The sequence below is a fragment of the Ectopseudomonas chengduensis genome (assembly GCF_900102635.1).
Lineage (GTDB): Bacteria > Pseudomonadota > Gammaproteobacteria > Pseudomonadales > Pseudomonadaceae > Aquipseudomonas > Aquipseudomonas chengduensis.
The window spans coordinates 100,229-189,664 of record NZ_FMZQ01000014.1; the positions used below are offsets into that span (position 1 = coordinate 100,229).

General features: G+C 62.3%; 90 protein-coding genes (1 of these 90 running past the window's edge). 22 read left to right on the forward strand and 68 right to left on the reverse strand.

The window, feature by feature from the left end; genetic code table 11:
- The 7 genes from BLS08_RS20255 to BLS08_RS26740 all read right to left on the reverse strand — a co-directional run.
- Positions 1-295, reverse strand: the 5' portion of a protein-coding gene (locus BLS08_RS20255) for a DUF1285 domain-containing protein (protein WP_017677589.1). The gene continues 275 nt to the left of window position 1, outside the view; 295 of the gene's 570 nt are visible here — the first part of the coding sequence; the start codon lies at positions 293-295; the stop codon falls past the left edge of the window.
- A 106-nt stretch (positions 296-401) separates the two neighbouring features.
- Entirely contained in the window at positions 402-1,004 is a 603-nt protein-coding gene (locus BLS08_RS20260) for a DUF4823 domain-containing protein (protein ID WP_017677590.1), read from the reverse strand.
- A gap of 100 nt (positions 1,005-1,104) precedes the next feature.
- Positions 1,105-2,334 (reverse strand): organoarsenical effux MFS transporter ArsJ, encoded by a 1,230-nt coding sequence (arsJ, locus tag BLS08_RS20265; RefSeq protein ID WP_017677591.1) that lies wholly within the window; start codon positions 2,332-2,334, stop codon positions 1,105-1,107.
- A gap of 194 nt (positions 2,335-2,528) precedes the next feature.
- Positions 2,529-3,533, reverse strand: coding sequence for an ArsJ-associated glyceraldehyde-3-phosphate dehydrogenase (locus BLS08_RS20270; RefSeq protein ID WP_017677592.1), 1,005 nt, complete (start codon positions 3,531-3,533; stop codon positions 2,529-2,531).
- A 13-nt stretch (positions 3,534-3,546) separates the two neighbouring features.
- Positions 3,547-4,047, reverse strand: coding sequence for a cyclin-dependent kinase inhibitor 3 family protein (locus BLS08_RS20275; RefSeq protein ID WP_017677593.1), 501 nt, complete (start codon positions 4,045-4,047; stop codon positions 3,547-3,549).
- Positions 4,048-4,065: 18 nt separating this feature from the next.
- A complete protein-coding gene (gene arsH, locus BLS08_RS20280) occupies positions 4,066-4,779 on the reverse strand; it encodes an arsenical resistance protein ArsH (protein WP_017677594.1) in 714 nt (237 codons plus the stop codon).
- Positions 4,780-4,830: 51 nt separating this feature from the next.
- Positions 4,831-5,607 carry a metalloregulator ArsR/SmtB family transcription factor gene (locus tag BLS08_RS26740; protein ID WP_017677595.1) on the reverse strand — a complete coding sequence of 259 codons (777 nt, stop codon included), beginning with the start codon at positions 5,605-5,607 and terminating at the stop codon, positions 4,831-4,833.
- A 105-nt stretch (positions 5,608-5,712) separates the two neighbouring features.
- Here BLS08_RS26740 and arsB point away from each other — a divergent pair, with 105 nt between their 5' ends.
- Both arsB and BLS08_RS20295 read left to right on the forward strand, forming a co-directional pair.
- The gene (gene arsB, locus BLS08_RS20290; RefSeq protein ID WP_017677596.1) at positions 5,713-6,786 is read left to right on the forward strand and encodes an ACR3 family arsenite efflux transporter; all 1,074 of its coding nucleotides are present in this window, start codon (positions 5,713-5,715) and stop codon (positions 6,784-6,786) included.
- A gap of 111 nt (positions 6,787-6,897) precedes the next feature.
- Complete coding sequence (locus BLS08_RS20295) at positions 6,898-7,170, forward strand: hypothetical protein (RefSeq protein WP_017677597.1); 273 nt, start codon at positions 6,898-6,900, stop codon at positions 7,168-7,170.
- A 188-nt stretch (positions 7,171-7,358) separates the two neighbouring features.
- On the opposite strand, the gene BLS08_RS20300 is transcribed toward BLS08_RS20295, so the two are convergent.
- Together BLS08_RS20300 and BLS08_RS20305 are read right to left on the reverse strand one after the other, a co-directional pair.
- Positions 7,359-8,327, reverse strand: a complete 969-nt coding sequence (locus BLS08_RS20300) for a GTP 3',8-cyclase MoaA (RefSeq protein ID WP_017677598.1) — start codon at positions 8,325-8,327, stop codon at positions 7,359-7,361.
- 79 nt (positions 8,328-8,406) lie between these two features.
- On the reverse strand, positions 8,407-9,030 hold the full coding sequence (locus BLS08_RS20305; protein WP_003461933.1) for a TetR/AcrR family transcriptional regulator: 624 nt from the start codon (positions 9,028-9,030) through the stop codon (positions 8,407-8,409).
- A 75-nt stretch (positions 9,031-9,105) separates the two neighbouring features.
- Between BLS08_RS20305 and BLS08_RS20310 the strand changes: the two genes are divergently transcribed.
- Positions 9,106-10,239, forward strand: a complete 1,134-nt coding sequence (locus BLS08_RS20310) for an aminotransferase class V-fold PLP-dependent enzyme (RefSeq protein ID WP_017677599.1) — start codon at positions 9,106-9,108, stop codon at positions 10,237-10,239.
- Between the two features lie 308 nt (positions 10,240-10,547).
- Here BLS08_RS20310 and BLS08_RS20315 read toward each other — a convergent pair whose 3' ends face one another.
- From BLS08_RS20315 to BLS08_RS20375, 13 genes are all read right to left on the reverse strand, one after another.
- Entirely contained in the window at positions 10,548-11,330 is a 783-nt protein-coding gene (locus tag BLS08_RS20315) for a TatD family hydrolase (RefSeq protein WP_017677600.1), read from the reverse strand.
- Between the two features lie 113 nt (positions 11,331-11,443).
- Positions 11,444-11,800, reverse strand: a complete 357-nt coding sequence (locus BLS08_RS20320; protein ID WP_003245164.1) for a PilZ domain-containing protein — start codon at positions 11,798-11,800, stop codon at positions 11,444-11,446.
- Positions 11,801-11,926: 126 nt separating this feature from the next.
- Entirely contained in the window at positions 11,927-12,919 is a 993-nt protein-coding gene (locus tag BLS08_RS20325) for a DNA polymerase III subunit delta' (RefSeq protein ID WP_017677601.1), read from the reverse strand.
- Positions 12,912-13,544 (reverse strand): dTMP kinase, encoded by a 633-nt coding sequence (tmk, locus tag BLS08_RS20330; RefSeq protein ID WP_017677602.1) that lies wholly within the window; start codon positions 13,542-13,544, stop codon positions 12,912-12,914. The genes BLS08_RS20325 and tmk overlap by 8 nt, the downstream gene beginning before the upstream one ends.
- A gap of 9 nt (positions 13,545-13,553) precedes the next feature.
- Positions 13,554-14,609: an endolytic transglycosylase MltG gene (gene mltG, locus BLS08_RS20335; RefSeq protein ID WP_017677603.1), complete on the reverse strand. Its 1,056-nt coding sequence runs from the start codon at positions 14,607-14,609 to the stop codon at positions 13,554-13,556.
- A 3-nt stretch (positions 14,610-14,612) separates the two neighbouring features.
- The gene (gene pabC, locus BLS08_RS20340; protein ID WP_017677604.1) at positions 14,613-15,428 is read right to left on the reverse strand and encodes an aminodeoxychorismate lyase; all 816 of its coding nucleotides are present in this window, start codon (positions 15,426-15,428) and stop codon (positions 14,613-14,615) included.
- Positions 15,428-16,672 carry a beta-ketoacyl-ACP synthase II gene (gene fabF / locus BLS08_RS20345; protein ID WP_026088630.1) on the reverse strand — a complete coding sequence of 415 codons (1,245 nt, stop codon included), beginning with the start codon at positions 16,670-16,672 and terminating at the stop codon, positions 15,428-15,430. Before fabF ends, pabC begins: the two co-directional genes overlap by 1 nt.
- Positions 16,673-16,783: 111 nt before the next feature.
- Complete coding sequence (gene acpP, locus BLS08_RS20350; RefSeq protein WP_003245177.1) at positions 16,784-17,020, reverse strand: acyl carrier protein; 237 nt, start codon at positions 17,018-17,020, stop codon at positions 16,784-16,786.
- Positions 17,021-17,248: 228 nt separating this feature from the next.
- Positions 17,249-17,992 carry a 3-oxoacyl-ACP reductase FabG gene (gene fabG, locus BLS08_RS20355; RefSeq protein ID WP_017677606.1) on the reverse strand — a complete coding sequence of 248 codons (744 nt, stop codon included), beginning with the start codon at positions 17,990-17,992 and terminating at the stop codon, positions 17,249-17,251.
- Between the two features lie 15 nt (positions 17,993-18,007).
- On the reverse strand, positions 18,008-18,946 hold the full coding sequence (gene fabD / locus BLS08_RS20360; protein WP_017677607.1) for an ACP S-malonyltransferase: 939 nt from the start codon (positions 18,944-18,946) through the stop codon (positions 18,008-18,010).
- 126 nt (positions 18,947-19,072) lie between these two features.
- On the reverse strand, positions 19,073-20,083 hold the full coding sequence (plsX, locus tag BLS08_RS20365; protein WP_026088631.1) for a phosphate acyltransferase PlsX: 1,011 nt from the start codon (positions 20,081-20,083) through the stop codon (positions 19,073-19,075).
- A 3-nt stretch (positions 20,084-20,086) separates the two neighbouring features.
- Positions 20,087-20,269 carry a 50S ribosomal protein L32 gene (gene rpmF, locus BLS08_RS20370; RefSeq protein WP_003245185.1) on the reverse strand — a complete coding sequence of 61 codons (183 nt, stop codon included), beginning with the start codon at positions 20,267-20,269 and terminating at the stop codon, positions 20,087-20,089.
- 13 nt (positions 20,270-20,282) lie between these two features.
- Entirely contained in the window at positions 20,283-20,810 is a 528-nt protein-coding gene (locus BLS08_RS20375; RefSeq protein ID WP_017677609.1) for a YceD family protein, read from the reverse strand.
- Positions 20,811-20,920: 110 nt separating this feature from the next.
- Here BLS08_RS20375 and BLS08_RS20380 point away from each other — a divergent pair, with 110 nt between their 5' ends.
- On the forward strand, positions 20,921-21,502 hold the full coding sequence (locus BLS08_RS20380) for a Maf family protein (protein ID WP_017677610.1): 582 nt from the start codon (positions 20,921-20,923) through the stop codon (positions 21,500-21,502).
- Between the two features lie 45 nt (positions 21,503-21,547).
- Here the strand turns inward: BLS08_RS20380 and sppA are convergent, their stop codons facing one another.
- The 3 genes from sppA to rluC are packed head-to-tail and all read right to left on the reverse strand — an operon-like array spanning position 21,548 to position 24,156.
- Positions 21,548-22,525, reverse strand: coding sequence for a signal peptide peptidase SppA (sppA, locus tag BLS08_RS20385; protein ID WP_017677611.1), 978 nt, complete (start codon positions 22,523-22,525; stop codon positions 21,548-21,550).
- A complete protein-coding gene (locus BLS08_RS20390; RefSeq protein ID WP_017677612.1) occupies positions 22,515-23,210 on the reverse strand; it encodes an HAD-IA family hydrolase in 696 nt (231 codons plus the stop codon). The genes sppA and BLS08_RS20390 overlap by 11 nt, the downstream gene beginning before the upstream one ends.
- Complete coding sequence (gene rluC, locus BLS08_RS20395) at positions 23,203-24,156, reverse strand: 23S rRNA pseudouridine(955/2504/2580) synthase RluC (RefSeq protein ID WP_017677613.1); 954 nt, start codon at positions 24,154-24,156, stop codon at positions 23,203-23,205. Before rluC ends, BLS08_RS20390 begins: the two co-directional genes overlap by 8 nt.
- Positions 24,157-24,735: 579 nt before the next feature.
- Between rluC and rne the strand changes: the two genes are divergently transcribed.
- On the forward strand, positions 24,736-27,792 hold the full coding sequence (rne, locus tag BLS08_RS20400) for a ribonuclease E (RefSeq protein ID WP_026088632.1): 3,057 nt from the start codon (positions 24,736-24,738) through the stop codon (positions 27,790-27,792).
- 128 nt (positions 27,793-27,920) lie between these two features.
- Here rne and murB read toward each other — a convergent pair whose 3' ends face one another.
- The 8 genes from murB to BLS08_RS20440 form a co-directional block, all read right to left on the reverse strand.
- Positions 27,921-28,940 carry a UDP-N-acetylmuramate dehydrogenase gene (gene murB, locus BLS08_RS20405; protein WP_017677615.1) on the reverse strand — a complete coding sequence of 340 codons (1,020 nt, stop codon included), beginning with the start codon at positions 28,938-28,940 and terminating at the stop codon, positions 27,921-27,923.
- Complete coding sequence (locus tag BLS08_RS20410; RefSeq protein WP_017677616.1) at positions 28,937-29,401, reverse strand: low molecular weight protein-tyrosine-phosphatase; 465 nt, start codon at positions 29,399-29,401, stop codon at positions 28,937-28,939. The genes murB and BLS08_RS20410 overlap by 4 nt, the downstream gene beginning before the upstream one ends.
- Entirely contained in the window at positions 29,401-30,165 is a 765-nt protein-coding gene (kdsB, locus tag BLS08_RS20415) for a 3-deoxy-manno-octulosonate cytidylyltransferase (RefSeq protein ID WP_017677617.1), read from the reverse strand. Before kdsB ends, BLS08_RS20410 begins: the two co-directional genes overlap by 1 nt.
- Positions 30,166-30,351 (reverse strand): Trm112 family protein, encoded by a 186-nt coding sequence (locus BLS08_RS20420; protein WP_003245207.1) that lies wholly within the window; start codon positions 30,349-30,351, stop codon positions 30,166-30,168. It lies immediately after the preceding gene.
- Between the two features lie 22 nt (positions 30,352-30,373).
- Positions 30,374-31,375 carry a tetraacyldisaccharide 4'-kinase gene (gene lpxK, locus BLS08_RS20425; protein ID WP_059391802.1) on the reverse strand — a complete coding sequence of 334 codons (1,002 nt, stop codon included), beginning with the start codon at positions 31,373-31,375 and terminating at the stop codon, positions 30,374-30,376.
- A gap of 1 nt (position 31,376) precedes the next feature.
- Positions 31,377-31,805, reverse strand: a complete 429-nt coding sequence (locus BLS08_RS20430; protein ID WP_059391803.1) for an ExbD/TolR family protein — start codon at positions 31,803-31,805, stop codon at positions 31,377-31,379.
- Complete coding sequence (locus BLS08_RS20435; protein WP_017677620.1) at positions 31,802-32,434, reverse strand: MotA/TolQ/ExbB proton channel family protein; 633 nt, start codon at positions 32,432-32,434, stop codon at positions 31,802-31,804. The genes BLS08_RS20430 and BLS08_RS20435 overlap by 4 nt, the downstream gene beginning before the upstream one ends.
- 72 nt (positions 32,435-32,506) lie before the next feature.
- The gene (locus BLS08_RS20440) at positions 32,507-34,732 is read right to left on the reverse strand and encodes a DNA internalization-related competence protein ComEC/Rec2 (RefSeq protein ID WP_231976574.1); all 2,226 of its coding nucleotides are present in this window, start codon (positions 34,730-34,732) and stop codon (positions 32,507-32,509) included.
- A gap of 126 nt (positions 34,733-34,858) precedes the next feature.
- Between BLS08_RS20440 and BLS08_RS20445 the strand changes: the two genes are divergently transcribed.
- On the forward strand, positions 34,859-35,386 hold the full coding sequence (locus BLS08_RS20445) for a DUF2062 domain-containing protein (RefSeq protein ID WP_059391805.1): 528 nt from the start codon (positions 34,859-34,861) through the stop codon (positions 35,384-35,386).
- Between the two features lie 37 nt (positions 35,387-35,423).
- Here BLS08_RS20445 and BLS08_RS20450 read toward each other — a convergent pair whose 3' ends face one another.
- The 3 genes from BLS08_RS20450 to BLS08_RS20460 are packed head-to-tail and all read right to left on the reverse strand — an operon-like array spanning position 35,424 to position 38,621.
- Positions 35,424-36,668 carry a lipoprotein-releasing ABC transporter permease subunit gene (locus BLS08_RS20450; RefSeq protein WP_090337336.1) on the reverse strand — a complete coding sequence of 415 codons (1,245 nt, stop codon included), beginning with the start codon at positions 36,666-36,668 and terminating at the stop codon, positions 35,424-35,426.
- Complete coding sequence (gene lolD, locus BLS08_RS20455) at positions 36,668-37,369, reverse strand: lipoprotein-releasing ABC transporter ATP-binding protein LolD (RefSeq protein ID WP_017677624.1); 702 nt, start codon at positions 37,367-37,369, stop codon at positions 36,668-36,670. Before lolD ends, BLS08_RS20450 begins: the two co-directional genes overlap by 1 nt.
- Before the next feature lie 4 nt (positions 37,370-37,373).
- Positions 37,374-38,621 carry a lipoprotein-releasing ABC transporter permease subunit gene (locus tag BLS08_RS20460; RefSeq protein WP_017677625.1) on the reverse strand — a complete coding sequence of 416 codons (1,248 nt, stop codon included), beginning with the start codon at positions 38,619-38,621 and terminating at the stop codon, positions 37,374-37,376.
- Between the two features lie 293 nt (positions 38,622-38,914).
- Here BLS08_RS20460 and BLS08_RS20465 point away from each other — a divergent pair, with 293 nt between their 5' ends.
- From BLS08_RS20465 to BLS08_RS20475, 3 genes are read left to right on the forward strand one after another with little or no spacing between them, the layout of a single operon-like run.
- On the forward strand, positions 38,915-39,481 hold the full coding sequence (locus BLS08_RS20465) for a PilZ domain-containing protein (protein WP_021488566.1): 567 nt from the start codon (positions 38,915-38,917) through the stop codon (positions 39,479-39,481).
- 19 nt (positions 39,482-39,500) lie between these two features.
- A complete protein-coding gene (locus BLS08_RS20470) occupies positions 39,501-39,803 on the forward strand; it encodes a hypothetical protein (protein WP_059391807.1) in 303 nt (100 codons plus the stop codon).
- Positions 39,804-39,805: 2 nt separating this feature from the next.
- Complete coding sequence (locus BLS08_RS20475; RefSeq protein ID WP_021488564.1) at positions 39,806-40,525, forward strand: glycerophosphodiester phosphodiesterase; 720 nt, start codon at positions 39,806-39,808, stop codon at positions 40,523-40,525.
- Between the two features lie 287 nt (positions 40,526-40,812).
- Here BLS08_RS20475 and sthA read toward each other — a convergent pair whose 3' ends face one another.
- From sthA to BLS08_RS20525, 10 genes are all read right to left on the reverse strand, one after another.
- Positions 40,813-42,207 carry a Si-specific NAD(P)(+) transhydrogenase gene (gene sthA, locus BLS08_RS20480; RefSeq protein WP_017677629.1) on the reverse strand — a complete coding sequence of 465 codons (1,395 nt, stop codon included), beginning with the start codon at positions 42,205-42,207 and terminating at the stop codon, positions 40,813-40,815.
- Between the two features lie 96 nt (positions 42,208-42,303).
- Positions 42,304-42,534 (reverse strand): (Na+)-NQR maturation NqrM, encoded by a 231-nt coding sequence (gene nqrM, locus BLS08_RS20485; RefSeq protein WP_021488563.1) that lies wholly within the window; start codon positions 42,532-42,534, stop codon positions 42,304-42,306.
- Entirely contained in the window at positions 42,531-43,454 is a 924-nt protein-coding gene (locus tag BLS08_RS20490) for an FAD:protein FMN transferase (protein ID WP_090337337.1), read from the reverse strand. Before BLS08_RS20490 ends, nqrM begins: the two co-directional genes overlap by 4 nt.
- Before the next feature lie 105 nt (positions 43,455-43,559).
- Entirely contained in the window at positions 43,560-44,783 is a 1,224-nt protein-coding gene (gene nqrF, locus BLS08_RS20495; protein WP_064495905.1) for an NADH:ubiquinone reductase (Na(+)-transporting) subunit F, read from the reverse strand.
- Positions 44,784-44,798: 15 nt separating this feature from the next.
- Positions 44,799-45,407, reverse strand: coding sequence for an NADH:ubiquinone reductase (Na(+)-transporting) subunit E (gene nqrE, locus BLS08_RS20500; RefSeq protein WP_017677633.1), 609 nt, complete (start codon positions 45,405-45,407; stop codon positions 44,799-44,801).
- Positions 45,407-46,081: an NADH:ubiquinone reductase (Na(+)-transporting) subunit D gene (locus BLS08_RS20505; protein ID WP_169886855.1), complete on the reverse strand. Its 675-nt coding sequence runs from the start codon at positions 46,079-46,081 to the stop codon at positions 45,407-45,409. The genes nqrE and BLS08_RS20505 overlap by 1 nt, the downstream gene beginning before the upstream one ends.
- Positions 46,078-46,866 (reverse strand): Na(+)-translocating NADH-quinone reductase subunit C, encoded by a 789-nt coding sequence (locus BLS08_RS20510; protein WP_026088633.1) that lies wholly within the window; start codon positions 46,864-46,866, stop codon positions 46,078-46,080. The genes BLS08_RS20505 and BLS08_RS20510 overlap by 4 nt, the downstream gene beginning before the upstream one ends.
- Positions 46,859-48,070, reverse strand: a complete 1,212-nt coding sequence (locus BLS08_RS20515) for an NADH:ubiquinone reductase (Na(+)-transporting) subunit B (protein WP_059391810.1) — start codon at positions 48,068-48,070, stop codon at positions 46,859-46,861. The genes BLS08_RS20510 and BLS08_RS20515 overlap by 8 nt, the downstream gene beginning before the upstream one ends.
- 3 nt (positions 48,071-48,073) lie before the next feature.
- A complete protein-coding gene (locus tag BLS08_RS20520) occupies positions 48,074-49,411 on the reverse strand; it encodes a Na(+)-translocating NADH-quinone reductase subunit A (RefSeq protein WP_026088634.1) in 1,338 nt (445 codons plus the stop codon).
- Between the two features lie 309 nt (positions 49,412-49,720).
- Positions 49,721-51,187 (reverse strand): glyceraldehyde-3-phosphate dehydrogenase, encoded by a 1,467-nt coding sequence (locus BLS08_RS20525; protein ID WP_017677638.1) that lies wholly within the window; start codon positions 51,185-51,187, stop codon positions 49,721-49,723.
- A 131-nt stretch (positions 51,188-51,318) separates the two neighbouring features.
- Between BLS08_RS20525 and mfd the strand changes: the two genes are divergently transcribed.
- Both mfd and BLS08_RS20535 read left to right on the forward strand, forming a co-directional pair.
- Entirely contained in the window at positions 51,319-54,756 is a 3,438-nt protein-coding gene (gene mfd, locus BLS08_RS20530; protein ID WP_090337341.1) for a transcription-repair coupling factor, read from the forward strand.
- An 11-nt stretch (positions 54,757-54,767) separates the two neighbouring features.
- Positions 54,768-55,289, forward strand: a complete 522-nt coding sequence (locus tag BLS08_RS20535; RefSeq protein ID WP_090337343.1) for a CsiV family protein — start codon at positions 54,768-54,770, stop codon at positions 55,287-55,289.
- 157 nt (positions 55,290-55,446) lie between these two features.
- Here BLS08_RS20535 and BLS08_RS20540 read toward each other — a convergent pair whose 3' ends face one another.
- The 4 genes from BLS08_RS20540 to BLS08_RS20555 are packed head-to-tail and all read right to left on the reverse strand — an operon-like array spanning position 55,447 to position 58,494.
- Positions 55,447-56,184 carry an S-methyl-5'-thioinosine phosphorylase gene (locus tag BLS08_RS20540; protein ID WP_090337346.1) on the reverse strand — a complete coding sequence of 246 codons (738 nt, stop codon included), beginning with the start codon at positions 56,182-56,184 and terminating at the stop codon, positions 55,447-55,449.
- 10 nt (positions 56,185-56,194) lie between these two features.
- Positions 56,195-57,193, reverse strand: a complete 999-nt coding sequence (gene nagZ, locus BLS08_RS20545) for a beta-N-acetylhexosaminidase (protein WP_090337347.1) — start codon at positions 57,191-57,193, stop codon at positions 56,195-56,197.
- A 12-nt stretch (positions 57,194-57,205) separates the two neighbouring features.
- Complete coding sequence (locus BLS08_RS20550) at positions 57,206-57,733, reverse strand: L,D-transpeptidase (RefSeq protein WP_045734555.1); 528 nt, start codon at positions 57,731-57,733, stop codon at positions 57,206-57,208.
- A 53-nt stretch (positions 57,734-57,786) separates the two neighbouring features.
- Complete coding sequence (locus BLS08_RS20555; protein WP_003462062.1) at positions 57,787-58,494, reverse strand: TetR/AcrR family transcriptional regulator; 708 nt, start codon at positions 58,492-58,494, stop codon at positions 57,787-57,789.
- A gap of 228 nt (positions 58,495-58,722) precedes the next feature.
- On the opposite strand from BLS08_RS20555, the gene lexA reads away from it, so the two are divergent.
- A complete protein-coding gene (gene lexA / locus BLS08_RS20560) occupies positions 58,723-59,337 on the forward strand; it encodes a transcriptional repressor LexA (protein ID WP_021488554.1) in 615 nt (204 codons plus the stop codon).
- Positions 59,338-59,346: 9 nt separating this feature from the next.
- Positions 59,347-59,820: an SOS-induced cell division inhibitor SulA gene (sulA, locus tag BLS08_RS20565; protein WP_017677645.1), complete on the forward strand. Its 474-nt coding sequence runs from the start codon at positions 59,347-59,349 to the stop codon at positions 59,818-59,820.
- Between the two features lie 60 nt (positions 59,821-59,880).
- Here the strand turns inward: sulA and BLS08_RS20570 are convergent, their stop codons facing one another.
- The 3 genes from BLS08_RS20570 to topA form a co-directional block, all read right to left on the reverse strand.
- A complete protein-coding gene (locus tag BLS08_RS20570) occupies positions 59,881-60,117 on the reverse strand; it encodes a hypothetical protein (protein WP_017677646.1) in 237 nt (78 codons plus the stop codon).
- Between the two features lie 80 nt (positions 60,118-60,197).
- Entirely contained in the window at positions 60,198-60,716 is a 519-nt protein-coding gene (locus BLS08_RS20575; RefSeq protein WP_090337349.1) for a DUF6586 family protein, read from the reverse strand.
- Between the two features lie 128 nt (positions 60,717-60,844).
- Entirely contained in the window at positions 60,845-63,454 is a 2,610-nt protein-coding gene (topA, locus tag BLS08_RS20580) for a type I DNA topoisomerase (RefSeq protein ID WP_017677648.1), read from the reverse strand.
- On the opposite strand from topA, the gene BLS08_RS20585 reads away from it, so the two are divergent.
- Entirely contained in the window at positions 63,435-63,641 is a 207-nt protein-coding gene (locus tag BLS08_RS20585; RefSeq protein WP_139204266.1) for a hypothetical protein, read from the forward strand. The two genes, topA and BLS08_RS20585, sit on opposite strands and share 20 nt — an antisense overlap.
- A gap of 56 nt (positions 63,642-63,697) precedes the next feature.
- Here BLS08_RS20585 and BLS08_RS20590 read toward each other — a convergent pair whose 3' ends face one another.
- The 3 genes from BLS08_RS20590 to fadB form a co-directional block, all read right to left on the reverse strand.
- Positions 63,698-63,940 carry a DUF1653 domain-containing protein gene (locus BLS08_RS20590; RefSeq protein WP_017677650.1) on the reverse strand — a complete coding sequence of 81 codons (243 nt, stop codon included), beginning with the start codon at positions 63,938-63,940 and terminating at the stop codon, positions 63,698-63,700.
- Positions 63,941-64,013: 73 nt separating this feature from the next.
- Positions 64,014-65,189: an acetyl-CoA C-acyltransferase FadA gene (gene fadA, locus BLS08_RS20595; RefSeq protein ID WP_045734553.1), complete on the reverse strand. Its 1,176-nt coding sequence runs from the start codon at positions 65,187-65,189 to the stop codon at positions 64,014-64,016.
- Between the two features lie 30 nt (positions 65,190-65,219).
- Entirely contained in the window at positions 65,220-67,367 is a 2,148-nt protein-coding gene (gene fadB / locus BLS08_RS20600) for a fatty acid oxidation complex subunit alpha FadB (RefSeq protein WP_017677652.1), read from the reverse strand.
- A gap of 469 nt (positions 67,368-67,836) precedes the next feature.
- On the opposite strand from fadB, the gene BLS08_RS20605 reads away from it, so the two are divergent.
- Together BLS08_RS20605 and BLS08_RS20610 are read left to right on the forward strand one after the other, a co-directional pair.
- A complete protein-coding gene (locus BLS08_RS20605; protein WP_090337351.1) occupies positions 67,837-68,658 on the forward strand; it encodes a hypothetical protein in 822 nt (273 codons plus the stop codon).
- Between the two features lie 151 nt (positions 68,659-68,809).
- A complete protein-coding gene (locus BLS08_RS20610) occupies positions 68,810-69,259 on the forward strand; it encodes a universal stress protein (protein ID WP_017677654.1) in 450 nt (149 codons plus the stop codon).
- A 91-nt stretch (positions 69,260-69,350) separates the two neighbouring features.
- Here BLS08_RS20610 and BLS08_RS20615 read toward each other — a convergent pair whose 3' ends face one another.
- Together BLS08_RS20615 and BLS08_RS20620 are read right to left on the reverse strand one after the other, a co-directional pair.
- On the reverse strand, positions 69,351-70,037 hold the full coding sequence (locus tag BLS08_RS20615) for a DUF6901 family protein (protein ID WP_003462081.1): 687 nt from the start codon (positions 70,035-70,037) through the stop codon (positions 69,351-69,353).
- A gap of 14 nt (positions 70,038-70,051) precedes the next feature.
- The gene (locus BLS08_RS20620) at positions 70,052-71,977 is read right to left on the reverse strand and encodes an ATP-binding cassette domain-containing protein (protein WP_090337353.1); all 1,926 of its coding nucleotides are present in this window, start codon (positions 71,975-71,977) and stop codon (positions 70,052-70,054) included.
- Positions 71,978-72,213: 236 nt separating this feature from the next.
- On the opposite strand from BLS08_RS20620, the gene BLS08_RS20625 reads away from it, so the two are divergent.
- Entirely contained in the window at positions 72,214-74,142 is a 1,929-nt protein-coding gene (locus BLS08_RS20625) for a transglycosylase SLT domain-containing protein (protein ID WP_017677656.1), read from the forward strand.
- 56 nt (positions 74,143-74,198) lie between these two features.
- On the opposite strand, the gene BLS08_RS20630 is transcribed toward BLS08_RS20625, so the two are convergent.
- The 3 genes from BLS08_RS20630 to yegS all read right to left on the reverse strand — a co-directional run bounded on the left by BLS08_RS20630 (position 74,199) and on the right by yegS (position 77,076).
- Positions 74,199-75,005, reverse strand: a complete 807-nt coding sequence (locus tag BLS08_RS20630) for an MOSC domain-containing protein (RefSeq protein WP_017677657.1) — start codon at positions 75,003-75,005, stop codon at positions 74,199-74,201.
- Positions 75,006-75,132: 127 nt separating this feature from the next.
- Positions 75,133-76,065 (reverse strand): chemotaxis protein CheV, encoded by a 933-nt coding sequence (locus tag BLS08_RS20635; RefSeq protein ID WP_017677658.1) that lies wholly within the window; start codon positions 76,063-76,065, stop codon positions 75,133-75,135.
- 93 nt (positions 76,066-76,158) lie between these two features.
- Positions 76,159-77,076 (reverse strand): lipid kinase YegS, encoded by a 918-nt coding sequence (gene yegS / locus BLS08_RS20640; RefSeq protein WP_017677659.1) that lies wholly within the window; start codon positions 77,074-77,076, stop codon positions 76,159-76,161.
- Between the two features lie 177 nt (positions 77,077-77,253).
- On the opposite strand from yegS, the gene BLS08_RS20645 reads away from it, so the two are divergent.
- Entirely contained in the window at positions 77,254-77,952 is a 699-nt protein-coding gene (locus tag BLS08_RS20645) for a pirin family protein (RefSeq protein ID WP_017677660.1), read from the forward strand.
- A gap of 122 nt (positions 77,953-78,074) precedes the next feature.
- Here the strand turns inward: BLS08_RS20645 and BLS08_RS20650 are convergent, their stop codons facing one another.
- The 3 genes from BLS08_RS20650 to BLS08_RS20660 form a co-directional block, all read right to left on the reverse strand.
- Positions 78,075-79,634 (reverse strand): FGGY-family carbohydrate kinase, encoded by a 1,560-nt coding sequence (locus BLS08_RS20650; RefSeq protein ID WP_017677661.1) that lies wholly within the window; start codon positions 79,632-79,634, stop codon positions 78,075-78,077.
- 118 nt (positions 79,635-79,752) lie between these two features.
- Positions 79,753-81,333 carry a glycerol-3-phosphate dehydrogenase/oxidase gene (locus BLS08_RS20655; RefSeq protein WP_017677662.1) on the reverse strand — a complete coding sequence of 527 codons (1,581 nt, stop codon included), beginning with the start codon at positions 81,331-81,333 and terminating at the stop codon, positions 79,753-79,755.
- A 2-nt stretch (positions 81,334-81,335) separates the two neighbouring features.
- Complete coding sequence (locus tag BLS08_RS20660) at positions 81,336-82,931, reverse strand: FAD-binding oxidoreductase (protein WP_026088637.1); 1,596 nt, start codon at positions 82,929-82,931, stop codon at positions 81,336-81,338.
- Positions 82,932-83,056: 125 nt separating this feature from the next.
- Here BLS08_RS20660 and gliR point away from each other — a divergent pair, with 125 nt between their 5' ends.
- Positions 83,057-84,091, forward strand: coding sequence for an AraC family transcriptional regulator GliR (gene gliR / locus BLS08_RS20665; protein ID WP_017677664.1), 1,035 nt, complete (start codon positions 83,057-83,059; stop codon positions 84,089-84,091).
- Here gliR and BLS08_RS20670 read toward each other — a convergent pair.
- Genes BLS08_RS20670 through BLS08_RS20685 form a run of 4 tightly spaced genes read right to left on the reverse strand, consistent with a single transcriptional unit; the run spans position 84,088 to position 86,556 of the window.
- A complete protein-coding gene (locus tag BLS08_RS20670; RefSeq protein WP_017677665.1) occupies positions 84,088-84,687 on the reverse strand; it encodes an HvfX family Cu-binding RiPP maturation protein in 600 nt (199 codons plus the stop codon). The genes gliR and BLS08_RS20670 overlap by 4 nt on opposite strands.
- 5 nt (positions 84,688-84,692) lie before the next feature.
- Positions 84,693-85,403 (reverse strand): HvfC family RiPP maturation protein, encoded by a 711-nt coding sequence (locus BLS08_RS20675; RefSeq protein WP_017677666.1) that lies wholly within the window; start codon positions 85,401-85,403, stop codon positions 84,693-84,695.
- On the reverse strand, positions 85,400-86,242 hold the full coding sequence (locus BLS08_RS20680) for an HvfB family MNIO-type RiPP peptide maturase (protein ID WP_017677667.1): 843 nt from the start codon (positions 86,240-86,242) through the stop codon (positions 85,400-85,402). The genes BLS08_RS20675 and BLS08_RS20680 overlap by 4 nt, the downstream gene beginning before the upstream one ends.
- A gap of 20 nt (positions 86,243-86,262) precedes the next feature.
- A complete protein-coding gene (locus tag BLS08_RS20685) occupies positions 86,263-86,556 on the reverse strand; it encodes an HvfA family oxazolone/thioamide-modified RiPP metallophore (RefSeq protein ID WP_017677668.1) in 294 nt (97 codons plus the stop codon).
- A 521-nt stretch (positions 86,557-87,077) separates the two neighbouring features.
- Between BLS08_RS20685 and BLS08_RS20695 the strand changes: the two genes are divergently transcribed.
- From BLS08_RS20695 to BLS08_RS20705, 3 genes are all read left to right on the forward strand, one after another.
- On the forward strand, positions 87,078-87,746 hold the full coding sequence (locus tag BLS08_RS20695) for a hypothetical protein (protein WP_081593839.1): 669 nt from the start codon (positions 87,078-87,080) through the stop codon (positions 87,744-87,746).
- Between the two features lie 87 nt (positions 87,747-87,833).
- Positions 87,834-88,379: a hypothetical protein gene (locus BLS08_RS20700; RefSeq protein ID WP_139204268.1), complete on the forward strand. Its 546-nt coding sequence runs from the start codon at positions 87,834-87,836 to the stop codon at positions 88,377-88,379.
- Between the two features lie 91 nt (positions 88,380-88,470).
- Positions 88,471-89,049: a hypothetical protein gene (locus BLS08_RS20705; RefSeq protein ID WP_017677672.1), complete on the forward strand. Its 579-nt coding sequence runs from the start codon at positions 88,471-88,473 to the stop codon at positions 89,047-89,049.
- Positions 89,050-89,436: the final 387 nt, after the last annotated feature.

Here is an 89,436-nt window from a genome sequence, read left to right on the forward strand (position 1 = left end):
CCACCTGCAGGGTCACGGCAACGAAAGGCGCGTCGTCTACCTTGATGCCCACCTTCTCCACCGGCGTGATCAGGAAATAGTCGTCGCCGTCGCGGCGGATAATGGTGGAAAACAGCCGCACCATGGGTTTGCGGCCGATGGGCGTGCCCAGGTAATACCAGGTGCCATCGCGGGCGATACGCATGTCGATATCGCCACAGAAATCGGGGTTCCACAGGTGCACAGGTGGCAGGCCCTTGCCTTCGCCCTTGGGGATCTGCGCCAGCAGGTCGCCGGCCTTGCCTGGATCGCTCATGCTCTCTCCTCGTCCATATTTTGCCGGGGACTGAAGAGGATACACCGTGGCACCTGTCGCGGCTAAAGCCCCTCCCACAAGAGCGGCGCGCCGATTGCCCCTATTCTTAGCGGCCAACCCCCAGCAGGCTGCGCGCATAGTCGTGCAGCGGCGGGCCGATCAGGTCCTGCGGCTGGGCATCGTAGAACGTCAGGAATCCGCCACGGCTGCGAATCCGCGCGGTGTCGACCAGGAAGCGAGTATTGGTTTCGATCAGCATCAGCTGGATCGATGCCCGGTCAGTGCCGAGACGATCCACAGCCTCCTGATCCTCCCACTCCTCCAGGGTGCCGATGCGGTCATCGCTGTAGGCGAAACGCGCATACAACAGATAATGTGCGCCAGCCCCGCGCGCCTCGGCCATGGCTTCATCCAGGCCTGCCGGCTGACGTGCGCGGCGCACCAGCGGGAAGTACTCGACGAAGCCTTTGAACGCCTCCTCGGCCACCACATTGGGCCGCGGGTAGCCATGGCCCGGCGGCACGAAGTGGCCCTGGGCGATGTAGATGAAGGAGTCCTGCTGCAGGCGCCGCGAGGCCATGCGCTCGGTACGGCCGTGGTCGAGAAACCCGGCATCGCGCAGGTGGTACTCGGCGCCGCTGGCCAGATCGCTGACCTTCATGCACCCGGTCAGGCCTAGCAGCGCCACCAGTAGAAGCAGGTTACGCATGAATCGATCCTCCTCGCCGGTGACGGAAATCCGGCGGATGAGGCGTAGATGCAGGTTCTGCGCCAGCCTTATTCAAGTCCACCTTGCCATTTCACTGACCTCAGGCCTGCCGAGCGGTATCGCGGTGTCTGGGCAAGGCGATGGAAATCAGCGCGGCGGCCAGTACGAACGCGCTGGACACCCACAGGCAGGCCTCCAACCCATAAGCCTGGAAGACCCAGCCCGAGAGCAAGGTGCCGATCAGCCGCCCCAGTGCGTTGGACATGTAGTAGAAGCCTACGTCCAGCGATACGCCGTCCTCCTTGGCGTAGCTGACGATCAGGTAGCTGTGCAGCGAGGAATTCACCGCGAACAGCACGCCGAACAGCATCAGCCCACCGAGCAAGACCACCTGCGCCGACCAGCCGGCGCCCAGGCCCAAGGCGATCAGCGCCGGCAGCCCCGCCAGCGACGCCGCCCAGAGGAATGCGGCGCGGCCGTCCGGCACATGCCCGCTTTGCTTGCCGGTGATGCGCGGGGCAAGCGATTGCACGATGCCGTAGCCGATCACCCAGCTGGCGAGAAAGCCGCCCACCAGCCAGAAATCCCAGCCGAACACACTGCTCAAGTACACCGGCAGCGCCACCACGAACCAGACGTCACGCGCACCGAAGAGAAACAGCCGGGCAGCCGAAAGAATGTTGATCGCCCGGCTCTTGGACAGCATGTCGCGGAACTTCGGCTTGGCCTTGGCCTTGCCCAGATCCTTCTTCAGCAGCACCAGACTGGCCAGCCAGATCAGCGCCAATGCGGCGGCCATGGCCAGCACCGCGCCGGTGAAGCCGAGCACGGCGAGCAGCGCTCCCCCCAGGAAGAAACCAACACCCTTGAGCGCATTCTTCGAGCCGGTGAGGATGGTCACCCACTTGTACAGCGTGCCCTGTTGACTGTCCGGCACCAGGAGCTTGATCGAGCTCTTGGCGCTCATCTTGTTCAGATCCTTGGCGATGCCGGACAGCGCCTGGGCGCCCATGACCCAGGGCACAGTCAACCAGGCAGCCGGCACGGTGAGCATCAATAGCGCCAGCACCTGCAGACCAAGGCCGATGTTCATGGTGCGGTTCAGACCCAGCCGCGCGCCCAGGTAGCCGCCCACCAGGTTGGTGACCACGCCGAAGATCTCGTAGAACAGAAACAGCGCGGCGATCTGCAGCGGCGTGTAGCCGAGGCTGTGAAAATGCAGCACCACCAGCATGCGCAGGGCGCCGTCGGTGAGGGTAAAGGCCCAGTAGTTGCCGGTTACCAAGAGGTACTGACGGATCTCCGGAGAGAGTCGTGCGAGGGCGTGCATGGCGTAATTTCCTGATCGGGCGTTATAGCGGCCGGAGGGCTGGCCTCAAGCGTAGGGTGCGCCGCGCGCACCATGGTGCACCCTGAAGGGATGCGGGCAAGCCGATGATTCGTCCCAGGCAGCAGGAAGGACGCCCCATAAACCTGTCCTTCCCATGCGCTGCGCTGGCTGGTGCGCACGGCGCACCCTACGAATCAGCCGGCCTGGCCGACCAGGCGCGCCAGCTCCACCGCGCGGTTGGCATAGCCCCACTCGTTGTCGTACCAGGCGTAGATCTTCACCTGGGTGCCGGCCACCACCATGGTCGACAGCGCATCGACGATGGACGAGCGCGGATCGGTGCGGTAGTCGATGGACACCAGCGGGCGCTCCTCGTAACCCAGGATGTTCTTCAGTGGGCCATCAGCGGCCGCCTTGAGCAGCGCGTTGACCTCCTCGGCGGTGGTGGCACGCTCGACCTCGAACACGCAGTCGGTCAGCGAGGCGTTGGCGAGCGGCACGCGCACGGCATGGCCGTTCAACTTGCCGCGCAGCTCGGGGAAGATCTCGGCAATCGCTGTGGCAGAACCGGTGGTGGTCGGAATCAGGCTCATACCCGAGGCGCGGGCGCGACGCAGATCCTTGTGCGGTTGGTCGAGGATGCTCTGGGTGTTGGTCAGGTCGTGGATGGTGGTGATCGAGCCGTGACGAATGCCCAGCGCCTCGTGGATCACCTTGACCACCGGTGCCAGGCAGTTGGTGGTGCAGGACGCGGCGGTGACGATGCGATGCTGCGCCGGGTCGAACAGGTGCTGGTTGACGCCCATCACCACGTTCAGCGCGCCCTGCTCCTTGACCGGCGCGCAGACCACAACGCGCTCCACGCCCTGGTCCAGATAACCCTGCAGCACGGCGACCGTCTTCATCTTGCCGCTGGCCTCGAGCACCAGGTCGCAGCTGCTCCAGTCGGTGTCGGCGATGGCCTTGTTGGCGCTCACCTTGATGCGCTTGCCATCGATCACCACGCAATCGCCCTCGCTGCCCGCCTCATGCTGCCAGCGGCCATGCACCGAGTCGAAGTTGAGCAGGTGCGCGTGGGTGGCGGCGTCACCTGCCGGGTCGTTGATCTGCACGAACTCCATTTCGGGCCAGTCCCAGGCTGCGCGCAGGGCCAGACGGCCGATGCGGCCAAAACCGTTGATGCCTACTTTGATGGTCATGTCGATGCCTCTGTCAGTGGGTCGCGCCGAACTGGTTGATCCAGTTGACGTGAGCGGGATGCTGAATGGCCTTGGGCCGCAATGCTTGCACCAGGGCGATGGCCTGACTGCGCGCGATGCCAGCTTCGATGAGGATGCGTGCGGCGATCAGGCCGGTGCGCCCGGAGCCGCCCTTGCAGTGGATGGCCAGCGAGCGACCGTCACGCAGGTGTTCGAGAATTGCCTGGCGCGATGCCCGCCAGCCCTCGCCGAACGCCTCCAGTGGCACCTGTTCGTCGGCCACCGGCAGGTGATACCAGGCCAGGTCCAGGGCCTGGCACTGCTGGGCGATTTGCTCGGCGCCGTTGGCGGCCAGTTCATTGTGGGGCATCAGCGTGATCACGCCCGCTGCCCCAGCCTGCTTGAGCGCCAACAGCGCCTGTTCCAGCGAGGTTTCCCGGGTGCCGGGGCAAGGCGTGAAGATCAGCGTGCCGGCCAGGCCGGGCACGTGCAGTACATCGTATGGATGAGTCATGGTGGGCAGTTCCTTCGCTCAGATGGCGCGCTGATTGATGCGTTTGGACAGTTCTTCGGCCGGCTCCTTGCGCTCGGAGTAGCGATCGACCAGGTAGTCGGAGCGATCGCGCAGCAGCAGGGTGAACTTGACCAGTTCCTCCATCACGTCCACCAGGCGGTCGTAGAACGAGGACGGCTTCATCCGGCCCTCCGTGTCGAACTCCATGAAGGCCTTGGGCACCGAAGACTGGTTGGGGATGGTGAACATGCGCATCCAGCGCCCCAGTACGCGCAACTGATTGACCACGTTGAACGACTGCGAGCCGCCGCAGACCTGCATCACCGCCAGGGTCTTGCCCTGGGTCGGGCGGACCGCGCCCATGGCTAGCGGCACCCAGTCGATCTGCGCCTTGAACACGGCGGTCATCGCGCCGTGGCGCTCGGGGGAGCACCACACCTGGCCTTCCGACCACTGCATCAGTTCGCGCAGCTCCTGCACCTTGGGATGACTGTCCGGCGCATCGTCCGGCAGCGGCAGACCGCGCGGGTCGAAGATGCGCGCCTCGGCGCCAAAGTGCTGCAACAGGCGCGCGGCCTCCTCGGTCATCAGGTGGCTGAAGGACTTCTCTCGGGTGGAGCCGTACAGCAGCAGGATGCGCGGCGCGTGGGTCGAGGCCGACTCGATGGTGAGCTTGTCCGCAGTCGGCAGATCGAGCAGTTGCAGGTCGGCGTTGGGTAGGTCGTCTTGCACGGTGTCGCTCCAGGAATGGGGTCAGAACAGGGTCTTCACGAGGTTCGCCGCTCAGTCACAGGCGGGCTTGCGCCCAGGGCGGTCACGCATCTGCCACAGGCGCTGCACATCCGGGCGCAGCCACTCGGCATTGCTGTCCAGGGTGCGCTTGAGCACGTCCCTGACCCACTCGGGCAGCTGCGGATGCAGGCGGTAGTACACCCATTGGCCATTGCGCCGATCTTCCAGCAGACCGCTGCTGCGCAATAACGCCAGGTGCCGGGAAATCTTCGGCTGGGCCTCGTCCAGCGCGGCGGTCAGCTCGCAGACGCACAGTTCCTGCTCGAGGGTAACGAGCATAGCGATACGCGCTCGCGTTTCATCGGCCAGGCACTTGAACAGTTCGGTGGGCGTCATGTCGTCATTGGCAGCACTGGCTGACTTGCTCTTGATCAGCACGAACATCTTTATCCGCTCATGGATCTCGTGCAGGGTCTTGCGATAGGCGTCCTTCTGCGAGCTGGTCGCCGGGTCCTCGAAGTTCCAGGCGATGTATTCGCCAGTGCCGGGAAGCGCCAGGCACTCCAGCGCAGACTTGTCACATAGCGTGATCACATAGTCGAACGGCTCGCCCGCCACCTGCTCGACGGATTTGCTGAACAGCCCGGCGGTAGAAACGCCGAGGTGCTCCAGCGCATCGCGGGTGCGCGGGTCTACCTCAGTGGGCGCGGTGCCCGCACTGAAGGCTTCGAAATGTTCGGAGTCGGTATGGCGCAGCAGCGCTTCGGCCATCTGCGAGCGCGACGAGTTGGCCACGCAGAGGAACAGGACACGCTTTTTCTGACTCATGTTGATTTCCGTCAAGGATGCACATGAGCGAATATATTATTTTGCAGATATACAGTAAAGCGAATATGTTTGGCCATTCGCTCATGACGAGGATAGGCAACCAAGATGACAAATGCGTGTGATACCGACCTGAAGCAATCCGCAGGCGCGCCCCTGGGGTTCTTCGAGCGTTACCTGACCCTGTGGGTATTCCTCTGTATTGCGGCCGGTACGGCACTCGGCCTGGTCGCGCCGCAGGCCGCCCAGACGGTGGGCGCCATGGAGATTGCCCAGGTGAACATCCCGGTCGGCGTGCTGATCTGGGTGATGATCACCCCCATGCTGATGAAGATCGATTTCGGCTCGCTGCATGAAGTGCGCGGGCAAAAAGCCGGCATCGGCGTCACCCTGTTCGTCAACTGGGTGGTCAAGCCCTTCTCCATGGCCCTGATCGGCTGGCTGTTCATCAAGATCCTGTTCGCCGACTGGCTGCCGGCCGACCAGCTCGACAGCTACATGGCCGGGCTGATCCTGCTTGGTGCCGCGCCTTGCACGGCGATGGTGTTCGTCTGGAGCAATCTCTGTAATGGCAACGCCAATTTCACCATCAGCCAGGTGGCGCTCAACGATCTGGTGATGGTGTTCGCCTTCGCCCCCATCGTCGCCCTGCTGCTCGGTGTATCGTCGATCCCGGTGCCCTGGGACACCCTACTGCTCTCGGTGGTGATGTACATCGTCATCCCCCTGGCCATCGCCCAGGCCGTGCGCGCCCACCTGCTCAAGCGCGGCAAGCCCACCTTCGAAGCGGCCCTGGCGAAAATCTCTCCCTTCTCCATCATCGCTCTGTTGGCCACCCTGGTGCTGCTGTTCTCCTTTCAGGGCCAGGCCATCGTCGAACAACCACTGGTGATCGGCATTCTGGCCATGCCTATCCTGCTGCAGACGCTGCTGATCGCCGCGCTCGGCTACTGGCTCAACCGCTCGCTCAAGGTGAGCCATGACGTGGCCGGCCCCTCGACCATGATCGGCGCATCCAACTTCTTCGAGCTGGCCGTGGCCGTGGCTATCGTACTCTACGGCTTCGACTCCGGTGCGGCGCTGGCCACCGTGGTCGGCGTGCTGATCGAGGTGCCGGTGATGCTCTGGCTGGTACGCATGGTCAACAATAGTCGCAACTGGTACGAGCGAGCCCTGCACTGAGGGCTCGGCAGCTTTTACATCTGGTTACACGCATATACGGATAATGTAATAAGTAAGTCACATAGCCTGCGCTAGGGTGTGCCCACCCCAAACACCTTAGGATGCACAACGATGAAAAAGATCGCCCTGACCGCCCTGATACTCTCCAGCCTCTTCGCCGGCACCGCGCTGGCCAGCCAGTACGACAGGCCCGGCTTCGTCACCGAAATCGAGGACGGCCGTCTGTGGGTATTTCGCGAGAACTCTCAGGAACTGAAGGACTTCAAAGCCACCGGCGAGCCGGCCAAGCAATTCACCGGCATCGGCAGCGGCCCGGAGGGCATGACGGTCAAATCAGCTGATGAGCAGACCCTCAAGGATTACCTGCAGGCAGTGAAGAAGTAATCACGAGACAAGCGTCGGGCGCCTGGAAAGACGATACGCCTGACGCTCGCAGCCGCCTTCGGGCGGCTTTCTTTTGGGCTGGACCGAAAGCCTGATGAAAAGCACCCGCTTTCTTTTTCAGAGAGCAGTCGGCAGTCGCCGAGAAAGGATTGCGTAGCTAAGCCGTTCCAGAACAGCCAACCCAAGCATCAGCCGCCGATGATCTTCATCACGGTGACACCGCCGGAGAAGGCCAGGTCCTGCTTGTCGCCGAGGGCCTTGACCAGCAGCCGCTGCAGCGCCGGCAAGGCCTGGTGACGGGGTTTGTCCAGCAGGTCGCCAACGAAGTGGCGGTTGCTCGACGACAGGCAGCCGTGCAACCAGCCGGTAGACGACAGGCGCAGACGCGAGCAGGTACGGCAGAACGGCACGCTTTCGTTGGCGATCACGCCGAAATGACCGGCACCGGGAATGGCGTAGCGCATCGCCGTGGCGTCCACTGGTGCGCTGGCCTGAACGTACTGGTGGCGGCTGCCGATCAGCTCGAGCAGCTCGGGCAGACCGACGAATTGCTGGTTGAAGGCATTGGGGTCACGCGCCAGGTGGCCCATGCGCATCAGTTCGATGAAGCGCAGCTCGAAACCGCGTTCCAGGCAGTACTCCAGCAGCGGCAGTACCTGGTCGAGGTTCTGCCCGCGCAACGGCACCATGTTGACCTTGATCTTCATCCCGGCTTCGCGCGCCGCTTCCATGCCGGCCAGCACGGTGGCCAGGTCGCCGCCGCGGGCGATGCTGCGAAAGGCGTCGGCGTCGAGGGTATCGAGGGAAACGTTGAGACGGCGGATACCGCATTCGACCAGCAGCGGTAGCTTGCGCTCGAGCAACTGGCCGTTGGTGGTCAGGCTGATATCGTCGAGACCGAGTTGGCTGACCTGGCGCAGGAAAGGCTCCAGGCGCGTGCTGACCAGCGGTTCACCACCAGTGATGCGCAGGCGCTCGATGCCGGCTGCTTCGATCAGATAAGCCACGCCACGCGCCATGGCGTCGGCGGAGAGTTCGTCCTGAGCGGCGACCAGACGCTTGCCGTTCGGCACACAATAGGTGCAGGCGTAGTTGCAGGCGGCGGTCAGGCTGACGCGGAGGTTGCGAAAGCGTCTGCCCTGGCGATCGACGATCATTGAGAGCTCCAGTTCGTTAAGAACCGGAGTATATCGCTATGTCAGCCACGGCACATTACCGTGGCCGACATGCCAGGCATCAGGCGTCGCGCTTGCGCTTGTTACCCATGCGTACGCCGATGTCCATGAGGAACTGGAAGAAGCCTTCCTGATCCTCGAGCACGTTGCTCCAGAACGGCGAGTGATACAGCGCCACGGCGCCGTGCACCAGGGCCCAGGCTGCGCAATAGTGGAAGTACGGCGGCACGTCTTCCAGCTTGCCTTCGGCGATGCGGCCCTTGATCAGCTGGGTCAGACGCTCGAAGTTGGAAGCACGGATCTTGTGCAACTGCTCGACCATTTCCGGCACCTGATTGCCCTTGACCACCTTTTCTTCCAGGCGGTCGAACAGGCGATAGCGCTGCGGATCGCGCATGCGGAATTCGAAGTACGCACGCGACAGCGCTTCCTTGTCACGATCCACGTCAGCCGAATGCAGCAGCTCGTTGAGATCACGCTCGTAGTCGAGCATCAGGCGCAGGTAGATCTCCGCCTTGGACTTGAAGTGCTTGTAGATAGTGCCTTTGCCGATACCGACCGCATCAGCGATCATCTCGACAGTAACGCTGTCTTCTCCTTGTTCGAGGAAGAGTTTCAGCGCGGTATCGAGAATTTCTTGCTCGCGGCGACGGAATTCGCGGACCTTACGGGGTTCTTTCTGCATAAAGGGACTACGGGGTCAAAAATCGAAGCCGCTTATTATGCCCAAATGCGGCCAAATTGCACGGATCATCCGACCATGTACGTGTTTCATGATGAGTTCCCCCTGGAAAATGGACTGCGCTATCTGAACCATGCGGCGGTCGCCCCCTGGCCGAAACGCAGCGCTGAAGCGGTGCGGCGGTTCTCGGAAGCGAACGTGACCAGCGGCGCACGTGATTATCCCGACTGGTTGAAACTGGAGCGTAGCCTACGCGAACGCCTTGTGCGTCTGATGAACGCACCAAGCACCGGTGATATTGCGCTGGTCAAAAATACCTCCGAGGCACTGTCCTTCGTGGCATTCGGCCTGGACTGGCGAGCCGGCGATCAGGTGATCATCAGCGACGAGGAATTCCCTTCCAACCGCATCGTCTGGCTGGCGTTGGCCGCCCAGGGTGTGGAGGTGGTCGAGGTCAGCCTCAAGGGCGAAGATCCGGAAGCAGCGCTGCTCGCCGCCTTCACCCCGCGAACACGCCTGTTGTCGATCAGCGCCGTGCAGTTCGCCAGCGGCCTGCGCCTGGATCTGCCGCGCCTTGGTCGCGGCTGCCGCCAGCATGGCGTGCTGTTCTGCATCGATGCCATCCAGCAGCTGGGCGCCCTGCCCTTCGATGTCCAGGCCTACAACTGCGACTTCGCCATGGCCGACGGCCACAAATGGATGCTCGGCCCGGAGGGCCTGGGGGTGTTCTATTGCCGCAGTGCGGTACGCGACCAGCTGAAACTGAACGAGTACGGCTGGCACATGCTGGAGCACGCCGGCGATTACACCCGCCAGGACTGGCAACCGGCCCGCAGTGCGCGGCGCTTCGAATGCGGCAGCCCGAACATGCTCGGCGCCTTCGCCCTAGAGGCGAGTTTGTCGTTGCTCGAAGAAGTGGGTATGGAGCGGGTCGGCGCCTTGCTGGAGAAACGGGTGCAGCGCCTGAACGACGGTATTCGCGCATTACCCGGTGCGGTGATTCATAGCCCGCTCGACCCCGCGCGCCGTGCCGGCATCCTCAACTTCAGCCTGGCAGGCTGGAACAACCCCGCGCTTTATCAACGTCTGCGCGAGGAACAGGTGATCTGCGTGCAGCGTGGGCCGGGAGTAAGGCTTTCGCCACACTTCTACACCCAAGAGCAAGTGATCGAGGAAACGCTGGGGCTGCTAACCCAGCTGGCAAAAGGGTGAGGACTCAACAGCGTCCGCGGTATTCCAAATCCGTTTAAAAAACTCAGGCTTTGGCCTGGACGCTCGCTGATCATGGCTAATACTGGAACTTACTGGTGCGCGGCATCTCCCCCCAAGTGCCCCGCCAGCCAAGGTACCGTGGACCGCGTACCTTGATTTACTCCTAATGGTCTTAACCCGGATTCATCCCCCAGAGTCCGGGTTTTTTTTGCCTGGTCTGATGACAGAAGCGCGAACCGTAGCCCGGATGCAATCCGGGAAATATTTACCGCCCCCCCCCCGGATTGCATCCGGGCTACGCCATAGTTTCAGGCCACACCAGCTAGCGGGAACAGACGCTTGAAGTTGCTCGAGGTCTGCTCGGCCAGGCTCTCGTAGCTGACGCCACGTAGTACGGCCAGGTACTCGGCCACTTCACGCACGTATTGCGGCAGGTTGGGCTTGCCACGATGCGGCACGGGCGCCAGGTAAGGCGAGTCGGTTTCCACCAGCAGACGGTCAGCCGGCACCTGGCGCGCCACATCGCGCAGCGCCTCGGCATTACGGAAGGTGACGATGCCGGACAGGGAAATATAGAACCCGATGTCCAGCGCGGCCTTGGCCATCTCCCAGTCTTCGGTGAAGCAATGCAGCACGCCAGCCTGTGGCAGCGCCGCTTCGCGTAACAACGCCAGGGTGTCGGCGCGAGCCTCGCGGGTATGCACGATTACCGGCTTACCCGTGATGCGCGCCGCCTCCAGATGCAGACGGAAGGAGGCCTGCTGCAGCGCAGCGGATTCAGATTCGTAGTGGTAATCCAGACCGGTCTCACCGATGGCTACCACCTTCGGGTGCGCCAGCTCGCCCAGTAGCCAGTCCAGCGCCGGTTCGGCGCCCGGCTCGAGATCCAGCGGATGCACGCCCACCGAGCAATCGACATCGGCATAGCGCTCGGCCAGGCCCTTGACCGTGGCGGCGTTGTCGGCGCTGACGCCAATACACAGGAAATGCCCGACGCCGGCGGCGCGCGCCGCATCCAGGGCAGCATCCAGCGAGCCACCGTGGGCAGCGAGGTCGAGACGATCAAGGTGGCAATGGGAGTCGATCAGCACAGCGGGAGAACTCGGGCAAAGGGAAAGCCCGAATTGTAATCGAAAGTGGCAGGCGCCTGGACGCTTGGGGGAGATGCTTCGGCCGCGAGGACAGTAAACTCGCGGCCAGCGGGTTACATGGTGTGAGTCGGGCGGTCGGACTTCAACGCGCCAGCGAGGTAGGTTTCGATCTTGTTGCGAGCGGTGTTATCGCCGTCGTTGAACTGTACGCCGACACCGGCGGCGCGGTTGCCCTGAGCGCCTTTAGGGGTGATCCACACCACCTTGCCAGCCACCGGAATCTTCTCCGGCTCATCCATCAGGTTGAGCAGCATGAACACTTCGTCACCGAGCTTGTAGCTCTTGTTGGTGGGAATGAAGAGACCGCCATTCTTGATGAAAGGCATGTAGGCCGCGTACAACACGGACTTGTCCTTGATGGTCAGGGACAGAATTCCGTTACGGGGACCCAGATTGGGTGGCAGGCTCATCAGCGCATTCCTAGCGTTTATTGCTTAATGGCTGATTCTAGGGCTTGTTCATGCTCATGCGCAAACAACCGGGTGGCAGGCAGCCAGCAGAATGTGACGCCCTGCCGAATCCGGCTCTCGCGCCAATCAGCCGCGATCCTGTCCTGGCAAGGCGGCCCACTGCACCAGCAGGGCTTCCAGTAGCAGCACACGATTGAGGTTGGCTTTACCCATCACCTTCTGCCTTTGCGCGAGCAGCCATTCCTGAATCGCCAATACCTTGGCCTGCGCGCTCTTGTCCGCCAGGTACTGCACCACCTTGCGCATATCGGCCTGGCCCAAGCCTTGCTCATCCTTGGTCAGTTGGTAGCGCAACACCAGTTGCGCCCAGTCGCAGAACCAGTCGAAGAGCAGATTCAGCGGCAATGAGTTCCAGCTTTCCGCCAGTTGGCTCGGGGAGATCTGCTGCTTGAGCAGTTTTTTCACTCCCTCCACGGCCTGGGCACGCTGTTCGCGCACACCTTGAGCATGCAGGCGTACGGCAGCCAGCGGCGAACCCGCCGCAAGGGTCAGCAGATCAACGCGCTCATCGTCACCCAGTTCGGGCAGTGCCTGGGCCAGCCAGGCCAGGCTCATCGCCTCGCTCGGCAATGGGCAGGCCTGCTGCACGCAGCGGCTCTTGATGGTCGGCAGCAGGCGGCTGGGCTGGTGGCTGATGAGCAGCAGCACGGTATTGCCGGAGGGTTCTTCCAGGCTCTTCAGCAGCGCGTTGGCAGCGTTGAGGTTCATCGCCTCGGCCGGCTCCAGCAGCACGACCTTGCGCCCACCGAGCTGCGCGGTCTGCACCACGAAGTCGACCAGCTCACGCACCTGGTCGACCTTGATCGGCTTGTCCGCCTCTTCGGGCTCCAGCACGTAGTTGTCCGGGTGAGTACCGGCAACCAAGAGATGACAGGATTTACAGTTGCCACAGGCATCCAGCCCATTCGGGCTCTGGCATAGCAGGCGCGCCATCAGGCGCTCGGCCAGCGCACGCTTGCCAATGCCGGCCGGACCATGCAGCAGGTAGGCATGGGCGTGCTGGCTACGCCCGGCGAGTTGCTGCCAGAGCGCTTGTTGCCAGGGATAGACATCAGCCACGGCAGGCCTCCAGCAGGCTCGGCAGCAAAGCATCGATATCGGCCTGCACCTGAGCCAGGGTCTGCCCGGCATCGAGCACGCGATAACGTTGTGGCGCCTGCTTGGCGCGCTGCAGGTAGGCCTGGCGTACCGCTTCGAAGAAGCCACGGCCTTCCTGCTCGAAACGATCCAGACGACCGCGAGCCGCGGCGCGAGCCAGACCGATCTCCACCGGCAGATCGAAAATCAGCGTCAGATCAGGGCGCAGCTCGCCCTGAACGAACTGCTCCAGTTGCGCGATACGTTCGTTGGAAAGACCCCGACCACCACCCTGGTAGGCGTAGGTGGCATCAGTGAAACGATCGCACAGCACCACGCTGCCCTTGGCCAAAGCCGGGCGAATGACCTGCTGCAGATGCTGGGCACGGGCGGCGAACACCAGCAGCAGCTCGGTATCGGCCGCCATCGGCTCATCGCTCGGATCGAGCAATAATTCACGAATCCGTTCGGCCAGCGGCGTGCCACCGGGTTCACGAGTCAGCACCACATTGATGCCCTGCTCGCGCAGGCGCTCGGCCAGATATTCGCGATTGGTGCTTTTGCCGGCGCCTTCCGGGCCTTCCAGGGTAATAAACAGACCGGTCACGGGTTGCCCTTATTCGGTTTCGGCCGCCGCGCGTGGCGCGGGGCTGGAGCGGTAGTCGGCGCGACGCTTGAGCTGATATTCGCGCACCGCGCGGTTGTGCTCGGCCAGGGTGTTGGAGAACACATGGCTACCGTCGCCTCGCGCGACGAAATACAGGGTGGTGCCATCAAGCGGGTTGAGCGCCGCGTGAATCGCCTCGCGGCCAACCATGGCGATCGGCGTCGGCGGCATGCCGTCGATGGTGTAAGTGTTGTAGGGCGTTGGCGTACGCAGGTCGGCGCGGGTGATGCGGCCGTTGTAGCGCTCGCCCATACCGTAGATGACGGTGGGGTCGGTCTGCAGACGCATGCCCATGCGCAGCCGGCGCACGAACACGCCGGCAATCTCGCCGCGCTCTTCGGGTACACCGGTTTCCTTCTCGATCATCGAAGCCATGATCAACGCGTCGTAAGGCTCGCGATAGGGCAAACCCTCGGCGCGCTTCTGCCACTCCTCGGCCAATACGCTCTCAAGACGGACGTTGGCCTGCTTGAGCAGGTCCTCGTCGCTCATGCCGCGCACGTAGCGATAGGTATCGGGGAAGAAACGCCCTTCCGGATTCTGCCCAGCCAGGCCAAGACGCTCCATCAGCTGGGCATCGCTGAGATCGGCCAGGCGCTGCTCCAGACGCTCCTGGCGAGCCAGAGCGGCGCGCACCTGGCGGAAATTCCAGCCCTCGACCAGGGTCAGGCTGTACTGCACCACCTCACCGCGCTGCCACAGGCCGAGCATGTCGCGGGCGTTGTATTCGGGCAGCAAGCGGTACTCGCCGCTGTGCATGGCAGGCGCGCGCAGATTGAAGCGCCAGTACAGACGCAACCAGAAGGCGTTGTCGATCACGCCCTCCGCCTCCAGGCGATTGAGCAGGCCGCTTGGCGTGGCGCCGGAAGGCACCTCCAGGAGCATTTCTTCAGTCAGATGCAGAGGCTGCTCCAGCGCTCTCTGCTGCTGCCAGGCGGCACCCACGACTAGCAGCGCAGCCAGTAGCACGCCGCACTCAAGCAGCACCAAGATCTTACGTAGCACCAGTTATTTACTCAGTAGGTCGCAGACGATGGCCTGCAGTTTACGGGTGAGCGGCCCGACCGACCAGTGTCGCTCTTGCAGCGCCCGTACAGGCCAGATGCCGTAAAGGCTGTTGCAGAGAAAGACTTCATCGGCATCCAGCAGTTCGTCGAAGGAAACATCGCGTAACTCGACAGACAGCCCGAGCAACTGCGCCTGCTGCAGTATCTCCGCACGCATCACCCCGGCCACACCACAACGTGACAACTGCGCACTGACCAACCCGCCGTCGATGACCAGGAACAGATTGCTGTACACGCCCTCGATGACCCGGCCACTGCTGTCGCGCATCAGGCCTTCGGCGCACTCGGCATCCTGCCATTCGGCACGAGCCAGCACCTGCTCCAGGCGGTTGAGGTGCTTGAGCCCGGCCAGCAGCGGTTGCTCGGCCAGACGCGTCTCACAGGGAAACAGACGCACGCCCTGCTCGGCATGCGCAGCGGGATACTGCGGCAGCGGCGCCGCCTGCAGGATGCGCAGCGGCTGACAGGGTTGCGGCGGGGCGTAGCCACGCTGGCCCTCACCACGGCTGACGATCAGCTTGGCCACGCCCTCGCCCAGCTGCCCGGCGAACGCCTGCAGCTCGTGCTCAATGAGAACCAGATCGAGGGGAATGGACAGGCGCCGACAACCATCGGCCAGGCGCGCCATATGCCGCGCCAGCAGCGGGATGCGCCCGCCACGCACGGCGATGGTCTCGAACAGACCATCGCCGTAAGCCAGGCCACGGTCACGAACCGACAACTGCTCGCCGGGCGCGCCGTTGACCCAGCTCAGCATCAGCCGTGGTACCGACGGAACAGCAGCGAGCCGTTGGTGCCGCCGAAGCCGAAGGAGTTCGACAGGGCGATTTCGATCGGCATGGCCTTGGCCTGATGCGGCACGAAGTCCAGGTCGCAGCCTTCGTCCGGCTCGTCCAGGTTGATGGTCGGCGGCGCTACCTGATCACGGATCGCCAGGATGCTGAAGATCGCCTCCACCGCACCCGCGGCACCAAGCAGGTGGCCAGTCATCGACTTGGTCGAGCTGACCGCCAGCTTATAGGCATGATCACCGAACACGCTCTTCACTGCCGCGGCTTCGGCGAGGTCGCCAGCCGAGGTCGACGTGCCGTGGGCGTTGATGTACTGCACCTGGTCGGCATTGATACCGGCATCACGCAGGGCTGCTGCCATGCAGCGCGCCGCACCGGCGCCATCTTCAGGTGGCGAGGTCATGTGGAAGGCATCGCCACTCATGCCAAAGCCAATCAGCTCGGCGTAGATTGTGGCGCCACGCGCCTTGGCGTGTTCCAACTCTTCCAGCACCAGGGCGCCGGAGCCATCGGAGAGGACGAAACCGTCACGGCCCTTGTCCCACGGACGGCTGGCCTTGGTCGGCTCGTCGTTACGCGTCGACAGCGCACGCGCGGCACCGAAGCCGCCCATGCCCAGACCGCAGGCGGCCATCTCGGCGCCGCCGGCGACCATCACATCGGCTTCGCCATAGGCGATGTTGCGCGCGGCCATGCCGATGCAGTGCGTGCCGGTAGTGCACGCCGTGGCAATGGCATAGTTCGGCCCCTGCAGACCCAGGTGGATCGACAGGAAGCCGGAAATCATGTTGATGATCGAGCCAGGCACGAAGAACGGCGAAATGCGCCGCGGCCCTTGCTCGTGCAACGATTTGCAGTTGTTCTCGATATTGGTCAGGCCGCCGATACCGGAGCCCATGGCCACACCGATACGCTCACGATTGGCGTCAGTGATGTCCAGCCCGGAATCACGCACGGCCTGGAAGCAGGCAGCGAGACCGTACTGGATGAACAGGTCGAGCTTGCGCGCCTCCTTGGCGGAGAGATATTCCTCGACATTGAAGCCCTTGAGCGACCCGCCAAAACGGGTGGAGTAGGCCGACAGGTCCATATGCTCGATCAGACCGATGCCACTGCGCCCGGCCAAAATGCCCTGCCAGCTGCTCGGCACATCGTTACCCAGTGGCGACAGCATGCCCATACCGGTAACCACGACGCGTCTACGCGACACAGCAATCTCCTCTTGTTCTACTCAGGCGCCACATGCGCCCTGCACGTAAAGAAAAACCGCACGCCTGATGAGGGCAGTGCGGCTTTTCTCGATCAGAAAGCTGACGGTGACTTATTGCGCGTGGGCAGTCACGTAGTCGATAGCTTCTTGAACGGTGGTGATTTTCTCAGCTTGCTCGTCCGGGATCTCGGTCTCGAATTCTTCCTCGAGAGCCATCACCAGCTCAACGGTGTCAAGAGAGTCGGCACCCAGGTCTTCAACGAAGGAAGCGCTGTTGGTTACTTCCTCTTCCTTGACGCCAAGTTGCTCAGCAACGATTTTCTTGACGCGTTCTTCGATGGTGCTCATACCTTGTTTTCACTCCTATTGGACAAATCCAGGCAGCTGGTAGCGGCCAAGTGTATAGAAAGGGTTTTTAGCATTTCAAGCTGAATGCCGGGGAGCCCCCAGGAACACTTCAACGATCTGTCTATAAACCTGTTGCAGCTTTATAACGGATTTTAGACAGCCACTATGACAGTTTTCTGATGGCTCGCGTCACATTCGAGAGCCTCCGGGCATTCGGAGGCGCCCTTTTTAACTCATGTACATACCGCCGTTCACCGGAATAGTAGCCCCAGTGACGTAGCCTGCGCCATCGGAAGCCAGGAAACCGACTACCTTGGCGATCTCTTCGGCCTGCCCCAAACGGCCCAGCGGAATCTGCGTCAGCAGCGCGTCGCGCTGGCCTTCCGGCAGCTCACGGGTCATATCGGTGTCGATGAAACCTGGGGCCACCGAATTGACCGTGATACCGCGCGAACCAACCTCACGTGCCAGCGCGCGGCTGAAACCTTCCAGACCAGCCTTGGCTGCAGCGTAGTTGACCTGACCGGCATTGCCCATCGCACCGACCACGGAGCCGATGTTGATGATGCGCCCGAAACGCGCCTTGGTCATGCCACGCAGTACGGCCTTGGACAGACGGTAGAGACTATTCAGGTTGGTGTTGATGACGTCATGCCACTCGTCGTCCTTCATGCGCAGCATCAGATTGTCACGGGTGATACCGGCGTTATTGACCAGGATCAACGGCTGACCAAGATGTTGCTGGATGTGTTCGAGGGTGGTGACAACCGATTCGTCGTTGCTCACGTCGAGCACCAGACCGGCGCCTTCGACGCCATTGGCCTTGAGGGTTTCGGCGATACGCTCAGCACCCGAGGCACTGGTCGCGGTGCCGATGACGATGGCGCCCTGACGACCCAGTTCCAGAGCGATTGCCTGACCGATACCACGGCTGGCGCCGGTGACCAGTGCGACTTTACCTTGCAGACTCATGTTCGTTCTCCTTGCTCAAGCCAGGGCTGCGCGAGCGGCAGCAAAAGCATCCGGGGTATCCAGGTTGTGAGTATTGATGCCTTTGACGCAGCGCTTGTTCAGGCCACTCAGCACCTTGCCAGGGCCGCATTCGATCAGATCGGTCACGCCCTGTTCGGACAGACGCACCATCGACTCGACCCAGCGTACCGGGCTGTACAGCTGCGCCAGCAGATCAGCCTTCAGGGTGGTCAGATCGGACACCACGGCGGCGCTGACGTTCTGCACCAGCGGGATTTGTGGTGCCTGCCAGCTCAGCGCCTCGACCGACTCGGCGAAACGCTCGGCGGCCGGCTTCATCAGCGCGCAATGCGACGGTACGCTGACCGGCAGCGCCATGGCGCGCTTGGCGCCACGGGCCTTGCACGCTTCGATGGCGCGCTCGACGGCAGCGGCGCTACCGGCGATCACCACCTGGCCTGGGGCGTTGAAATTCACGGCACTGACCACATCACCCTGGGCCGCTTCGGCGCAGGCGGCCAGCACGTCGGCATCTTCCAGACCGAGGATGGCGGCCATGCCACCCTGCCCGGCAGGAACGGCCTGTTGCATCAATTGACCGCGGCGCTCCACCAGCTTCACGGCATCGGCAAAACCGATGCTGCCAGCAGCGACCAGCGCGGAATATTCACCCAGGCTGTGACCAGCAACGAAAGCCGGCTTGGCACCACCCTCGGCCTGCCACAGACGCCACAGGGCGATGGAAGCAGTGAGAATGGCCGGCTGGGTCTTGTCGGTCTGGTTCAGCTGCTCTTCCGGGCCTTGCTGGGTCAGTGCCCAGAGGTCGTAGCCGAGCGCTTCGGAAGCTTCGCCGAAAGTATCGAGCACCAGCTTCTGCTGGGCACCGTGGTCGGCAAGCATGGTCAGGGCTTGCGAGCCTTGACCGGGGAAGACGAATGCGAGGGATGCAGACATGAATAAGTCCCTTGAGTCGAAAAACCAACGCCAGGCGAGCCTGGCGCAGCAAACTGACAGTTGGATGACAGGCTGCGTGCGGCGGTCACATTCCGCCGCACGTCACGCCCTGAAAACGTGACGAGTTTACAGCAACAAGTCCTCGAGGCGACCATGCAGTCGCTGCGGCAAATTCTCCTGCACCTCGCGCAGCGCACAGCGAATGGCGCTCTGAAAGCTTTCCTGGCCAGCCGCACCATGGCTCTTGACCACGATGCCCTGCAGCCCGAGAAAACTTGCACCATTGTGCCGCGCCGGCGCCAGATCAGCCTTCAGGCGTCGCAACAACGGCATCGCCAGGGCACCTATCGCCTGGGCAAACAGCCCATCGCTGAACAGCTTCTCGACCCGCCCGGTGATCATCTTGGCCAGGCCTTCGCTGGATTTGAGCAGGATATTGCCAACGAAACCGTCGCACACCACGACATCGGCTTCGCCGCGATACATGCCGTCGCCCTCTATGTAGCCGATGAAGTTCAGCCCATGCGCCTGCTGCAGCATATTGGCCGCCAGCTTGACCTGCTGATTGCCCTTGATGTCTTCGGTACCGACATTGAGCAAGGCGACCCGTGGCCGAGACACGCCCAGCGTCTCGGCCGCCACGGCGCCCATGATCGCGAACTGATAGAGGTGCTCGGCACTGCAATCGACGTTGGCGCCCAGATCCAGCAGGTAGCAGTGACCGCGCTCGGTGGGAATCGGGCTAACCATGGCCGGCCGATCGATGCCCGGTAGCGTCTTCAGCACGTAACGCGACAGCGCCATCAACGCACCGGTATTGCCGGAACTGACGCAGGCATGCGCCTGGCGCTGGCGCACCAGCTCCAGCGCCACGCGCATCGAGGCATCGGGCTTACCGCGCAGCGCCTGAGCCGGACGCTCGTCCATGGTGATCACTTCACTGGCGTGATGAACCTGCAGGCGTGAGCGATCGACGCCGGACTGGCGAGCGAGCTGTTCTTCGATGAGGGGAGCTTGGCCGACGAGGGCCAGATGCAGCGAGGGGAATTCGGCCAGCGCGGAAATGCAGGCCGGAACAATGCAGTGGGGACCGAAGTCCCCACCCATTGCATCAATCGCGATGATCGAGGCAGACAAGGATTACTCGTCAGCGCCCTTGTCGATCACTTTGCGACCGCGGTACACGCCTTCCGGAGAAACGTGGTGGCGCAGGTGAACTTCACCGGTGCTCTTCTCTACGGACAGGGTGCTGGCCTCGAGGGCGTCGTGCGAACGACGCATGTCGCGGGCGGAACGGGATTTTTTGTTCTGCTGAACAGCCATAATTCATTAACTCCTAAACGTTTGGGTCACGCTTTAACTGCGCCAATACACTGAACGGGTTGGACCGCGATACCTCGTCCTCGCCTGGCTCGGGCTCATCGAGACCGTCCGGCTGCTGGCAATCACCTGGGGCATGAGCAGGAACGATGGGCAAGGCGAGAAGCAACTCTTCCTCGACCAGACCAAGCAGCTCCAGCGGCTCTTCGCCCACTTCCAGCACGTCGTAGCCCTTAGGCAAGGACTGAGTGTTCGCTCCAACCCGAACCACGGCGTATTCACATTCGCTGCGGATGGGTAGCGCGACCAGCTCCAGACAACGCTGGCAGACCATTTTGACCTCAACCTCGAGCTCACTGCGGATAACCACAGTTTTCTGCTCGTCACGGGCGAAATGAAACTTCGCCTGCACCGCGCCAACCGTATCGGATAGCGGGTCGCAGAGACGCGGCAGGCTGGCCAGTTCGAGCTGCCCTTCGAGGGTAGCTTCGCGGTCGGCGAGCTTGCGCGGATCAACGTGAGGTGGAATCGGCCCATTCAACATAGGCGCAGCATTCTAGGGATGCACCCTGCCGCTGTCAAAGGAAATTCGGCCTGTCTTCGAATGGTAGCGATCAGTAGAATTCCCCGCCCACCTATATAAAGGAAGAGAACATGCCCGCGCTGCTGCTCGCCTCCAGCTCACCCTACCGCCGCGAGCTGCTCGAACGCCTGCAACTGCCCTTTACCTGGCAATCGCCGAGCATCGACGAAACCCGCCTGCCCGGTGAAGCAGCCATCGACCTGGTCAAGCGCCTGGCCGAAGAAAAGACCCGCGCCCTCGCCGCCAGCCATCCTGAGCATCTGATCATCGGCTCGGACCAGGTCGCCGTACTCGGCGATGGACAAATACTCGGCAAACCCCACGATCTGCCGAGAGCCCAGCAACAGCTGCGCGCCGCCAGTAGCAGCAGCGTCACCTTCCTCACCGGCCTGGCACTCCTCAACTCGAACACCGGCAAATGCCAGGTCGAATGCGTGCCCTTCACCGTGCACTTTCGCCCACTGAGCGACGAGAGGATTCTGCGCTACCTGCAGCGAGAACAACCTTTCGATTGCGCCGGCAGCTTCAAGTCCGAAGGACTGGGCATCAGCCTGTTCCGCAGCACCGAAGGCGAGGACGCTACAAGCCTGATCGGCCTGCCACTGATTCGCCTGGTGGACATGCTACTGAACGAAGGCGTCGAGATTCCTTGATTCATCAATGAAGAAGGCCCGCTACGCGGGCCTTCTTCGTATACATCAGCGTAGTGTCGGCCCCTGAAAGCCCATCCACAACGCGATTCGATCCGCCACACTGGTACCCAGGCGTTTGGCGAAGCGATCAAATGGCGTATCACGCTGAGTGAAGTCGACCATCTCTTTCTGGCCAATCACCTCGCGCGCCACATAGCTGGCACTACCCAACGCATCGACCAAACCCAACTGCAGCGCCTGCTCACCCGACCAGACCAAACCCGAGAACAGTTCGGGATGCTCGTCCGCCTTGAGACGCTCACCGCGCCCCTGCTTCACGCTTTCGATGAACTGGCGATGCGTGGTGTCCAGCACCCCTTTCCAGAAGCGAGTTTCCTCTTCCTTCTGCGGCTGGAACGGATCGAGAAACGCCTTGTGCTCGCCCGAGGTATAAACGCGGCGCTCCACACCAAGCTTCTGCATGGTTTCAACAAAGCCGAAACTGGCCGCCGTGACACCAATGGAGCCAACCAGGCTGGCCTTGTCGGCATAGATCTCATCAGCCGCACTGGCAATGTAGTAGGCACCGGAGGCACCCAGATCACTGATCACCGCATAGACCTTGGTCTGCGGATATTCGCCGCGCAAACGACGGATCTCGTCATAGATGTAGCCGGACTGCACCGGGCTGCCGCCCGGGCTATTGATGCGCAGGATCACGCCTTTGGTATTGGTGTCCTCGAAGGCGGCGCGCAGACTGCCCACCACCTTGTCGGCACTGGCTTCTTCACGATCAGCGATCATGCCGCGAATTTCGATCAGCGCGGTATGCGCCTCAGTGGTCGAGGCTTTTTTCAGGTCGAGCACCGGCAACACCAGCGCCAGCGCACCGAACAGATAGATAAAGGTCAGCAGCTTGAAAAAGATGCCCCAGCGACGCGAGCGACGCTGCTCCTGAACACTGGAAAGCAGTGCCTTCTCCAGCAACTTCCAGCTTTTGGCATCCTCGCCCGACGAAGACGATGACTTCCACTCATCCGACATGCTCACTCACCTCTGCAGGACGCTGCGCCTGACGGCCTTCCAGCCATGCACGCAGCTCATTGAATTCATTGATCGCCAAACGCGGCGAGCACTCGCGCAGCACCGACAACGGCTGCGCACCGAAACCTACCGCCACGGCATCCATCCCGGCATTGCGCGCCATCAGCAGGTCGAAGGTCGAATCCCCCACCATCAGCGCGCGCTCGGGCTGCACCCGGCAATGCGCAAGAATCTCATGCAGCATCAGCGGATCGGGCTTGCTCGCCGTCTCGTCAGCGCAACGGGTGATATCGAAGTAATCCAGCCAACCCTTGTCAGCCAGCACCCGATGCAACCCCTTGCGCCCCTTGCCAGTGGCCACGGCAAGACGATAACCCTGATCACGAAAGACCTCGAGCGACTCGCGCACGCCCTCGAACAGTGGCGACGGCTCGGTTTCCAGCGCCAGATACTGCTCGCTGTAGGCACGCCGGATGGTTTCGATTCGCAGCGACTCATCGAGTTCCGGGTAAAGCGTGCGAATCGCCACACCCAGCTCCAAACCAATGATCCCGCGCACCGCGACATCGGTGCAACGCGGCACGCACGCCACATCGGCAGCACGGTGCATGGCCTCGACGATACGGCCGATGGAATCCACCAGCGTGCCGTCCCAATCGAAAATCAGTAGCTGATAATCAGGCACTCAGACGCTCCAGGGTCTTCGCCCACATCTCATCCACCGGAGCCTCGAGCTTCAGCACGCCACCATCGGGCAGCGGCACGTGCAACTCATAGGCATGCAGGAACAGGCGTTTACCGCCCAGCTCGCGAATCTCGCGGGAGAAGTCGTCGTCGCCGTATTTGCTGTCGCCGGCGATACCATGACCCGCATATTGGGCGTGCACACGAATCTGATGGGTACGACCAGTGATCGGCCTGGCTTCAACCAGCGTGGCGAACTCACCGAAACGGCGCAGCACGCGAAATACCGTGAGCGCCTCCTTGCCCTCGGGATTCACCTCGACCATACGCTCGCCGGAGCGCAGGTTGCTTTTCAGCAGCGGCGCGGCGATCTGCTTCTTGGCGGTCGCCCAGTGGCCACGCACCAACGCCATATAGCGCTTGTCCACGCCATCGCCGCGCAGCGCTTCGTGCAGGTGGCGCAGCATGCTGCGCTTCTTGGCGATCATCAGCAGGCCTGACGTATCGCGATCGAGGCGGTGCACCAACTCCAGATCCTTGGCATCGGGACGCAACTGGCGAAACGCCTCGATCACGCCGTAATTCAAGCCGCTGCCACCATGCACGGCGATACCGGCCGGCTTGTTCAGCACGATCAGCGCCTTGTCCTCATAAACGATGGCGGCCTCGAGGCGCTGCAGCAGCCCCTGCGCCAGCGGCTCGGGCTCATCGCGCTCGGCCAGGCGCAGCGGCGGCACACGCACCACGTCACCAGCCTGGAGCTTGTACTCGGGCTTGATCCGCCCCTTGTTAACCCGCACTTCACCCTTGCGCAGAATGCGGTAAATCAGGGTCTTGGGCACGCCCTTGAGCTGTGTCCTGAGGAAGTTGTCGATGCGTTGGCCGGCGAGTTCCGGTGCAACCTCGATCAGCTGAACGCCGGAGGTTGGAGAGGCAGGAGTAGTCATCGCGCAATCATAACAATTTTTTATGGAATTGAAGCACTTAATCATTGCTGCTATAGTCGCGAACGCCGCCAAAAGCGGCCTGGCTTGCGGATGAATGCCAAACTTGCCATCCCCTGCCCGCGCAAACGTATTTGGACGTGAGGCCGTCCGACGGATTCTTCAGGTTAGAAAGGCCGCAAAAGGCCACGAAGACTTCGGAAATAAAGCCTTGAGTATGATGCGCGATTCGCCCACCGGGCGGTCGCGGTAACTGACAACCGCTGCGGAATCCGCGCGCGGCACCCGATTTTCAGCGATACGTGTAGGGTGGAGATGTACAACTGTCGGACTGCGTAGCATATCGCTTGATCAAAGACGCCTCATCTCGTCCGCTACCGCCAGTTGATTCCTCTTCCTGACTGAGTGCTTTCTGTCACCACAGCAAGCAGGAGACGTCCGTCGCGACCGCGGCCTGATAATGGCTGACCGTCGCTAGACAGTGGAACGATTTACGACCGTTTCTGACGCGCCTGACACCGACCCTGAGAGTCGTGTGTGCCTAACGTGGCTTCCGCTAGCCCCGGAACCCATTGGTACCACATGAAAAGAATGCTAATTAACGCGACTCAGCCTGAAGAGTTGCGTGTTGCCCTGGTAGATGGCCAAAAACTCTACGACCTGGACATCGAGTCCGGCGCCCGTGAACAAAAAAAGGCCAACATCTACAAAGGCCGCATCACCCGCGTTGAACCCAGCCTCGAAGCCGCTTTCGTCGACTTCGGCTCCGAACGCCACGGCTTCCTCCCCCTCAAAGAAATCTCCCGCGAATACTTCTCCAAAGCCCCTGAAGGCGGCCGCGTCAACATTAAGGACGTGCTCAAGGAAGGCCAGGAAGTCATCGTCCAGGTCGAGAAAGAAGAGCGCGGCAACAAGGGCGCAGCCCTGACCACCTTCATCAGCCTGGCCGGTCGTTACCTGGTGCTGATGCCGAACAACCCGCGTGCCGGCGGCATCAGCCGCCGCATCGAAGGTGAAGAGCGCAACGAACTGCGTGAAGCGCTGAATGGCCTCAACGCTCCGGCCGACATGGGCCTGATCGTGCGCACTGCCGGCCTGGGCCGCTCCAGCGAAGAAATGCAGTGGGACCTCGACTACCTGCTGCAACTGTGGAGCGCCATTAAAGAAGCCTCCACCAGCCGCCCTGCCCCATTCCTGATCTACCAGGAATCCAACGTCATCATCCGCGCCATCCGCGACTACCTGCGCCAGGACATCGGCGAAGTGCTGGTCGACAGCGTCGAAGCCCAGGAAGAAGCGCTGAGCTTCATCCAGCAGGTGATGCCGCAGTACGCCAGCAAGATCAAGCTGTACGAGGACAGCGTGCCGCTGTTCAACCGCTTCCAGATCGAAAGCCAGATCGAAACCGCCTTCCAGCGTGAAGTGAAGCTGCCGTCCGGTGGTTCCATCGTCATCGACCCGACCGAGGCCCTGGTTTCCATCGACATCAACTCGGCGCGCGCCACCAAGGGCAGCGACATCGAGGAAACCGCGCTGCAGACCAACCTGGAGGCGGCCGAAGAAATCGCCCGCCAGCTGCGTCTGCGCGACATCGGCGGTCTGATCGTCATCGACTTCATCGACATGACCCCGGCCAAGAACCAGCGCGCCGTCGAAGAGAAGGTGCGTGAAGCCCTGGAAGCCGACCGCGCCCGCGTTCAGGTCGGCCGCATCTCGCGCTTCGGCCTGCTGGAAATGTCCCGTCAGCGCCTGCGTCCGTCCCTCGGCGAGACCAGCGGCATCGTCTGCCCACGCTGCAACGGCCAAGGCATCATCCGTGACGTCGAATCCCTGTCGCTGGCCATCCTGCGCCTGATCGAAGAAGAAGCGCTGAAGGATCGCACCGCCGAAGTCCGCGCTCAGGTACCGATCCCGGTCGCCGCCTTCCTGCTCAACGAGAAGCGCAACTCGATCACCAAGATCGAACTGCGCACCCGTGCGCGTATCGTGATCCTGCCGAACGATCATCTGGAAACCCCGCATTTCGAAGTGCAGCGTCTGCGTGACGACAACCCGGAAGCCCTGAGCGGCCAGACCAGCTACGAAATCGCCGCCACTGCGGAAACCGAAGAAACCGCCGCCCAGCCGGCCGCCGCCACGCGCACACTGGTTCGCCAGGAAGCCGCGATCAAGGCCGCACCGCGCAGCAGCGCCCCGGTCGCTGCCGAGCCGCAAGCACCGCTGGCTCCGACCAAAGCGACTGAGCCGAGCCTGTTCAAGGGCCTGGTGAAGTCTCTGGTCAGCCTGTTCGCCGGCAAGGAAGAAGAAGCCAAACCTGCAGTAGTCGAGAAGAAGAGCAACGAGCGTCCGCCGCGCGAAGAGCGTCGCAACGGTCGTCAGCAGAGCCGCAACCGCGGCGGTCGCCGCGACGAGGAGCGCAAGCCTCGCGAAGAGCGCGCCCCGCGTGAAGAGCGTCAGGCCCGTGAACCGCGTGAAGAACGCCAACCTCGCGAAGAGCGTCAACCGCGTGAAGAGCGCGCCCCACGCGAGCCGCGCGAAGGTCAGGAAAATCGCCGTGAGCGCAAGCCGCGCGAAGAGCGTGCCCCGCGTGAAGAGCGCGTGCGTGAACTGCGTGAACCACTCGATGCCGATGCTGGTAACGAGCAACGCGAAGAGCGTGCCGAGCGCCAGCCGCGCGGTGAACGCCAGGAGCGTCAGCGTCAACCGCGTGAAGAGCGTCAGCCGCGTGCCGAGCAAACCGAGGCCCTGCAGGACGAAGCACTGCCGAACGAAGAGCAACTGCAGGACGACGAGCAGGACAGCAACGATGGCGAGCGCCCGCGTCGCCGTTCCCGCGGTCAGCGTCGTCGCAGCAATCGTCGCGAACGTCAGCGTGATGCCGATGGCAACCTGATCGAGAGCGCCGAGAACAGCGAAGCTGCCGGTAACGACGCTCAGGCCGTCACCCCGGTTGCCGTGGGTACTGCCGCCGCCGTGGTTGCAGAAAGCGTCGACAGCAGCGAAGCCATTGCCAGCGAGGCTCCGGTCAGCGAAGCACCGGCCGTCGAAGCACCGTACGTTCAGGTTGAAGAAGCACCAGCTGTTCAACCGGTCGAGGCGCAAGCCGAGGCTGCTGTGAGTGAAGTGGTCGAAGCCGCTCCGGTCGCAGAGAAAGCAGTTGAGGCAGAACCGGCCGCAGCCGAAGCCCCTGTCGTCGTGGAAGCTCCCGCTGCCGAACCGATCGCTCAAGCTGAGCCGACTGTCGAAGTCGCCCAGGAGCCTGCTCCGGCACCGGTCGAGCAAGCACCTGCTGCCGCAGCGGTTCCGGCCAATGCCACTGGCCGTGCGCCGAACGACCCGCGCGAAGTGCGTCGTCGTCAGCGTGAAGCTGAGCGCCTGGCGCGCGAAGCTGCACAGGCCGCCGCTGCAGCCCCGGCTGTAGAGGCTGCCCCAGCAGTCGACGCCGCTCCGGTCGCTGAAGTAAGCGTCCCGGCAGAAGCCGAAGCCGCCGTAGTCGAAACAGCTCCTGTAGTCGAGCCGGTCGCTGAAGCCGAAGCCACCTCTGTCGTCAGCGAGCAAAGCGTGAGCGAAGCGGTAGAGCAAGCGCAGCCGGAAGAAGAGACGCAAGCCGACAAGGAGGAGGTCAAGCCTCAGGCTTGATCCTCCTGCGGTAAGTAAAAAGGGGATGCCTAGGCATCCCCTTTTTCATTTCCGTGCCTGGCGCTGCAGAAGCGTAGCCCGGATGCAATCCGGGAGCGGCAGGCAGCGGATCACGCCCTGCCTACAGATCAGAGCACGTTGGGCTCGATCTCCAGCTCAACACCGAAGCGCTCGAATACATCGGCCTGGATACGCTGCGCCAGCTGCAGCAGTTGCGCGCCCGTGGCGTTGCCGTAGTTGACCAGCACCAGCGCCTGCAAACGATGCACGCCAGCATCGCCCTCACGCGCCCCCTTCCACCCTGCCCGCTCGATCAGCCAACCGGCAGCCAGCTTGGCCAGGCCAGCTCCAGCCGGATAGCTGACCAGATCGGCATGCTCGGCGCGAATGCGCTCGGCCAGTTCGAATGGCACCACCGGATTCTTGAAGAAGCTGCCGGCGTTACCCAGCTCGGCGGGATCTGGCAGCTTCTCGCTGCGAATGGCGCAGATAGCTCGACTGACATCGCTTGCAGTCGGTGCCTCGATGCCCATCTCAGCCAGGCGCTGACGTACCGGACCATAATCCAGACGCAGCGAAGCCAGGCGACTCAGACGGAAGCGCACGCGCAGGATCAACCAGCACCCGGCTTCGCGCTTGAACAGACTGTCGCGGTAGGCGAAGGCGCATTCTTCCAGCGCGAAGTCGCGCAGCTCGCCGGTGTGCCGATCCAGAGCGGTCAGGCCGGCGAACAGATCCTTGATCTCCACACCATAGGCGCCAATGTTCTGCATCGGCGCGGCACCCACAGTACCGGGAATCAGGCTGAGGTTTTCCAGGCCATTGAGGCCCTGCGCCAGGCTCCATTGCACGAACGGATGCCAGGGCTCACCGGCTTCGGCCTCCACCAGCACCTGCTCGCCGTCGTCCTCCAGAATACGAATACCACGGCTGGCCATGCGCAGCACCAGCGCCTCGACATCGCGGGTCAGCAGCAGGTTGCTGCCACCGCCGATCACCAGCAGCGGCAAGCCCTGCTGATTTGCCAGGTTCAGCGCCTCGCGCACATCGTCATCATCGCGGGCTTCAGCGAAACGCCGTGCATGCACATCGACACCAAAGCTGTTGAAGGCCTTGAGCGACACGTCGCTCTGCAGATTCAGACTCACAGGCGCCCCCTGATCTCGATCAGCAACGCGTTACTGGCCTGCTCGATCAGGTCCAGCACCTGCTCGAAGCCATCCTCGCCGCCGTAGTAGGGATCGGGCACCTCATCCAGCGCCAGCTCATATCGGCGCAGGTAAAGATCGAGATCGGCACGGGCATCGGCGGGACGCAGCGCCTTGAGATTGCGCAGGTTACTCTGGTCCATGGCCAGGATCAGGTCGAAGCGCTGGAAATCGGCAGCCTCGACCTGGCGCGCACGCTGCGCGGACAGATCATAGCCACGGCGCAGCGCAGCCTGGCGCGTGCGACTGTCCGGCGCCTTGCCGACGTGCCAGTCGCCGGTGCCGGCGGAATCCACCAACACCCGATCATCCAGACCCGCCGCACGCAGCTTGTGGCGAAGAACGCCCTCGGCCGTGGGCGAACGGCAGATGTTGCCCAGGCAGACGAACAGAACCTTCATCAGGCCCCCAACAGGTGGCGCACCCGCTCCAGGTCTTCAGCGGTATCCACACCGGCAGCCGGTGCTTCGAGAGCATCGGCGACATGGATGCGCACGCCGTTATACAACGCGCGCAACTGCTCCAGGCACTCGGTGTCTTCCAGCCAGCACGGGCCCCAGGCGACGAAGTCATGCAGGAAACCCGCGCGGTAGGCGTAGATGCCGATATGACGGCGATACGGCACGCCGGCCGGTAGCACGTCGCGGCTCTTGGCAAAGGCGTCGCGCGCCCAGGCCAGCGGCGCGCGGCTGAAGGTCAGGGCCAGGCCGTTCTTGTCGGCGACCACCTTGACCACATTGGGGTTGAACAGCGCGGTGACGTCCTCGATGGGCTCGGCCAGGGTGGCGATACCGGCTTGCGGATTGGCCGCCAGGTTGGCTGCCACCTGATCAATGATCACAGGCGGGATCAGCGGCTCGTCGCCCTGCACGTTGACCACGATGGCGTCGGCCGGCAAACCGAGCTGGGTGGCCACTTCGGCCAGGCGGTCGGTGCCGGAGTTGTGATCCTCGCGGGTCAGCAGCACCTCGGCGCCGAAGGCCTGGCAGGCTTCGACGATGCGTGAATCGTCGGTGGCGACCACCACGCGGCTGGCCGAACTCTTCTTCGCCTGCTCCCAGACGTGCTGCACCATGGGCTTGCCGGCGATGTCCTGCAGCGGCTTGCCGGGCAGGCGGGTGGAGGCATAACGAGCAGGAATGACGACGGTGAAGACTGCGCTCATTTACTTGTCCAGACGCTCGTCGGTGGTCAGGGTGCGCGCTTCGCTTTCCAGCATCACCGGAATGCCGTCGCGGATCGGGTAGGCCACGCCAGCGCCCTTGCTGATCAGTTCGGTCTTGTCTTCGGAGAGCTGCAGCGGGCCCTTGCAGATCGGGCAGGCGAGAATGTCGAGCAGTTTAAGGTCCATGGTGGAATCCTTGCTGGGGTCATCAGGACCCCGGTATGAGGCGGGCCAGCTCTCCATCCAGCCAGTCGACGAATGCCGGCGTGGGCGCGGCATCGACGGCCAGGTACCACCAGTCGGCGGCGGCGAAGGCCCGGCATTTCACCGCATCCTTTTCCGTCATCAGCAGGGGCAGCGACGGCTCGAAACTGAGCTGCGCGGCATCGTACTGGGCATGGTCGGCGAAGGGGTGCGGAACCGGCCGCCAGTTTAGCGCTTCGAGGGTATTGAAGAAACGTTGCGGATTACCGATACCGGCCACCGCATGCACCGCCTGGCCAGGCGGCAGATGATCGAGGCCGACGCGCTCACCACTGAGCAGATTGACCAACGCGGTCGGCTGCAGGCGAAAGGCATAGCCGTCGGCGCGATCGGTCTCGGCGCCGTTGAACAGCACCGCGTCCACCTCATCGAGGCGCTCGACCGGCTCACGCAGTGGTCCGGCCGGCAGGCAGCGGCGATTGCCCAGGCCGCGCGCGGCATCGATCAGCACCAGTTCCAGATCGCGCGCCAGGCGGTAGTGCTGCAGGCCATCGTCGCAGAGGATCAGGTCCAATGCTTCTTCGGCCAGCAGCGCACGCACGGCGCGACTGCGATCCGGGTCGATCATCAAGGGCACGCCCGTACGCTGGACGATCAGCAGCGGTTCGTCACCGGCCTGTGCGGCCGGTTGATCGGCTCGCACCCGCCACGGCAGGCTCGGCGGCGTGGCGCCATAGCCACGACTGACCACGCCGACCTTGAGGCCACGGGCGCGGCAGTGTTCGATGAGAAAGAGGATCAGCGGCGTCTTGCCAGTGCCGCCGACGGTGATGTTGCCCACCACCAGCACCGGCACTGGGGCGCGATAGATATCACCCTCGCCGGCCAGGAAACGCGTGCGCTTGCTCTGCACCACGCGACGGTACAGCCACTCCAGCGGGCGCAGCAGCGCCAGCGCCGGGTGACCGCGGTACCAGGCCTCGAGCAAGCGATCAGCAGCGCTCACTTCAGGGGGTTTCCTGTGCTTCCACCGTGGTGATGCGCAGGTGCGAGAAGCCCAGCTTGCCGGCCGCGTCCATGGCGGTGATCACCGCCTGGTGCGGGGTCTTGCCATCGGCGCTGATGATCAACGGCAGGCTGTTGTCGCCGTCGGACTCCTTCTGCAGCGCCGCCATGAGATTGCTCAGGTTGCTTTCCAGCAGCGCCTTGCCATTGACCGAGTAGGCGCCATCGGCGCCGATCAGCACTTCGACCTGCTTGAGCTCGGTCTGCTCGGGCGGCGTGCCACTGGCTGCCTCGGGCAGGTCGACCTTGAGCTGGGTCTCGCGGGTGAAGGTGGTGGTGACCACGAAGAACAGCAGCAGGATGAATACCACGTCGATCAACGAGGCCAGGTTGATCTCGACGTTCTCCCGCGGTTTGCGCCGGAATTTCACGCCTTGCCCTCACCCAGGTCGACGTCGCGATCACCCTGTACCATTTCCACCAGCTTGATCGCTTCCTGCTCCATGCCGACTACCAGTTCGTCGACACGACGCTGCAGATAGCGGTGGAAGAACAGTGCCGGGATCGCCACCATCAGGCCGGCTGCTGTGGTGATCAGGGCCTTGGAGATACCGCCGGCGAGCATCGGCGCATTGGCCATGCCCGAGCCCATGAAGGAGCTGAAGATCTCGATCATGCCCAGCACGGTGCCGAGCAGGCCGAGCAGCGGCGCGATGCCGGCAATGGTGCCAAGGGCATTGAGGTAGCGTTCCAGCTCGTGGATGACGCGGGCAGCGGCCTCCTCGATGCACTCCTTCATGATCTCGCGACCATGCTTGGAGTTGGCCAGGCCGGCGGCGAGAATCTGCCCCAGCGGCGAGTCCTCACGCAGCTCCTTGAGCTTCTGGTTGTTGAGTTTCTTGTCCTTGATCCAGCGCCATACCTGAGCCAGCAGATTGGCCGGAGTGACGCGGGCGGGCCGCAGGGTCCACAGGCGCTCGGCAACGATGCCGGCAGCAGCGATGGAACAGAGAATGATCGGCAGCATCATCCAGCCGCCAGCTTTGACCAGTTCCCACACGGTAGAGAATCCCCCTCGAAAAAGTCGCGCCACTCTAGCACAGGGTGTAACGCCCGCCGACCGCCGCCGTTCTCATTTTTCCCGCCAGAAACGTGGCTCGCTTCGCAACCCGCGAGGCGCGACCTGTTCGCCCAGACGTAAATGCAGAGCACCGCGCAACGCCGTGTCATGCACCTCGACGCCTGCCGCCTGATAGCGCGCCAACACCTGCGGGTGGGGATGTCCAAAGGCATTGTGGCGGCTGCGGGTGATCAGCACGTGCTGCGCCCCGACCGCATCGATAAAAGCCTGGCTGGATGAGGTGCGACTGCCGTGATGGGGCGCCAGCAGCCACCGCGAGGCCAGGGGAAAGTCGGTCTGCATCAGCGCGCGTTCGGCGCGGACATCGATATCACCGGTCAGCAACAGGCGCTCACCCGCCGCCTCAACCTGCAATACACAAGAACGTTGATTGCCGGATACGGCCTGGTCCCACTGCCACAACCTGAACGTCACGTCGTTCCATTGCCAGCTTTGCCCCGATTCGCAATCCTCAGCGCCAAGCGTCCTAGCCAGACGCTGCGGCTCGCCACTGATGACCCGGGCCACCGGCATGCCGGCCCTGATCGCCGCTGCACCGCCAGCATGATCGTTATCCGCATGGCTGAGCAGCATCAGGTCGAGCCGCCTGAGGTTCATCGCACGCAAGGAAGGCAGGACGATACGTTCACCAGTATCGAAATCGCCGAAGCGCGGCCCCGCGTCGTACAGCAGGCTGTGCTCTCGGGTACGCACCAGCACCGCCAGCCCTTGCCCCACGTCCAGCACCCAGACATCGGCACGACCATCGTCCAGGTGCTGTGTGGGCAACAGCAATGCAGGCAACAACAGCGCGAGGCCAGGCAGACGCAACGGTACGCCAGCAGGCAGCAGGAGCAACAAGGCGCCTGCCGCTGCCAGTAGCCAGGCCCAGAGCGGCAGATTGCTGGGCAGCCAGGCAGGAAGCCAAGCCGCGATCACGCTGAGCAATTCGAATAACAGATACAGCGCACCGCCGGCCAGCCACAACAGGCCCTCCCCAACCACGGGAACGGGTAGCAGCAGAGTGCCCAGCAAGGCCAGGGGTACGACCACCAGCCCCACCCAGGGCACGGCAACCAGATTAGCCAGCGGCCCGCTACTGCTGACCGGCAAACCGAGAATCAGCATCATCGGCAACAGACCAATGGCCATGGTCCACTGCGCACGCGTCAACCCGCGCCACCAACCCCAGACGCCAAGCCGGCCACCGAACACCAACGCGAGAATCGCCACGGCCGAGAACGATAGCCAGAAGCCCGGTTGCAAGGACGCCAATGGCTCGAGTAGCAGCACCACGAGCAGGGCCAGCAACAATGGCCACCAGGCGCCCAGATGACGAAAGCGCATGCGCCAGAGCAGCACCAGCGCAACCATCACGCAGGCCCTGCGCACCGGCACCTCGAAACCAGCCAACATCCCGTAGACCAGAGCCCCACTCAGGGCCAGCGCACAGGCGCAGGGCAACCAGGGCCAGCGCCTTGGCCAGGCGCCGACTCTCGCCAGCAACGCCACCAGTCCGTAAAGAAAGCCGGCCAGCAGGGCGATATGCTGGCCGGAGATGACCATCAGATGCACCGTGCCCGTGTGCTGCAGCAGGCGCCAGTCGCTCGCACTCAGACCGGAGCCATCACCCAGGACCAGAGCGGCAATGGCGCCCTCTCGCTCAAAGGCCGGCACCGCCAGCAGATGCTGACGCAGGCCGTCGCGCCAACTCCCCAAGCCCGTCGCGGCGGATAACCGCTGGCCAGACTTGATCGTGCCCGTAGCGCCAATGCGCTGGGCCAGCAGCCAGGCTTCGTAGTCGAAACTCTGCGGATTGACCAATCCGTGTGGGCGCTTCAGGTTGACCGCCACCCGCCAGCGCTCGCCGCCCTGCACCGGCGGCCCACCATACCAGGCCAGGCGTAACCTTTTCGGCAGCTCGGCACGTCGGGAGTGCGCCTCTTCGAACTGGAAGCGCACCACGCCATCGGACACCTCCGGCAGACCGACCACGCGGCCCTCCAACCACAGGGTGCGGCCATCGAGTTGCGGATCGAGGCGGTCATCCAGTGCCGATTGCGCCGAACTGCAGGCCCAGGCCAGCCCCAACAGAAAGAACCCCAACGGATAGAGGCGCGAGAACAGCAACCCCAGGCCGGCACCGACCGCCACCAGCAACAGCCAGCCCGGCGGCAAACTCGGCAGAAAGCGCAGCATCAATAGCCCCAGGGCCAGCGCCAACATCCCTGTTCGCATGGTTTCTCCTTGCTCATCGAGCTGCGGCGAGCGCGTCCAGCGCTCACCTCTGGTCACAATATGGAAACGCTGGCCAGGCTGAATCCGTGCATAATATCGGCGCTTTTGCCTGCCCAGAGACTCTTCATGCCGCGTCGTTTATTCAAGCGCTACATGCCCACCCCCGACAGCATCAAGGGTAACAAGTCCCTGCGCTTTCTCGGCAAACTCATTCATGATCCCAATCTCTGGCATCTCAATCGCCATTCGGTAGCCCGCGGCATGGCCATCGGCCTGTTCTGGGCGATGATCCCCATGCCCATGCAGATGCTGGCCGCCGCAGCCGTCGCCATCCCGTTGCGCGCCAACCTGCCGATTTCCATCGGCCTGGTGTGGCTGACCAACCCCATCACCATGCCACCGGTTTTCTACTGCACTTACAAACTGGGCGCGTGGATCATGCAGACACCGCCCGTGCGCATGCCGGAGACGCTGAGCCTGGAATGGATCACGGCCGAGGTAGCGGTGCTGTGGAAGCCACTGTACCTGGGTTCCGTCGTCGCGGGGGTCATCCTCGCGATACTGGGCTACGTGCTGACCATGCTCTACTGGCGCTGGTGGGTCCAGCGTAGCTGGCGCAAGCGTCAGGAAAAGCGCCGACTGGAACGCCGCTGAAAAGAAAAAGCCGTCGAAGTCGACGGCTTTTTCGTTCTCACTCGTAGCGTAGCGCCTCGGCCGGCTGCACCTGCGCCGCCCGCCATGACGGGTAGAGCGTGGCGAGGAAACTCAGGATCAATGCCGCCGAACAGATCAACGCCACGTCCAGCCACTGCAGGTCGGACGGCAGGCTGCTGATGAAGTACACATCGGAGCTCATCACCTGCTGCCCGGCGAACGATTCCAGCCAGGCCACCAGGGCGCTGACATTGAGCGCCGCCAGCACACCCAACACCGTACCAATCAGCGTACCGACCAGGCCGATCACCGAGCCTTGGACCATGAAAATCGCCATGATCTGCCGCGGTGTGGCGCCCAGGGTACGCAGGATGGCAATGTCGCCGCCCTTGTCGGCGACCACCATGATCAGCGTGGCGATGATGTTGAATGCTGCCACCGCGACGATCAGCAAGAGCAGCAGACCGATCATGGTCTTCTCCATCTTCATCGCGCTGAACAGACTGCCCTGGGTGTGGGTCCAGTCATCGGCGCGATAACCTGCGCCCAGTTCGGCGACCAGCGCTTTGGATACCTGCGGCGCCTGGTAGAGGTCTTTCAGCGCCAGACGAATACCTGGCACCGTACCTTCCGGCAGACGCTGCATGGCAGCGGCGTCGACGACGTTGATTAGTGCCAGTGAGCTGTCCAGCTCGGCACCGACCTTGAACACCGCCGCCACGTTCAGCCGCTGCATGCGCGGGGTGACGCCACCAGGCGCGCTGCTCAGCTCAGGGATGATCAGCGTCAGCTTGTCGCCCACCTGCAGGCCGAAACGACGCGCGGTGATATCACCGATCACCACGCCGAATTCACCGGGCTGCAGATTGTTCAGGCTGCCCTGACGGATGTGCTCAGGCAGGATCGATACCTTGCCCTCTTCTGCCGGATCGATGCCATGAATCTGGATCGGCTGCATCAGCCCGCGATGCGAAAGCATGCCCTCCAGCTCGGCATAGGGTGCCGCCGCCTGCACCTGCGGATTGGCCATGGCCTTGTCCGCCAGGGCGCGCCAGTCGGCAACCGGCTCGGCGCCGTAGAGCATGGCGTGCGGCACCATGCCGAGAATGCGCGAGCTCATTTCCTTCTGGAAACCGTTCATCACCGACAGCACCACGATCATCGCCAGCACACCGAGCGCCAGGCCGATCATCGAAGTCAGCGAAATGAAGGAGATGAAATGGTTGCGGCGCTTGGCCCGTGTGTAGCGAGCGCCGATAAAGATACTCAGCGGACGAAACATCAGAGGGTCACCAGCTTGCCGTCCTGCAGGCTGAGCACGCGATCCATCTGGCGTGCCAGCTGCATGTCGTGGGTCACCACCAGGAACGCGGTGTTGGAGTCACGGCTGAGTTCGCGCATCAGCTCCTGGATGCCTTCAGCGGTGTGCTGGTCGAGGTTGCCGGTGGGTTCATCGAGCAGCACCAGCCCCGGGCGGTTGACCAGGGCACGGGCAATGGCCACACGCTGACGTTCACCGCCGGACAGTTCTGACGGCTTGTGATTGAGGCGATGGCCAAGCCCGACTCGCTCGAGCAGCTTGGTGGCACGCTCGCGCGCCTCGCTGATCGACGTCTTGCCGATCAACAGCGGCATGCAGACGTTCTCCAGCGCAGTGAACTCGGCCAGCAGGTGGTGGAACTGGTAGACGAAGCCCAGCGCACGGTTGCGCAGCAGACCACGTGCGGTCTCGCTCAGTGCCGACAGTTGTTCGCCAGCCAGCCAGACGCTGCCTTCGCTGGGCGTATCCAGGCCGCCGAGCATGTTCAACAGGGTGCTCTTGCCGGAGCCGGAGCTGCCGACGATGGCCACGCGCTCGCCCGGGAAGAGTTCCAGCTCGAGCCCATCGAGCACCACCACCGACTCGGGGCCTTCGTCGTAACGCTTGCTCAGGTTGCGGCAGCTGAGCACGGCATTGTGCTGTTTCATGGCGTTCTGGTTCATGGACTCACTCATAGCGCAGGGCCTCGGCCGGCTGGGTACGCGCAGCGCGCCAGGCTGGATACAGGGTGGCGAAGAAGCTCAGCAGCAACGCCGCGGTGCAGACCATCACCACGTCGGCGCTCTGCAGTTGCGAAGGCAGGTAATCGATGAAATAGACATCGGCATTGAGAAACTTGATGCCCAGCAGACGTTCGATGCCGGCGATCAGGCTGCTGACGTTCAGCGCTGCGAGAATCCCCAGCACGGCGCCGATGAAGGTGCCGACCACACCGATCACCGTGCCCTGCACCATGAAGATGGCCATGATCTGCCGCGGCGTGGCGCCGAGGGTCCGCAGGATGGCGATGTCGCCCTTCTTGTCGGTCACCACCATCACCAGGGTGGAAATGATGTTGAACGCGGCCACCGCGACGATCAGCAGCAGAAGCAGGCCGATCATGGTCTTCTCCATGCGAATGGCCTGGTACAGGTTGCCGTGGGTGCGGGTCCAGTCGCGGGCGTAGAAATCACCGTCGAGGGTCTGGGCGATCTCCCAGGCGCTGCGCGGCGCCTGGAACAGATCATCGAACTTCAGGCGCAGGCCCTGTACCTGATCCGGCTTCCAGCGCTGCAGGCGCGCCAGATCGCTGATGTTGGCCAGAGCCAGTGCACCGTCGATCTCGCCGGCGCCGACGTGAAAAATGCCGGTGACGGTAAAGCGCTTCAGACGCGGGAACATGCCGGCGGGGGTCACCGTGACCTCGGGCGCGACGAAGGTGACCTTGTCACCCAACTTCAGGCCCAGCTTGGCCGCCGCCTTGTCACCGATGACCATGGCGAAATCACCTGGCTGCAGGCTGTCGAGATTACCCTGCTGGAAGAAACCGTCGATGATCGACACCTTGCGTTCCTGCTCGGGGTCGATGGCATTGATCAGCACCTTCTGCACCTTGCCGTCGTGTGTCAGCAGGCCCTGCATCTGAGTGAAGGGTGCCAGCGCCTCGACGCGCGGATGGCGCTCGACCTGCCGCGCCAATGCCGGCCAGTCGCTGACCGGGGTCGGCGATTCGACCGTGGCGTGAGGAATCATCCCCAGCACCCGAGTGCGCATTTCATGGTCGAAACCATTCATCACCGACAGCACCAGGATCATTACCATCACCCCGAGGGTGAGGCCGAGCATGGACGTCAGGGAAATGAAGGAGACGAAGTGGTTGCGACGCTTGGCCCGCGTGTAGCGCGTACCGATGAATACGAACAGAGGTCTGAACATGTCGGAGAGATTCGGGGGAAAGAAAAAACGTCCTTGTGGCAGGGCCAGGTCAGCAGCCTTACACTCAGAAGCAACTCAAAGTCTGCTGCGTATCGGGCATGCTGCGTTAAAGACACTTGGAAAGCCGCTTATGACCAGCGCGCTTCAGTGTGGCCCCGAAGGGGCGAGCGAAGCGAGCAATGCTCGTTTACCATTCGTAACCGAGGCTTGTTCGGCGACGCTTGCCTGGCACGCATCCAGTTCGCGAGACTTTCAACAGGGTCTTCGACCACCACCGCTTTCATGGGTTCGCCATGTCGACTAACGATGTAGATGATCGCCGCGAATACTATCGTATCGACGATACGATCGCACTGGAATTCAGCCTGCTGTCGGGGGCAGAAGCCCATGCCAGCGACGCGCTTCACGATCCATCGCCGCTGTTCAACCTGCTCAGCGACCTGCACCTGATGGACTTCGAATCCCAGCATCTGCTGCGCCATATCACTGAGCGCGACCGTACCCTGGCCAACTACCTGAAGGTGATCAACAAGCGCATCGACCTGCTTGGCCAGGCCGTGGCGCAGAGCCTGCTGCGCGACATCGGCGCGCCACGCCAGGTATCGCTGTCCGAGGGCGGCATCAGCTTCAATAACGCCCAGGCCGTGGCGCCGGGCAGCCATCTGGCGATCAAGATGGTGCTGATGCCCCAGGCCCTAGGCCTGCTGCTGCGTGGCCAGGTGGTGCACTGCAGCCAACGCGCGGATGGCCAATTCGAGATAGGCACCGAGTTCGAAGCGTTGACCGACGCACAGCGCCAGTTGCTGGCTCGGCATATCCTGCAAAAGCAGGCTTTGGAGCGTCGCCAAGCCCGCGAATGACAGTCGCCAAGGAACCGCCATGTATCGTCTCGCTCTGCTTTTCACCCTGCTCGCCCCTGCTGCTCTACTCGCCGATACCCTGACCATTCCCCTGGGCAGCCAGGGCGCCGATCTCGACGCCAGCAACCTGCCGCACAAAGGCCAGTCCAAGCGTTCGGTACTGGAGCGTTTCGGCCTGGCCGATGAAGAGCACAAGCCCGTCGGCCAGCCACCGATCACACGCTGGGACTACCGCGAATTCAGCGTCTATTTCGAATACGATCACGTGATCAACAGCGTGCGCCATCACCAGCCACGTCACCTCGACACCGCCAAGGAGTAACAGTGACTCTCATCTACGGCCATCGCGGCGCCAAGGGCGAAGCCCCGGAAAATACCCTGGCCAGTTTCCAGCGCTGCCTGGAACACGGCGTCGACCGCTGCGAGCTGGATCTGCATCTGTCGCGCGACGGCGAACTGATGGTGATCCACGACCCGACGCTCAAGCGCACCACCGGCCTGCGCGGCAAGGTGGTCGAGCACGACGCCGCCGAACTGGTGAAGTACGACGCGCGCAAGGGCGGCCCTGGCTGGGTGCGCCCATGCCCCATTCCGCGCCTGGAAGAGTTGTTCCAGCAGTGCAAGTTCGAGCATTGGCAGCTGGAGGTGAAAAGCGCCTCGAAAGTGCGCGCCGCGCGCACCGTGCTGGCCATTGCCGAACTCGTCGAACGCTTCGGTTTGCGTGAGCAGATCACCATCACCTCCAGCTCGCGGGAGGTACTCAAGGCCGCGCGCGAACTGACCCCGCAGTTGCAACTGGGTCTGGTTGCCGAGTACGCCTGGCTCGACCCGCTGAAAGTAGCGGCGCATTACGACTGCCACCTGCTGGCGCTGAACTGGACGCTGTGCACCCCGGAGCGCCTGCTCAAGGCGCAGAAGCAAGGGCTGCACGTGTCGGTATGGACGGTCAATGAGCCGGCGCTGATGCGCCGCCTGGCCGACTTCGGTGTCGACAGCATCATCACCGACTTCCCCGGCATCGCGGTGCAGACGCTGCGCGGCTGAGCCTTAGCGCCCTCTCCCCCGGCCCCTCTCCCGCAAGCGGGAGAGGGGAGCAAGCCAGAGCAGCCCGCGCGTAGCCCGGATGCAATCCGGGAGCTGGACAGAGAGCATTCCCGGATTGCATCCGGGCTACGAACACAACGCCCGAGAACGAAAAAAACCGGCCCAAGAGCCGGTTTTTCGTTGCTGCCGCCTGAGACGCTAGAAGCTCTCCCGATTCGGCCAGCGCCACTCGGAAGCCACTACCCAGCCTGTCTCCCCGACCGGCTCAGGCCGCCGGCCGGAGCCGCTCAAAAAAGCCGGTTGAGGCCGTCGAACGCGGCAACCCGATAGGCCTCGGCCATGGTCGGGTAGTTGAAGGTGGTGTTGATGAAGTACTTGATGCTGTTGGCTTCACCCTTCTGGTTCATGATCGCCTGGCCAATGTGGACGATCTCCGAGGCCTGATAGCCAAAGCAATGCACACCCAGCACTTCCAGGGTTTCACGATGGAAGAGAATCTTCAGCATACCCACTGGTTCCACCGAGATCTGCGCGCGGGCCATACCCTTGAAGAAGGCCTTGCCGACCTCGTAAGGCACCTTGGCCTGAGTCAGCTCACGCTCGGTCTTGCCGATCGAGCTGATCTCCGGAATGGTGTAAATACCGGTCGGCACGTCATCGACGAAGCGCCAGCTGCCGTTGTCGACGATGCTGCCGGCAGCGGAACGCCCCTGGTCGGCAGCGGCGCTGGCCAGGCTCGGCCAGCCGATCACGTCACCGGCGGCGTAGATGTTGCTGACCTCGGTGCGGTAATGCTCGTCGACCTGGATCTGACCACGACTGTTAACCGCGATGCCGATGTTTTCCAGGCCCAGCTGATCGGTATTGCCGGTGCGGCCGTTACACCACAGCAGGGCGTCGGCCTTGATCTTCTTGCCCGACTTCAGGTGCAGGACCACGCCGTTTTCCACACCCTCGATGCGCTCGTACTCTTCGTTGTGACGAATCAGCACGTTGTTGTTGCGCAGGTGGTAGCTCAAGGCGTCGGAGATTTCCGAGTCGAGGAAGCTGAGCAGTTGATCGCGGTTGTCGATCAGGTCGACCAGCACACCCAGGCCACTGAAGATCGAGGCATACTCGCAACCGATCACCCCCGCTCCGTAGATGATCAGACGACGCGGTGTGTGACCCAGGCTGAGAATGGTGTCGCTATCGTAGATACGCGGGTGGCGGAAATCGACATCGGCCGGGCGGTACGGACGCGAACCAGTGGCGATGACGATCTGTTTGGCCACCAGCTTTTCCACCACACCATTGAGGCAGACGACTTCGACCGTCTGCTCGTCAGCGAAGCTGGCGGTGCCGAAATAGGTGTCGATGCGGTTACGCGCGTAGTAACCGGTGCGCGAGGTGACCTGCTTGGCGATCACCTTCTCCGCACTTTTCAGCACGTCGGGGAAGGAGAACCAGCGTGGCTCGCCGATCTGGCGGAACATCGGGTTGGTGTTGAACTGCATGATCTGCCGCACCGAATGGCGCAGCGCCTTGGACGGAATGGTGCCCAGGTGGGTGCAATTGCCGCCGACCAGCGGACGGTTGTCCACCACGGCTACCTTGCGCCCGGCCTTGGCCGCGTTCATCGCCGCGCCCTCGCCCGCCGGGCCGGAGCCCAGCACCACCACATCGTAGTTGTAGACCGCCATGTTTACTCCTTCAGATCAGGCCGGAGCGCTTGTGGCGCACCCTCGGCGGGGCCGGCAGCGGATAATAGCCACCGGCTTTCAAAGCTACCACCCGGCTTAACGCTTGCTCGCGTCGTAAGCCAGGTCGGTATTCGGCGCTTCGCTCTGGTCGCGATTGACCTCCTCGCATTTTTCACGGCTACCGCCGCAAATCGAGCATTCCTTCTCGATACCCAGGTTGGCGATGCCACCGCAGGAACCGGCGATGGGTTTGCGCCCCATGATCACGCCAACGGCCATCATGCCGACGACCAGAATCATGGCCAGAAATACAACCAGAAAAGTCATTGCTCATCTCCTGCAGCGAATAGCTGCTCGAATGCGGTCGTGCCCTGTGTGACGAAGCCCTCGCCCTCACGCGTCACGAAAAACGCCGCGATACCGTTGCGCTCGGCGAAGGCCATGCCGGCATCCGGTCCAAGCACCATCAATAGGGTAGACAAGCCATCGGCGCGCAAGGTCGATGGATCTGCCACCGTCACCGCCGCCAGCTTGTGGTTGACCGGCTTGCCGCTCAGCGGATCGAGCGTATGCGAGTAGCGCTGGCCGTTCTCTTCGAAGTAGTTGCGGTAGTCACCTGAGGTGGAGATCCCGTAACCATCGAGCTGCAGAATGCGTTGGGCCACCCGCTGATCGTCGCGCGGGGCTTCCAGACCGATGCGCCAGTGGCTGCCATCGGGCTTGAAGCCGGCCGCCTTGAGCTCACCGGTGGCCTCGACCAGATAACTGGTGACCCCCAACTCGCCCAGACGCTCGACGATCAGATCGACGGCATAACCGGCCGCGATGCTGTTGAAGTCGACCTGAACATCGGCATCCTTGCACAGCTGCTCGCCGTCGATCTTCAGGTGCTGCTGACCGACCCGCTGACGCACTTCGGCCAGACGCTCGGCATCCGGCACCGCCTCGCCCTGCCCTTTGGGCCCGAAACCCCAGAGGTCGAGCAAGGGTTCAAGCGTCAGGTCGAAATAACCCTGACTCTCCTGGTGCAGACGATCGCCGGCACGCACCAGATCCAGCACGCCCTTGGGCATGGCCTGGCAGGTACCCGCTGGCGCACGGTTGAATTGCTCGATTAGCGAATCATCGCGATAGGTGGACATCTGCAGATCGATCTCGGCGAGGATCGCCTCGGTCGCCGCCTTGAGTTCGGCTTGCGGCGCGACACCTTCACTGCGGACGTATTTGATCGAATAGGTGCTGCCCATGGTCGGGCCACCGAACTCTTCGATCCGTTCAGAATGCAAGCAGCCCGTTAGGGCTGCCGCCAGGGCGACAGCGATAACGGGCTGGAGTACAGCAGACCTCATGCGTTAGCCGCCGAAGTCGTCGAGGAGGATGTTCTCCGGCTCGACACCCAGGTCGGTCAGCATCTTGATCACCGCGGCGTTCATCATGGGTGGGCCGCACATGTAGAACTCGCAATCTTCCGGAGCCGGGTGGTCCTTCAGGTAGTTCTCGTACAGCACGTTGTGGATGAAGCCTTTGAGGCCGTTCCAGTTGTCTTCCGGCTGTGGGTCGGACAACGCCAGGTGCCACTGGAAGTTCGGGTTTTCCGCGGCCAGCTGATCGTACTCTTCGTTGTAGAACGACTCGCGCATGGAACGCGCGCCATACCAGAAGCTGATCTTGCGCTTGGACTTCAGGCGCTTGAGCTGGTCGAAGATGTGCGAACGCATCGGCGCCATGCCGGCACCACCACCGATGAAGACCATCTCGGCGTCGGTGTCCTTGGCGAAGAACTCACCGAAGGGCCCGTACACGGTGATCTTGTCGCCCGGCTTGAGGCTGAACACGTAGGACGACATCTTGCCCGGCGGCAGATCGTCCTTGCCGGGGGGCGGCGAGGCGATACGGATGTTGAACTTCACCAGACCGCGCTCTTCCGGGTAGTTGGCCATGGAATAGGCACGGATCACGGTCTCGTCGACCTTGGACACGTACTTCCACTGGTTGAACTTGTCCCAGTCGCCGCGATACTCCTCCTGGATGTCGAAGTCCTTGTAGTACACGGTGTGTGGCGGGCATTCCAGCTGCACATAACCACCGGCGCGGAAGTCGACGTTTTCACCTTCCGGCAGCTTCAGCGTCAGCTCCTTGATGAAGGTGGCGACGTTGGGGTTGGACTCCACCGTGCATTCCCACTTCTTCACGCCGAAGACTTCTTCTGGCACTTCGATCTTCATGTCCTGCTTGACCGCGGCCTGGCAGGACAGGCGCCAGCCTTCGCGGGCCTCACGCTTGGTGAAGTGCGACTCTTCGGTGGAGAGCATCTCGCCACCGCCAGACTCGATGATGCACTTGCACTGGGCGCAGGTACCGCCGCCACCGCAAGCGGACGACAGGAAGATGCCGTTGTCGGCCAGGGTTTGCAGCAGCTTGCCGCCAGCCGGGACCACGATGGTTTTTTCGCCGTTGATTTCGATGTTCACGTCGCCGCTGGAAACCAGCTTGGCGCGAGCAGCGAGAATGATCAGCACCAACGCGAGAACGATGGCGGTGAACATGCCGATGGCGAGGAAGATTTCGTAATTCATCTGTTCATCCTTTCCTTACAGCTGCACGCCGGAGAAGGACATGAAGCCCAGCGACATCAGACCGATGGTGATGAAGGTGATGCCCAGACCCTGCAGACCAGCCGGTACATCGCTGTACTTGAGCTTCTCGCGGATACCAGCCAGCGCAGCAATCGCCAACGCCCAGGACACGCCAGCGCCGATGCCGTAGACGGTGCTTTCGGCCAGGTTGTAGTCGCGCTCGACCATGAACAGCGAGCCACCCATGATGGCGCAGTTCACGGTAATCAGCGGCAGGAACACACCGAGGGCGTTGTACAGCGACGGCACGTACTTATCCAGAGTCATCTCGAGGATCTGTACCAGTGCAGCGATCACCCCGATGAAGGTCAGCAGACCGAGGAACGACAGATCTACCTCAGGCAGGCCGGCCCAGGCCAGCGCACCATCCTTGAGGATATTGGTGTAGATCAGGTTGTTCACCGGCATGGTGATACCCAGCACCACGACCACGGCGATGCCGAGGCCGATGGCGGTTTCCACCTTCTTGGAGATGGCGATGAAGGTACACATGCCGAGGAAGAACGCCAGCGCCATGTTCTCGACGAACACCGCACGGACGAACAGGCTGATGTAATGTTCCATTAATAGGCCTCCTTGCTGGATACCTGAGGCGCCATCTTGTAAGCGTTGGCCTCGATCTGATCCTTCTTCCAGCTACGGATGGCCCAGATGAACAGACCGATCAGGAAGAATGCCGATGGCGGCAGCAGCAGCATGCCGTTGGGCTGGTACCAGCCGCCGTCATTGACCACCGAGAAGATCTCGTAACCCATCAGTTTGCCCGCGCCGAACAGCTCGCGAATGATGCCCAGGGCAACCAGCATGGCGCTGTAGCCCAGGCCGTTACCGATACCGTCGAAGAACGACAGCACCGGCGGGTTCTGCATGGCGAAGGCTTCGGCGCGACCCATCACGATGCAGTTGGTGATGATCAGACCGACGAACACCGACAGCTGTTTGGACAGACTGAAGGCGTAGGCCTTGAGCACCTGATCGACCACGATCACCAGCGAGGCGATGATCACCATCTGCACGATCATGCGGATCGAGCTGGGGATCTGGCTGCGGATCATAGAGATGAACAGGTTGGAGAAACCGGTCACCAGGGTCAGCGCGGCAGACATCACCAGTGCGGTCTGCAGGTTCGAGGTGACCGCCAGGGCCGAACAGATCCCGAGGATCTGCAGGCCAATGGGGTTGTTGTTGAAGACCGGGTTGAGCAGGACTTCTTTAATAGTCGGCTGCGACATGATCAAGCCTCCCCTGCACGCAGGTTAGCGATAAACGGACCGAAGCCGTTCTGGCCAAGCCAGAACTTCAGCAGGTTGTCCACACCGACACTGGTCAGAGTGGCGCCGGCCAGGCCATCGACCTGGTGGGTAGCGTTCGGGCTTTGCGGATCTACGCCGCCCTTGACCACCTGTACGGCCAACTTGTCGTTGTCGTCGAACAGGGTCTTGCCTGGCCACTGGCCCTTCCATTTCGGGTTGTCCACCTCGCCGCCGAGACCAGGAGTCTCGCCGTGCTGGTAGAAGCCCATGCCAACCACGGTATTGAGATCACCCTTGACCGCGATAAAGCCGTGCAGGGTCGACCACAGGCCGTAGCCGCGCACCGGCAGGATCAGGGTTTCGACTTCACCGTCCTTTTCCACCATGTAAACGGTGGTGTAACGCTCCTGGCGCTTGATACCGGCGATATCCTCACTGCCCTTGAGCGCGCTGGAGGTCTTCGGATCCTTGGCTGCCTTGAGTGGGTCGAAGGTGATGGGGTCGAAGGCATCGGAGAACTTGCCACTCTCCAGATCCACCAGCTTGGCGGTGATGGTGCTGTCGAACAGCTCCTTGACCTTGGCGCCGGACATGCCCGCCTCACCCAGGCCGGCAATGGCCAGGATGCTGCGTTGCTTGTCCAGCAGGCGGTTTTCAACCTGAGTCGGCTTCAGTGCAATGGCTGCGCCGGCGACGAACACCGAGCACACCAGACACACCAGCACGGCCACCGTCAGCGTGCGGACGGTGGATTCTTTTTGACTAGACATTGCGTGCCAGCCTCCGCTTGATATTGGCTTGAACGACGAAGTGGTCGATCAGCGGTGCAAACAGGTTGGCGAACAGAATCGCCAGCATCATGCCCTCGGGGAAGGCCGGGTTGACCACACGGATCAGCACCACCATCACACCGATCAGAGCACCAAAGATCCATTTGCCGGTGTTGGTCATCGACGCCGACACCGGGTCGGTGGCCATGAAGAACATGCCGAAGGCAAAGCCGCCCACTACCAGATGCCAGTACCAGGGCATGGCGAACATCGGGTTGGTGGTGGAACCGATCAGGTTAAGCAGCAGGCTCAGGCCGATCATGCCCAGCATCACGCCGACGACGATGCGCCAGGAGGCGATCTTGGTGATCAGCAGGACCAGGCCGCCGATGGCAATCGCCAGGGTGCTGGTCTCGCCGAGCGAGCCGTGAATGGTGCCGACGAAGGCGTCCATCCAGGTGATGCCGTTGTTGATCACGTTCTCGATGCCGCCGGAGGCTGCCAGGCTTAGCGAAGTGGCGCCGGCAAAACCATCGACCGCCGTCCAGACCGCATCACCGGACATCTGCGCCGGATAGGCGAAGAACAGGAAGGCACGGCCGGTCAGTGCCGGGTTGAGGAAGTTCTTGCCGGTACCACCGAACACTTCCTTGCCGATCACCACACCGAAGCTGATGCCCAGAGCGACCTGCCACAGCGGAATGCTCGGCGGCAGGATCAGGGCGAACAGCACGGACGTGACGAAGAAGCCTTCGTTGACTTCATGCTTGCGGATCGAAGCGAACAGCACTTCCCAGAAGCCGCCGACGATGAAGGTCACCGCGTAGACGGGCAGAAAGTAGGCGGCGCCCTGGATGAAGTTGTCCCACAGGCTGTTCGGATCGAAACCGGCCAGCGAGCCGATCAGGGCGAAACGCCAGCCTTCCTGGCTCGCCAGCAGCTCGGGGCTCTGAGCGAAGATCAGGTTGGCCTGGTAGCCGGTGTTCCACATGCCGAAGAACATCGCCGGGAAGGTGCACAGCCACACGGTGATCATCATGCGCTTGAGGTCGATGCCGTCGCGCACGTGAGCGGTGGTCTTGGTCACGCTGCCAGGACGATAGAAGAAGGTGTCGATGGCCTCGTAGAGGGCATACCACTTCTCGTACTTGCCGCCCTTTTCGAAGTTGTGCTCGATCTTGTCGAGGAATGCACGAATGCCCACGGATTAACCCTCCTTCTCGATGCGGGTGAGGTTGTCCCGCAGGATCGGGCCATATTCATACTTGCCGGCGCACACATAGGTGCACAGAGCCAGGTCTTCTTCGTCGAGTTCCAGGCAACCCAGTTTCTGAGCCATCTCGGTGTCGCCAACGATCAGATAGCGCAGCAGTTGAGTCGGCAGGATATCCAGCGGCATCACGGCTTCGTAGTTGCCCACCGGCACCATGGCGCGCGGGCTGCCGTTGGTGGTAGTGGTGAAGTTGAACAGCTTGGCACCGGCCAGCTTGGAGACGAAGATGTTCAATACCGAGTGCTTGTTAACGCCGGCACGCAGGTAATGCATCATCTCGCGGTCGTTGCCTTCCACCAGGCAAGACACCTGGTTGTGGTAACGGCCGAGGAAGGCGAAGGCACCTTGAGCGGTACGACCGCCGAACACCGAGCCGGAAATCACACGATTGAAACCTGGCTTGAGCTCACCGGCGGTGAGTTCTTCCAGGTTGGCGCCCAGACGCGTGCGCAGCAGACGCGGCTGCTCGGCGACCGGACCGCCCAGCGCAACCACACGCTCGACGAACAGCTGGCCGGTGGTGAACAGTTTGCCCACCGCGATCACGTCCTGATAACCGATTTGCCAGACACTCTTGCTGGTGCTGACCGGGTCGAGGAAATGAATGTGAGTGCCTGGCAGCCCCGCCGGGTGCGGGCCGGCAAAGGCTTCGCTTTGCACCTTGGCAACATGCTCGCCCGGCAGGCTGACACCCTCGGCCTTGCACAGGAAGATCTTGGCCAGGTTACCGAGAACCTTCAGGCCGTTTTCGAAGTCAGCGGCATGTTCACCGATGATCACCGCAGGATCGGCGGCAAGCGGGTGGGTATCGACTGCAGTCACGAAAATCGAGCTGGGTACGGCATCCAGCGCCGGCACCTTGCTGAACGGACGGGTGCGCAGCGCAGTCCAAAGACCGGACTGCTGCAGGTTCTCGCGAACCTGCTCGTCGCTCAGTGAGTCGAGTTGGTCGGCAGCATACTGGCTGAAGGTTTCCTGCTCGTCGCCTTCGATGTCGATGACAACGGACTGCAGGACACGCTTCTCACCACGATGGATGGCGCTGATCACGCCAGCCGCAGGGGCGGTATAGCGCACGCCGGGTGTCTTCTTGTCGGTAAACAGCAATTGACCGAGTTTGACCCGGTCACCGACCTGCACTTCCATCGTCGGCTTCATCCCGTGATAGTCGAAGCCGATGACGGCGACACTGCGTACGGGCCTGGCGGCCTCGATACGCTGTGCCGGCGCACCCGTTATGGGCAAATCAAGCCCATGCTTTAGTTTGATCATAGGTTTGCCTAACCACTGATTTAGAAAGCTTTTTATAGGACAGGCGGCGCTACCGAAGGTCTAATAGACCCGACCACGCCGATACGATATGGGCGTGGAGGAAGGCGCCAAACCTGGGTAAAAAATCCGCTTGATTATAAAGACGCCCCCCGGCACTGACCACCCAAGCGCTTGCTTTTTTTGGCCTTTCGGTAACAGGGCGCAACAAACTCGATGCTGCCCGAGATCAACTCGACAACCTCGCCAGGCCAGATTCCGGGCATAAAAAAACGGGAGCCGAAGCTCCCGTTTTTTTTGCAACCTTGACGCTTAACGCGGGAAGGCCGGCGGGTTGACCCCAGCCATGTCTTCCATCACGCGCACCACCTGGCAGCTGTAACCAAACTCGTTGTCGTACCAGACGTACAGCACAACGCGGTTATCGTTGGCGATGGTGGCTTCGGCATCCACCACGCCGGCATGGCGCGAACCGACGAAGTCGGTCGATACCACTTCCTGCGAGCTGACGAAGTCGATCTGCTTCTGCAGATCCGAGTGCATGGCCATCTGGCGCAGGTACTCGTTGATCTCTTCGCGAGTGGTGGCCTTCTCCAGGTTCAGATTGAGGATGGCCATGGACACGTTCGGCGTCGGCACACGAATGGCGTTGCCGGTCAGCTTGCCTTTCAGAACCGGCAGCGCCTTGGCCGCAGCGGTAGCAGCGCCGGTTTCGGTGATGACCATGTTCAGCGCGGCGCTACGACCACGACGACTGCCTTTGTGGAAGTTGTCGATCAGGTTCTGGTCGTTGGTGTACGAGTGAACGGTCTCGACGTGACCGTTGACGATGCCGTACTGATCATTGACCGCCTTGAGCACCGGCACGATGGCGTTGGTGGTGCAGGAAGCCGCGGAGATGATCTTGTCCTCAGCGGTGATTTCGCTGTGGTTGATGCCGTGCACGATGTTCTTCAGCGCGCCCTTGCCAGGTGCGGTGAGAACGACGCGATCGACGCCCGGGCAGGCCAGGTGCTGACCCAAGCCCTCGGCATCACGCCACACACCAGTGTTGTCCACCAACAGTGCGTTCTTGATGCCGTACTGGGTGTAGTCGACTTCCTTCGGGTCCTTGGCATAGATCACCTGGATCAGGTTGCCGTTGGCCGTCAGGGTGTTGTTCTCTTCATCGATGGTGATGGTGCCGTTGAACTTGCCGTGTACCGAGTCACGACGCAGCAGGCTGGCACGCTTGACCAGATCGTTGCTGGCACCCTTACGCACAACAATGGCACGCAGGCGCAGGCCGTCGCCACCACCGGTCTTCTCGATCAGGATGCGCGCCAGCAGGCGGCCGATACGACCAAAGCCGTAGAGGACCACATCGGTGCCTTCACGACCGGAACCGTTCTGCTTGCCGACCACCTCGGCCAGCTCGTCCTTGACGAACTGCTCGACGCTGCGACCAGCGCCTTCGGCCTTGAACTTGGCAACCAGCTTGCCCAGGTCCACGGAGGCGGCGCCCAGCTTGAGCTCGCTCATGGCCTTGAGCATGGGGAAGGTGTCGTGCACCGACAGTTCAGCCTCATCGGCAAGGCGATGGCGAGCGAAACGGTGAGCCTTGAGGATGTCGATGACCGAACGGTTGATCAGGCCACGGCCATAGATCGAGGTCACCACATTGTTGTTGCGATAGAGCTGACCAATCAGCGGAATCATCGCTTCCGCGAGGGCTTCACGATCGATCCATTCACCGAGACACTGGTCGGGCTTCTGAGTCACGGGCAGTACCTTCCACATGTAGGGGCTGAAAAAAGGGGCTACATTATGACGGCGCGCGCGGGCATGAGCAATGCGCGCCTGTCGCGACTGACATTGACCACCAAGCCCCGCTACAATTCCCGGCCTTTCGTCACGACCGTGAGCCGCCCGTGTCCGTACTGCGTCTTCCGTCTCTACCGGCCAGCGCCGGCAAACAACAGTGGGGTAACCTGCCCGGCGCCGCGCTGTCTCTAACTATCGCCGAAGCGGCCAGCAATGCCGGACGCTTCACGCTGGTACTCACCGAAGGCAGCCAGAGCGCCGAGCGGCTGCAGGAAGAACTGGTGTTCTTCGCCCCCGACCTGCCAGTGCTGCACTTTCCCGACTGGGAAACCCTGCCCTACGATGTCTTCTCGCCGCACCAGGACATCATCTCGCAACGCATCGCAGCACTCTATCGCCTGCCGCAGCTGAGCCGCGGCATCCTCGTAGTGCCGATCACCACCGCCCTACACCGCCTGGCGCCGAAGCGCTTTCTGCTGTGTGGCAGCCTGGTGCTGGATGTAGGCCAGAAACTCGATGTGGAGCAGATGCGCGGCCGCTTGGAGGCCGCCGGCTACCGCTGCGTCGACACCGTTTACGAACACGGCGAGTTCGCCGTGCGCGGCGCATTGATCGATCTGTTCCCGATGGGCAGTGACACGCCCTACCGCATCGACCTGTTCGACGACGAAATCGAAACCCTGCGCACCTTCGACCCCGAGACCCAGCGCTCGGTGGACAAGGTCGAGTCGATCCGTCTGTTGCCGGCGCGTGAATTTCCGTTGGAAAAGAAAGCTGTCACCGATTTCCGCGGGCGTTTCCGCGAGCGCTTCGACGTGGATTTCCGTCGCTGCCCGATCTATCAGGACCTTTCCACCGGCATCACCCCCGCCGGCATCGAGTACTACCTGCCGCTGTTCTTCGAAGAGACAGACACCCTGTTCGACTACCTGCCAGGCGACACCCAGGTATTTTCCCTGCCCGGCATCGAAAAGGCTGCCGAGCATTTCTGGACAGATGCGCGGAGCCGCTATGAGGACCGCCGAGTCGACCCGGAGCGCCCGCTACTGCCACCTGCCGACATTTTCCTGCCGGTCGAGGACTGCTTCGCCCGCCTGAAGAGCTGGCCGCGCGTAGTGGTCAATCAGGACGATATCGAGCCCGGCGTCGGCCAGACCCGTTTTGACGCACGCGCCCTGCCCGACCTGGCGATTCAGGCCAAGGCCGGCGAGCCGCTGGCGGCGTTGCGCCGCTTTATCGAAGAATATCCAGGCCGCGTGCTGTTCTGCGCCGAATCAGCCGGTCGCCGCGAAGTGCTGCTGGAACTGCTCGCCCGCCTCAAGCTCAAACCCCGGGAAGTCGAGGGCTGGCCGGCCTTCGTCGCCAGCCCTGAACGCCTCAACATCTGCATCGCACCACTGGATGAAGGCCTGCTGCTCGACGACCTGGCACTGATCGCCGAAAGCCCGCTGTTCGGCCAGCGCGTGATGCAGCGTCGCCGCCGCGAAAAAGGCCGAGAAGGCGGCGACAACGTGATCAAGAACCTCACCGAGCTGCGCGAAGGCGCGCCGGTGGTACATATCGATCACGGCGTCGGCCGCTACCTGGGCCTGGTGACCATGGAGTTCGATGGCCAGGCCGCCGAATTCCTCGCCCTGCAGTATGCCGACGAAGCCAAGCTCTACGTACCCGTGGCCAGCCTGCATCTGATCGCCCGCTACACCGGCAGTGACGATGCCCTGGCGCCGCTGCATCGCCTCGGCTCGGAGGTCTGGCAGAAGGCCAAGCGCAAGGCGGCCGAACAGGTGCGCGATGTTGCCGCCGAGTTGCTCGACATCTACGCCCGCCGCGCCGCTCGCGAAGGCTTCGCCTTCCAGGACCCGGCACTGGACTACGCCACCTTCAGCGCTGGTTTCCCCTTCGAGGAAACCCCGGACCAACAGGCCGCCATCGATGCCGTGCGCGCCGACATGCTGGCCGGCAAGCCGATGGATCGCCTGGTCTGCGGCGACGTCGGCTTCGGCAAGACCGAGGTGGCCATGCGCGCCGCCTTCATCGCCGCGCACAGCGGCAAGCAGGTCGCCGTGCTGGTGCCCACCACCCTGCTCGCCCAGCAGCACTACAACAGCTTCCGCGACCGCTTCGCCGACTGGCCGGTGAAGGTCGAGGTGATGAGCCGCTTCAAGAGCGCCAGGGAAGTCGGCGAGGCCGTGCAGCAACTGGCCGAAGGCAAGGTGGATATCGTCATCGGCACGCACAAGCTGCTGCAGGACGACGTCAAGTTCCACAACCTCGGTCTGGCCATCATCGACGAGGAACACCGCTTCGGCGTGCGCCAGAAGGAACAGCTCAAGGCCCTGCGCAGCGAGGTCGACATCCTCACCCTGACTGCCACGCCAATCCCGCGCACGCTGAACATGGCCGTGGCCGGCATGCGCGACCTGTCGATCATCGCCACGCCACCAGCGCGGCGTCTGTCGGTGCGCACCTTCGTCATGGAAAGCAACAAGCCGACCATCAAGGAAGCGCTGCTGCGCGAGCTGCTGCGCGGTGGCCAGGTCTACTACCTGCACAACGATGTAAAGACCATCGAGAAATGCGCCAGTGAGCTGGCCGAGCTGGTGCCCGAAGCGCGTATCGGCATCGGTCACGGGCAGATGCGCGAACGCGATCTCGAGCAGGTGATGAGCGACTTCTACCACAAGCGCTTCAACGTGCTGGTGGCCTCGACCATCATCGAGACCGGTATCGACGTGCCTAGCGCCAACACCATCATCATCGACCGCGCCGACAAGTTTGGCCTGGCCCAGCTGCACCAGTTGCGCGGCCGTGTCGGTCGTAGCCACCACCAGGCCTACGCCTACCTGCTGACGCCACCGCGCAAGCAGATGACCCCGGATGCGGAAAAACGCCTGGAGGCCATCGCGGGCGCTCAGGACCTCGGCGCCGGCTTCGTCCTCGCCACCCATGACCTGGAAATCCGCGGCGCTGGCGAACTGCTTGGCGACGGCCAGAGCGGGCAGATTCAAGCGGTCGGCTTCACCCTCTACATGGAAATGCTCGAACGCGCGGTCAAGGCTATCCAGAAAGGCGAGCAGCCGAACCTCGACCAGCCATTGGGCGGCGGCCCGGAGATCAACCTGCGTGTACCGGCGCTGATCCCCGAGGACTACCTGCCCGACGTGCACAGCCGCCTGATCCTCTACAAACGCATCGCCAATGCCAGCGACGAGGACGGTCTGAAGGAGCTTCAGGTAGAGATGATCGACCGTTTCGGCCTGCTGCCGGAGCCGACCAAGAACCTCATGCGCCTGACCCTGCTCAAGCTGCAGGCCGACAAGCTCGGCATCAGCAAGGTCGACGCCGGCCCGCAGGGTGGACGAATCGAGTTCGCCGCGGAAACCTGCGTCGACCCGCTGACCCTGATCAAACTGATCCAGGCTCAGCCAAAACGCTACAAGTTCGAAGGCGCCACCGTCTTCAAGATCCAGGTGCCGATGGAGCGCGCGGAAGAACGCTTCAACACCCTGGAAGCCCTGCTCGAGCGCCTCGCGCCCACCACCTGAAGGACTCACACATGCGCCCATTGCACCTGATCGCCCTGCTGCTCTGCCTGCTGGCACCGAGCGCCTTTGCCGAACGTCTTTATCAGGTCGAATTGCTGGTATTCCGCCAGGCCGGCGAACCCGTCTTCGCCCCCAAGGTGGCACCGGACGACTGGGCGGGCACAGCATTGCCGATCACTGGCAACGAACGCCCGACAACGCTAGATGGCGAGGCGGCCAAGCTCAATCCGGGCAGCGGTTATCAGGTATTGCTGCACAAGGCCTGGAGCCAGACCATCGGCAGCTCGCCGAGCCGAGTGGCCGTCAGCAGCGGTGAAGAGCGCTTCGGCCATCAAGTGGTCGAAGGCACCCTGAGCTTTACTCAGGAGCGCTTTGCCGACCTGGACCTGGAGCTGTGGATCAACCAATTCAGCGGCGACGGCCTGCTCGAGAGCAGCGAGCACATGAAAGTGGCTCAGCGCCTGAAGGACAACAGCCTGACCTACCTGGACCATGGCAGCCTGGGCGCACTGGTACGCATCAGCCCGCTCTGAGCGGAAATCTGATGCCGCCAGCCTTGCGTAGGAGCCTCGCCCCAGGGCGAAGTTTTTCAAGTGCGCTCCGCCCTGATTCGCGGCGGGGCGCCGCGCCTACGGATTCGGCGCGTCGACGCCTGACTGACGGGCATTGACCGCTGCCTTTGTAGAGAAGCTAGTTACTCAGCACGCGTGCCAACACCGCCTTGACCGTCCCCATGCTCTGCTCGATCACTCGCTCGATCTCGGCCATGGTGATCAGCGCGCTGGATTTCCCCGCCGCCGGATTCACCACCAGCGCCAGGCAGGCATAGGGCAGCGCCAATTCGCGCGCCAACACCGCTTCGGGCATGCCGGTCATGCCTACTAGGTCGCAGCCATCGCGCTCCATGCGGGCGATTTCCGCCGCCGTTTCCAGTCGCGGCCCCTGAGTGCAACCATAGATTCCGTGATCGCTGAATGCCGCGTTTTCGGCCCGCAGCGCCGCCACCAACGCCTCGCGCAGTTGCTTGTCGTACGGCAGGCTGAAATCGACGTGGGTCACGTGCTCCAGATCGCCTTCGTAAAAGGTGTGCGCACGCCCGGAGGTGTAATCGATGATCTGATGTGGCACGGAGAAATGCCCAGCGCCCATGGCAGCATGAATCCCCCCCACCGCATTGACCGCGACAATGGCCTTGGCGCCGGCCTGCTTGAGCGCCCAGAGGTTGGCCCGGTAGTTCACCTGATGCGGAGGAATCCGGTGCGGCTGGCCATGGCGGGCGAGAAACAGCACTTCGCGCCCGGCGTAACTGCCCCGCAGGATATCGGCGGAGGGCGCCCCGTAAGGGGTATCCAGCGGCAGCGCTTCGTGAATCGTCAACCCTTCCAGCTGGGTCAGGCCGGTGCCGCCGATAATGGCGTAGACAGTCATAGGCAGATCCTCAGTCGAGCAACTGTGCAGCTCTCAGGGCCGCCACAGCGGTAAGCCAGCGTGGCACCTGGCGGTATTCGGTAGTGGCATAACCACGGCCACGCATGCGTTCGAGGCGCGCAGGCGCTGTCACTCGCAGACGCTGCAAGGCACTGAGCGCCAGTTCGGCCGAAGCGCGGTCATTGCACACCAGGCCCATATCGCACCCCGCAGCCAGTGCCGCCTCGATACGCTTGCCGGCATCGCCGACCACATGGGCACCGGCCATGGACAGGTCGTCGCTGAAAATCACACCCTCGAAGCCCAACTCGCCGCGCAAGATGTCCTGCAACCAGCGACGGGAGAAGCCAGCCGGGTGCTCGTCAACCTGAGAATAGATGACATGCGCCGGCATCACTGCATCGAGCTCGTGCACCAGACGCTTGAACGGCTGCATGTCGCAAGCGCGGATATCATCGAGACTGCGCTCGTCGAGCGGGATGGCGACATGAGAGTCCGCCTCGGCCCAGCCGTGCCCGGGGAAGTGTTTGCCGGTAGCGGCCATCCCCGCCTGATGCATGCCGCGGATGAAAGCGGCCGCCAGCGTGGTGGCCCGCTGCGGATCACCCTCGAAGGCGCGACTGCCAACCACCGCACTGCGCTGGTGGTCGAGATCCAGTACCGGCGCGAAACTCAGATCCAGGCCAACCGCCAACACCTCGGCGGCCATCAGCCAGCCGCAATGCTCGGCCAGCTCCTCGGCATTGTCGTTGTCGGCGATGGCGCGCATCGCCGGCAGACGCAGAAAGCCCTGGCGCAGACGCTGTACCCGACCACCTTCCTGATCCACCGCCAGCAGCAGATCCGGGCGCAGGGCACGGATACTCTGGCACAGCTCGCGAACCTGGCGCGGCGATTCGATATTGCGGGCAAAAATGATCAGACCGCCCACTTCGGGCTGGCGCAGCATCTGGCGATCCTCGGCGGTCAACCAGGTGCCAGCGATGTCCATCATCAAAGAGCCTTGCATGAGTGTATTTCCTTACGTGAAGTCTTGGTCTGCAGCCCACTGCGGGCAGGGCGCCTCATCGATACGTACCTTGCAGTGCGGCGGTACGCGCTCGAAAAGCGCCAGCATGTCGGCGTTACGCAAACGAATGCAGCCATGGGACAACGGGGTACCCATGGGTTCCGTATCCGGTGTGCCATGCAGATAAATGTAACGGCGAAAGGTATCGACATCGCCCAGGCGATTGCGCCCCAGCTCAAGACCGCTTAGCCAGAGAACACGGGTGAGAATCCAGTCGCGGCCAGGAAACTGCTCGTGCAGCTCAGGTGACCACACCTCCCCTGTCCAGCGACGACCGCGCAATACGGCGGCCAGAGGCAAACCTGCGCCGATCTTCGCGCGTACCTGATGCAGCCCGCGCGGCGTACAGCCTGAACCGTTAAGTTCACCCACCCCATTGAACGCCGTGGAGACAGGCAAGCTCAGCAGCAGCCGCCCAGCACGAAAGCCGTAAAGCGCCTGGTCGGCAATGGAGATATGGAGTAAATCGAGATCGGACATGGGCCGCTAGCTTAGCAGGCCGCAGGGCGAAGCCAAGCCCACCTGCCGTCAGGTCAAACCTTGGGCGCGGCGCTCGGTGTCTTGCTGCGCGGTTTGAGTTGCGCGCCAGCCAAGGCGGGGTCGGCAACCCCAGTCTCAGAACGCATGCCTGCAGCCAGGAACGGCACCATCATGCGCATCACCTGCTCGATCGAGGTGTTGACGCCAAAATCGGTCTCGGCCATCGCCCGCAGCGCCTTGATGCCGGACATGCTGAACGCCGCGGCGCCAAGCATGAAGTGCACACGCCAGAACAGCTCAAGCGGCGGAATGCGCGGCGCAGCCTCATGCACCAGCAGCATGTAACGACGGAACACCTTGCCGTAGACCTCTTCCAGGTACTTGCGCAAGTGACCCTGACTCTGGCTGAAGGCCAAACCGAGCAGGCGCATGAAGATGGACAGGTCATTGCCGCTGCGCGGCTTAACGGCCAGGGCCTGCTCGACCAGAAGCTCGAGCAGCTCCTCCAGGGAAACCTGGGTTTCAGACTTGGCCTGACGGCGATCAAGTTCCTTTTCCAGGCTGGCGCAGAAAGGCCCGAGGAAACGCGAGAAGACCGCCTGAATCAGCGCCTTCTTCGAACCGAAGTGGTAATTGACGGCAGCCAGGTTGACCCCGGCCTTGCTGGTGATAAGACGCAGCGATGTCTCGGCGAAGCCTTTTTCCGCGAACAGCTGTTCCGCAGCATCGAGAATGCGTTCAACGGTTTCCGACTGAGCCATGAGTTATCACCTGACAAACACTTGTTTGAAACATACGTTTCATCCCACTGAATTGTCAAGCCGCATGAGCCGTCTTTTGGCCGGCTGGTCACAGCTTACAACAAGCAGAGACGCAGATTACCCGGCATGGGTAACAAGCCGGACGGCAGGCATCCAAAAAATGGACATTGCCAAGACTCGCTTACTGTATATAATCCCAGTCACTGTATAAAAAGACAGAGCCCAGCCATGCTGAAACTGACGCCACGCCAAGCCGAGATTCTCGCCTTCATCAAACGCTGCCTGGAAGACAACGGCTACCCACCCACCCGCGCGGAAATCGCTCAGGAACTGGGGTTCAAATCGCCCAACGCCGCAGAAGAGCACCTCAAGGCCCTCGCCCGCAAGGGGGCTATCGAGATGACTCCAGGCGCTTCACGCGGCATTCGCATTCCCGGCTTCGAGGCAGGTGCCGCGAACGAGGATGCGGGCCTCCCGGTAATCGGCCGTGTCGCCGCCGGCGCACCGATCCTTGCACAGCAACATGTCGAGGAATCCTGCCAGATCAATCCGGCATTCTTTCAGCCCAAAGCCGACTATCTACTGCGTGTACGCGGCATGAGCATGAAAGACATCGGCATCTTCGATGGCGATCTGCTCGCCGTGCACACCACCCGTGAAGCCCGTAATGGCCAGATTGTCGTCGCCCGTATCGACGATGAAGTGACGGTCAAACGCTTCAAGCGCGAGGGCAACAAGGTCTGGCTGATTGCCGAGAATCCTGAGTTTGCCCCGATCGAAGTGGACCTGGAACACCAGGATCTGGTCATCGAAGGTTTGAGCGTCGGTGTAATCCGCCGCTGAGGAGACACCATGTACGTGCAGCAGTCGTTCGAGCGCCCACAACTTCCCCTTTTCGACGCCTTTCTTGCCGGAACGTCGAGCGAGCCACGGTTAGCGACCAATGACATCACTCGTAGCGAGGATGATCAGGCGTTCAGCGAACTGGCCCTGCGTGGCGCTGCCGGTCACTGCCTGCACTTGCTGGCCCCGATTCTACGCGAGCTGAGCGAGAACCAGGATGCGCGCTGGCTGACCCTGGTGGCACCACCAGCAAGCCTTACGCAAAGCTGGCTGCGCGAAGCTGGCCTGAACCGTGAGCGTATTCTCCTGCTGCATCCACGGCAGGGGCAGAATGCCCTGGCACTGGCGGAAGAAGCCCTGAAGCTCGGGCGCAGCCATACCGTGATCAGTTGGCTGCATCCGGTCGAGAACAGCACTCGCCAGCGCCTTGCGCAGGCCGCCAATGCCGGCGGGGCGCAAAGCCTGAATATCAGCCTGGGCTAAAGATCCACCAACGAAAACGGGGCTCCATTGGAGCCCCGTTTGCGTTAAGCCGTAGCGGCTTCAGTGCAGAACGCGCGAGCCTTCTTCTTCACTACTGAAATCGCCTTCAGCCATTCGGCCAGCCATCTGCACGCCGACATTGAGCATGGCCTTGGCCACCTCGATGTGCTGCCCCTGCAGAAAAGCCTTGGCATCAGCGGAGAAGTCCAGAGTCACCAGCGCCTCTTCATCCTCTGCGCGACGCAGGGCAATACGCCCATCGGGCAGTTCGACGATTTCCAGGAAGGATGTTGGCATGGCTCAGTCTCTGTGCAAAAACACGACATTGTAACAGTCAGCCGGGGTCATCCCCAGCCCACTGGTCCAGTTAAACCCAATCAGCACTCGCTGAGGCCTTCGCGGAAACGCAGCACCAGCGCCTTGAGTTGCTGACGCCAGGCATCGACATCATCGAGGCTCAGCTCGGCCGGCTCTTCGCCAACGCTGACAGCGGTGATCAGCGGCATGGACGGATCGACCTTGGCCTTGCGCTCCTCACGCGGCGGCTGGAACAGCGCAGCATAGGCCGCCAGCAACTCGGCCAGCCAGGTTTCGCGCTGCTGCGCCAATTCGACCAACTCGGCCAGCTCAGGGCTGGGCGAGCCCTCAAGCACCGCCTGCTGCACGAAGGCCTCGACACGCGAAGGCGTAGCGTCGTTCATGCGGTAATAACCGGCAATCTCATGACACAGCCCGAGCAGCCCACCGTACAGGTGAAACAGCGCGGCTTCTCGCTCGGCCTGCACCAGCGCCTGCACATTGAACGCGAAGGACGCTTCGGCCTTGCGCCAGTTATCCAGGGCAATACCGGCGAAGAAAATCTTCTGGTTGGTACGGGTATAGATTTCTTTGGCCATTACGGCGACCTCCACAGCAGATCGGGTCATGATACGCGCGTCTGCCCTGCCTGACGCGCATCTCGTCAGGCATTCAGGGCGCCGCTGTTACGACGCCAGGCCGACGCGCGGCAGATCGTGACCAAACGCTAGCGCTTGTCCTCGACCTTCCACTTGCCGCCATCGTAGAACGCGCGCCAGCCAGTGGGTTTGCCATCGACCTCGGACTGCACGTACTGCTCCTTGGTCTTGCGGCTGTAGCGAATCACCGCAGGGCGACCATCGGGGTCCTTCTGCGGGGCATCGCAGAGGAAGTGGTACTTGGGGTCGATCTCGTGCTTGTGCGGGACGATCTCCAGCACCAGCGGCGCACGCGTCTCGCGGTTCTTGGGGAACTGGCTGGCAGCGAGGAACAGGCCCGATGCGCCGTCGCGCAGCACGTAGGTGTCGTCCACCTTCTCGCACTTGAGCTCCGGCATATCCACCTTGTCCATCTTCGGCGGCGCCGCTTCACCGTTCTTGAGCAACTTGCGGGTGTTCTTGCAGCTGGCATTGGTGCAACCGAAGAACTTGCCGAAACGGCCGGTCTTGAGCTGCATCTGGCTACCGCACTTGTCGCACTCCAGGCTCGGGCCTTCGTAGCCCTTGATGCGGTACTGGCCCTGCTCGATCTCGTAGCCGCTACAATCGGGATTGTTGCCGCAGATGTGCAGCTTGCGGGTTTCATCCAGCAGATAAGCATCCATGGCGGTGGCGCAGATCGGGCAGCGATGCTTGCCCAGCAGCACCAGGGACTCGGACTCGCCCTCATCATCGGCTGCGATCTCATCGCCCGGCACCAGGTTGATGGTGGCCTTGCAGCGCTCCTTCGGTGGCAGCGCATAGCCCGAGCAACCGAGGAACACGCCGGTGGAGGCGGTGCGGATCATCATCGGCCGGCCGCACTCGCGGCAGGGAATATCGGTCAGCGTCGGCTGGTTGGCACGCATGCCGCCCTCACCCGCCTCGGCCACTTCGAGCTTCTTCTTGAAATCACCGTAGAACTCGTCGAGCAGGTGCTTCCACTCGCGCTCGCCCTGGGCCACATCGTCGAGATGCTCTTCCATGGTGGCGGTAAAGCTGTAATCCATCAGGTTGGCGAAGCTTTCGTCGAGACGCTCGGTGACGATGTCGCCCATCTTCTCGGCATAGAAGCGACGGTTGTGCACCGTGACGTAGCCGCGATCCTGGATGGTGGAAATGATCGCCGCGTAGGTGGACGGGCGGCCGATACCGCGCTTTTCCAGCTCTTTGACCAGGCTGGCTTCGGAGTAGCGCGCCGGCGGCTTGGTGAAGTGCTGGCTGGGGTCGAGCTGGATCAGCTTGAGGCCCTCGCCTTCCTTCATTTCCGGCAGGACGTCGTCCTCGCCCGGCTTGCTCTGCTGCGGCAGCACACGGGTGTAACCGTCGAACTTGAGGATGCGGCCCTTGGCGCGCAGCTCGAAGTCGCCAGCAGCCACGGTGACACTGGTGGACAGGTACTCGGCCGGCGGCATCTGGCAGGCGACGAACTGACGCCAGATCAGGTCATACAGGCGCTCGGCATCACGCTCCATGCCGGACAGCTGGGTCGGGCGCAGATTGACGTCGGACGGACGAATCGCTTCGTGCGCCTCCTGGGCGCCTTCCTTGCTCGAATACAGGTTGGGCTTGCCCGGCAGGTACTTGTCGCCGTACTCGCTGCCGATGAAGCCACGCACCATCTCTACCGCGTCGTTCGACAGGTTGGTCGAGTCGGTACGCATGTAGGTGATGTAGCCCGCTTCGTACAAACGCTGAGCCATCATCATGGTTTTCTTCACCCCGAAGCCCAGGCGGTTGCTCGCTGCCTGCTGCAGGGTGGAGGTAATGAAGGGCGCCGAGGGTTTGCTGCTGGTCGGGCGGTCTTCGCGCTTGACCACGCTGTAGCTGGAAGCCTTGAGCTTCTCCAGCGCGGCCATGGCCTGCGCTTCATTGACCGGCTTGAAGGCTGCGCCACTTTCGCGCACTACCTCGAAACGCACCTTGGCGTTCTTCGCGGTGCCGAGGTCAGCGTGCACTTCCCAGTATTCTTCCGGGACGAAGGCGCGAATCTCTTTCTCGCGTGCAACGACCAGCTTCACGGCCACCGACTGCACACGACCGGCAGACAGGCCACGGGCGATCTTGGCCCACAGCAGCGGCGAGACCATGTAGCCCACCACGCGGTCGAGGAAGCGCCGCGCCTGCTGGGCATTGACGCGGTTGATGTCCAGCTCGCCCGGCTTGGAGAAGGCTTCCTGAATCGCCTTCTTGGTGATCTCGTTGAACACCACGCGCTTGTAGCGGCTGTCATCACCACCGATGGATTCGCGCAGGTGCCAGGCAATGGCTTCCCCTTCGCGATCCAAGTCGGTTGCGAGATAGATGGTGTCGGCATCCTTGGCCAGGCGGCGCAGTTCTTCGATCACCTTTTCCTTGCCGGGCAGGATCTCGTACTTGGCCTTCCAGCCGTGCTCGGGGTCGACGCCCATACGGGTGAACAGCTGGCGTTTGGCCTTTTCCTTGGGCGACAGCGCAGGCGCTTCACCAGCAGCAGCCTTGCCGCGCTTGGCAGGCTCCTTGGTGGCACTTGCCGAGCCGCTGGTAGGCAGGTCACGGATGTGGCCGATGCTCGACTTCACCACGTACTGGCTGCCCAGATACTTGTTGATGGTCTTGGCCTTGGCCGGGGATTCCACGATGACCAGCGATTTGCCCATGGATCAGAAAATTCCTGAATTGCGAAATATAGAAGGCACGAAGCCGGAGGTGTTTACAAAGCAGCGAGCGAAGGTCAGGCAAGGCGAAAACAGTCGAAAAAGCGCGCTGTACGAGCTGTACATGAGCATTTTGAGGCTGGTTTCAACGCAGCATGGCCGAGAGCAGCAATTTGTAGACGCCCTCTAAGGCCCCGCTATATATAGTGGCGACCAAGCGAAGGTCAAGCGCAGGGAGCTGCGCAGTCAGACTTGCGAAGCGCCGATGGGGCTGACTTCGGCCTGAATCAAAGCAAAGCGTGGAACGCGCTCGCCGTCCACTTCGATCTCTTCACAGAACATGCTCAGCGGTCTTACCCACAAGCCAAACTCGCCGTACAGCGCCTGGTAGACGACCACCTCTTCCTCGCTCTCGGAATGGCGTGCCACACCGAATACACGGTACTGCGGGCCTTTGTAGTGACGATAAAGTCCTGGCTGCAACTGCATGAGCGGTTCCCGAAATAAAAAGCCGTAAAAAGCAAAACCGGGGCACGGGGCCCCGGTTTCTGTCCGCTAACGCTTAAACGCGCTCGAAGACGGTGGTGATGCCTTGGCCAAGGCCCACGCACATGGTGGAAACACCCAAGGTGCCGCCGTTCTGTTTCATGACGTTGAGCAGGGTACCGGAGATACGGGCACCGGAACAACCGAAGGGGTGACCCAGGGCGATCGCGCCGCCGTGCAGGTTGACCTTCTCTTCCATCTTGTCGAGCAGTTTCAGGTCCTTCAGCACAGGCAGGGCCTGGGCGGCGAAGGCTTCGTTGAGCTCGACGAAATCGATGTCAGCCATGCTCAGACCTGCACGCTTGAGCGCCTTCTGAGTGGACGGTACCGGGCCGTAACCCATGATCGCCGGATCGACACCGGCAACGGCCATGGCGCGAACCACCGCCATCGGCTGGATGCCCAGATCCTGGGCGCGCTGGGCGCTCATGACGATCATGCAGGAGGCGCCGTCGGTGATCTGCGAGGAAGTACCTGCAGTCACGGTGCCGCCTTTCGGGTTGAACGCAGGTTTCAGCGCAGCCAGGCTCTCGAGGGTGGTTTCCGGACGAATGGTTTCGTCGAAGTCGTACACCTTGAGGAAGCCGTTCTCGTCGTAGCCTTGCATCGGGATGATTTCATCCTTGAACTTGCCTTCGACGGTGGCCTTGTGCGCCAGACGGTGCGAGCGCTCACCGAAGGCGTCCTGCGCCTCACGGCTGATGCCATGCATCTTGCCCAGCATTTCTGCGGTCAGGCCCATCATGCCGGACGCCTTGGCGGCGTACAGCGACAGGTGCGGGTTCGGGTCGACACCATGCATCATGCCGACGTGGCCCATGTGTTCCACACCGCCGACGACGAACACGTCACCGTTGCCGGTCTGGATCGCCTGCACGGCAGTGTGCAGGGCGCTCATCGACGAACCGCACAGACGGCTGACGGTCTGGCCGGCACTGGTGTGCGGGATCTGGGTCATCAGCGACGCCATGCGCGCGATGTTCCAGCCCTGCTCCAGGGTCTGGTTGACGCAGCCCCAGATCACGTCCTCGACTTCAGCCGGGTCGATCTTGGCGTTGCGCTCCAGCACTTTGCTGATCAGGTGCGCGGACATGGTCTCGGCGCGGGTATTGCGGTGCATGCCGCCCTTGGAACGACCCATCGGGGTACGACCGAAGTCGACGATCACTGCATCTCTAGGATTCAGGCTCATATTTCTACTCTCGCTCTGTTCGCTGCACGATTAACCGAAGAACTTCTGGCCCTTGGCGGCCATTTCGCGAAGTTTTGCGGTCGGGTGGTACAGGGCGCCCAGCTCGGCATACTTGTCAGCCAGGGCGACGAATTCAGCAACACCGATGGAATCGATGTAGCGCAGCGCACCGCCACGGAAGGGAGGGAAGCCGATACCGTAGATCAGGCCCATGTCGGCCTCGGCTGCGGTGTCGACGATGCCGTCTTCCAGGCAACGAACGGTTTCCATGCACAGCGGGATCATCATGAAGTTGATGATGTCCTCGTCGGTGACTTCACGCTCTTCGACTACGATGGACTTGAGCAGCTCGTAAGCAGCCGGGTCGGTGACCTTCTTCGGCTTGCCGCGCTTGTCGGTCTCGTAGGCATAGAAGCCCTTGCCGTTCTTCTGACCCAGGCGATTGGCGTCGTACATCACGTCGACGGCAGTCTTGCCTTCGACAGCCATACGATCCGGGAAGCCTTCGGCCATCACGTCACGGCCGTGGTGGCCGGTGTCGATGCCGACCACGTCGGAGAGGTAAGCCGGGCCCATGGGCCAGCCGAACTTCTCCATCACCTTGTCGATACGCACGAAGTCGACGCCGAAGCCCAGGAGCTTGGAGAAGCCGCCGAAGTACGGGAACAGTACGCGGTTGACCAGGAAGCCGGGACAATCGTTGACCACGATCGGGTTCTTGCCCATCTTCTTGGCGTAGGCAACGGTGGTGGCCACGGCCACTTCGCTGGACTTCTCGCCACGGATGACTTCCACCAGCGGCATCATGTGCACCGGGTTGAAGAAGTGCATGCCGACGAAGTTTTCCGGACGCTTGAGCGCCTGGGCCAGCAGGGAGATGGAGATGGTCGAGGTGTTGGAGGCCAGGATGGCGTCTTCACGCACCGCATCTTCCACCTCGGCCAGCACGATTTGCTTGACCTTGGGGTTCTCGACCACGGCTTCGACGACGATGTCGACGTTGCCGAAATCGCCGTAGGACATGGTCGGACGGATGGCGTTGAGGGCTTCGGCCATCTTCGCCGGGGTCATGCGGCCTTTCTCGACGCGCTTGCCGAGCAGCTTGGAAGCCTCGTTCAAGCCCATCTGGATACCCTCTTCACGGATATCCTTCATCAGGATCGGGGTGCCCTTGGAGGCCGACTGATAGGCGATGCCGCCACCCATGATGCCGGCGCCGAGTACGGCGGCCAGTTTCACGTCGCGAGCGATCTCGTCGTGGTGCTTGGCTTTCTTCTTCAGTTCCTGATCGTTGAGGAACAGACCAATCAGGCTCTCGGCAACCGAGGTCTTGGCCAGCTTGACGAAGCCGGTGGCCTCGACTTCCAGCGCCTTGTCACGACCGAAGTTGGCGGCTTTCTGAATGGTCTTGATCGCCTCGACCGGAGCCGGGTAGTTCGGGCCGGCCTGGCCAGCGACGAAGCCCTTGGCGGTCTCGAAGCACATCATCTGCTCGATGGCGTTGAGCTTGAGCTTTTCCAGCTTGGGCTGACGCTTGGCCTTGTAGTCCAGCTCACCGGAGATGGCGCGCTTGACCAGATCGAGAGCGGCGGCCTGCAGCTTGTCTGCACTGACCACGGCATCGACGGCGCCCACTTTCAGGGCGTCTTCGGCACGGTTTTCCTTGCCCGAAGCGATCCACTCCACGGCGTTGTCGGTACCGATCACACGCGGCAGGCGCACGGTGCCGCCGAAGCCCGGGTAGATGCCCAGTTTGACTTCCGGCAGGCCGATCTTGGCACTGGCGCTCATCACGCGATAGTCGGCGGCCAGGCACATCTCGAAACCGCCACCCAGGGCGATGCCGTTGATGGCGACGACGGTCGGCACGGCGAGGTCTTCGAAATCACTGAAGATCTTGTTGGCTTCCAGGTTGCCAGCCACCAGCTCTGCGTCGGGCAGTTTGAAGTTGTCGACGAACTCGGTGATATCGGCGCCGACGATGAACACGTCCTTGCCACTGGTGACAATCACGCCCTTGATCGAACCGTCAGCCTTGATCGCGTCGACGGAGGCGCGCAGCTCGTTGAGGGTAAGACGGTTGAATTTGTTGACGGACTCACCCTTGAGGTCGAACTTCAATTCGACGATGCCGCTCTCAAGAGCCTTAACCGTGATGGCTTTACCTTCGTAAATCATCAACTGATCTCCACGGTATGGAAGCTGAACAGTACACATCGGAGCCAACCGGCAGGCCAGCCCGCGGCAGCGCCGCACGAGCATAGCCCCAATCGGTACGACACACCCACCGACGCGATATTCGGGCTGCATATGGCGCGCCTAACAAGGCAAACGCTCAATTCATACGCCCGTTTGATTTGGGTGTGCACACCTTCACGGAAAAGCCTGCACTTGTCAATTGGCCTCTTTTCGTCGATTTCCCGACGATTTCTGCAGGCCTGGTCATTCGTGGCTTCCAGCCGGCTCCGATAAACAGCGTCAATAACGCACCATTGCGAGGGTTTTCCTGCTTGGTATAGACACGCCGAGGCGCCTAGCCAAATCGCCCCGCTGCGGGTACAGTCGTCTCACTTTCAGCTGGCACAGCGCCACCTGAGGGCAATACAAAAACAAATCGAGCCCCACGATGGGCCACACGGAGTCGCCAATGTCGAGCCGCCGTTCGCTTGCATTTCCCCTGAGCGCCCTGCTCCTTTTCGTCTTCACGTCGCTCTCCTCCTCCTTGCTCAGCGCTGCGCCAGCCGATGATCTGCTGCGTCTGCACCAGCTGCGCCTGGCAACCCAGAAAAGTCTGGGCGACTTCTACATGTATAACGGCATGGAAGGCGATCAGCGCTACGCGCGAATGATTGGCGAGTCCCTTCAGGAAGGCCAAGCGCACCTGGACGGCCTGGGCGAAATGCCCGGCGATGCAAGCAAGGCGCTACGCGCGCAGCTGCAAACCAATTGGCAAAGTTACCGCAGCGGGCTCCAGGCACTGATGGAAGCCATGCGCAGCCAGGGTTTCACCGACCTGCAACCCGTCGCCGATCTGGCTGAGAACAACCAACGCATCATGGCCATTGGTCAGGAGCTGTATCAGAAGATTCAGCAAGAAAGCGGTTTCAGCGTACCGCAGCTGACGCAGAAGAGCCGTGAGCAGAGCCTGCTGATGCAGAACATCGCTCTGGACTACGCTTCACGCAGTGCCTCGGTCGGCGCCAGCTTCTTCGGCGGCGGCGAAGAACGCGCCATCGACGAGCTTGCTGGCGAATTCGCCAGCAAGCTGAACAACCTCAGCGCCGCCCAGCAGAACACCCCGGAGATCAATGCGGCCCTGAACTCCATCGGCACCAAATGGCGTTACATCGAGAAATCCCTGCGCAACTACAACGAAAACACCGTACCTTTCCTGATCAGCAAGTATTCCGACAGCATCATCGAAGGCCTGGAAGCCGTTGCCGCCCAGTACGCCACCAGCCAACACTGATGCTCCATGTTTCCGGCCTGCCTGGCCCAACTCTTGCCCGGTGCTAGCACCGGGCTTTTCTTTGCCTTTTTCACGACCAGTCGCCCTATCCCACACAATGGGGCCATACTTGAGACAGAGCCATTTGCCCCCCTTTAAGGAGGATTTCACCATGCCCTACCAGCACATTCTGGTCGCCGTCGACCTGACCGAGGAATGCGACCCTGTCGTGACACGTGCGCAGAAGCTGGCGAAGGCCAGTGGCGCCAAGATGTCTCTGGTGCATATCGTCGAACCCATGGCCATGGCCTTCGGTGGTGACGTGCCGATGGATCTGTCGATGCTGCAGCAACAACAGTTCGAGCAGGCACGCGAGCGCCTGGACAGCTTTACCGGCAAGTACCCGGAACTCACCGCTGATCAGCGTCACCTGGCCTACGGGCAACCGCGCCAGGAAATTCACCGACTGGCCGAAGAACAGGGTTGCGACCTGATCGTGGTCGGCAGCCATGGCCGCCACGGCCTGGCGCTGTTGCTGGGCTCGACTGCCAATGACGTACTGCACGGCGCGCCCTGCGATGTACTCGCAGTGCGCCTGAAGAAAGGCGAAAAAGGCGCTTGAGATCGCGTCGCGGCTGAAGCCCCTCCCACAGTAGCCGCGTTGGCTCTGCCCGCGGGAGGCGCTTCAGCGGCGAGCTTTTTTGGCTTCAGCCCTACTCGAACGAATCGCCCGCGCTCATGACCAGCGGGCGAATCTTCTGCAGCTGGGTCTCCAGCGACACCGTCATGCTCGATGACATCGAGAAGAAGGTGAGGAAGGCCTTGAGGTTGGAGTCGCCTTCACAGGTGTCGTGAATGCGCTGCCAGAAAGCCTGATTGACCAGCTTCAGTTGCTGGAACAGGCGCACCAGCCCTTTCAGCTCCCAATCGGCCAGACGCCCCTCGCGCATGTTGAAATACTGCCGCGTCAGGTACAGCGATACCGCGCGCAGGATGAATTCCTGATTGTTGGCAAAGGGCAGATGGTGCTGCGCCATGGGTTTCAGGCGCGCCAGCACCGGGCAGGCGCTGGTGGCCATGATCACCCCGAGCAGCGCACGCAGGCCCTCCTCCAGGCCGACCTGCTTGGTGTACTCACGCTCCGGTGTGCGCACCCAGACGCTGGCCTTCTTGAAGGCTGGCAGGCCACGAAAATCCTCGATCACCCGATGCAGATCGACCGCTGCCGGACAATGGCTGAACTGCTCGCGACTCAGCGGACAATTGCTGCATTGCTGATGTTCAAGGCGCGTCCAGGCGGGGGCCTGTTGCGCCTGGACGGGGTCATATTCGCGGTTCAGCTCGATCCGGTAGCTGAACTGATGATTGTCGTCGAGAGTAATACGGTACTCGATGGCCATTGTCCGTTCCTTCGTCAGCCTTCCAGCTCTGCCCAGCGCTCGAGCAACTCGTCCATTTCCTTCTGCAAGCCCTCGAGACGCGCCAATACTTCCGTGGTGACCTGCACCGGCTGCTGGTAGAAGGCAGGATCGGATACCTGCTCCTGTACCGCGGCCATTTCCTGCTCCAGGGCATCGATCTGCCCGGGAATCGCTTCCAGCTCGCGCTGTAGCTTGTAGCTTAGTTTCTTCTTCGCCGGCTCGACGCTCTCTTGCACGGCAGTCACTGCGGCCGCGGCCGGCGCTTCGACGATGGCCGTGGCCAGTTCGGCCTTGCCGGACTTGCTTTCACCCACACCGAGCAGGCGCGGTGAGCCGCCCTGGCGCAGCCAATCCTGGTAGCCGCCGACGTACTCGCGCACCTTGCCTTCACCCTCGAACACCAGGGTGCTGGTCACCACGTTGTCGAGGAAGGCACGGTCGTGGCTGACCATCAGCACGGTGCCAGGGAAGTTGAGCAGTACTTCTTCGAGCAGTTCCAGGGTTTCTACGTCCAGGTCGTTGGTCGGTTCGTCGAGCACCAGCAGGTTGGCCGGCTTGCTGAACAACTTGGCGAGCAACAGTCGTGCCCGTTCGCCGCCCGATAGCGCTTTGACGGGCGTACGGGCACGTTGCGGGCTGAACAGGAAGTCGCCCAGATAGCTCAGTACATGACGGTTCTGGCCGTCGATAGTGATGAAATCGCGGCCTTCGGCGACGTTGTCGATTACCGTCTTCTCCGGCTCGAGCTGGTGACGTAATTGGTCGAAATACGCCACTTCCAGTTTGGTGCCGACCTCGATCTTGCCGCTGCTCGGTTGCAGGTCGCTGAGTAACAGCTTGAGCAGAGTGGTCTTGCCGGTACCGTTGGCGCCAAGCAGGCCGATACGGTCACCGCGCTGCAGGACCATGGAGAAATCCTTGACCAGGAAGGGTCCGCCGGCATGGGCGAAACTGACGTTCTCCGCCACCATCACCTGCTTGCCGGACTTGTCCGCAGTATCGAGCTGGATATTCGCCTTGCCCTGGCGCTCGCGTCGCTCGCTGCGTTCGGCACGCATCGCCTTGAGCGCACGTACACGCCCTTCGTTACGGGTGCGACGGGCCTTGATGCCCTGACGAATCCACACCTCTTCCTGGGCCAGGCGCTTGTCGAACAGCGCATTGGCGGTTTCCTCGGCAGCCAGTTGCTGCTCTTTGTGTACCAGGAAGCTGGCGTAGTCGCCGTTCCAGTCGATCAGGCCGCCACGGTCCAGTTCGAGGATGCGCGTGGCCAGGTTCTGCAGGAAGGAGCGGTCGTGGGTAATGAAGAGTACGGCGCCGCCAAAGTCTTTCAGCGCCTCTTCCAGCCAGGCGATGGCGCCGATGTCCAGGTGGTTGGTCGGCTCATCGAGCAGCAGCAGATCCGGCTCGGACACCAGTGCCTGCGCCAGCAGTACGCGACGACGCCAGCCCCCGGAGAGCTCGGCCAGGGTCTTGTCGGCCGGCAACTGCAGGCGGCTCAGGGTGCTGTCGACCAGTTGCTGCAGGCGCCAGCCGTCTTTGGCTTCCAGCTCCTGCTGCACGTGCATCAGTTGCTCGAGGTCGTCGTCGCCGTGAATGTTCTGCGCCAGATGGTGATAACGCGCCAACAATTCGCCAACGCCGGCAAGGCCTTCGGCGACCACATCGAACACCGTGCGCTCGTCGGCGCGCGGCAGCTCCTGCGGCAGCTCGCCGATCTTCAGCCCTGGTGCACGCCAGATTTCGCCGTCGTCGGGCATCTGGTCGCCCTTGACCAGACGCAGCATGCTCGATTTGCCGGTGCCGTTGCGGCCGATGATGCACACACGCTCGCCCCGCGCGATCTGCCAGGACACTCCATCGAGCAGGGGCATGGCGCCATAGGCGAGGGATACGTCGGCAAACTTGAGCAGGGTCATGGGCATCTCCAGAAACAGGGGGCGCATTCTACCCGAGTTGCCGGCCGGCTGTTGCCGTTTCCACAGACGCAACAGATGTCACCCCTGCTCATCATCTGGCGCAGGCAAAGCGCATCTTTGCTACATGTGTCCATCTGGCCCGACGGCATTCACCGCACCCCGATGAAACGCTAAGCTAGAGGTATGCAACGACACGGACCGTGTTGCCCCATACCTCTGCTTCTCCTGGAAATGCCATGCGCAGTCGCTTTCTCTCTGTAGTTTCCTGTCTGATTCTCACCGCCACCGGCATCGCCGGTGTCGAAGCTGCCAGCCTCACCCAGCAGCGCCAGTACTATGATGAGGCCAAGCGGGCCTTGGCCAAGGGCGACAGTGGCCCTTATCGCCAGTACGCCAGCGCGCTACGCGATTACCCACTGACGCCTTATCTGGCCTATGACGAGCTGACCAACCGACTCAAGTCGGCCAGCAATGCCGAGATCGAGAAATTTCTCGCCGAGCACGGTGACTTGCCCCAGGCCAGCTGGATGAAACTGCGCTGGTTGCGCTGGTTGGCCGAGCGTGGCGACTGGAAACCCTTCCTCGATCACTACGATGCCAAGCTCAACTTCACCGAGCTGGACTGCCTCTACGGCCAATACCAGCTCAGCCACGGCCTGACCGCCGAAGGCAACGCCACTGCCGAGAAGCTCTGGCTGGTCGGCAAATCTCAACCCAACGCCTGTGACCCACTGTTCGAACGCTGGGCCGCCAATGGCCAGCTCACCGAGCAGCGTCGCTGGCAGCGCACCAAACTGGCGGTGGAAAGCGGCAACTACGGCCTGGCCAACTTCCTGATCAAAGGCATGCCAACGCTCGGTGAGCGCGGCAAGCTGATGGTCGAAGTGGCGCAGAAGCCGCAGCTATTGAAAAACACCGCGCGCTTTGCCCCCGCCGATGACGCCATGAGCGACGTGGTCGGCCTCGGCCTGCGTCGCCTGGCTCGGCAGAGCCCGGAAGATGCCCTGGCTCTGCTCGACGGCTACGCCCAACGCATGAAGTTCTCCGCCGACGAGCAGGTCGCCATCGCCCGGCAGATCGGCCTGCGCCTGGCACAACGCTTCGACCTGCGCGGTCTGCAGGTCATGGCCAAGTACGACCCGCAACTGCGTGACAACACCGTCAGCGAATGGCGCGCACGTCTGCTGCTGCGTCACGGCCGCTGGGAAGAGGCCTACCAGTTGACCCAGAACATGCCGTCCGACCTGGCCAGCAGCAACCGCTGGCGCTACTGGAATGCGCGCAGCCTGCAATTGGCACAACCCAACAGCCAGCAACCGGCGGTGCTGTTCCAGGCTCTGGCCAAGGAGCGTGATTTCTACGGTTTCATGGCAGCAGATCAGGTCAAGGCGCCTTACGCCCTGAATAACCAGCCGCTGGTTCTCGATCCCAAGGTGGTGCAGAAGGTACGCAATACCGCTGGTATCAAGCGCGCGATGGAGTTCCATGCGCGTGGCCAGATCGTCGACGGTCGCCGCGAGTGGTATCACGTCAGCCGCCTGTTCAGCCGTGACGAACTGGTGGCCCAGGCGCGCCTGGCCTACGAAATGGAATGGTACTTCCCGGCCATCCGCACCATCAGCCAGGCCCAGTACTGGGACGACCTGGAAGTGCGCTTCCCCATGGCGCATCGCAACGAGTTGGTACGCGAAGCCAAGCGCCGTGACCTCCATTCGAGCTGGGTGTTTGCCATTACCCGCCAGGAAAGCGCGTTCATGGCCGACGCCCGCTCCCACGCCGGCGCCATGGGCCTGATGCAACTGATGCCGGCCACTGCCAAGGAAACCGCGCGCAAGTTCGGCATTCCCCTGGCTTCACCACAGCAGGTACTCAACCCGGATACCAATATCCAACTGGGCGCTGCGTACCTGAGCCAGGTATATGGCCAGTTCAACGGCAACCGCGTACTTGCGTCGGCCGCCTATAACGCCGGTCCCGGCCGCGTGCGCCAGTGGCTGCGTGGCGCCAATCACCTCAGTTATGACGTCTGGGTGGAGAACATTCCGTTCGATGAGACCCGCCAGTACGTGCAGAACGTGCTGTCCTACTCGGTGATCTACGGCCAGAAACTCAACGCGCCGCACCCGCTGGTGGCGTGGAACGAGCGTTTCTTCGACGATCAGTAAAAGAAAAGCCCCGATCAGACAGCATCTGATCGGGGCTTGCTATGACACCTGCCCTGCTATTCCAGCACTTCTACCGTCATGCCCAACTGCAGTTCGCCGACACCGCGCGGCAACAGGTTCTGCCCGAAGAACACCTCACCTTCGCGTTCACGATAGGTCTTGAGCGTGGCCAGCGGCTCACGCTGGGCGTTGCGCTCGCCGGTCTGCGGGTCGATGGTGGTGAGGATGCAGCGCGAGCAGCCCTTGGCCACCTCGAACTCCACCTCGCCAATGCGGATGCGCTTCCAGCTGTCTTCGGCATAAGGCTCACTACCGGTGACGACCAGATTTGGGCGAAAACGCAGCATGGACAGTGGCTGCCCGACTCGCTGGGAAAGATCGTCCAGCGATGCCTGGCCAATCAACAACAGTGGAAAGCCATCGGCGAAGGCCACGCGATCCCCCGGCTGCGCATAGGCAGTGTCGACTTGGCGGGTGCGGCCTTCCGGCACCTGCACCAGGCGGCAAGGCTTGCCCAGCAAGTCGCTGAGCCAGGCGGCCGCTGAATCGCCGGCATCCGGCACGCGCAGGCTGTCACGCCAGACGACGACGCCACGCAGATCCTGCTCGGGGTCAGGCAGCGCCACGGACAGATCCTCACGACCCGGCGCACTCAAGGTCAGGCCCCCGCGCGCATCGTACAGGGCGCTCAACTGGCTCATCTGCGGCAGCAGGCGTTGGGTGATGAAGCGGCCGTTGTCGGCGTCGACCAGCATCCAGCGCCGATCGCCATGCAGCCCTAGTCCGTCGACCGCACTGCGCTGCAAGGCCTCGCCGCGGCCGGACTTGAGCGGGTAACGGTACAGCCCCGAGAGACTCGGCATGGGTCAGCTTCCTGTCGGCAAAACGCCGTTATACGAGCTGACGGCGATGCTCACAAGCACCGAGACCCAGAAAACGCTGCTCATTCGACGGCAACGCCCGGCAGGTTTCACCCGCCCTCCAGCGACTTCAGCGAGGTTCGTCCAACTCGAGACGTTGACGAATCACATCGACCAGCTTGTCCGGCTGGAACTTGGAGAGGAAATTGTCGCAGCCGACCTTTTTCACCATCGCCTCGTTGAAGCTGCCCGACAGCGACGTGTGCAGCACCACGTAGAGATCCTTGAGGCGCGGGTCATTGCGAATTTCGCTGGTGAGGCGATAGCCGTCCATTTCCGGCATCTCGGCATCGGTGAAGATCATCAGCAGCTTGTCGGTCATCACCTCACCGGTGTCAGCCCACTTCTTCAGCAGGTTGAGGGCCTTGAGACCGTCACTGGCCATGTGCAGGCGAAGACCCAACTGCGTCAGGGTATCGCGCAGCTGGCTGAGCGCGACGCTGGAATCATCCACCAGCAGCACTTCGCGTCCGCGCGCCTTCTCCAGCAGCGGGTCGGCGAGCTTTTCCGCGGAAACCTTGGTGCTCATCGGCACGATCTCGGCGAGCACCTTCTCCACGTCGATGACCTCGACGATCTGGTCCTCGACCTTGGTGATAGCGGTCAGGTAGTGCTGACGTCCGGCGCCACCCGGGGGCGGCAGGATCGACTCCCAGTTGAGGTTGAGGATGCGGTCGACGCTGCCAACCAGGAAGGCCTGAACCGAGCGGTTGTACTCGGTGACGATGATGGTGCTGCGCTCATCCGGCACCAGCGGACGCATGCCGATGGCCTGGGACAGATCGATCACCGGCAGGGTCTGACCGCGCAGGTTGACCACGCCACAGACGAAGCGATGGCGCTGCGGCATCAGCGTCAGCTTGGGCATCTGCAGGACTTCCTGCACCTTGAACACGTTGATGGCGAACAACTGCCGGCCAGCCAGGCGGAACATGAGAATTTCCAGACGGTTCTCGCCGACCAGTTGCGTGCGTTGATCTACTGAATCGAGGATGCCGGCCATCATGTGCTCCGAGGTATATAGGGTGATTCTAGTCTGCCGTTTCGGGTTATCGGCTGACTGCCGGCAGACTGAAGCATTGCTGGCGCGCAGCCATCATGCCTCAGCCCTGTGTACCTGACCAGCGAGCAGCGACGAATGCTTGGGCAGATGCAGACGCAGGGCGCCGGGTTCGGCACGAAAACGCAGACCTGTACTTTCCATCGGTTCGCCGTCGAGATTCAGGTCCAAGCCCTCCAGCGCTTCCACCTCCAGCCAGGGCAGCCGCGCGCTGACCGCAACGCTCTGCAGGCCAAGAATGCCCCCGGACAACAACGTGCCCAAGGTGCCGACGACATCCTGCGCCGCCGGCACGATGCAGACATCGAGCAGACCATCGTTGATGCTCGCCTCCGGACAAAGCAGATGCCCGCCACCGGCCTGTCGCCCGTTACCGATACCCAGAGCCAGAAACTCGCCCTGCCATTGGAAATCCGGCCCATGAAAACGACCGGCTGCCGCGCGCACTTCGGAAAAACGACTGAGCCCGGTGAGTAGATAGGCGGCACCACCCAGGACTTTCTTGAGTTCCTCCGGCGTGTTGGCGGTGACGTTGGAGCCGAAACCGCCCGTGGCCATATTGAGGAAAGCACGCTCACCGGCCATGCCCACGTCAACGGCGACCGGCTCGACCTCCAGCAGCGCCAGCGCGGCAGCAGGCGTCAACGGAATACCGGCTGCGTGGGCAAAATCATTGGCCGTGCCCAGCGGCAGCAGAGCCAGGCTGGCATCGCTTTGCGCCTTGACCAGCGCCTCGACCACATCGCGCAGGGTGCCATCGCCACCGCCAGCGATCAGCGTTGAATAACCGGCGGCCAATCCTTCCCCGACCAGCCGCTCGGCGTCGCCACCTTCCCAGGTCAGGCGCACGGCCAGATCCCAGCCGCGCTCACGCAGGCCGTTCACCGCTGCCCTCACTTCTTCGTTCAGCGCCTGCTTGCCATGCAGGATCAACCAGGCCTTGCGTTCGCGCATTGCGCGTCCTCCTTGAAAGGATCAGCGAAAGCCTAGTGCCTGGCCCTCGCGAAAATTAATCAAATTAATCGATATCAACACTGTAAAAATTGCGCTTTTAAATCGATCCATCCAAATGGATCATTCATCCATCAACGCTGCACGGGACTGAACTCGTGCATGACTGGAGGATTGACCATGATCGATGTACGTCCGTTCGAACAACTCGGTGGTGCTCACCATGGCTGGCTCAACGCCCGTCACCACTTTTCCTTTGCCGAATACTACGACGCCGAGCGGATGAACTGGGGCCGCCTGCGCGTGTGGAACGACGACGAGATCGCACCGCACTCGGGCTTCCCGCCGCATCCGCACCGCGACATGGAGATCATCACCTACGTTCGCGAAGGTGCCATCAGCCATGAGGACAACCTGGGCAACAAAGGCCGTACCGAGGCCGGCGACGTGCAGGTAATGAGCGCCGGTACCGGCATCGCCCACAGCGAGTACAACCTGGAGGATGAAACCACCAAGATCTTCCAGATCTGGATCCAGCCGAACCAGGCCGGCCTGCCGCCCTCCTGGGGTGCCAAGCCGTTCCCCAAAGGGGACCGCTCCGGAGCCTTCGTCACCCTGGCCAGCGGTTACGAGGAAGATGTCGACGCCCTGCGCATCCGTACCGACGCGCGCCTGGTGGCTGCCACGGTCAAGGCCGGGCAAAGCGCCGAATACGCCCTGCAACCGGGTCGCAAGGCCTATCTGGTGGGCGCGACTGGTGCTTTCAGTGTCAATGGCGTAGCCGTCAAGGCACGTGATGGCGTGGCCATCGCCGATGAAACGCTGATCCGCATCGAGGCCCAGGAAGACAGCGAGATCGTGCTGGTGGATGTCGCCTGACACGTACCAATCGCCCTCCGACTAGGAGGGCGACTTGTTTCTGTAGGAGGGGCTTTAGCCGCGACCGAGTAACACCAAGGTCGCGGCTGAAGCCCCTCCCACAAATCCCCTTTCTAATCACCTCACGCCGGATAACCGGTGATCTTGCGAATGCGCTGGTACAGCGGTTTGAGCTGACGGTACATGCGCTGATAGACCTGCCCGTAGAGCTGCTGGTAAACGCGCTGGGCCTCCTGGTTCGGCTGGAACACCTGGCCAACCCGAGTCATCGCGGCGATGGCGCTCGGGTAATCAGGGTGCAACCCAAGGCCTACCGCACAGTTGATCGCCGCGCCCAGGCCGCTGGTCTCGTACAGGTGCGGGCGCTCGGCCGGCAAGCCGAAGATATCGGCCGTCAGTTGCATCGCCGCATCGCTCTGCGAACCGCCACCGGACACGCGCAGGCGCTCTATACGGGTGCCAGAGCGTTTTTCGATACGCTCCTTGCCCTGGCGCAGGGCGTAGGCCAACCCCTCCAGAATCGCCCGATACAGATGCGCGCGGGTGTGTACATCGCCAAAACCGATGATCGAACCCTTGGCCTCCAGCCCCGGCTCACGGATGCCAGGCGTCCAGTACGGCTGCAGCATCAGGCCCATGGAGCCGGGCGGCACGGCGTTGACCAGCTCGTCGAACAGCGCCTCGGGTGGCACACCCAGCGCCTCGGCGCGCTGCATCTCGCGCAGGCCGAACTCGCGCTTGAACCAGCTGACCATCCAGAAGCCACGGTAGATCATCACCTCGGTGTTGAAGTGATCCGGCAGCGCCGCCGGATAGGGCGGGATCAGCGGGATGGTTTCCAGGTAACGGCTGCGCGTGGTGTTGATGGTCGCGGTGGTGCCGTACGAGAGGCACGCCGTACTGGGCTCCAGCGCACCAGAACCCAGTACCTCGCAGGCCTTGTCGGCCCCAGCAGCGATCAGCGGCAGGCCTTCCGGAATACCGGTCTGGCGGCTGGCCTCGGCGCTGATCTGGCCCAGTCGCTCACCCGGCTTGAACAGCTCGGGCAGTTGCTCACGGCGTACCTTCAGCGCCTGCCATTTCCAGTCACCGGGCGCAGCCCAGCGCAGGCGCTTGTAGTCGAACGGCAGGTAGGCCACGCAGCTGCTGGTGGAATCGACGAAGCGGCCGCACAGGCGATGGGTGAGAAACCCCGACAGCAACAGCAACTTGTGCGTGCGGGCCGCAATGTCCGGCTGATGCTGGGCGACCCAGTTGACCTCGGCCTGGCCACGGAAATGATCGACCGCCTCCTCCGCGCGCACCAGCTTGAATAGCCAGCCCCACAGACCTTGGATACGCCCCGCCACATCAGCACGACGCTGGTCGAGCCAGAGAATTGCCGGGCGCAGCGGCGCGCCCTGCTCATCGACGTGAATGATGCTGCCGCGCTGGGTGGTAACAGCAACGCCGCGGATCAGACTGCGGTCGATGTCCACCTGCTGCCACAGCAGCCGGCAGGCCTCGCCGAGGCTGGCCCAGTAGTATTCCGGGTCCTGCTCGGCCCAGCCGGGCTGGCTTGAGAAATAGGGGTCTAGCTCGACCTTGCCCTTGGCGAGCAGGTTGCCGTTGGTATCGAACAGCAGCGCGCGCACGCTCTGGGTGCCGTTGTCGATGCTCAGCAGGTAGCTTGGTTCGCTCAAGGTGTGACCTCTGCTTGGAATGCACGGTATTGCTGTAGGAGCGAGCTCTGCTCGCGAACGGGGATGGCGCAAAAGCTTCGCGAGCAGAGCTCGCTCCTACGGACAGCAGGCAGCGTCATCATTCAATATCCGGCAGGCTGTAACAGCGTTGCCACAACGCCAGGTAATCCGCCACTTCCTGCTGCCAGCGCGCATCATTCCAACCCAGGCGCGGCTGGCATAGCGCGCGGATACGCGGCAGTTCAGCGCGGCCGCCGCCTGCCAGCAGCAGGCCCAGGCGCGTGCGGCGTAGCAGCAGGTCGTCCAGGTGCAACACCAGCTCGCCCTCGGCGGCCCAGGCCAGTTCGGCCCAGAAGGTGGCAGTACCCGCGACGCAATCGCTGCCCACCTCGTCGATCAGGCGCAGCACCTCGCCCAACTGGCGACCATGGCGCCCAGCCAGACGACGTTGCTGCGCCGGGCTCAACGCCGGCATCGGTGTCGGCGTATTCGAAGCGAAGACCGCGCCGCCCTGATCATCCACCGGCTTGCCGACGAATATGGCGCAGGCACGCAGCACCTCCAGCGCCAGCAGGCGGAAGGTGGTCAGCTTGCCACCGGCCAGGGTCACGCTGCCCGGCTCGACCCACAGGGCGTGCTCACGCTTTTCGTCCGAGGGTTTCAACCCGGTGCTGCCATTGCCCACCACCGGGCGCACGCCCGCCCAGGTCGACAGCACATCGGCGCGGCTCACCTGGGCGGTCGGGAACTGCTGGGCGCAGGCGGCCAGCAGGTAATCGACCTCCTCCATGCTGATGGCCGCCTCGGCATCCAGATCGCCCGCATGATCCAGATCGGTGGTGCCGATCACCGTCGCGCCCTCCCAGGGGAAGACGAATACCGGGCGCCCATCGGCCGCGTGCATAAAGCTGAAGGCATGCGCCACCGGCAGGCGCCAGCCCGGCAGCAGCAGGTGGCTGCCGCGCAGCGGGCGGATGCGACCAGTGCCCGGCTGGCGCAGGCGATCGGCCCAGGCGCCGGTTGCCTGGGCCACGGCGCGGCTACGCAGGCGGTAGCGGTCGCCCGTCTCGATATCCTCGGCCAGTACGCCGACCACCCGTCCCGCCTCGCGCAACAACTCGACCACGCGCATGCCATTGAGCGCCTCGCCGCCTTCGGCGCGCGCCTCGCCAAGCACGCGCTGCACCAGGCGCGCGTCGTCGGTCACCGCATCGAAGAAGCGCGTGCCACCGAGTAAACCGTCCTCGCGAATGCCTGGTGCCAGGTAACGCAGTTGCTGCAGTGGGTAGAACAGATGATTGCGCTTGCCGGCCAGGGCGTCGTAAAGGCTGAGCAAGCCGCCGAAGACCTTGGGCCCAGGGAAACCGCCGCGATAGTGCGGCATGACGAAGCTCAGCGGCTCCACCAGCCCCGGCGCCTCGCCGAGCAGGCGCTGGCGCTCGCGCACCGAGTCGCGGGTCAGCCCCAGCTGGCCCTTGGCGACGTAGCGCAGGCCACCGTGCACCATCTTCGACGAGCGGCTGGAGGTGCCCCAGGCGAAGTCGCGCTGCTCCAGCAACAGGCAGCGCCAGCCACGCCGCGCCGCCTCACGGAGGATGCCGGCACCGCAGATGCCGCCGCCGATCACCAGCAGATCCCAGTCGCGCGCGGCCAACTCAGGCAGCGCGCGCGTGCGCCAGGTGGCGTTCCAGGGTTCCATGCTCAGTCCTGCAACAGCACGCCAGGCGCCAGGCGCTGGTCGGGGTCGAAATGCGTGGCCAGGCTGCGCAGCGTGGCCATGCCCAGCTCGCCCTTCTCTGCTGCCAGGTAAGGTGCGTGGTCGCGACCGACGCCGTGCTGGTGGCTGATGGTGCCGCGGTTGCCTGCAATGGTTCGACTGGCAGCCGCCTTGAGCCGCTGCCAGCGCGCCATGGCGGTGGCGTAGTCGCTGCCGGGGCGGAATACGTAGGTGGTGTAGATGCTCGAACCTTCGCCGTAAACGTGCGACAGGTGGGTGAACACGTGCACCCGCTCGCCGTCGCCGGTCAGCTCGTCACGCAGGCTGGCCTCGACCTTGTTCAGCAGATTGTCGACGTTGGACCAGTCGGTGGCGGTTTCCAGGGTGTCCACCAGGTAGCCGCGCTCCCACAGACCATGACGCAGGTAGGGGAAACGGAAGCGGTTCTGCTCCCACTTCTTGCCCAGCAGGGTGCCGGTGAATACGCCGTCAAAGCCTTTCAGCAGGCGCCGCGCCTGTTTCAGCGAGGCGGCGTTCTGCACCCGGCTGCCGGTGACGCCGAAGGTGAGCATGCACTTGCCGTCGCGGGCGCCGCGCAGGGCCAGGTATTTCTCCAGCAGCGCGATCTGCTGCGGGTGACCGGCCAGGGCCAGCTGGGTACGGGTTTCGATGGCGTTGGACAGGCGCAGCATGGACAGCGGCACGCGCGCCTGGGCCAGGCTGCGAATGGCGCTCAGCGCCTGCTGCCAGTTGGGCAGGAACACCGCGTAGAAACGCTCCTGCTCGGCCAGACGACTGATGCGCACGCGCACCTCGGAGATCACCCCGAAGCGCCCTTCCGAGCCCATTACCAGCTCGCGCAGGTCGGGCCCGGCCGCCGAAGCCGGGAAGGTGGGAATATCCAAAGTGCCGGCGAAAGTTTCCAGCTTGCCGCCGGCGAACAGTTGCTCGATGCGACCGTAGCGCAACGACTGCTGTCCGCTGGAACGGCTGGCGACCCAGCCACCGAGGGTCGACAGTTCCCAGGACTGCGGAAAGTGGCCCAGCGTGTAGCCACGGGCGCGCAGTTGGCTTTCCACCTGCGGGCCATTGGCGCCGGGGCCGAAGGTGGCGATCAGGCTGTCCTCGTCGATCTCCAGCAGGCGCGTCATGCGCTCCAGCGACAGGGTCAGCACCGGGCGCTGGCCGGCCTGCGGGTTGATGTGGCCGGCCACCGAAGTACCGCCGCCGTAAGGAATCAGGGTGACGTCATGCTGTTGCGCCCAGGCCAGCAGCTCGCGGATCTGCTCGGCGCTTTCCGGGCAGGCGACGCCATCGGGAAACAGACCGAACTCGCCGGAGCGCATCGCCAGCCAGTCCGGCAGGCTCTGGCCGCGGGCATGGCGCACGCGCACTTCGGCATCAACGCAGATCAGCGGGTTGGGGGCCAGACGCGAGGCCGGCACACGCGCCAGCACGTCCTGCAGGCTGGCGTCTGCCAGGCGCTGCCCCGGCCCGATCAGCTCGGCGAGAAAGGCCTCGCCATGGGCCGGCAGTTCCACCTCGGTCGCTTCGTCTCCCCATCCGTTCCAGCGTCGCATCGCATCCCCCATTCCGATCAGCACTTATGGCTGCCTATACTAGCCAGCCGCCGATTTCCGTCACTGTCGAATCGGGACAGGCCATATCGCCAATCAAGACAGGCCTCGCAGAACAAGAAGAATCCATGGAAAACCTCGGCTACACCTCGGTTCCCGCCCTGCTCAAGTACCTGCGCCAGGCCGAACAGCTCGGTCTGGATATCGACCGTGCGCTGGCGGCCGCCGGCGTTCAGGCGCAGGATCTGGCCGACAACGGCAAGCGGATTCCCAGCGAGGTGCATGAGCGCCTGCTGGCGCATTTGATGGAGGTGTCCGGCGACCCCTTGTTCGGTCTGCACTCGGCGCGTTTCGTCCAGCCCGGCTCGTGGAGCGTGCTCGGTTACATCGCCATGAACTGCGCCACCCTGGGCGAAGCCATGGGCCGCATCGTGCCCTACGAGAAACTGGTGGGCGACATGGGCACCAGCCGTATCGAGGCGGCCGAGGATCACGTGCGGCTGATCTGGAGCTGCCGTCATCAGGCGCCGGACGTGCGCCGCCACATGGTGGAGAACGTGCTCGCCTCCTGGCTGCTGTACGCCCGCTGGATCGCCGACTCCGAACATTCGCCACGCGAGGTCTGGTTCGAGCACGCGCAACCGGCCGCCACCGACCAGGCCGAATACCAGCAGCTGTTTGGCTGCCCGGTGCTGTTCGAACAACCCTGCAACGCCTTGCTGGTGCCGCTGGACTACCTCGGCGTGCCGCTGCGCCAGGCCGACGCCAACCTGCTGCGCACGCTGGAAGAACATGCCCTGACCCTGATGGCGGGACTGGACGAGAACGAACCGCTGCCACGCCGGGTGAAGAACGCCCTGCGCCTGCTGCTCAAGGACGGCCTGCCGCGCAAGGAACGGGTGGCGGAAAAGTTCGACATGACCGTGCGCACCCTGCAGCGCCACCTGCAGCAGGCCGGCACCAGCTATCAGCAGATACTCGACGAGCTGCGTCAGGAACTGGCCGAGCATTACCTGCTGCGCAGCGACCTGGCGATCCAGGACATCGCCTGCTACCTGGGCTTCACCGAGTCACGCTCGTTCCACCGCAGCTTCAAGAGTTGGACCGGGCAGACGCCGGGCGAGTTTCGCGAAAGCCGGCGCCGGGACAATCCGCTGGGCTAACGGGACATTCGGAAACGCCGCGCCAGCCAGTAGTCGAGACTCAACCAGCGCCCTGCCCCGCTGAAGAACAATGCCACCAGCATCACTAGGTAGGTGGCGGCGAACTCGATGCCATTGTTCAGCACCACGAACTTGCCGCTGGCGGTCAGCCAGTCGTAATTGCCGTGCTCACGCAGGATGCTGCGCGCCCGCTCGAGCTTCTCCGCCGCCGCCAGCACGCGCTCGTTGGCGAACGGCGCGGACGGGTCGGCAATCGCTTGCCAGCCATAGGGCCAGTGCACGGCGAAGATGGCCACCAGCATGGTGACGATCAGCGGGATGCTGATCCAGCGCACGGCAAATCCGAACAGCAGCAGGATGGCGCCACCGGCCTCGGTCAGCGCTGCCGCCCAGGCCAGCAGCTCGGGAAACGGCAGGCCGAGCCCCCAATCCGGATTGCCGAACCAGGCGGCAGTGGCATCGATGTCCTTGAGCTTCTGCGTGCCGGCCATCCAGAACACCGGCACCAGATACAGGCGCAGCAGCAACGGGCCGAGAAAATCCAGGCGCCGGGTAGCCTCCAGCGCGTCCTGGAGGCGATTGAGCAAAGCGATCATGGCGGTCAGTCCTCGGAATGGGGAAACCAGATATCGCGCGCCTGCCAGTCATCCAGCAGCGCGCGGGCGTTATTGAAATAGGCGCGATCAGCGGCCAGGCCGTGCTCGATGGCCAGCGCCTGTTGCGCCTGCACGGGCGGCTCGCCGGCCTGTAAGCGCAGCGCCAGTTGATAGGCGAACGGCGCCAGTTGCATGAAGCGCACCTGATCCTGGCGATCGCGCCAGACCAGCAGGCAGGTCGGCTCGGCAGGCGGCTGCGTGGGGTGGTGATCGACACCGATCCTCTGCACCGGCCAGCGATAGGCCAACGGCCAGGCCAGTGGCGACCAGCCGTGCTCGGGCAACTGCGCATCGCTGACATCCAGCGCCAGCTCGACCCACTCGTAATGCGCCAGCTCCAGCATGAACGCAGGGTCGTCAGGCTCGGCGCGATAGCCCTGCTGCAGCCAGGCGATGAACTCCTGACTGATCTCGAGGAAGTACGGCGTGCTCGCCCGATGCTCGGCGAGGAACGCGCGCAGCAACCGCTGCCAGCGCTCGGCCCCGAGAACCCCGCGCAGCACCGGAAAGGCGCCGCCCACCAGGCTGGCGACGTTGTTGAAGAACAGCTCCTCGTAGACCGCCATGCGCTCGGCCGTGATGCCCGGCAGCAAGGCCTGCGCCTCAGGCTGGCGAATACGTGCAGCGAAGTCGCGCTGCTGCTGAACGCCGCTCATGTGCCGTACCTGCTCAGCGGTTGCACGGCCTGTTGCAGGCTGCGGATATGCGCCAGTTCGGCATACAGCTCGGCCAGCGGCGGGAAGTTGAAGTCACGCTCCAGCAGCGTCGGGCGCACGCCATGCTGCGCGTAAGCGCTGCTCAGCAGTGCCCACACCGGGTCGATCACCGGCGCACCGTGGGTGTCGATCTTCAGGTCTGCCGCCTGATCGTAATGACCGGCGACGTGCAGATAGGCGATGCGCTCACTGGGCATCGCGGCGATATAGGCTTCGGCATCGAAGCCGAAGTTCAGGCTGTTGACGTAGACGTTGTTGACGTCGAGCAGCAGCTGGCAGTCGGCACGTTCCAGCACGGCGCGAACGAAATCCGCCTCGTCCAGCTCGCCAGGCAGGCGCGCGTAGGCCGAGACGTTCTCGATGATCAGCGGCCTTTCCAGCACGTCCTGCACGATGCGCACGCGCTCGGCGATACGCGCCACCGACTCTTCGGAAAACGGCAACGGCATCAGATCATACAGCTGACCGTCGTCGGCACAGGCCGACAGATGTTCGCTGTAGGCCAGCACGCCGTGCTCGTCGAGAAAGCCCTTGATGGCGTGCAGCAACTCCAGGTTCAGCGGCGCGAAGCCGCCGAGGTTGAGGGACAGACCATGGCACAGCAATGGCCGGCGTTCGCTCAGGGCGCACAACTGCTTGCCCAGCCGACCACCGACACCGATCCAGTTCTCCGGCGCCACTTCGAGAAAGTCGGCGCCGCTGGCCTCATCGCCGATCAACTCGGCGAGCAGCCCGCGACGCAGGCCAAGACCGGCGCCGGTGAGGTTTGCGAGGTGCATGATCCGTCCTCCTCTTGCCCTTACTCGCTCTTCTCGCCGCCGCACTTGCCTTCGCCGCATTTACCCTCGGCGTCAGCCTTCTTCTCGGCACCACACTTGCCCTCGCCGCACTTGCCTTCCTTGTCGGCTTTCATCTCGCCACCGCATTTGCCTTCGCCACAGGAACCTTCCTGCGCCTTCTCGGCAGCGGCCAGGCTGTAGCCGCTGGCCAGTTCCTGCGCAACGAAGGGGTTGCTCGCGGCGTGGGCGGTGAAGGCCACGGAAGTCAGCAGCGCAGCGCCCAGGGTGGCAGTCAGGGTATTGAGTTGTTTCATGGCATCTCTCCATCGGTTTCGAATGCGGGGCCGGATTGGCGCCCTCGCAGCAATGGACGAGGCAGGGATGCGGGCGTTACAGCGGGCGAAAAAAGTTTTCGTAGCCCGGATGAAATCCGGGGGCGATTTACCCGCAACCAGTCGCGGCTACGACTGCATGGATGCAGGAGGTAGAGCGAAGCAGGATGCCAGAGCCGAAAGCCCCTCCCACAGGTACAGGAACATCCACCGCACCGTGGGAGGCGCTTCAGCGGCGAGGCTTTCGATAGCCAGTAGCCCGACCAGCCATGGCAAACGGATAACAAAAGCGTCATCCACCCGCACGGTGTGCCGGGCGTAATGCTGGAGCAAAAAGAGGAGGTCAAGCGAATACACCGAACCGCCGAGACATAGCGGTAAGACTATGACTGCGAAGGTTTTTTAGTGCGAAGCGAAGCGGGATGGTGCGGAGTTGGATGGAAGGCTCTAATATCGGACTAGTACCACCATCCATCTAACCACTGTTATGCACCGGAGGTAGCATGGACATAGAGTACTTCTTCATTGAAAGAACAAAATTCATAAAGTACTTCTATGAGCACGCCATCCAGCCATTCGAAGAGATAGCTGAGGCTATTGAAGAGCATAAAGAACCATTTGCGCCTCCATACAGTGAAGATCCAGAACCTCTCTTTCTTACAGAATGGCTTGACGCCAAAACTGGAATTGAAACCGTTGGCCATACTGCACTTTCCATGCTTTCTTCATCTCTTCAGCTCTTTCTAAAGGAATGGGTTAAACGGCTTGAGAGGCAGCACGGAATGAAGTTCGATGTAAATTTCAAGAAAAATGGCTGGCTTAATGGATATCTAGAAATTTTTAAACAACTGGAACTGCACATTGCTCAGTGTCCGGCAGATATATCAATCATCGAGCAAGTTACCTTAGCCAGGAATAGAGTTCAGCACCCAGAACAAATTACAAACCTAAACATTTGCCACTCAAACGATGATTTGAAAAAGTATCCACGCCCATTCTTTGCTCAAGAGCAAGAAATGTCCTTGAGCAGTTCAGACGAGCAAGACCCAACATCTTGGTGGCTTCCTTTGTCTTTAGCCTCAACTAAAGAAAAAATATTCGAGGCAATCGCCCAAGTGGAAAGCCTATGTTCTTGGCTTGAGTCAGAATATTGGAACGCACGTAATGCATAACAACTGGTTCAAACCGTTCGCTTCGCTCACTGGGACGGGCTAAAGCCCGCCCCTTAACCAAACGTTATGCAATGCCAAGGAGGCACTGTGGAAAAACCAGAAGAAAACATGGTCAATGCCGGAATTTTATTTATGTTTACGGCTTGGCTTCAAAGCCAAATGTCTGACCTGATAATTTTTAGTCAGAACAAAAATTTCATACCTGATTTCATAGCAACACCAGAAAGAGTCCCGAGCGATTTTCATAAGAAACGCGTCGAATACTGGGAAAAGCATTTTGGCCCTGTCAAAAATGAGTTCAAAGAAGAATTTTCAAATCTCCTGACAGACGCAGAGAAGAAGGATGTCGAAGAAATCTATCACCTCAGAAATATGATTGCCCACGCTCATGTTTCTACTGGAAGAAACTACATGTTATACCGCCCTTTTGGTGGTCCTCAGCGCGAGCAAAAATTAATAGCAGACCTCAACCTTCAGCCGGTAGCAGATCAGTCCGATCCTATGATTTTAAAGCTAGAATTCTGGAGGAAAGAGGTTTTCACAAACGCTTCAAATTTAATTGAGCGCTTTGACCAAATTTGCTTGAAAAAAGTCGCCGATCATCTGGGTGTTCCGCATGGTCGTATTAGGTAGGCATCGCATAACAAGCCGCTCAAATCGCTCAAATCGTTCGCTGGGACCGGCGAAGCCGGCCCCTTAGCTTAATCGTTAGGACAACCTGTAGATGGAATCACAAGAAGTCATAGAATCCTTTAGAAAACAACTCGACCAAGTCGAGGGGCAGGGCGGCCAGCAGGTTCAGGTGTCGGCCCTACGTGCATATCTGGATGCTTTAGAGAAGGATGCTGACGCATCCCAAGAGTACCGCAAACAAAAACACGAAGGGATGCTTGCCCATTACACTGCGCAGACTCAGCACAGCATTGAAATGCTGAAGGCAGTTCTGGAGGCAGGCAAGAGCGCATTACAGTCTTTACTAATTATCAACGGTGGCGCAGTCGTTGCGCTACTCGGCGTTCTAAGCAACCTCGTTGGTAAGACTAATGGTTCCGAATTTGCGATTAGATTGGCGCTTCCACTGCTCCTATTCGGAATCGGAGTACTGGCTGGCGCAGTCGGTTTTGCGCTCCGCTATTTTAGCCAGGCATGCTACTCCGAAAGCGATGACGACAAAGATAATTATGAGAAATGGGGAGATCGCCTTCGGTATTCAACTATTGCTGCTGCACTCACAGGATATGCTTTGTTCGGTACAGCTATAGCATTCTCCTATAAAGCAGTGCTTTTGGCGTACACGCCCTAACAAGACCAGCTGCAGTGGCGGGCCTAGCAATAGGTTCAAACCGTTTGCCGCGCTCACCGGAGCCGGCTAAAGCCCAATGTCATCAACCTAAGCTGCAGCCCTGCCCAAGGCAAGCCCCCCGAAGCAGCCAGCCGCCATGGCCGTCGGGCGATGACCAGGCCTCTGCCGCTCAATCAGGCGGTCTAGCTGGGCTGGCGGTGATGTGATCATCGTCTGTTCCGGCTGTCTAGGCGAGATTTCTCGTTCTCCGGACGAGCCTATGCCGACCGCTTGTGGCCAGCTTTTTTGCACGGAGGTTGGGCGGTGGTGTTTCTTCAGCGCGTCGGTTTGTAGCCCTCACAACCTCGGCTGGCTGCGCGTTTGCGTTGGCGCGCAAAGCTACGGCCT

What these genes read in the sequence shown, in the direction of transcription:
- fabG (WP_017677606.1), bottom strand. Translation starts at nt 17,992, where the DNA reads ATGAGTCTGCAAGGTAAAGTCGCACTGGTCACCGGCGCCAGCCGTGGT.
- BLS08_RS20320 (WP_003245164.1), bottom strand. Translation starts at nt 11,800, where the DNA reads ATGAGCCTGCCACCCAATCTGGGTCCCCGTAACGGAATTCTGTCCCTG.
- nqrM (WP_021488563.1), bottom strand. Translation starts at nt 42,534, where the DNA reads ATGACTTTTCTGGTTGTATTTCTGGCCATGATTCTGGTCGTCGGCATG.
- acpP (WP_003245177.1), bottom strand. Translation starts at nt 17,020, where the DNA reads ATGAGCACCATCGAAGAACGCGTCAAGAAAATCGTTGCTGAGCAACTT.
- BLS08_RS20590 (WP_017677650.1), bottom strand. Translation starts at nt 63,940, where the DNA reads ATGCAGTTGCAGCCAGGACTTTATCGTCACTACAAAGGCCCGCAGTAC.
- BLS08_RS20440 (WP_231976574.1), bottom strand. Translation starts at nt 34,732, where the DNA reads ATGCGAACAGGGATGTTGGCGCTGGCCCTGGGGCTATTGATGCTGCGC.
- BLS08_RS20550 (WP_045734555.1), bottom strand. Translation starts at nt 57,733, where the DNA reads ATGTCCGATCTCGATTTACTCCATATCTCCATTGCCGACCAGGCGCTT.
- nagZ (WP_090337347.1), bottom strand. Translation starts at nt 57,193, where the DNA reads ATGCAAGGCTCTTTGATGATGGACATCGCTGGCACCTGGTTGACCGCC.
- BLS08_RS20585 (WP_139204266.1), top strand. Translation starts at nt 63,435, where the DNA reads ATGACCAGCGATTTGCCCATGGATCAGAAAATTCCTGAATTGCGAAAT.
- BLS08_RS20275 (WP_017677593.1), bottom strand. Translation starts at nt 4,047, where the DNA reads ATGACTCATCCATACGATGTACTGCACGTGCCCGGCCTGGCCGGCACG.
- BLS08_RS20540 (WP_090337346.1), bottom strand. Translation starts at nt 56,184, where the DNA reads ATGACTGTCTACGCCATTATCGGCGGCACCGGCCTGACCCAGCTGGAA.
- BLS08_RS20695 (WP_081593839.1), top strand. Translation starts at nt 87,078, where the DNA reads ATGGACATAGAGTACTTCTTCATTGAAAGAACAAAATTCATAAAGTAC.
- BLS08_RS20670 (WP_017677665.1), bottom strand. Translation starts at nt 84,687, where the DNA reads ATGATCGCTTTGCTCAATCGCCTCCAGGACGCGCTGGAGGCTACCCGG.
- BLS08_RS20380 (WP_017677610.1), top strand. Translation starts at nt 20,921, where the DNA reads ATGCCCGCGCTGCTGCTCGCCTCCAGCTCACCCTACCGCCGCGAGCTG.
- BLS08_RS20490 (WP_090337337.1), bottom strand. Translation starts at nt 43,454, where the DNA reads ATGGGCAGCACCTATTCGATCAAATACGTCCGCAGTGAAGGTGTCGCG.
- BLS08_RS20305 (WP_003461933.1), bottom strand. Translation starts at nt 9,030, where the DNA reads ATGCAGAAAGAACCCCGTAAGGTCCGCGAATTCCGTCGCCGCGAGCAA.
- BLS08_RS20445 (WP_059391805.1), top strand. Translation starts at nt 34,859, where the DNA reads ATGCCGCGTCGTTTATTCAAGCGCTACATGCCCACCCCCGACAGCATC.
- BLS08_RS26740 (WP_017677595.1), bottom strand. Translation starts at nt 5,607, where the DNA reads ATGAGTCAGAAAAAGCGTGTCCTGTTCCTCTGCGTGGCCAACTCGTCG.
- BLS08_RS20520 (WP_026088634.1), bottom strand. Translation starts at nt 49,411, where the DNA reads ATGATCAAACTAAAGCATGGGCTTGATTTGCCCATAACGGGTGCGCCG.
- BLS08_RS20660 (WP_026088637.1), bottom strand. Translation starts at nt 82,931, where the DNA reads ATGCGACGCTGGAACGGATGGGGAGACGAAGCGACCGAGGTGGAACTG.
- BLS08_RS20310 (WP_017677599.1), top strand. Translation starts at nt 9,106, where the DNA reads ATGTACGTGTTTCATGATGAGTTCCCCCTGGAAAATGGACTGCGCTAT.
- lexA (WP_021488554.1), top strand. Translation starts at nt 58,723, where the DNA reads ATGCTGAAACTGACGCCACGCCAAGCCGAGATTCTCGCCTTCATCAAA.
- BLS08_RS20555 (WP_003462062.1), bottom strand. Translation starts at nt 58,494, where the DNA reads ATGGCTCAGTCGGAAACCGTTGAACGCATTCTCGATGCTGCGGAACAG.
- arsB (WP_017677596.1), top strand. Translation starts at nt 5,713, where the DNA reads ATGACAAATGCGTGTGATACCGACCTGAAGCAATCCGCAGGCGCGCCC.
- BLS08_RS20470 (WP_059391807.1), top strand. Translation starts at nt 39,501, where the DNA reads ATGTATCGTCTCGCTCTGCTTTTCACCCTGCTCGCCCCTGCTGCTCTA.
- BLS08_RS20300 (WP_017677598.1), bottom strand. Translation starts at nt 8,327, where the DNA reads ATGATCGTCGATCGCCAGGGCAGACGCTTTCGCAACCTCCGCGTCAGC.
- rne (WP_026088632.1), top strand. Translation starts at nt 24,736, where the DNA reads ATGAAAAGAATGCTAATTAACGCGACTCAGCCTGAAGAGTTGCGTGTT.
- fadB (WP_017677652.1), bottom strand. Translation starts at nt 67,367, where the DNA reads ATGATTTACGAAGGTAAAGCCATCACGGTTAAGGCTCTTGAGAGCGGC.
- BLS08_RS20450 (WP_090337336.1), bottom strand. Translation starts at nt 36,668, where the DNA reads ATGTTTCGTCCGCTGAGTATCTTTATCGGCGCTCGCTACACACGGGCC.
- BLS08_RS20510 (WP_026088633.1), bottom strand. Translation starts at nt 46,866, where the DNA reads ATGTCTAGTCAAAAAGAATCCACCGTCCGCACGCTGACGGTGGCCGTG.
- BLS08_RS20685 (WP_017677668.1), bottom strand. Translation starts at nt 86,556, where the DNA reads ATGAAACAACTCAATACCCTGACTGCCACCCTGGGCGCTGCGCTGCTG.
- BLS08_RS20675 (WP_017677666.1), bottom strand. Translation starts at nt 85,403, where the DNA reads ATGAGCGGCGTTCAGCAGCAGCGCGACTTCGCTGCACGTATTCGCCAG.
- BLS08_RS20605 (WP_090337351.1), top strand. Translation starts at nt 67,837, where the DNA reads ATGTCGAGCCGCCGTTCGCTTGCATTTCCCCTGAGCGCCCTGCTCCTT.
- yegS (WP_017677659.1), bottom strand. Translation starts at nt 77,076, where the DNA reads ATGCGCGAACGCAAGGCCTGGTTGATCCTGCATGGCAAGCAGGCGCTG.
- BLS08_RS20645 (WP_017677660.1), top strand. Translation starts at nt 77,254, where the DNA reads ATGATCGATGTACGTCCGTTCGAACAACTCGGTGGTGCTCACCATGGC.
- rpmF (WP_003245185.1), bottom strand. Translation starts at nt 20,269, where the DNA reads ATGGCTGTTCAGCAGAACAAAAAATCCCGTTCCGCCCGCGACATGCGT.
- BLS08_RS20630 (WP_017677657.1), bottom strand. Translation starts at nt 75,005, where the DNA reads ATGCCGAGTCTCTCGGGGCTGTACCGTTACCCGCTCAAGTCCGGCCGC.
- topA (WP_017677648.1), bottom strand. Translation starts at nt 63,454, where the DNA reads ATGGGCAAATCGCTGGTCATCGTGGAATCCCCGGCCAAGGCCAAGACC.
- sulA (WP_017677645.1), top strand. Translation starts at nt 59,347, where the DNA reads ATGTACGTGCAGCAGTCGTTCGAGCGCCCACAACTTCCCCTTTTCGAC.
- BLS08_RS20465 (WP_021488566.1), top strand. Translation starts at nt 38,915, where the DNA reads ATGTCGACTAACGATGTAGATGATCGCCGCGAATACTATCGTATCGAC.
- kdsB (WP_017677617.1), bottom strand. Translation starts at nt 30,165, where the DNA reads ATGAGCGCAGTCTTCACCGTCGTCATTCCTGCTCGTTATGCCTCCACC.
- fabD (WP_017677607.1), bottom strand. Translation starts at nt 18,946, where the DNA reads ATGTCTGCATCCCTCGCATTCGTCTTCCCCGGTCAAGGCTCGCAAGCC.
- BLS08_RS20620 (WP_090337353.1), bottom strand. Translation starts at nt 71,977, where the DNA reads ATGACCCTGCTCAAGTTTGCCGACGTATCCCTCGCCTATGGCGCCATG.
- sthA (WP_017677629.1), bottom strand. Translation starts at nt 42,207, where the DNA reads ATGGCGGTCTACAACTACGATGTGGTGGTGCTGGGCTCCGGCCCGGCG.
- BLS08_RS20625 (WP_017677656.1), top strand. Translation starts at nt 72,214, where the DNA reads ATGCGCAGTCGCTTTCTCTCTGTAGTTTCCTGTCTGATTCTCACCGCC.
- BLS08_RS20705 (WP_017677672.1), top strand. Translation starts at nt 88,471, where the DNA reads ATGGAATCACAAGAAGTCATAGAATCCTTTAGAAAACAACTCGACCAA.
- nqrF (WP_064495905.1), bottom strand. Translation starts at nt 44,783, where the DNA reads ATGAATTACGAAATCTTCCTCGCCATCGGCATGTTCACCGCCATCGTT.
- BLS08_RS20655 (WP_017677662.1), bottom strand. Translation starts at nt 81,333, where the DNA reads ATGGAACCCTGGAACGCCACCTGGCGCACGCGCGCGCTGCCTGAGTTG.
- BLS08_RS20610 (WP_017677654.1), top strand. Translation starts at nt 68,810, where the DNA reads ATGCCCTACCAGCACATTCTGGTCGCCGTCGACCTGACCGAGGAATGC.
- arsJ (WP_017677591.1), bottom strand. Translation starts at nt 2,334, where the DNA reads ATGCACGCCCTCGCACGACTCTCTCCGGAGATCCGTCAGTACCTCTTG.
- rluC (WP_017677613.1), bottom strand. Translation starts at nt 24,156, where the DNA reads ATGACTACTCCTGCCTCTCCAACCTCCGGCGTTCAGCTGATCGAGGTT.
- gliR (WP_017677664.1), top strand. Translation starts at nt 83,057, where the DNA reads ATGGAAAACCTCGGCTACACCTCGGTTCCCGCCCTGCTCAAGTACCTG.
- BLS08_RS20460 (WP_017677625.1), bottom strand. Translation starts at nt 38,621, where the DNA reads ATGTTCAGACCTCTGTTCGTATTCATCGGTACGCGCTACACGCGGGCC.
- BLS08_RS20260 (WP_017677590.1), bottom strand. Translation starts at nt 1,004, where the DNA reads ATGCGTAACCTGCTTCTACTGGTGGCGCTGCTAGGCCTGACCGGGTGC.
- BLS08_RS20615 (WP_003462081.1), bottom strand. Translation starts at nt 70,037, where the DNA reads ATGGCCATCGAGTACCGTATTACTCTCGACGACAATCATCAGTTCAGC.
- BLS08_RS20575 (WP_090337349.1), bottom strand. Translation starts at nt 60,716, where the DNA reads ATGGCCAAAGAAATCTATACCCGTACCAACCAGAAGATTTTCTTCGCC.
- pabC (WP_017677604.1), bottom strand. Translation starts at nt 15,428, where the DNA reads ATGCTGAGCTGGGTCAACGGCGCGCCCGGCGAGCAGTTGTCGGTTCGT.
- BLS08_RS20295 (WP_017677597.1), top strand. Translation starts at nt 6,898, where the DNA reads ATGAAAAAGATCGCCCTGACCGCCCTGATACTCTCCAGCCTCTTCGCC.
- lolD (WP_017677624.1), bottom strand. Translation starts at nt 37,369, where the DNA reads ATGAACCAGAACGCCATGAAACAGCACAATGCCGTGCTCAGCTGCCGC.
- sppA (WP_017677611.1), bottom strand. Translation starts at nt 22,525, where the DNA reads ATGTCGGATGAGTGGAAGTCATCGTCTTCGTCGGGCGAGGATGCCAAA.
- BLS08_RS20270 (WP_017677592.1), bottom strand. Translation starts at nt 3,533, where the DNA reads ATGACCATCAAAGTAGGCATCAACGGTTTTGGCCGCATCGGCCGTCTG.
- BLS08_RS20570 (WP_017677646.1), bottom strand. Translation starts at nt 60,117, where the DNA reads ATGCCAACATCCTTCCTGGAAATCGTCGAACTGCCCGATGGGCGTATT.
- nqrE (WP_017677633.1), bottom strand. Translation starts at nt 45,407, where the DNA reads ATGGAACATTACATCAGCCTGTTCGTCCGTGCGGTGTTCGTCGAGAAC.
- BLS08_RS20410 (WP_017677616.1), bottom strand. Translation starts at nt 29,401, where the DNA reads ATGAAGGTTCTGTTCGTCTGCCTGGGCAACATCTGCCGTTCGCCCACG.
- BLS08_RS20680 (WP_017677667.1), bottom strand. Translation starts at nt 86,242, where the DNA reads ATGCACCTCGCAAACCTCACCGGCGCCGGTCTTGGCCTGCGTCGCGGG.
- BLS08_RS20535 (WP_090337343.1), top strand. Translation starts at nt 54,768, where the DNA reads ATGCGCCCATTGCACCTGATCGCCCTGCTGCTCTGCCTGCTGGCACCG.
- BLS08_RS20375 (WP_017677609.1), bottom strand. Translation starts at nt 20,810, where the DNA reads ATGTTGAATGGGCCGATTCCACCTCACGTTGATCCGCGCAAGCTCGCC.
- fadA (WP_045734553.1), bottom strand. Translation starts at nt 65,189, where the DNA reads ATGAGCCTGAATCCTAGAGATGCAGTGATCGTCGACTTCGGTCGTACC.
- BLS08_RS20525 (WP_017677638.1), bottom strand. Translation starts at nt 51,187, where the DNA reads ATGTGGAAGGTACTGCCCGTGACTCAGAAGCCCGACCAGTGTCTCGGT.
- BLS08_RS20635 (WP_017677658.1), bottom strand. Translation starts at nt 76,065, where the DNA reads ATGGCCGGCATCCTCGATTCAGTAGATCAACGCACGCAACTGGTCGGC.
- BLS08_RS20420 (WP_003245207.1), bottom strand. Translation starts at nt 30,351, where the DNA reads ATGGACCTTAAACTGCTCGACATTCTCGCCTGCCCGATCTGCAAGGGC.